Raw genomic sequence first — 114026 nt, 5'->3', positions numbered from 1 at the left:
GGCGGCAGCTCGCTCATCAGGCAGGCGCGCGGCAGGTCCGGCGCGGCCCGCTGCGCCGCTTCCAGCGCAGCCAGGCTGAACGAGGACAGCAGTGGAACCCGCGCCAGGTCTCCCGCCGCGAGTTCGCCGGCAAACATGGCGCGGGTGATGCGCGCCACCGCCTCGCCGGTCTCGGCGTCGAAGCCCCGCGCCGGCTTGATCTCGATGTTCATCCAGATGCCGTGCGCCTTGCAATACTGGGCGAATTCGACGAACAGCGGCACCGGCTCGCCGCGGTAGTCGGCGCCGAACCAGCTGCCGGCATCCATCCGCGCCAGCTCGAGCGCGTCGTAGTCGAACACGTGGCCGGCGCCGGTGACGGTGCGGCCGAGATAAGGGTCGTGGATCACCACCGGGACGCCGTCGCGCGCCAGCATGACGTCGAATTCCACCGCGCGGAAACCATAGTCCATGCCGCGCCGCAGTCCGGCAAAGGTGTTTTCCGGAGCGAGCGTGCCGCCGCCGCGGTGGGACAGGATCCGGGGATAAGGCCACATGCTTGCACTCCTCCCGAAGGATTTCAAGTGACTGCGTCAGGTCAGGCTCAGGTACTGCGGATGCCGAGCTCCCGGGAGAGGTAGAGGAATAGACCCAGGTTCAGCGCGACGGTCAGGTAAAACTTCCACTGGAACGATGCTTTCGACGTCTTGTGGCGCAGCCATTGCTGTGCCAACAGTCCGCCTGGCCAGCCGCCCACCAGGCCAAGCAGCAGCAAACTTGCTTCCGGCGTGCGCCAGTTGCCGCTTTTCGCCGCCGACTTGTCGATCGCGTAGGCCACGAAGCAGCTCAGGCTGGCTACCAGGTAGGCAGCACCGACCAGGGGCGGCAGGTTCCAGGCAAAGCTGGCGAATCCGTAGACGGCGGTAAACAGCAAAAGCGGCAGGTAAGGCATGCGGGAAGCTTACCCCGGCCAAGGGTTAGATGTCTACATGGAAAGGAACCACGCCTTTCGGCCGCCCACCGTTGGATACCGAACAGAGAAATGCTTGTCATAGCGCCTACCCTCGATATTCAATCACGTTACAGCAGGGAGTGAAAAATGGCATTTGATCTAGGCAACCTACTGACGCAATACCTGGGCGGCGCCGCCGGTGCAGGCGGAATCAACCAGAACCAGGCCGCAGACGATTTCGACCGTGTCGCGCAGAACGCGCCGCGTGACGCCTTGGCGCAAGGCGTGACCGGGGCCTTGCGCTCCGACCAGACCCCACCCTTCCCGCAAATGGTCAGCCAGATGTTCGGCCAGAGCAATCCGAACCAGCGTGCCGGCATGCTCAACCAGCTGCTCGCCACCCTCGGCCCCACGGTACTGGCCTCGCTCGGCAACGGCGGCCTCGGCAAGATATTCGGCGGCCGCACCCCAACCCAGGTCACGCCGGAACAGGCCGAGCAGATCTCGCCTGACGACGTGCGCGACCTGGCCGAAAAGGCCGAGCAGCAAAACCCGAGCATCGTCGACCGCATGGGCGACTTCTATGCCGACAACCCGACCCTGGTCAAGGCTATCGGCGGCGCTGCGCTCGCCATCGCCCTGGGCCACATGGCGCAGAACATGCGCCGCTGATCCATTCACCCTTCCATCAACCACAAGCACAAGAGGACACTATGGGCATCCTGAGCAATATCTTCAGCAAGATTTTCCCGAAATCGCACGCCGCCAACAAGGGCCCTGCCGCACCGGCACCGGCGCCAACTGCGCCACAAGCCCAGCAGCCGGCCCCGGCCGCCCCTGCCCCGGCCGCCATGGACCAGGTCGACGTCGAGGAAATCCTGACCGCCAAACAACAGGCTTCGGGCCAGCAGCTGAACTGGCGCAGCTCGATCGTCGACCTGCTGAAACTGCTCGACCTGGACAGCAGCCTGCAGGCCCGCAAGGAACTGGCCGCCGAACTGCACTACAGCGGCGACACCAGCGACTCGGCCTCGATGAACATCTGGCTGCACAAGCAGGTCATGAACAAGCTGGCAGCCAATGGCGGCAAGGTGCCGGCCGACCTGCGTGACTAAACGCTGCGATTGACCTGCACGAGCCTCCGGGCTTGTGACCCACTGGCCGGCTGATTTCAGTCGGCCAGTGTCGTATTGGCCGCCGTACCGCAGGCGAAGCAGAAGCGCGCAAAGGCGTTCTTGCGCGTCGTGCAGCAGGTGCAGCGGTCGAACAGGCCGATGCCGCAGTGCGGGCAGTAATCGAGGGCGGCGTCCTTCAGGTCGACCGGCCGCTCGCAGCCCGGGCAGACGCCCTTGCCCAGCCGGGCCAGCGCGGCGTCGTAGCGCAGGGTCTGGCGGCGCTCGACGTCCGGGAGCGCTTCGGCCTGCCGTTGCCGCGCCAGGTAGCGCTGCAGGGAAACGATCGCATAGCGTCCCACCAGCACGGTGATGGCGATGCCGACCAGGTAGCGCACATAACCGCCATAGCTGGGCAGGTAGGGAACAAGTTCGAAAAAGAACGCAAACAGGGCAAAGATGATGAAGCCCCAGACGAAGGGCCAGTACTGGCCCTGGCGCTTGCGGGCGAACAGCCAGCCGGCCAGCACCAGCAGGGGGAGTGTCAGTGCCAGGCGGTACAGGAAGACCCGCAATTCCTTGGAAGTCGACGCCTTGAGCCAGGCGGTATAGGCCGGGCCTTCCATCCGTTTCCAGCGCTCCTGCGTCCCAGCCAGTGCCTGATGTGCGTCAAGCAGGCCTTGTTGCTGGGTTTCGACAGCCGCCAGTGCGGTGCGCTCGCCGGCTTCCAGCGCATCGAGTGCGCGGGTGCGGGCGATCAGCTCGGGATCCTGGTCGGGCCGCGCGGTGGCGCGGCGGGTTGCCAGCCAGTTGTCGAAGGTCTGGCGCGACGAGGCGGTATTCGAGCGCGCCACCTCGTGCTTCTGCTTCGCCTGTTCCAGCGCCAGCTGGGCAGCATCGCGGCGCGCTTCCAGGCGCGCTTCTTCCGCACGCAGGCTGCGCACTTGTGCCGGGTCCATGAATCCTTCGACCGTCAGCGGCTGCTCGACGTCCCACAGGTTTTCGACGACTTTTCCGCCAAGGCCGATCAGGAAGGCGGCAAACGCGAACGCAACCAGCCACAGGGCGCGTTGCATCCATTTCTCGGTCAGGCGCAGGCCTTTGCTCATGGGAGTCCTCCGATGCGGTGAAGGCGGTAGCTTGCCATTGGGGGGAAGTGCGATCCAGTGGGGATTGCGAGGGGATGTTTTATGGTACTCGGGGTACCGGAGTCCGATACCGTGCCGCCGCCGCATCTCGGGGCCGGCACCGCTATCGGTGGAGCTGCCGCGCCTCGTAGGGTGGGCAAGTTTCTTGCCCACGCGTTCAATCAGTGGATGAACAATCGCGCGGCTATTCTTTGGCCGCTTGAACGCGTGGGCAGAATCTGCCCACCCTACGGTTCAGTGGCTAGTCGGGCGACAGCGATCGATCAGAAGTACGACAGCCCCAGCGCCTTGCGCACTTCATCCGTCGTCGCCGCCGCCACTTCGCGCGCGCGCATCGTGCCTTCCTTCAGGATCTGCATTACCTGCCCGCGGTCCTTGGCAAACTCCTCGCGGCGCGCACGGATCGGGGCCAGCATCTCCTGCAAGATGCCCTCTAAACGCTTCTTGACGATGCTGTCACCCAGCCCGCCGCGCTGGTAGTGCGCCTTCATCTCGGCCAGGCCTTCCTTGTCGGTATCGAAGGCATCCAGGTAGATGAAGGCCACGTTGCCCTCGATGTGGCCGGGGTCGGACACCTTCAGGTGCAGCGGGTCGGTATAGACCTGCTTGACCGCCGCGCGGATCTCGTCGCTTGATGCGCCCAGGTTGATGGTATTGCCCAGCGACTTGCTCATCTTGGCGCGGCCGTCGATGCCCGGCAGGCGGCCGACTTCCGGCACGATCGCCTTGCACTCGACCAGGATCTCCTGGCCAACACTGCGGTTGAACTTGCGCACGATCTCGTTACACTGCTCGATCATCGGGATCTGGTCGTCGCCCACCGGCACCACGGTCGCCTTGAAGGCGGTGATGTCGGCGGCCTGGCTGGCCGGATAGGTCAGGAAGCCGGCCGGGATATCGCGCTCGAAACCGCGCAGGATGATCTCCTGCTTGACCGTCGGGTTGCGCTCCAGGCGCGCCACGGTGACCAGGTTCAGGTAGTAGAAGGTGAGCTCGGTCAGCTCCGGAATCTGCGACTGGATCAGGATGGTGGTCCGGGCCGGATCGATGCCGCAGGCGAGGTAATCGAGCGCCACCTCGACTACGTTCCGGTGTACCTTACCAATGTCATCCATGTTGTCGGTCAGCGCCTGGGCGTCTGCCAGCATCACGAACTGACGATAGGTGTCCTGGTAAGCGACACGGTTGCGCAGGCTGCCCACGAAGTGGCCGAGGTGCAGCGGGCCGGTTGGCCGGTCACCGGTAAGGATGATTGGCGCCTGGTTGGCAGGGACTGCGGAGGGGTTTTGCGAGCTCATCGTGTTTCCTTGTCTTGGCCCCGATCCTCCTGCGCCCAAAAAGAAAACGCCACCCGGATCGAGGCGGCGTTAGTTGAAATGCACATCATTCCCGTGGCCGCGCGCTATCAGCGGCGCCACCAGGCAGGAAAAATGTGATGTGCTTTCAGAAAATTCATGGACTGCATGGTTGCAGGTTGATGCTCTGCTGTCAACCGCTTCCGGCTCCATGACCCGGCAGGCGCGGCTCCCCTTCTTGTATTTTTTCACTGGGATGCCCACTTGCAGTTTTTTTGTTGCAATAAGATTAATAATTGGTGAATTTGATGAATAAAAAAGAGAGCACGAACAGCCATGTCCGTCCACTGGAACTCTGGGGCGGCCTCGAATGCACGGTCAACCGCGTGCGCGACGAGTATTTCAGCCAGCTCGATCGTAACGGCCATGCCGGGCGCGCCTGCGACATCGACCGCTTCGCGTCCACCGGCATCAAGGCCATCCGCTATCCCGTGCTGTGGGAACGTACCGCCCCCGAAGGCCTGGACAAGGCCGACTGGAGCTGGCCCGACGAGCGCCTGCCCGCGCTGCGCGAGGCCGGTGTGAACCCGATCGTCGGACTAGTGCACCACGGCAGCGGCCCGCGCCACACCAGCCTGGTGGACCCGGCCTTTGCAGAGCAGCTGGCCGAATACGCCGGCGCCGTCGCCGCGCGCTATCCCTGGGTCGAGCTCTATACCCCGGTCAACGAACCCTGCACCACCGCGCGCTTCGCCGGCCTGTACGGCGTCTGGTACCCGCACGGCCGCGATGACCGCACCTTCATCGAATCGCTGCTGGTGCAATGCCGCGCCGTCGTGCTGTCGATGCGCGCGATCCGCGCCGTCAACCCGAACGCGAAGCTGGTCCAGACCGACGACCTCGGCAAGACTTATGGCACGCTAGAGATGGCCGACGTCGCCGAGTTCTACAACGAGCGCCGCTGGCTGGCCTGGGACCTGCTGTGCGGCATGGTCGGCCCCGGACACGCGCTCTGGAGCTACCTGCTCAAGACCGGGATCGACGCCTCCGAATTCCTGTGGTTCCGCGAGAACACCTGCCCGCCCGACATCATCGGCGTCAATTACTATGTCACCTCCGAACGCTGGCTCGACCACCGTCCCGAGCGCTTCCCGGAAAACCACCGCGGCGTGGCCGACGGCATTCCGTGCGCCGACATCGAAGCCTCGCGCGTGCTGGCCACGCCGACGCCGGGCATCGCCCCCTTGCTGGCGGAAGTCTGGGACCGCTACGGCATCCCGCTGGCGATCACCGAAGCCCACATCGACGCCAACCGCGAAGACCAGCTGCGCTGGCTGCTCGAGATCTGGGAAGCGGCCCAGCAATCGCAGCAGAACGGCGTCGACGTGCGCGCCGTCACCGTCTGGTCGCTGCTCGGTTCCTTCGACTGGAACAGCCTGGTCACCCAGAACAAGGGCTATTACGAGCCGGGCCCGTTCGACGTGCGTTCGCCGCAGCCGCGCCCGACCGCGCTGGCGAAAATGATGCAGGAACTGTCGTCGAACAAGCCGCTGTCGCACCCGGTGCTGCGCGGCCAGGGTTGGTGGCGCCGCCCGGGCCGCTTCCTCTGCCATCCGCCGGTCGCTACCCCGAGCGCCCTCACGTCGATCTCGGCCGACGGCCACCGCCTGGTGGGTACCGGCGCGGCCCCGATCCTGATCCTGGGCGCCACCGGCACCCTGGGCCGCGCTTTTGCGCGCGTCTGCCGCAAGCGCAACATCGCCTTCCGCCTGCTGTCGCGCAAGGAGATGGACATCGCAGATAGCAATTCGGTCGAGCGCGCCCTTGCCGAATACCAGCCATGGGCCGTCATCAACACCGCCGGCTATGTGCGCGTGGACGATGCGGAGAACGACGCCGAGCGCTGCTTCCGCGAAAACACGGCCGGCCCGGCGATTTTGGCGGCCGCCTGCGCGCGCCATGGCGTGCACCTGACCAGCTTCTCCAGCGACCTCGTATTCGACGGCAAGCAGGACCGCCCTTATGTGGAATCGGACCCGGTGGCGCCGCTGGGCGTCTACGGCCGCAGCAAGGCCGAAGCGGAAAGCGCGGTGCTGGACAAGCACCCTGGCGCACTCATGGTGCGCACCAGCGCCTTCTTCGGCCCCTGGGACCAGCACAACTTCGTCACCCTGGCGCTGAACGCGCTCGAGCGCGGCGAATCCTTTACCGCCTCGAACGACCTGACCATCACGCCGACTTACGTGCCTGACCTGGTGCACGCCTGCCTGGACCTGGCGATCGACCGCGAGGCCGGCATCTGGCACCTGTCGAACGGCGGCGCCCTGAGCTGGGCCGACCTGGCTTTGAAGGCCGCGGAACGCGCGGGCGTGGATGCCAGCCGTCTCGAGGCCCGTTCTATCGATTTCACGGCGGCGCGTCCTGCCTACTGCGCCTTGACGAGCGAGCGCGGCATCCTGCTGCCCCGCCTCGACCAGGCCCTCGACCGCTACCTCGAACTGCGCAACGTGGACGATCCGGAGCTCGAAGAGCTGCAACTCACCGCCGAAAGCCGCCAGCCGGTGGCCAGCGGGCACCGGCAACAGGAAGAGACGCCGCTGGAGGCGGTGCAGGCGGGGAATTGCTGATGCGGGTGCGTTGACGCGGCTGACGTCAAATTGGATTCCCGCCTTCGCGGGAATGACGTTGCTTAGGTAAGTGGTAACGCCAATTCTTTCGTTATCTGATAAACCGTCGTCGCCGCGCAGGCGGGGACCCAAGTTCGTACCGCAGCCGCCACCCTGACAGCCTCGCTCCCCAACAGCACGCTACAATCGCCCACCCCCAACTCCGCGGCCCACCCAACGTGCAAGAACAACACGCCTTCCCCTTCCTGCGCGAGATCCTCCTCTTCCTGGTCCTCTCGGGCATCCTGATCCCCACCTTGCAGCGCCTGCGCATCAACCAGGTGGTCGGCTTCCTGGCGGTCGGCACCCTGGTCGGCCCTTTCGGCCTCGGCCTGCTCGCCAGCGACATACCGTGGCTCGCCTTCCTCACCTTCCCGCGCGGCGAAGGCATCTCGATGCTGGCCGAGATCGGGGTGCTGTTCCTGATGTTCATGATCGGCCTCGAACTCTCCGCTGCGCGCCTGTGGGCGATGCGGCGCTGGGTGTTCGGCGCCGGCACCGCGCAGGTCGTGGCCAGCGCGGTCCTGATCGGCGCCGCCCTGCTCCTGTCCAGGCAGCTCGACACCCAGGCCGCCGTCATCATCGGCCTGCTGCTGTCGCTGTCGTCCACCGCCGTCGTCATGCAGCTGCTCGCCCAGCAGCAGGCCACCGGCACGCCGCTCGGCCAGGCCACCTTCGCCATCCTGATGCTGCAAGACCTGGCGGTGGTGCCGATCCTGCTGCTGATCGGCGCGCTGGGCCACGGCGGCGGTGCCGGCGACGGCGACGGCGTCGCCATGCTGGCGCTCATGACGCTGGCGAAAGCCGCTGCCGCCATCGCCCTGATCTACCTGGTGGGCGGACGCGTCGTCCACAAACTGTTCCGTTCCTTTGCCGAGCACCGCCAGCCGGACGTCTTCATGGCGCTGATCCTGCTCAGCACCTTTGGCATCGCGGGCCTCTCCGCCGCGGCGGGACTGTCGATGGCGCTGGGCGCGATGATCGCCGGCCTGTTGCTGGCCGAGACCGAGTTCAAGCACGAAGTCGAACTGATGGTCGAGCCCTTCAAGGGCCTGCTCATGGGCCTGTTCTTCATGTCGGTCGGGATGAGCATCGACACCCGCCAGGTACTCGACGCACCGCTGCTGCTGGCTGCATGCGTGGCTGGCCTGGTGCTGGTCAAGGCAGCGGTGGTAGCAGTGCTGCTGCGCGCCGGCGGCCTGCCCTGGGGCCGGGCCGTCGAAGGTGGGCTGCTGCTGGGCCAGGGCGGCGAATTCGCCTTCGTCGCCGTCGGCTATGCCGTCACCTCGCAGGTGCTCGATCCGGTCCTGGGCGGGCGCGTGATGCTGGTGGTCGGCCTGACCCTGTTCATCACGCCGATGCTGGCGCGCCTGGGCCGCGCGATCGGCGACCGCAGCGACAGCTCCCGGCACGCACTGGCGGCCAGCCAGGACGAGCACCAGCTGGCGTCGGCGCGCGGTCGCATCGTCATCGCCGGCTTCGGCCGCGTGGGCCAGCAGTTGGCCAAGCTGCTGGGCGAGCAGAACATTCCCTTCGTGGCCTTCGAATGCGATGCCAAGCTGGTATCAAGCCTGCATGCGCAGGGCAAGCCGGTCTACTTCGGCAACGCCTCGCGCCCCGAACTGCTGCGCCGCGTGCACGCCGGCGAGGCGCCGGCCATCGTGCTGACCATGGACCATCCAGGATCGGCGCTGCAGGCGGTACGCGGCATCCGGCGCGAGTTCCCGCACGTGCCCCTGTTCGTCCGCTCGCGCGACGAGAAGCATGCCCGCGCCCTGCGCCTGGCCGGCGCCAGCGTCGTGGTGCCGGAAACGCTGGAAGCGAGCCTGCAATTGTCCGCCTTCGTGCTGGAAGCGATGGGACTGGACGAGCGCCTGGTGGACGGCATCGTCGACCACGAACGCGACCTGTTCGCGGCGAAGCTGCTGGAGCCGGAGCGTCCCGCCTGACCTGCGCAGGAAAGGTCGAGAGAATTGGAGAGATGGCTGCCGGCCGCCATGGCTATACTGTCCGCTTATGGCCAGCCTCCCCTACCGTCCTTTCGCTCTCACGGCCATGCCCTATGCGGCCGACCGCCGCCTGGCCGGCGCCGGCGTCACGGTCCTGGTCCACGCCGCCCTGATCATGGGCTGGCAGATCGCACGCACGCCGCCGCCGGAACTGGACGAACCACGCCCGGCCATCCAGTGGCTTCGTTTGCCGGCACCAGCGCCGCGCATCGAGGCAACGCCCCCGGTTCCGGCGCAGCCTGCCCGGCCACGGTCCCTTTCCGCTCCGGCGCGCACGGTCCGTCCCGGTCCGGCTGCGATCACCGCGCCGGCACCCGTGGCTGCAACAACACCAGGCACCCAGGAAGCCGAGCCAGCGCCTGCAGCCGAGGCGCCTGTCCGGCCACGCGCCGAATCCATCATGGAAAACGCCCGCCGCAGCGTCGGCAGCATCGACCGCGCGCTGCGCAAGGAAAGCAAGCCGACCATCGTGGCGCCGCTGGACAGTCCGCAGATCCGCATGCGCCAGGGCATGGAGCAGGCGCACGCGCTGGCGCCACCGCGGCTGTGGGAAGCGCCCAAGGTCGAGGAACTGGTCAACAACACCGGCGACGGCGCACGCCGCACCCGTGTCATCACTGGCCACGGCGCCTACTGCATCACCGAAAGGTCACCCGTCACCAGCATCGACATGATCGAAAAGCACGGCAAGCAAACTTTTACCAGTTGCCCGAAGCACGAGACGCCTGCGAAAAAGCAGGCCTGGCGTACCGCACGCGATTGACGGCAGGCAGCTCCAGTATCATGTCGGGCTACCCCAGGAAAAACATGTCCAAGCCCAAGCCGGCAGGCCCCCGCCCTGTCCACGCATCCCAGCATGCGATTGAAGATTTCCACGCCCATGCCTGAGTTGATCAACACCTTCGCGCGCGGCCTGCTGCTGCCGCCCACCAGCCTGTTCCTGCTCATCGTCATCGGCCTGGCGATGTGGCGCCCCTGGCCGCGCGCCGGACGCCTGGTCGCAGCCACTGGCCTGGTGGCGCTGGCCTTCCTGTCCAGTACCGTGGGCGCGGGCCTGCTCGTCGCGCCGCTGGAACGACTGAGCGAGCCGCTGCGCCTGCCCGAACGCGCCGGAGCACAGGCCATTGTCGTGCTCTCGGCCGGACGCCTGCGCGATGCCCCCGAATATGGCGATCGCGACATTCCAGATTACGTCGCCCTGGCGCGCCTGCGGTATGCGGCGCACCTGCAGCGGCGCACCGGCTTGCCGGTCCTGGTCAGTGGCGGCCACGCCGGCAAGCGTGTGGAGCCCGACGCCCGCAGCCGCGCCTACACCCTGGCCGATGCAATGGCCACTGCGCTGCGCGAAGATTTCGGCGTGCCGGTGCGATGGATCGAGTCGCGCTCGCGTAATACTGGCGAGAACGCGGCCTACAGCGCCGCGCTGCTGCGCAAGGATGGCATCACGCGCATCCTGCTGGTGACCGATGCGATGCATATGCCGCGCGCCCGCGCCGTATTCGAGCGCGCCGGACTGCAGGTCACCGCTGCGCCGACCATGTTCCTGAGCCGGCAAGCGCTGGGACCCTGGGCCTGGCTGCCGAGTGCTGAAGGAATGCGCCGCTCGTGGTACGCCACCTATGAACTGATGGGCAATACCAGGGACCGCCTGCGTGCTTCCACGGACAAGGCAGACGCACCTTGAGCATGTGCAGCCGCCGCTGGAAAGCAAGCCGGCGTGCGGTGCGGCTCACGGGCGGACTGCGCATACAGCCGGGCGTCTGAGACCAGCTGGCCTTGCGTTCGAGAGCCGGCGCATATGGCCCCCAGGGGCTGATGCCCGGCCGCAATCATTCGGCAGTCGCGCCCGACTGCTTGACGATCTTGCCCCACTTCGCGGTCTCCGCCTGGATGAACTGCGCGAACTGCTCCGGCTTCTCGCCATGCGGTTCGGCGCCTTGCTCGAGCATCTTCTTCTTCACTTCCGGGTCGGCCAGCGCCTTGAGGATGGACGCGTTCAGCCTGGCCACCACCGGTGCTGGGGTTTTGGCCGGGGCCAGCAAACCAAACCAGGAAGTGGCTTCGTAGCCGGGCACGCCGGCCTCGGCAATGGTGGGCACCTCCGGCAGCGCCGGCGAGCGTTTCGGGGTGGTCACCGCCAGGGCCCGCAGCTTGCCGCTCTTCACATGGCCGATCGCCGAGGGCATGTTGTCGAACATGAGCGCGATATGGCCGCCCAGCAGGTCGGTCACCGCGGGCGCGCTGCCGCGATACGCCACGTGCTTCATTTCTACGCCGGCCATGTGCTGGAACAGCTCACCGGACAGGTGGATGGAGCTGCCGCTGCCCGACGACCCGAAGGTCACCTTGCCCGGGTTGGCCTTGGCATAGGCGATCAATTCCTTCACGTTCTTGAAGGGCTGCGCGGGATTGGCCACCACCAGATTCGGCACCAGCGCCACGCGCGACAGTGGCGCGAAGTCCTTGATCGGGTCGAACGCCAGTTTCTTGTAGAGGCTTTGGTTGATGGCATGCGTACCGACCGTGCCCATCAGGATGGTATGGCCGTCGGGCGTGGCACGCGCCACGGCCTGGGCGCCGATGTTGCCGCCGGCGCCGGCGCGGTTGTCCACCACGACCGGCTGGCCAAGATCACGGCTCATATATTGTCCGACCACACGCGCCAGGATGTCGGTGGTGCCACCAGCCGAGAAAGGCACGATGATCGTAATGGTCTTGGCCGGGAAGGCAGCCTGGGCCTGCGCCGCCAGCGGCAGCAGCGACAGGACGCCGGCGGCAGTCCCCACGATAAACACACGGGTACGGAACTTCAGGGCATCGACAAAGAAACGTGGCATGAAAGCCTCCAAGAAAGTTGAGCCAGCAGGCGGGTCAAGGCCTGCGTGCAATATCAACGGACAGTCCCGTCCGTTAGGGTGCGCAGATGCCGGGCGTACGCCCGGCCCTGTCGCGTAATTGGGTCAGACCGGTGCGACGCCGAGCGTGGTGCCGCCGCAGACATACAGCACCTGGCCGGTGACGAAGCCATTGTCGGGCGACAGGAAGAACATGGCCGCGCGCGCCACGTCGTCCGGGGTGCCGAGACGCTTGACCACGATGCTGTCGATGATGCGACGGGTCTGGGGCGCCCCTTCCGGATTACTGTTCCGGAAGAGTTCCGTCGCAATCGGCCCCGGCGCCACCGCATTGACTGTGATGCCGTCGCCGCCGAGTTCCAGCGCCAGCGTGCGCGTCAGGCCGATCAGCCCCGCCTTGGTGGCCGAATACACGATGCGTTCGGCCTTGCCCAGCCCCGCACGCGAGGACATGTTGACGATACGGCCGTGGCCACAAGCGCGCAGCGCCGGCAATGCTGCCTGGACCAGGATGATGCTGGCCTTGAGGTGCAGGTCGACCACGTAATCGAGGTCGGCCATGGTCGCCGTATCGATCGTGCCGGGGCGGGTGGCGCCGGCGTTGTTGACCAGCGCCGTGACGGCGTAGCGCGAGGTAATCTCCCGGGCGATCGCCTCGGTGTGCGTTTGCTGCGTGAGGTCGGCCTGGAAGGACACCAGCTTGTCATGGTCCCAGTCCGGCTTGTTGTAGTCGAGGTTGACGACGGTGCTGCCCTGCGCCAGCAGCGCTTCGCAGATGGCCCGGCCGATGCCGGCGCTACCGCCGGTCACCAGGGCGACTTCTTGTTGGCTCATGTTTGTCTCCAAATTTTTGGGGGGCACGCCTGCGGTCTTGGCGCCGCTCGGAATGGTGAAACGCCTGCGGCGCCCGATGCGTCCGTTCAGACCCGTTCGATGATGAGGGCGATGCCCTGCCCCACCCCGACGCACATTGTGCACAGTGCATAGCGGCCGCCGCTGCGCTCGAGCTGATACAGCGCGGTCGTCGCCAGGCGCGCACCGCTCATGCCCAGCGGGTGACCGAGGGCGATGGCGCCGCCCTGCGGATTGACGCGGGGATCGTCGTCCGGCAGGCCGAGCTCGCGCAGCACGGCCAGTCCCTGCGCGGCGAAGGCTTCGTTCAGCTCGATGAGGTCCATCTGCTCGAGCTTCAAGCCGGCCTGGCGAAGCAGCTTGCGCACCGCCGGCACCGGGCCGATGCCCATGACCCGCGGCGCCACGCCGCTCGAGGCCATGCCGACGATGCGTGCGCGTGGCCTCAGGCCGTGGCGCGCGGCGGCCGCGCTGCTGGCGACCACCAGCGCGCAGGCGCCGTCGTTGATGCCGGAGGCATTGCCCGCCGTGACCGTGCCGTCGGCGCGCACCACCGGTTTGAGCTTCGCGAGGGCCTCGAGGGTGGTCGCGCGCGGATGTTCATCGCGCGCGACCACGACCGGCTCGCCCTTCTTCGGCACGATCGTCACCGCCACGATCTCGCTGTCGAACAGGCCCGCGTCCTGGGCCGCAGCGGCCTTGGCCTGGCTGGCCAGCGCGAAGCGGTCCTGGTCGAGGCGGCTGATACCGAAATCCGCCGCCACGTTCTCGGCAGTCTCGGGCATCGTCTCGACCCCGTATTGTTCCTTCAGCTTCGGATTGATGAATCGCCAGCCCATGGTCGTGTCCTGCATCTGCAGCTCGCGCGTGAAAGCGCTGTCGGCCTTGCCCATGACGAAAGGCGCGCGGGTCATGGATTCGACGCCGCCGGCGATGACCAGGCTCGCCTCGCCAGCCTTGATCGCGCGCGCGGCGCTTCCCAAGGCGTCGAGCCCCGAGCCGCACAGGCGGTTGATCGTGGTCGCCCCGGCTTCTTGCGGCAGACCGGCCAGCAGCGCCGCCATGCGGGCCACGTTGCGGTTATCCTCGCCGGCCTGGTTGGCGCAGCCGAGGATGACGTCATCGACCTCGCGCCAGTCGACCGCGGGATTGCGCAGCATCAGTGCGCGCAAGGGGATGGCGCCCAGGTCGTCGGCGCGCACGTCCTTCAGTGCGCCGCCGTAGCGGCCGATCGGGGTACGGACCGCATCGCAGATAAAAGCGTCTTGCATGGTGTTCTCCATTCGATGCATCGCCTCAGGCGGCGAGCGGCTGGTGGATGAGCGGGATGCCGGTGATCCGCTCGAGTTCGGCGAAGGGCAGGCCATCGACGATCTCGCGCACGGCCAGCCCCGCTGGGGTCACGTCGAGCACGGCCAGGTCGGTATAGATGCGGCTGACGCAGGCCACGCCGGTCAGCGGATAGCTGCAGCGAGCGACGATCTTGCTGGCGCCTTCGCGTGTCTGGTGCTCCATCATGACGAAGACGCGCTTGGCGCCGATCGCCAGGTCCATCGCGCCGCCGACCGCTGGAATCGCGTCGGGCGCGCCGGTATGCCAGTTGGCCAGGTCGCCCTGTGCGGATACCTGGAAAGCGCCGAGCACGCAGATGTCGAGGTGGCCGCCGCGCATCATGGCGAACGAGTCGGCGTGGTGGAAATAGCTGCCGCCGGCCAGCAGGGTGACCGGCTGCTTGCCGGCGTTGATCAGGTCTTCGTCCTCCTCGCCAGGGCGTGGCGGCGGTCCCATGCCGAGCAGGCCGTTCTCGCTGTGCAGGAAAATGTCACGCTCGCGCGGCAGGTGCGCGGTGACCATGGTCGGCAGGCCGATCCCGAGGTTGACGTACGCCCCTTCGGGAATGTCGCGGGCGACGCGCGCGGCGATCTGGTCACGGGTCAGGCGTTGCATGGCTGCGCTCCTTGCAAAACAACATGCTGCACGAAAATACCGGGGGTGACGATGGCTTCCGGATCGAGTTCGCCCAGTTCCACCACCTCGCTTACCTGGGCGATGGTGCAGCGTGCGGCCATCGCCATGATCGGGCCGAAATTACGCGCCGTCTTGCGGTACACGAGGTTGCCCCAGCGATCGCCGCGCAGCGCCTTGATCAGCGCGAAGTCAGCGTGGATTGGGGACTCGAACACATAGTTGCGTCCGTCGATCAGGCGGGTTTCCTTGCCTGCGGCAAGATCGGTGCCGTAGCCGGTCGGGGTAAAGAAACCGCCGATCCCGGCGCCGGCCGCGCGGATGCGCTCGGCCAGGTTGCCCTGCGGCGTCAGCTCGAGTTCGATCTCGCCTGCCCGGTACAGGGCGTCGAAGACGTGGGAGTCGGCCTGGCGCGGGAACGAGCAGATGATCTTTCGCACGCGGCGCGCCTTGAGCAGCGCCGCGAGCCCGGTGTCGCCGTTGCCCGCGTTGTTGTTGACGATGGTGAGTTCGCGCGCGCCCTGGGCAATCAGCGCGTCGATCAGCGCGGAAGGCATGCCGGCCGTGCCGAAACCGCCGATCAGGACCGTCGCGCCGTCATGAATGCCCGATACGGCCGCCTCCAGCGACCCTGAAATCTTGTTGATCATGCTGACTCCTTCCCCGCACGCCTGACAGCCGTATGGTAATGACGCTGGTTGACAGTGTTCGATAATCGAACTAATGTTTGATTACAGAACAGATGCTTGAAGTGTAGGAGTCGTCCGGCCGATGACGCAAGCCTGTCGCGAAGGAATGTGTTCGGTTGCCGAACGGTTTTTGCTAATGTTGCATGGAGAAAAAAATGAGCGATTCCAGCCAGCCGGAGATGGATAGCGGCGCGCAGGAGGGTGAAGTCCCGGCCAGCGATCCCAACTTCATGCTGTCGCTGGCGCGCGGCCTGTCGGTATTGCAGGCCTTCAGCGACCAGCGCCGCAGCCTGACGATTGCCCAGATCAGCCACCGGACCGGCATCCCGCGCGCTTCGGTGCGGCGTTGCCTGCACACCCTGATCCAGCTCGGTTACGCAGAGGCGCACGGGAATAATTTTTCGCTCAAGCCGAAGGTGCTCTCGCTTGGCTACTCCTACCTGTCATCGACACCGCTGACGGTGTCGGCCCACCCCTACCTGAACCAGATCAGCCGCAGCCTGAACGAATCGTGTTCGCTGGCGGTGCTGCAGGACGATGAGGTGCTGTACGTGGGACGGTCGGCAGCCTCCCGCATCATGTCGGTCTCGCTGACCACGGGCAGCCGCTTGCCGGCCTATTGCACGGCACTGGGCCGCATGCTGCTGGCGCATCTGCCGCCGCAGGAGCTCGACGGCTACCTGGCACGCGTGCCGCTCAAGGCGATGACCGAGCGCACGGTGGTCAACCCGGAGCGGCTGAAGGAAATCCTGGAGGGTGTGCGCCAGGCCGGCTACGCGATGGTCGAAGAAGAGCTGGAAATCGGCCTGCGCTCGATCGCGGTACCGGTGCGCGGCGCCTCCGGCAATGTGCTGGCGGCCTTGAACATTGGCGCGCACGCGGCGCGCGTGTCAAACCGGAAGATGACGGAAGAATTCCTGCCCGTACTGCTCAAGGGCGCGCAGGATTTGTCGATCCTGCTGCCTTGATGCCGTCACCCGCTGGAGCCTTTGCCCGTTCGGCAGCCCGGCAGCCCCACCACGCGGCCTCTTCGAACACCGACAGGCCGGACAGGTCGGCATGGGCGAACAGGATCGGACCATCCGCCTCGCGCAGTGCCTTCAGTCCGGCATTCGAACGAAAGCCCGGCTGCGGCACCGCCATCGCATGCGCGCGCAGCGTAATGTCCACCCGTTCGACGCAAGGCGCAAACGCCCAGCCATACGCTTCCTTGAGGTCGCTGCCCGCCAGCTCCAGCAGCTCGGCCGCACTGGCCGCCTGCAGCCAGCGCCGCGCTTGGGCAGGGGTGCGGCTCGACAAAGCCGTATAAGCCGTGAACACCGTCTTCTCCGGCGGCCGCGAGCGGATGTCCTGGTGGGTCGAGACGACATAACCCAGCCCCCTGCCCCCATACACCACGTTGTCCCAGGCTAGAGGCGCCTCGGGTAGCTCGCGCGGGAAATCGCGCATCAGGAAATTCGACACCATCCATGGCGCGTAAGCCGGCAAGTGCGTGCGCGGATCGAAGCCGTAGCCTTCGATGTTTTCCACCACGCGGCTGGCCACGAACAGCGGCATGGCCAGAATCGCGCGGCGCGCCCGCACGAGGAAGCTGCGCGGTTTGCCTTCAACCAGCGTGAAGCACAGTGCTTCGACCTTGCCATCGACTTCGCGTACCGAAGCCGCCGTCCCCGCGCGCCGGCGCGCACCCGCGCGCGCCGCCAGCGCTTCGGCCAGCGGCGCCAGCCCGCCCGGCCAGGTCAGCAGCGCATTCTCGCCGGCATTCGCGGCCTGGCCCCAGCGGCCTGCAAAATAATGCAGGCCAGCCCAGGCGGACACGCTGTCGATGCCTGCGCCATAGTCGTCGCGGCAGCAGTAATCGAGATACCAGCGCAGGGTCGACGAGCGATAGCCTTTGTCGCCCAGCCACTGCGCAAAGCTGATCCGGTCCAGCGCGGCATATGCAGGATCGGCGGACGAGCGCACCAGCGGGAACACGAAGGCGCGCAGGCCGTCGCTGCCGCGCTGGCGGCGCAGACGGGCCATCTCGTCGAAGAACAGCTTGTGCTCGGCCGCGTCGGCGGCACTGGTGGGAACCAGGCCCTCCTGCCACTCGCCTTTGATTAGCAGGCGCTCTTCGGGCCCGTGCAGGATGAAGCGTTCGTCGTAGTAGGGCTTGTCGCCATCGGCGTCGCGCAGGATGATGCCGAGGTCCGCCAGCATCTCACGCACGTGGGTCGATTCCGGGCCGGGCAACGGCAGGTAATGGCCGCCGGTCGGACAGGCGAGATCGCCGTAATGGCTGCCGGCCGCATTTCCGAAGGCTTCGGGACCATCCAGCAGAAGGTAGTCGTCGTGGCCGAGCCGCCCCAGCTTCCAGGCTGCGCTCAGTCCAGCGATGCCGGAGCCGAGGATCACGATATCGGTTTCGATGACTTCGGAAGGCGCCGGCAATGCGCTGCGGTCGCGCAGGAAGTGCCCTTCCGCCCGCCCCGGCGTGTGCACCATGGACGTGACTTCCTGCCAGTGCATGAAGCCGGCGGCGCTCGCCAGGCCCGCAGCGCCGGCGCCGGCCGCCGTCACCAAAAACGAACGGCGGTCCATCAGCGGATCACCTGCTGCCAGTCCTCTTCGAATTCGCGCACCAGTGACTGGGTATCCAGGCGGTTCGGCGCCATCTGGCGGCGCGGCATGTCGGGCGGGAAGTCGAACATGGCGCGGGTGGTCTCCTTGGTGAGGTAGCGCATCGGCAGGCGGTAGCTCGACGGCGGCACGAAGCGGCCCTGGGGCGAAGCCATGATGAAGCCCCATTCGCCGAACGAGGGCACGTACAGGTGGTAGGGCCAGGTCTGCAGGCCGACTTCGCGCAGGGTTGCTTCGATGGTCCAGTAGGCGTTGGGCGCGAAGAACGGCGAGGTCGATTGCACCGCGATGAGTCCATTGGCCGCGACATGCTTGCGCAGCACGCCGTAGAAGGGCACCGAGTACAGCTTGCCGAGGGCGAAGCTGGACGGGTCCGGGAAGTCGACGATCACGACGTCGTACATGCCGGCTTCTTTCTGCAGCCAGATCGCGGCGTCCATGTTCACCACTTTTACACGCTTGTCCTTGAGCGCGCCGGCATTGAGCTTGACCAGTTCGGGACGGGTGGCAAAGGCCTTCGTCATGGCCGGGTCGAGGTCGACTAGCGTGACCTCTTGTACCTGCGGGTAGCGCAGCACTTCGCGCAGCGCCAGGCCGTCGCCGCCGCCCAGCACCAGCACGTTCTTCGCCCACGGGAGCGACTGCATCGCCGGGTGCACCAGCGCTTCGTGGTAGCGGTATTCGTCGCGCGACGAGAACTGCAGGTTGCCGTTGATGTAGAGCCGCAGGTCGTCCTTCCAGCGCGTGATCACCAGGCGCTGGTAAGGCGTGGTGGTGGAATACACGACTTCGTCGCCGAACAGCCCGTGCTCGCCCCACTCCACCATCCGGTCCGAGAAACTCAAGCCCAGCACCAGCGCGAGCAGCACGGCGCTGGCGCGGATCGCCTTGCCGCGCAGGTGTTCCAGCTCGGCGCGGAACACGTACAGGGTCCACATCGCCACGCCGACATTGAGCATCCCGAACAGGAAGCCGGTACGCACCAGGCCCAGGTGCGGCGCCAGCACCAGCGGAAACAGCAGCGACACCGCCAGCGCGCCGAGGTAATCGAAGGTCAGCACGCGGCTGACGATCTCGGCGAACTCGGTGCGGCGCTCGTTCAGCGCGCGCATCACCAGCGGCACCTCCATGCCGACCATGCAGCCGATCAGGAATACCGTCACGTACAGCACCGTGCGGAAGGGGGCCGGCATCCAGGTGAAGGTCATGAACAAGACCGCGGCCGAGACACCGCCGATCAGGCCGACCGCAAGTTCGATATCGATGAAGCGCGACAGCACGTCCTCGTCGCGCACATACTTGGAGAAGTGCGCGCCGACGCCCATGGCGAACAAGTAGCAGCCGATGATGGTCGAGAACTGCAGGACCGAGTCGCCCAGCAGGTAGCTGGACAGGGCCCCGGCGATAAGTTCGTAGGCGAGGCCACAGGAGGCAACGACGAATACCGAGAGTATAAGAATTCTTTTGGTCATGAAACGGCTTTTGTTCTAAGATCGCGCTGTGCTGCCATCCTGTCTATTTTTCTCTGGAGAATGTCGTGCCCGCCATCCTAAACTATGTGCTGCATCTTGCGACGGCAATTGCGCTGGTGCTCGCGTTTTTCGTGGTCTACACGCGGGTCACGCCTTACGATGAAATCCTGCTGATCCGCCAGGGCAACTGCGCTGCGGCGGTCTCGCTGGGCGGCACCCTGCTGGGTTTTTCGGTGACGATCGCCTCGGCGCTGATGCACACCGACGACTATTATGAATTCTGTGGCTGGGCCGGCCTGGCCATGCTGATCCAGGTGCTGGTGTTCGTGATCGCCACCCGCCTGCTGCGCATGTCGAAGGACCAGGTCGAGGCCAACAACGTCGGCTTCGGCATCCTGCTCGGCGCCATTTCGCTGTCGATCGGCCTGGTCAACGCGGGCAGCATCTCTTGACACCAGTAGTCACCCATTGCGCATAAAAGAGGACCCATCATGTCTATCGGCTCATTCATCAAGAAGCAGTTTCTCGACGTCTTGCAGTGGAACGAGGAAAGCGAAGGCACCCTGGCCTGGCGCTACCCGATGGAAGACTTCGAAATCCAGAACGGCGCCACCCTGGTGGTGCGCGAGTCGCAGGTTGCCGTGTTCGTGGACGAAGGCCGCATCGCCGACGTGTTCGGCCCGGGCACCCACCGCCTCACTACCTCCACCCTGCCGGTGCTGACCAACCTGAAGAACTGGGACAAGCTGTTTGCCTCGCCCTTCAAGTCGGACGTGTACTTCTTCAGCACGCGCGTGCAGACCGGCCGCAAATGGGGCACGCCGCAGCCAGTGACGATCCGCGACAAGGATTTCGACATGATCCGCGTGCGCGCCTTCGGCATGTACTCGTACCGCATCGCCGATCCGCGCCTGTTCTTCACCGAGATCAGCGGCACCCGCGGGTCCTACACGCGCGACGAGGTCGAAGACCAGCTGCGCGGCCTAATGCTGGCGACCATGGCCAATTCGCTGGGCGCCTCGAAGATCGCCTTCCTCGACATGGCCGCCAACCAGACCCTGATGGCGCAGCAGATCCGCGGCGACCTTACCGCCGCGTTCGCGCGCTACGGCATCGGGCTGGACGAATTCAATGTCGCCAGTGTCAGCCTGCCGGAAGAACTGCAGGCTGCGCTCGACGAGCGCATCTCGGCCGGCATGAAGGCCAGCCTGGGCGCGGACAAGATGGGCGGCTTCACCCAGTTCCAGGTGGCCAGCAGCATCCCGCTGGCGGCCCAGAACGAAGGCGGTATCGCCGGCATTGGCGCCGGTGCAGGGGCCGGCATCGCGATTGGCCAGGCCATGGCCCAAGGTATGACGGGGGCGTTTGCACCGCCGCAGCCCGCCAGCGTGCCGGCTGGGAGCGAGTCGATCGAAGACCGCCTGGCCAAGCTCAAGGGCCTGCTCGACAAGGGGCTGATCTCGCAGGGCGACTACGACAGCACGAAGGCCGAGCTGCTCAAAAAACTGATCGGCTGAGCGGCGCCTAGATGCAGAACGTTTCCTGTCCTTCCTGCGGCGCACCGGTCGGGTTCCGCTCGCACGCCTCCGTTATGGCGGTGTGCGAGTTCTGCCGCGCGACCGTGGTCAAGGATGCCGGCGCGGTGCAGGACCTCGGCAAGATGTCCGAGGTCCTGGAGGATTATTCACGCGTCCAGGTCGGCACAGCGGGTGTGCTGGCTGGCCGCAGCTTCACGGTGATCGGCCGCATCCAGCTGCGCTATGACGCGGGCATGTGGAACGAGTGGTACCTGCTGTTCGACGATGGAACCGATGGCTGGCTGGGCGATACCTCCGGCCAGTACGTGCTGACCACGAAGCGCGAGCTGGCGCCCGGCTGGCCGGCTTTTGAGGCGATCAAGGTCACGCGCCAGTACGACATCGGCTTCGGCCCCTATGTGGCCTCCGACAAGCGCGTGGCCAGGTGCTCCGGCGGCCAGGGCGAGCTGCCGTTCCGTGTCGGCGAAGGCTGGGAAGCGCGCGTGGCCGATTTCCGGCGCGGCCCGAGCTTTGCCACCCTCGACTATTCCGACGGCGACACGCCGCTGCTGTATGCCGGCACTGCGGTGACGCTGGAAGGCTTGAAATGCCAGCTGCTGCGCGACGACGAGCAGATCAAGGCCAGCGCCGGCAGGTACCGCGGCAAGGTGGACCTGCTGCAGTGCCCTTCGTGCGGCTCGTCGATCCGCTACCTTCCCGGCCTGGCCACGCAGTGCGTCTGTCCGTCGTGTGCCACGCCCCTGGATGCGTCCTCGCCCAGGACCGAGGTGCTGCGCAAGGGCGAACAGCACGAGCGCGTGCCTTTCACCTTGAGTCTGGGCGCCAACGCGAAAATCGGCGCGGTCGACTACCGCGTCCTGGGCCTGATGCGCCGCGAGTCAAACGAAGGCGATACCTGGAGCGAATACCTGCTCTACTCGACCCAGGGCCCGTTTTTCTGGCTGGTCGAAACCGATGAAGGCTGGTCGCGTTCCGACGTGATGGACGACTGGCCGACGCCGCCCCTGCCGGCCATGGGGAGGGTGCAGGTGGACAATGTCGACTACGAGCGCACCTGGGTCTACCAGGCGCGCGTGGTGTATGCCGCCGGCGCCTTCAACTGGCGCGTCGCGGCGGGCGACATGGTCCATGTCGCCGAGTACGAGCATGGCCAGGGCGGGCTGGCGGCGGAACACACGGCCGAAGAACTGACCTGGTCGCGCTCGACGCCGGTCGCCTTGGACCAGGTGCGCGCATGGTTCAAGCTGCCGGCGCCGGCCAAGGCGATGAAAGGGGCCGAGGGCGCGTCGACCGGCCGCGACATCGCCTGGAAAACGCTGTTGTGGATCTTCGGCCTGAACTTCATCCCGCTGGTCTTCAACTTCGGCGCCACGCTTGCATGGATCCTGGTCGGGACGGTCGCGCTGTTCCTGCCGCTGCTGCTGGCGCCAGAAAAATGAACAGGCAAGCATGAGAACCAAATTCCTCCTCTACGCCATCGTGGTCACGCTGGTCACGACCATCATCTGCTGGGTCAGCATGGCGTCCTCGACGCGCACCGGCAGCGGCAACAGCTGGCGCACGTATGGCAGCGGCAGCGGCGGCAGCTATTCCGGCGGTGGCCACAAGTGAGCACCATGCACCGCCCTGCCGGCATCCACTTGCTGGCCGACCTGGCCGGCATCGACGCCGCCCTGCTGGTCGACCCGGCCGCGCTCGACGCACTGCTGCGCGAAGCCGCGCTGGCAGCCGGCGCTCGCGTCCTGCACAGCCACTTCCACACCTTCGGGCCAGGTGCGGGCGTGACCGGCGTGCTGCTGCTGGCCGAATCGCACATCTCGATCCACACCTGGCCCGAGCACGGCTTCGCAGCCGCCGACGTCTTCATGTGCGGCGACGCCCAGCCCCAGCGCGCCCTCGACGTGATCGCCTCGGCGCTCCAGCCGGGCTCGCGCTCCGTGCAAACCATCGCGCGCGGGCAGCTATAATCCGGCCTCGTCCCCCGATCGACTTTCAGACTACTCCCAGCAGGAACCAGATGACGCACTCTCCTTCCGCCACACTGCCGAAGGCGCTCGGCCACATCCGCGTGCTCGACCTCTCGCGCGTACTTGCCGGCCCGTGGTGCTCGCAGAACCTGGCCGACCTTGGCGCCGACGTGATCAAGATCGAACGTCCCGGCAACGGCGACGACACGCGTGCCTGGGGGCCGCCGTATGCGAAAGACGACGAGGGCCGGGACACCAGCGAAGCCGCCTACTACCTCTCGGCCAACCGCGGCAAGCGCTCGGTGACGGTGGATATCGCCAGCCTTGATGGCCAGGCCCTGCTGCGCGACCTGGTGCGTCATTGCGACGTGGTGCTGGAAAACTTCAAGGTCGGCCACCTGAAGCGCTACGGCCTGGATTACGACACGCTCAAGGGCATCAGGCCCGACCTGGTCTACTGCTCGATCACTGGCTTCGGCCAGGACGGCCCCTACGCGCACCGCGCCGGCTACGACTTCCTGATCCAGGGCATGGGCGGCCTGATGTCGGTCACCGGCGAACGCGACGACCTGCCCGGCGGCGGCCCGCAAAAGGCCGGCGTGGCCCTTACCGACCTGATGACCGGGATGTATGCCACCGTGGCCGTGCTGGCCGCCCTGACCCACCGCGACCGCACCGGCCAAGGCCAGCACATCGACATGGCCCTGCTGGACACCCAGGTGGCGATGCTGGCCAATATGGGCAGCAACTACCTCAACAGCGGCAAGCCGCCCAAGCGCTGGGGCAATGCGCATGCCAACATCGTGCCCTACCAGACCTTCGCCTGCGCGGACGGCCACATCATCGTCGCGACCGGCAATGACGGGCAGTACCAGAAATTCGTTGAAGCGGGTGGCCGCCCGGAGCTCGCCAACGACGCGCGCTTCGCCACCAATCCGCTGCGCGTGCAGAACCGCGACACCTTGGTGCCGATGCTGGCGGAGATGGTGATGGAGCGCGGCCGCGACGAGTGGATCGATCTGCTGGAATCGGTGGGTGTGCCTTGTGGGCCGATCAACGACATCGGCGACGTATTCGCCAATCCGCAAGTAAAGGCGCGCGAAGTCGCATTCGAGCTGCCGCACCCGACCGCGGGCAAGGTGAAACTGGTGCGCAACCCGATCAGGATGTCGGCCACGCCCGCGACCAGCGACAAGGCGCCGCCCCTGCTGGGCCAGCACACCGACGAAGTATTGGGCGATGTGCTGGGCCTCGGCGAGGCGGAGATTGCCGCATTGCGCGGCAAGGGCGTGGTCTGACTTTATCCAGCCGGCTCAGTGCAGCTGGTGCTTCAGGTCCGACAGCACGTCATGCACCCGCGTCACCACCGAGGCCACCTGCGGCGATGGCTGTGAGCTGCGCACCATGCGCTTGGCATCGTCGCCCATTTCCTCGAGGCGGTCGATGCATTCGATGATGCGGTTCTGGTCGTTCGAGCGCATCACGCGTTCTGCGGCCGGCATTTCGTGTGCGATCTTCTGGATGCAATCGCGGATATCCGCAGGCGCGCCCTGGTCGTTCCGGGTCACTTCTTCGGCCTGGTTGATGGTCTGCTGGATCTGGCTGAAACGTTGTTGAATTTCGGCAGGTTGTAGCATGATGAGCTCCTGAAAGTGGTGCGGTGATACCGCTGGACTTAATCACTTTAGACCTCTACACGGCGATTTCAAGCAAGCATTTCAGCGGTGCGCGCGTCAACCATGGGTCAGATGAGAACCCAGGTCGGCAGTCGCGAGCAGTTGCGCCTGGATCCGACACTATCCTCCAATAACTAGATGCGGATCAAACAGGGCAGATGGAAAAGTTCGCGCGTACCTGCGACTTCAGGGGTTGTCAGAAACGCTGAGTCACTACAATTGCTGAGTTGACGATCGTTCACTCCGCCCCTGGTGACGCCATGACTGTTCACGCATTCGCGCTGCGACGTGCGCTCCCCCGATGCTTCCGCAGCTTCCTGCAGCGCTGCGCGGCCGCTGCATGCGCGGCCTTTCTCTTCGCCGCTGCCCTGCCCGTCCACGCTGCCAGCTCGGTCGAAGTCGTCAACGTGATCCTGACCTCGCGTTTCCTGGAACAAGAGCGCTGCGACAACCTGGGCTTGGTCAACATCGGGCTGCTGCAAGGACTGCACCGCGGCGTCGGCGTCAACATGCGCCCCGAACTGTCAGCTGCGCAGGTGCGCGAGATCGCCACGCGCTATGTCGAAATCAACGAACAGCTGTGCAACGCGCTCACGCCGATGTTTGCCGAACACGACGCCTGGGCAAGCAACTACGAGAAATATGCGCGTTCCAACCTGTCGAATAAAGCCTGGGATGAGTTTCTTGCCGACGAGCGCGCGGTGAAATGGGCGGGCATCGCTGCCCGCTTCCGGACCGAGTTGATCATTCTCAATAATGCGGTCGACCTGGTCCTGGCACTGCGTCCCGATGCCTTCAATCCCGACTCGAGGCAGATGCGCGGCCTGCTGTTGCCGGAAAAGCGCAAGCTGCTCGACGACATCCGCCGGGTGTCCCTGACCGATGACGAAGCGAAGGTCAGGCTGATGCTGGCGACCTCGCAGGACCAGCCGGCGTTTCGCGCGATGCTGCCCGCACGCTTCAACCTGGATAGTCTGGTCATCATCGAAACCAAGACCCGCCAGATCGGGCTGCAGCTCGTGAATGGCTACCGCGTCCATTTCGACGAGCTGTATAACCACGGCACGCGCATGCTCCTGTTCACGACCGATAACAAGCCCACTGGACCGCAGCTCGATTCCACCGTCCGTACCGCAAGCACGCAAATCAAGGCCCTGGCGTCGAAGTACCGCTAGCGCCCGGTTCCTTACCCCGCAAATTTCTTTTCCAGCCTTACGCGCATCTGGACGCTGGCAGCGACTATCTGTATAAGTTGCAACTTGTCCATAAAACACGTAAGGGGAATCTTTTGGATCGCAAGCACCGCTCGACATCGCGCATCGCCCTGTTCTGCCTGGCTGTACTCAGCTCCTCCGGCGCGCTGGCCGCCGACGTGATCATCACCGCCGACCGCCTGCTCGACGTGCGCGCGGGACGGATGATCCGGAACCCGGAAATCCTGGTCCGCGACGGCAAGGTCGTCAGCATCAAGCCGGACGCCGCGTCGGATAGCGCGCCGGCTGGCGCAGACGCCGGCATCGGCGCGACGCGTATCGCCCTGCCGGGCATGACCCTGGTCCCCGGCCTGATCGACATGCACGTGCACCTCGATTCGGACCCGACCTACGGTGGCTACACCAACCTCGAATACAACGACCGCTTCTGGTCGGCCCTGAGCGTGGTCCATGCGGGCAAGACGCTGGATGCGGGCTTCACGACGGTGCGCAACCTGGGCGCCTCCGACTGGAACGACGTCGGGCTGGGCCAGGCCATCGCCGCCGGCAAGGTACGCGGCCCGCGCATCGTTCCGGCCGCGTGGTCGTTCGGGCCGACCGGCAGCCACTGCGACAGCACCTATTTCCCGCCATCGATGGAAGAGAAAGGCCCGTACAACGCCGACGGTCCCGACGAAGTGCGCAAGTCGATCCGCGCGCTGCGCAAGTACGGCGCCCAGGTGATCAAGATCTGCGCCACCGGTGGCGTCTTCTCGCGCAATACCGAACCCGGCCAGCAGCAGATGAACCTGGCGGAGATGCGCGCCGCGGTCGACGAAGCCAGGCAATGGGGCTTGCAGATCGCAGCCCACGCCCATGGCGCGGCCGGCATCAAGGATGCGATCCGGGCCGGCGTCAACACGATCGAACACGCCAGCCTGATCGACGACGAAGGCATTGCGCTGGCCAGGAAGCACGGCGCCTGGCTGTCGATGGATATCTATAACGGCGACTACACCGCGGCCGAGGGCAAGAAAAACGGCGTGCTCGAAGATAACCTGCGCAAGGACCGCGAAGTCACCGACATCCAGCGCCAGAATTTTAAAAAGGCGCATGCCGCGGGGGTGAAGATGGTCTACGGGACCGATGCCGGTGTCCATCCGCATGGCGGCAACGGCAAACAGTTCGCGGTGATGGTCAAGTACGGCATGACGCCGCTGCAGGCGATCCAGGCGGCCACCATCAATGCCTCGGAAGCGCTGGCGCGCAAGGACGTCGGCGTGGTCGAGGCGGGACGCTTCGCCGACATGGTGGCCGTGCAGGGCGACCCCACCGTAAACGTGGCGCTGCTGGAGGCGCCGGCGGTCGTGATCCAGGGTGGTGTGGTGGTCAAGCGCGCGGCGCCGTAAGGGGCGTCGCGGCCTTGGACAGTGAATCGTAGGGTGGTCGGCTATGCCGACCGCGCGTCCAGCCAGATCGTGCGTTGCCACAGTGCGGACCGGAGTTGAACGCGCGGTCGGCGGAGCCGACCACCCTACGAGACAGGCGCCAGCCGGCGCAGCCGCAGCGCGATCCTTATCGCTACCCCTAACAGCGCCGCCAGCACCCCGATCACGCCGTTCCAGCCCCAGTGCTCCCACACATAGCCGGTGCCCCACCCGATCACGCTCGACCCCACGTAATAGCTGAAGAGATAAATGCCCGAGGCCAACGCCTGCGGCGGCCGCGCCCTCCTCCCCACCCAGCTGCTGGCCACCGAATGCGAGGCGAAGAAGCCGAAGGTGGCCAGCCCGGTGCCCAGCACCACCGCCAGCACCGAATCGTGCAGGGTCACCAGCAGCCCGGCCAGCATCACGCCCAGCACCAGCCACAGCACGTTGCGCCGTCCCAGGCGGTCGGCCAGCTTGCCGGCCCACATCGAGCTGACGATGCCAAGCAAATAGAGCAGCGAGACGGCGCCCACCGCGCTCTGGCTCAGCTTGAATGGCGGGGCCAGTAACCGGTAGCCGATGTAGTTGTACAGGCTGACGAACACGCCCATCAGCAGGAAGGGCAGCACGAACAGCCACGGCAGGCCTTCGTCGCGCAAATGGGTGCGCAGTCCGTCGAAAAAGCCCGGCGCAGGTAGCCGCTGGACGCCCGCGTGGCGCGAGGGCGGCAGGCTGCGCGAGAATTCCCAGGCCGCGTACAGCCCGGCTACCCCCAGCAACCCGACCGCGATGCGCCACGAGGTGTAGTCGCTGATGACTGAGGACAGCACGCGCCCGCTCATGCCGCCAAACGCACTGCCGCTGATGTACATGCCCATCGACAGGCCGAGCGAGGAGCCTTCGATCTCGTCGCTGAGGTAGGCCATCGCCACCGCGGGCAGGCCGCCCAGCACCAGCCCCAGCAGCGCACGCGCGCCGACCAGCTGGTAGTAGTCGACCGCGAAACTGGAGAGCAGCGTCAGCAAGGCGCCGCCGACCATTGAAGCGATCATGATCTGCTTGCGGCCGATGCGCTCGGCGAGAAAGCCGGAGGCGAGCAGCGCCACGGCCAGCGTCGCGGTGGATACCGACAGCGCCAGGCTGCTTTGTGCAGGAGTGAGGGAAAAGTCGCGCGCCAGCAGCGGCATCAGCGGCTGGACGCAGTAGAGCAAGGCAAAGACGGAGAAGCCGCCAAAGGCCATCGCGCGGTTGATGCGGCGGAAGTCTGCACTTCCGGCCGCGATCGGACCACGCGCGCCCGTCATGACAAGGACGTCACGGCAGGTCCGCGTCGAGCTCGGAACCGGCGTAGTTTTCCAGTTCCCCGAACAGCTGCTTCATGGTCGCCTTGGTACCGATGTGTTCCAGCACCGTGCAGTGCTGGCGGTAGGTGGCGATGCGCTCGGCGATGACGGCCTGGTGCGCCGGCGGGATGCGCGCCATCAGCTCGGCCCAGCCGGCCTCGAAGTCCGGCTTGTTCCTGCGCACCGACTTGACCAGGCGCTCGAACTCGCGCTGGCCGGTGCGGGCCGTGATGCGGCCGCCCGCTTCCACCGCGAAGATGATGGCCAGCGCGATCACGCCTTCGGCATTCAGGTCCGGGTCGTTGATCGGGCCTTCGTAGTGGTGGCGGCGCAGCCACTGGGCCGCGCGCACGATCGCCTGCACGCCCTGGCGCTGCTTGAGCTGGCTGAGGTAGCGCTCGTAGCCGGACCAGGTCTCGCCCGGATCGGCCGTGCACAGGTCGACGAACAATTCCTTCAGGCGGCGCTGCGCATACACCGGGTCGGTGTCGTACTCGCCCACCAGGGTATCTTCCGGCATCGCCGACAGCTCGCGCACCATGCGGAAGCCCGCCTGGAACACGGATTCCGCGCCCTCCTCGATCAGGACGTCGAGCGCATCGAGGTCGTCGTCGGTATCGACCTCGTGCTCGAGGCCGAGCGACACCCCGCCCACCGTCAGCAGCAGCGCGCGCTGTATGCCCTCGGCGGTGCGGTCGTTGGTGAACTTCTCGGCCACCATCGCGGTGATCCCGCACAACTCGTCGGCCAGCGCCTCGGTTTCATCTGGCGTGGCTTCGAGCGGCAGCAGCTTGATCGCGCGCACCAGGCGCGGCAGCGTTTCGACGACGAGCGCGGGCAGCATGGTTCCTGGCGTCCCGCTCACGAGAAGATGTCCGTGCCTATGCTCCTGCGGGTACTGCGGCGCGGCATGGTGCGCACCGACGGCACCTGCTTGCGCAGGCGGTACAACAGTTCGCGCGTATTGCGCTGCATGAAGGGCGACTCTTCGTCCGGATCGTCCGGCAGTTCGACGTCGGCCATCTCGGCGCTGTGGCGGAATTCCGGGAACAGCTCGAGCAGCGAACGCTCCCAGCCGTCTTCGCTGGCCTTGGCCAGGTCGATCGCCAGGGGCACGATGTCACTGTCGCCGCTGGTCTGGCCGGTCACGTAGCGGCCCTTGGACAGGATCTCGCCTGCCACCTCTAAAATTTCGCGCGGCGCCAGCGACCACATGATCGCGAACACGGTGGCGCCGTGGTCGGTGGCCGACGCCTCGAGCAGCAGTTCGTGACGGCGATCTTCGTCCTCGTTGGCGTAGACGATGCCGTGCACGTGGTTGAACAGGTTTTCGGCGATGCGCTCGGGATCGTCCTCGATCATGTTGTCCGGCCAGGTCGCGGCGATATAGGCCAGGCTGTCGGCCCAGGCTTTCGGCGGGACCAGCATGGTCGCGAGCGAGGTCTTGCCGCCGTCGAAGCCCGACAGGTGCAGTGCGGTCACTTGCGGCGGCAGCGTCGACAGCACTTCGACCACGGCGTAATCGCCATGCTCGTCGGCCGCCTTCGAGAACGCTTCTTCGGCGTGGTCGAGCGAGCCGGCCAGCACCAGTTCGCTGACCTGGCGGGTCAGCGCCGGCAGGTTGCTGCCTTGCTTGGATTCGTCGCTCATTCGCGCTCTCCTCCGTCCGGATCGAACAGCTGGGTGAAGTCGTCGGTGGCGGCGTTGTCGTCCATGTCGTCGTCGCCCTCGTCGCCTTCGCCGAGGCGGTCGAAATCGCGGTCTTCGTCTTCCCAGCGCGACTGGTTCTTGTACAGGAAGGCTGTAATGATGGCCTGGCGCGCCAGTTCCGGGTAGTTGGTGGTCATTGCCGCGTACATGGCGCTGCCTTCTTCGCCGTCGCATCCGGCCATCGCGAACACGCTCGCCGGATCGCTGCCTTCGTAGTCGGCCGCTTCACGCAGCAGGCCTTTCGGATCCTTGAACTTGATACAGTCAACGAGCGCGAAGGCCATCAGGTTGACGTCGTCCAGGCCCGAGCCGCTCGCGTATTCGGACACCAGCGCGCTGACCATCATGTTGTAGTTCTTCTTGTTGGGCGGATCGCCCAGGGTGCCCTCGATCTGCCCGTCCAGTTCGCGCGACTGGAACGAGAATTCGGGATGTACGTTTTTCATGGTGTGTCCTGTTGATTCATTGGTGGGGCGCCGCTGGAAACGGGCGCCGGCCGGCCGGGGCTACAACCCAGTGCTGCAGCTCAGTGCTGTAAATTCACGCCATTCAGCGCGAACACCGAGCGCCACAGCTCGTAGGCCTCGGCCTCGGCATCGAGCACGATACGGTGGTTGACGCTCTGGTTGTACTCGGCGCGCTTGACCGGGTCGGACAGGATCTCATAGGCCTTCGACACAGCCTTGAAGCGCGCCTCGGCTCCGGGCGCCTGGTTGCGGTCCGGGTGGTAGCGCATCGCCAGGGAACGGTAGACCTTCTTGATCTCGTCGTCGCCGGCATTCGGGGCGACGCCGAGGATCGCGTATAAATTTTCCAACTGACACTCTCCCGGCTAGGGCCGCAAGCAATACGGCAGCTTCGGCAAAAACGAGATTATCCTATAGAAAACGATAACGTGGCGAAGCTGCCCCACGGGAGCGTCTGGCTTAGTGATGGAGCGGCGTGTGCGGGGGCGGCAGGCCTGGGCGCGGGGGCGGCAATGGCGGCAGCGACATGCCGGCCTGGGCCAGCAGCCAGGCGCGGACCAGGTCCGGGTGGGTGACGAGGGTTTTCATGGTGGGACCTTGCGGATGGACTGAGTTGTCCCAAGTATGTTCCCGGCCAGGGCGCCGCTCCGTGCGCTCCACCACATAGGAGGCCGCCTGCCATCCGCGTACGGTAAAATGTGCGCAACTTACCCATCCAGACCCTTTTTCATGAGCAACGAAAAGAACAACCCGGCGCCAGGCCCTGCAGCTCCGTCGAATTTCCTGCGTGCCATTATCGACAATGACCTCGCGGCCGGCACCCATGCCCGCGAAGGCATGCCGCAAGTAATTACGCGCTTTCCGCCGGAGCCGAACGGCTACCTGCACATCGGCCATGCCAAGTCGATCTGCCTGAACTTCGGCCTGGCGCGCGACTACGCCGGCCGCTGCCACCTGCGTTTCGACGATACCAATCCCGAGAAGGAAGACCAGGAATACGTCGACACCATCATGGACAGCGTGAAATGGCTGGGCTTCTCGTGGGAGCAGGGTGGCGAGGAATTCCTGCACTACGCCAGCGACTATTTCGACAGGCTGTACGAGATGGCGGAATACCTGATCCGCGAAGGCAAGGCCTACGTGGACAGCCAGAGCGCCGAAGAGATGGCGAAAAACCGCGGCAACTTCGGCACGCCGGGCACCAACTCGCCCTTCCGCAACCGCCCGGTCGAGGAGTCGCTGCAACTCTTCCGCGACATGAAGGCCGGCAAGTACAAGGACGGCGAACACATCCTGCGCGCCAAGATGTTCGAGGAGGCCATGGCCTCGCCGAACATGACCAACCGCGACCCGGCGCTGTACCGCATCCGCCATGCGCACCACCACCGCACGGGCGACGACTGGTGCATCTACCCGATGTACGACTACACCCACCCGATTTCGGATGCGCTCGAGTCGATCACCCATTCGATCTGCACGCTCGAGTTCCAGGACCACCGCCCGATGTACGACTGGCTGGTCGACATGCTCACCAAGGGCGGCTTCTTCGCGCCGCCGGTGCCGCGCCAGTACGAGATGGCCCGGCTGAACCTGACCTATGTCGTCACCAGCAAACGCAAACTCCGCCAGCTGGTCGACGAAGGCGTGGTCACGGGCTGGGACGACCCGCGCATGCCGACGATCGTCGGCCTGCGCCGCCGCGGCTATACGCCGGAATCGATCCAGCTGTTCTGCGAGCGCATCGGCGTCTCGAAGGCCGACGGCTGGATCGACATGAGTACGCTGGAAGGCTCCCTGCGCGACGACCTCGACCCGAAGGCGCCGCGCGCCATCGCGGTGCTGCGCCCGTTGAAACTCATCGTCGACAACTTCCCGGAAGGCGAGTCGCACCCGTGCACCTCGCCGGTCCACCCGCACCATCCCGACATGGGCGTGCGCAGCTTCCCGTTCACGCGCGAGCTGTGGATCGAGCAGGAAGACTTCATGGAAAACCCGGTCAAGGGCTACCACCGCTTCACCCCGCCGAAAGACGGCCAGCCAGGCAGCCGCGTGCGCCTGAAATACGGCTATGTGGTCGAGTGCACCGGTTTCGATACCGGTGCGGACGGCAAGGTGACGGCGGTCCACGTGAACTACTTACCTGACTCGAAGTCGGGCACTCCTGGTGCGGACACCTACAAGGTCAAGGGAAACATCACCTGGGTCAGCGCCGCGACCGCGCTGGAGGCTGAAGTGCGCCTGTACGACCGCCTGTTCACGGACCCGAACCCGGATGCCGGCGGCAAGGACTTCAAGGCGGCGCTCAACCCGAACGCCCTGGAAACCGTGACCGCCTACCTGGAACCGGGCATGAAGGATGCCGTGGCCGACCAGCGCTTCCAGTTCGAGCGCCATGGCTACTTCGTGGCGGACCGCGTGAACTCACAGCCGGGCAAGCCGGTGTTCAACCGCGTGACGACGCTGAAGGATAGCTGGGGGAAGTAAGTCTTCCTCGAAGGCACTGCTGACGCAAGGCCGGCAGCTGTTATTTGTTCGGGGGGAACGATGCCGGCGGCATTGTTCTCCCCTTTTTCATGAGCCCTCGCGTCCCAGATCCGGCTGAAACGTTTCCAGTTCCTTACGCACGTTGGTTTTTTGGTAAACCTATCTGAGCTGATAGGTACTTTGCCCACTAAACACGCTTAGCGTATGAATGTTTGTCGCATTTAGGCGACGACTTCACTATGCAAGCGAGGCCAAGGATCATGTCTTCCCGCCGATACCCTACCGCACTGGCGAGGCTGCCAACGACCCTATTCACCGGGGCGCTGCTGTCCTTGACCATCGGCACAGGGCTTTACCTCGCCACCGCGGAAGCGATCGAGAGCGATACGCAGACGCGTTTTCGCGGCATGGCGCGCGCCGCCCAGTACACGATCGACGCCCGTATCAAGAGCTATTCCGATGTGCTGCGCGGCGCGGCAGGCTTGTTCCGCGCCAATCCGGATGCCGGCGCCGACGAGTTCCGCCACTATGTCGAGCAACTCGATACCCGCCACAATTTCCCCGGCATCGAGGTCATGAACTATGCGCGTGCCGTCGGGCCGGAGGGACTGGCCGCGATCGACGAAAACCTGCGCCGCCGCCTGCGCCAGCATGGCATACCGGAACCAAGCGAGCGCCTGAGCCCCGTGCCAGGCCGCGACAGCTACACGATCATCGTCTACATCGAGCCGAGCAACCGCCAGTCACTCGACAAGCTCGGCCTGGACCTCGAAGCGCGCAGCTATACGCGCCGCACGCTGGCCGAGGCGCGCGACAACAATTCCATGAGCGCTTCCGGCACCCGGGTCAACATGCTACCCGGGCCCAACCAGAATGGCCTGGCGATGCGGCTGCCGGTCTACCGCGCCGACCTGCCGGCACGCACCGTGGCGCAGCGCCGCGCGGCCTATATCGGCTCGGCCGGCATCGGCTTCGGCGTCGCCAAGCTGGTGAGCGGGTTGCTCGACGAATTCCCGGTCAAGGGTGCGCGCCTGGTGCTGGTCGACCTCACCGAGGTGCCGCCCGAACCGGGCGAAACCCGTCCCAGCGCCATCCTCTACGACAGCCATGCAACGCTGCGACACCCGAATCCGGCGCCGGCCGCGCAAGACGGTTCCGTGCTGCGCACCAGCCTGCCGATCGAATTCAACCAGCGCCAGTGGCGCGCCGATTTCAGTATCGCCAAGGCGTCGCTGTACACCCGCTTCGACCTGTATTACCCGTGGCTGGCCGCGCTGGCCGGAACGCTCAGCACCGCCCTGCTCTACGCGCTGTTCCAGACCATGGCCTCGTCGCGCCGCAGCGCCTTGCGCATGGCCGAAGACATGACGCGCGAACTGCGCGCCAGCCAGGCCAAGCTGCAGGCCACCAACGAAAAGCTGCGCCTGCTCGCCGCACACGCGGAACAGATCAAGGAAGGCGAACGCAAACGCATCGCGCGCGAGATCCACGACGAACTGGCGCAGAACCTGCTGGCGCTGAAAATCGAGGCCGAGATCCTCGCCAACCGCACGCGCGGGCGCCATGGCCGCCTGCACGAACGCGCCGATGCGACGGTGCGCCAGATCGACGTCACCATCCACAGCGTGCGCCAGATCATCAACGACCTGCGGCCAAACGTGCTGGACCTGGGCCTGAACGCGGCGGTGGACTGGCAGGTGGCGGACTTCGCGCGCCGCACCGGCATCGAATGCGAGCTGGTCGAGGACGAAACCGAACACCATCTCGACGACCACTGCGCCACCGCGCTGTTCCGCATCCTGCAGGAGTCGCTCAACAACGTGGCGCGCCACGCGCGCGCGCGCAAGGTGCGGATCGACCTGCACGAGCATGCCGGAATGCTGACCATGACAATCCGCGACAACGGTGTTGGCATGCAGCCGGGCAGCCGCAATCGCGTCGGCTCGTTCGGGCTGGTCGGCATCGAGGAACGCGTCAACATCCTCGGTGGCAGCTTTTCGATCAGCAGCGGACCGGAAACGGGGACCACGATCGCAATCACGATTCCGATTTTGAGCGACCGGCACCGGATGCGCGACATAGCGCGCGACGGTGATGTCCTGTTTTCCGCGCTGGCCTGAACGCCTGTTCGAACCAGCTAGCGGGAATGTTGTAGCGTTTCTGCAAAGCAGTTTGTTGCTTGAGCGAACTCAACATTAAACATGAGCGTACGCAGGACAATTCATATCACTGCCACTGGTCAAGACGAAAGCCCTGGCTTCCGATTAATCCGCAAAGTTGACGCAGGAGGATCTTCTAAAGCACCGCTCCACCACTAGGGATAATTAGAAATGCCTTGATAAACATTTCAAAACAATAGGTGAAAAATCATGTCGACTACCGAATTCGCACTGTTTGAAACCCTCGATCTGGCTCCCATCAAAATGAAACTGATGCACGTCGAATCCGGCGAAGCTTGGTCCGCAACACGGACCAATGCGGTGGAAGCGGAATACCGCCGCTTCCTGTTCCTGATGAAGAAATACCCGGATGCGGGCGCATCGCCAACCGTCGACGTGGACACCTTCTGGCATTACCACATCCTCGACACGATGAAGTATGCCCGCGACTGCGAGCAGGTGTTCGGCTACTTCCTGCACCACTACCCATACGTTGGCATCGGCGCCGGTACCGACGTGGGCGAGCAGGTAGAAGCCGGCGAGCGCATGCGCGCCATTTACGAAGTCGAGTTCGGCGCCAGCACGGCCAGCGGGTCGGCCTGGTGCGCTGCTCCCGGCAAGCCGGTGCAGGCCGCCGCCGAGACCAATGCATGGTGTGCGGCACCAGGCAAGCCGGCCGCCGCATGGTGCGCCGCGCCGGGCAAGCAGCCGGGGGGTACGAATGAGGCCGCATGGTGCGCGGCACCGGGCAAGCCGGTGCAGGGTGCTGCTGAAGCGACCGCATGGTGCGCCGCGCCGGGCAAGCAGTTGGTTGTCAGTGCCGCCGTCGCAAGCGCATGGTGCGCAGCGCCAGGCAAGAAACTGCATGCGCAGTTCGAGGCCACCGCATGGTGTGCAGCGCCAGGCAAGAAGCTCGACGGGAAATTCAATGCCACCGCATGGTGCGCGGCGCCCGGCAAGCAGCTCGAAGATTCCGCCAATGCATGGTGCGCAGCACCTGGCAAAGCGGCAGGCGAAAGCGCCAACGAAGCGACGGCCTGGTGCGCCGCGCCGGGCAAGCCGCTCCCGCTGGCTGCCTGAACCGTCCTGCCCAAACAGCCGGTCCGGCGACGCATGTCGCCAGACCGGCCTTTTTTCTGGAACTTACTTCTTTTTCTTGCCCGGCACGACCTTGGCCTGGCCGCTCGCTTCGAACAGGGCGCGCGCGTCCAGGTGGGCCTGGTCGATGTTACGCATCTCCGGCTTGTCGTCGTGTGGCACGAAGAATTCCTTGTCCTGCGCAACAACCACGATCTTGATCGCGGCAGCTTCGGTGATCCCGTATTTTTCGACGATCAGCGTGGTGACTTCGTCGAGGTATTCTTCATATTTCATGCTTGGTACTCCTTCAGTTTCCTTTTTGGTTCGCGATTGTACCGGAGAAGGACCGGAGCGCCGCCGCCACGTCGGGATAGCGCAGCCGCATGCGCAGCTCGCGCTTCAGGCGCGTATTGTCCAGGCGGCGCGACTCCGACATATACGACAGCAGCGTCGGCGTGACGACCTGCTGCAACTCGGCGCGCGCCAGCCGCGGCGGGCGCGCCATCCCGAAAGCATCGGCCACCGCATCGAAATAGTCAGCCATCTTCATGCGCGTGTCGTCCACTGCATGCACCACGCGCCCGCCGCGCGCGCGGAACAGCGCCAGCACGGCAATCCGCGCCAGGTCATCGGCATGGATATGGCTGGTGTACACGTCGTCTGCCGGCCGCAGCGCGGGCGTGCCCAGCTCGAGGCGCTTCAAGGGCAGGCGGTCGGCGGCATAGATGCCCGGCGCGCGCAGGATGGACAGGTGCGTGCCGTTCACCAGCGCCCAGGCGCGCAGTACGCGTTCGGCGTCCACCCGGCGCCGCGCGCGCGCATTCTTCGGCGCCACCGGGCGCGATTCATGCACCAGTTCACCGCCGCAGTCGCCGTACACGCCGGTGGTGCTCACGTAAGCCAGCCGCCCGACCTTGCCGATCGCCGCCACCAGGTGGCGCGTGCGGCGGTCTTCCGCGCCATCCGGCTGCGGGGGCGCCAGGTGGAGCACCCAGTCGGCCAGGCCGCGCAGCCGGTGCAGCGTTTCCGGCCGGTCGAGGTCCGCCACGATGGGAATCGCACCGGCCGCGCGCAGTTCGGCGCAGCGCTCGGGCTGGCTGGTAAGGGCAAGCACGCGGCAGCGCCCGCGAACGAGCGGCAGCACGCGCATGCCGACGTTGCCGCAGCCGACGATCAGCAGGCGCGGTTGGCGAAAAACAGCGGGCCGGGTCATGGGAAAAAGTAGAGTTTCGGGCGCGCTACTTTAGCATGGCGCTGCTGCTGCACCAGGTCGTCTTGCCAGTTCGCCCTGCCGGTTGCCCTTCCGGGCTGGCGTGCCGCGGCCTGCAGACTACCGGTGTAGAATACCGCGCTGTCGCACCACCCCGTCCCCAAGCTCGTTTGCCAATCACGCTTGCCTGCGCAAGCCTTAACCATCGACACTGCATGACCTTCCAGATCACCGTCCAGCCAAGCGGCCACCAGTTCACCTGCGAGGCCGATGAAACCGTCCTTTCCGCCGCCATCCGCGCCGGTATCGGCCTACCCTATGGCTGCAAGAACGGCGCCTGCGGCTCCTGCAAGGGCAAGGTGCTCGATGGCCTGCTTAGCCACAAGCCGCACCAGCAACGCGCACTGAGCGACATCGAAAAAACCGCGGGCATGTCGCTGTTCTGCTGCGCCGTGCCGGAAGGCGACCTGGTGATCGAGGCACGCGAAGTGGGCGGCAGCTCGGAATACCCGATCCGCAAGATGCCGACCCGGGTCGCGGGCATCCGCAAGGCCGCGGAGGACGTCGCCATCGTCACCCTGCAACTGCCGGCCAACGAAGCGCTCGCCTACCGCGCCGGCCAATATGTCGAATTCCTGCTCAAGGACGGCAAGCGCCGCGCCTACAGCATCGCCTGCGCGCCCTCGTTCACCGGCCCACTCGAATTGCATATCCGCCACCTGGCCGGCGGCCTGTTCACCGACCACGTGTTCGGCGCCATGAAGGAGCGCGACATCCTGCGCTTCGAGGGCCCGCTCGGCACCTTCTTCCTGCGTGAAGAGTCCGACAAGCCGATCGTGCTGCTGGCCTCCGGCACCGGCTTCGCCCCGGTCAAGGCGCTGGTCGAGCACCTGATGCACCTGAAGTCCACCCGCCCCGTGCGCCTGTACTGGGGCGGCCGCCGCCCGCAAGACCTGTACATGGACGACCTGTGCCGCGCCTGGGAAACCACCCTGCCCGACTTCCAGTACGTGCCGGTGATTTCGGACGCGCTGCTTGACGACGCCTGGGACGGCCGCACCGGCTACGTGCACGCGGCCGTGATGCAGGACCTGCCGGACCTGTCAGGCCACCAGGTCTACGCCTGCGGCGCGCCGGTCATGGTGGACTCGGCACGGCGCGACTACGTGGCGCAATGTGGGCTGCCGGAAGACGAGTTCTTTGCGGATGCGTTCACGACCGAAGCCGATTTGGCGCAGCCATAACCCTACCTGACGATTTGCCGCGCATCGTAGGGTGGGCAATTCGTCATTCAAGCCATTGGCCTGAATGACCTTGCCCACGGGTTCAAGGTCCGTGTGATTTGCCGCGGCGCGTAATCGCATACGTGATTTGAACGCGCGGGCAGGAAACCTGCCCACCCTACAACTGCCAAAGCCGCGCCCGGCGCCGAGAGCAAGATTGCAACCTAGCCACCCTTGCAACCTGACCGCACGACCCCACGTGTCATAACAGGACGCGGCAAATTCAGCGCCGCATGTAAGATGTAGTTGCTATGACAACAGGAGCGATCTTATGCAAATCAACGTAAATACCGACAACACCATCGAAAAACACCAGGGTCTGGACGAACACGTGGAATCCGTGGTCCAGAGCTCGATCGGCCGTTTCGGCGAACAGGTCACACGCGTCGACGTGCACCTGAGCAATGAGAACAAGGAAAAGCATGCCGACGGCGGCAATTACTGCATGATGGAAGCGCGCGTCAGCGGCTACCAGCCGATCGTCGTCCATGAGCACTCGGTGGAACTGCACCAGTCGATCAAGAACGCCGGCGGCAAGCTCGCCCGTGCGCTCGACAGCGCCCTTGGCCGCCTGGCCGACAAGAACAAGCATGCCCCGGTCGCGGTTGCGGTCGAAGAGGACATCGATCCGCTGTCCGACAAGCACCTGACCGATTCGTAATCCAGCTTCACGCGCACGCCCGGCTCCTGGGCGTGCATCCCGTCATCCCGCCACGCCTTCCACCATCGCCCTCAGCTCGCGCAAATAGCGCAGTCCCGCCAGGGCGCGGCTGCCGTACCACGACATCATTTCCCCATCGACCAGGAAGACCGGGATGCCGAGCTGCTTCTCGAGCGCATCCGCGTGCGCTTCCGTGAACCGGTAGGGTTCGGTGGACAGCAGCACCGCGTCGAGCTGGCCGACCAGCCCATCCGACCAGGCGAAACTCGGGTAGCGGGCCTCCCCAAGCGTTGGCACGCGCCAGCCCAGTTCGCCCAGCATGGCGGCGATATAGGTATCCCCCGAGACGCACATCCACGGGTCCTGCCAGATGCAGTACAGCACAGTGCGCGCCGGGCTTGGAGGCAAGGCGCGCAGGGCGGCATACTCCTGTTCGAAAGCGGCGCACCAGCTCTCCGCCGCCGCTTCCCTGCCAAAGATCCCGCCCACCAGCCGCGCCAGCGCCAGGTTGTCGCGCGGCGCCAGCGGATGCGTGACGACGATGTTCGGCACGAATGCCGCCAGTTTCTCCACCGTCGGCTTCTCGTTCTCGTCGATATTCACGACCAGGTGGGTAGGCGCGAGCTTGCGGATCTTCTCGATATTCACATCCTTGGTGCCGCCGATCTTGGGGATTGCCTCGACCGCCTCGCGCGGATGGATGCAGAAACCGGTGCGGCCGACCAGTTGCCCAGCCAGGCCGAGGTCGCACAGGAGCTCGGTAATCGATGGCACCAGCGACACGATACGTGCCTGCGGCGCGGGAAGGTGCCGGCGCCCGAGCGCGTCGACCAGGTAGGGTGAAGAGTTCGTCATGGCCGCTATTGGACCACTGTTGTTTATGGAACGCCAGCCTGCGCTCAGCTATTGCAATGGGTTATCATTCCACGACGTAACGACATTCCTTCCCGAGACCCCGTGAACCCGATCGGCACCTTTGGTGCGTCCCGCTATGCCGTGGGCGACCTGCAACTGTTCCGCGACGCCGACGACCCGACCGTCACGGCGGCGCTCGCCGCGTGCGCGATCGTGCGCCTGGCGGCCGGCCAGCGAGTCGAGGACGGCTTGCGGGCGCGGCTGTATATCGTGCTGTCGGGCTCGCTGGAAGTCGCCCCCGATGCCCACAGCGGCAATGACGACGGCGGGGTCACGCGTGTCTTGCCCGGCGAAAGCGTGGGCGAACAGGCTGTTCTGGACGATGCGGTCAACCTGGCCGCGATGACCGCGCTCGAGGATTGCGAGCTGCTGGTGATCGAACCCGAACTGGTATGGCAATTGATCGACCGCTCGAACGTGCTGGCGCGTAACCTGCTGCGCCTGCTGTCCTTCCGCGTGCGCGCCGCCAACGCCCAGTTGCGCCGGCGCCAGAAACTTGGCGAGTTCTACCGCCAGCTCTCGCTCAACGACGCCCTGACCGGCCTGTACAACCGCGCCTGGCTCAATGAAATGCTGCCCAAGCTCGCCACCCGCGCGCACCAGGACGGCAGCCCGCTGTCGGTCATCATGATCGACCTCGACCATTTCAAGCGCTTCAACGACACGCACGGCCACATCGCGGGCGATGCGGCGCTGTCCGCCGCTGCCGGCGTGATCCGTGATTCCCTCCGGCCGTCCGACTTTGCCGTGCGCTATGGCGGCGAAGAACTGTTGGCCGTCTTGCCGGATACCCATTTGGACCTGGCCGAAATGGTGGCCGAACGCCTGGCCGAACGCCTGCGCGCGGCGACGGTCTTCCCCGACATGCGCATGCCGATGCCCCATATCACCGGATCGTTCGGCGTCGCCTCCCTCGGGGCCAGCGGCGACGAGCATGCCCTGGTCGCCGCTGCCGATGCCGCGCTCTACCGCGCCAAGGAAGCCGGGCGCGACCGCGTCAGTGTCTGAGCGCGCCCGAAGGGCAATCCAGCGCAAAGCGGCGTGGCCGGGCGGCTGACGCCGCGCCCATTCTGTGCCACCATGGCGCCTGCCCACCGCAGTCGCGGCGACAACATAACAATACATGAGCACGCATACCTTCCTCTGGCACGACTATGAAACCTTCGGCGCGGTCCCGCGCCGCGACCGCCCGGCCCAGTTCGCAGCCATCCGCACCGACGCCGAGCTCAACGAAATCGGCGAGCCGGTCATGCTGTACTGCCAGCCGGCGCCGGACTTCTTGCCCGACCCGCAATCCTGCCTGATCACCGGCATCACGCCGCAGCAATGCCTGGAACGCGGCGTGCCCGAGCACGAATTCGCTCGCGCGATCGAAGCGGCCTTCAGCGAGCCGGGCACCATCGGCGTCGGCTACAACACGATCCGCTTCGACGACGAGGTGACGCGCCACCTGTTCTGGCGCAACCTGATTGACCCGTACGCGCGCGAATGGCAAAACGGCTGCGGCCGCTGGGACCTGCTGGACGTGGTGCGCATGGTGTTTGCGCTGCGCCCCGACGGCATCGAATGGCCGTCGCGCGAAGACGGCAAGCCGAGCTTCCGGCTGGAACACCTGACTGTCGCCAACGGCCTGGCCCACGACGCGGCGCACGACGCCCTGTCGGACGTGCGCGCCACCATCGCGCTGGCCCGCCTGATCCGCTCGACGCAACCGAAGCTGTTCGACTTCTGCCTGGAGTTGCGCCGCAAGGACCGCGTGGCCGCCGAAATGGGCCTGCACCTGGAGCCCAACCAGCGCCAGCCTTTCCTGCACGTGTCCGGCATGTTCCCGGTCGAGTACGGCTGCCTGGGACTGGTCTGGCCGCTGGCCCAGCACCCGACCAACAAGAACGAGATCCTGGTGTGGGACTGCCGCCACGACCCGTCCGAGCTGTTTACGCTGGATGTCGAGACGATCCGCCAGCGCATGTTCACCCGCAGCGCCGACCTGCCGGAAGGCGTGACCCGCCTGCCGATCAAGAGCGTCCACCTGAACAAGTCGCCGATGCTGGTCGGGAACCTCAAGACCCTGCAACCGGCCGCGGCTACGCGCTGGGACATCGACCTCGAACGCGGCCGCGCCCACGCGGCGCTGGCGGCAAACGCGGGCAATATGAGCGCGATCTGGGCGCAGGTGTTCCAGAAGCCGGCCTCGACCCTTGAAGTGGACGTGGACGAAGACCTGTACGGCGGTTTCGTCAGCAATGGCGACCGCCGCAAGCTGGAGTCGCTGCGCAGTGAAAAACCCGCGGCGCTGGCCGGCATGCGGCCCTCGTTCGAGGACGAACGCCTGGGGGAACTGTTCTTCCGCTACCGCGCGCGCAACTTCCCGCAGACCTTGTCGGCCGAGGAAGCGCAGCAATGGGAAGACCATCGCGCGGCGCGGCTGTTCGATGGGGCCGGCGGTGCGCGTACGGTGGACCAGTTGTTCGGGGAGATCGATGCGCTGTCTGAGACGGCGGATGAGCGGGCAGAGGAGATTCTTGGCGCGCTGTATGACTATGTGGAGTTGATTGCGCCGGAGCGGTATTGAGGTGCCTGGCCGCTCCTTCGCGCTGCGTGCTTTCGTGCGTTAGCAGCTACGGTACGAACTTGGAGGGAACAATGCCAGTGGCATTGTTCGTTCCTGCGCCGGGATGACGTGCTAAGTGAGCTGGTGCAAGGAGGTGCTGCCGGCATGCAGACTGTGTAACGATTTCCTTTGTTACCCCAAAGACCGTCATACGCGCCACTGGCGCCTATGACTCCCGGCGCAGGCCGGGATACAATTTTGCACGCTCGCCGCCAGCGCGTCCTTACCCCCGCGCCTGATTGATCGCATCCCGCGTCTCCCGCGCCACCCTGCGCGCCGCCGCTGCAAAATCTTCCCCCTCCTGCACCGCCGCATACAGAATCGCGCGCGACGAATTGATCATCATCCCGGTCCCGCCCGCCGTGCGTCCCGCCTTGACGGTCGCTTCCACATCCCCGCCCTGCGCGCCCACACCCGGAATCAGGAGCGGCATGTCGCCCACCAGCTTGCGCACCTGCGCGATTTCGTCGGGGAAGGTGGCGCCGACCACCAGCGCCAGCTGGCCATTGCGGTTCCACTTGTCGGCCACCAGTTGCGCGACGTGCTGGTACAGCGGGCGTCCGCCGACGTCGAGGAATTGCAGGTCGGAACCGCCCGCATTCGAGGTGCGGCACAGCACGATCACGCCGCGGTCGGCCCATTCCAGGTAAGGCTCGACCGAATCGAAGCCCATATAGGGGTTGACGGTCACCGCATCCGCGCCGTAGCGCTCAAAAGCTTCGCGCGCGTACTGGTGCGCGGTGGCGCCGATGTCGCCGCGCTTGGCATCCAGCACCAGCGGGATGCGCGGGTAATTGGTGCGCAGGTAGGCGCAGATTTCTTCCAGCTGCGCTTCGGCGCCGAGCGCCGCGAAGTAGGCGATCTGCGGCTTGAAGGCGCAGGCCAGGTCGGCCGTTGCATCGATGATCGCCTTGCAGAACTGGACAATGGCGTCTGGCTGTCCCTGCAGGTGGGCAGGAAAACGCTCCAGGTCCGGGTCGAGCCCTACGCACAGCAGGGAGTCGTTGCGGGTCCATGCAGCGGAAAGTTTGTCGATGAAATTCACTCTAGGCCCCTTGTCGGTCGATTATTGCAAACCCAATATTGTACCCGCCGGCCACCGGCGCCGTCTGCGCACCCCGATGATGCGCCAGAAGATCTTTACATCATGTATATTTTGATTATTCGACAACTTGCCGTGGATTACCAATCATGATCTCTACCGTCTTCTCCCGTTGGACCCGTGTCCTCGCCCTCGCCATCTTTGCCGGCTCGCTGCTGTCCGGCTGTGGTTATAACGAATTCCAGTCGAAGGACGAGGCAACCAAGGCGGCCTGGGGCGAAGTGGTCAACCAGTACCAACGCCGCGCCGACCTGATCCCGAACCTGGTGAACGTCGTAAAAGGCTATGCCAATCACGAGCGCGAAACGCTCGAGGCCGTTACCCGCGCCCGCGCCGCCGCCACCAGTTTCCAGATCACGCCGGAAGTGTTGAACGACCCGGCTGCCTTCCAGAAATTCCAGCAGGTGCAGGGCGAACTGTCCGGCGCACTGTCGCGCCTGATGATGGTGTCGGAAAAATATCCCGACCTGAAGGCCGATGCCCGCTTCGGCGAGCTGCAGTCGCAGCTGGAAGGCACGGAGAATCGCATCACCGTGGCACGCCAACGCTATATCGCTGCGGTGCAGGACTATAACGTCACGGTGCGCCAGTTCCCGAACAACCTGACTGCCATGGTCTTCGGCTACGACACCAAGCCGTCGTTCACCGTCGAGAACGAAAAAGCGATCTCGACTGCCCCGACCGTCGACTTCGGCAAATAATGTTCCGCGCGCTCTTCCAGGGCTCCTTCCTGCGCGCGCTCTGGGCGCTGCTGCTGGCATTGACGTTGGCCAGCCCAGCCTTCGCCCAGCTCAAGCCGGTGCCGGCGCTGAGCGGCCGCGTGGTCGACGAAGCCGGCATGCTCGACGCCGCCCAGCGCGAGCGCCTGACGGCAGTACTGGCCGACTACGAACAGCGCACCGGCAGCCAGATCGCGGTCCTGCTGGTCAAGTCGACCGAGCCGGAAGCGATCGAGCAGTACAGCATCCGCGTCACCGACGCCTGGAAGCTGGGCCGCAAGGGCGTGGACGACGGCGTGCTGCTGATGGTCGCGCGTGATAACCCGAGCGCGCTGCGCAGGCTGCGCATCGAGGCCGGACGCGGGGTGCAGGGCGTGCTGACCGATGCGCAATCGAAACGCATCCTGCAAAATGTGATCGCCCCGCACTTCCGTCAGAACCATTACTACGAAGGACTAGTCGCTGGCGTCGGGGCCATCGCCACGCTGCTGAACAAGGAAGCCTTTCCAGCTCCGGCACAGCGGCAGGTGCCGCCGAGCCAGCTCCAGCAGGATAACGGAGGAGGAGGGTTTTCGATGTTTGGCATCCTTGCACTGGTGATCGGTTTTTTTCTGCTGAGGTCGATATTCCGGCCACGCCGCAGCCGGCTGTCCCCGAATCATTGGGGCCGCAGCAGTAGTGGTCTGGGCAATGTCGCGACCGGCATCATCCTTGGCAATGTCCTCGGCGGCATGGGCCGCGGCGGTGGCGGCTTCGGCGGTGGGGGTGGTGGATTCGGTGGCGGCGGCTTCTCGGGCGGCGGTGGCAGTTTTGATGGCGGCGGCGCCTCGGGAGATTGGTAATGGGTATCGGACAACGCATCAGCCGCGCATGGCGCCACGTGAGCAGCAGCAACGCCGACGCCACGCGTGCTTTCCCCGAAACGACGCTGGGCGCGATCAGCGAAGCCATCACGGCCGGCGAACAGACCCACCGAGGCGAAGTGCGCCTGATCGTCGAGAAAGGCTTACCGCTGGACGAAGCCTGGGACGGCGTGACCAACCGCCAGCGCGCGCTGGCGCTGTTCGCCGACTATGGCGTGTGGGATACTGAAGACAATTGCGGCGTGCTCATCTACGTCAACCTGGCCGAGCACAAGGTGGATATCGTGGCCGACCGCGGCATCGACCGCAAGATCGACAGTTCGACCTGGCAGGCGGTCTGCCGCACCATGACCGATGGCTTCAAGGCGGGCCAGTTCCATGACGCGACCCTGGCGGCGGTCAAGCAGGTGAACGAATTGCTGCGCACGCACTTCCCGGCCAACGGTTCGCGGGCGAACGAACTGCCGGACAAGCCGCTGATGCTGTAGGCACCGGGCGGGCCACGCGGCTCGCCTGCGCACGTTTCTAGCGCGTCCTGCCACCGGCAGGCGCGTGTTCCGCCATCACTTCCACCACCCAGTCGATGAATGCCCTCAGCGCCTTGCTGATATGCCTGTTCTGCGGATAGGCGATATAAAGCGGCATCGGGTCGCTCTGCCATTGTTCAAAAAGCGGCACTAATCGCCCGTCCGCCACGTGCTGGCGCGCCATGTAATCCGGCAGCCACAGCACTCCCAGCCCCGCCAGCCCAGCGGCCAGGTAGGCATTGCCGTCGTCGATCGACAGGATATGCCGTCCCTGCAGCCTCAGCTCGGTGTCGCCCCGCCGCAGTACATAGGGAAACCCGTTGCCATTGCCGGACCAGCGGAAGCGCACGATCCGGTGCCGGGCGTCGTCCAGCTCTTCCGGGTGCTCGGGCGTGCCGGCACGCTCGAGATAGGCGGGCGATGCGTACACACCCAGCGCCAGTTCGGCCACGCGGCGCGCCGTCAGCGACAGGTCCGTGATCGCACCGCCGCGCACCACGCAGTCGACCTTGTCGCTGACCAGGTCGACCTTGCGGTCGCTGGCGCCCATGTCGAACTGGATCTCGGGGTAGCGCGCGTGGAAGCGCGGCAGTGCCGGGATCAGGACCAGCGTGGCAAGCGGGCTGGGCACGTCCACGCGCAGTTGTCCCCGCGGCGCCGACGAGGTGCCGGGCAGGCTCGTCTCGGCTTCGTCGAGCTCGGCCAGTACGGCAATGATGCGGTCGTAATAAACCGCGCCGTCGGCGGTGACATTGACCTTGCGCGTGGTCCGGTTGAGCAGCTTGACCCGCAGCCGCGTTTCCAGTTCCTGGATCAGCTGGGTCACGCTGGCCCGGTTCAGGTGCAGGGTCTGGGCCGCCTTCGTAAAGCTGCCTGCCTCGACCACACGCACGAATGCCCGCATCGCATCCAGTTTGTCCACGCCTGTCTCCTCAATGATTGTTTGGATTGTACAAACAATCTTGATGCCACTTGCCTATTTATCGCAGTGAACGGCAGGACTAAGCTGTGTTCACCCGGCCTGACCAGGCGCGGGTTTACCTCAGGAGAAGACGATGACAAACCGCGATGTAGTGTTTCCCCCGGGCCGCCAGGCCTTGTATGAAAAGAACCGGTATTCACCCGCAGTGCGCGTGGGCGGCCTGCTGTTCGTCTCCGGACAGGTCGGCAGCCGCGAGGACGGCTCGCCCGAGCCCGGCCTGGAAGCGCAGGTACGGCGCGCATTCGAGAACCTGAACGCCATCCTCGGCGCTGCCGGCTGCAGCTTCCGGGATGTCCAGGATGTGACCATCTTCATGGTCGATCCGGAATCGATGTTCGAACAGGCTTGGGAGATCGCCAGGGAGTACTGGGGTGAGGCGCCCTACCCCACGGTGACGGCGGTCGGCGTGACCTGGCTGTATGGCTTCCAGTTCGAGATCAAGGTGGTAGCCAAGCTGCCTGCCTGAGGCCCGGCGCTCGCCCGGAAGGCGAGCAAAAACAGCAGGCACGGCTCCAAGCTGGATACAATTGCCGTTTGCACATTGAGAAAGCCTGCCATGAGACTAGCCAACAAAACCGCGATTGTCACCGGCGCCAGCCAGGGAATCGGCCTGGCCTGCGCCCAGCGCCTGGTGCAGGAAGGCGCACGCGTGATGCTCGTCGATATTCGTCCCGAGGGCGCCGACGCTGCCGCCACCCTGGGCGATGCCGCGCGCTTCCACCAGGCCGACGTCAGCATCAAGGCGGAAGTCGACGCGATGATGGCGGCCACGCTGGCCGCCTTCGGCCAGGTCGACATCCTCATCAATAACGCCGGTGTGACCCACGCAGCCGACTTCCTCGACCTGGAGGAAGACGATTTCGACCGGGTGTTACGGATCAACCTGAAGTCGATGTTCCTGTGCAGCCAGGCTGCCGCCCGCGAGATGGTGAAGCGCCAGAGCGGCTGCATCATCAATATGTCTAGCGTCAACGCCGAGCTGACCATCCCGAACCAGGTGCCGTATGTGGTGTCCAAGGGCGGCGTGAACCAGCTGACGCGCGTGACCGCCATCAGCCTGGCCCAGCACGGGATCCGCGTGAATGCCATCGGCCCGGGCACGATCCTGACCGAACTGGCCAAGAAAGCCGTGCTCGGCAGCCCGGAAGCGCGCCATACGATCCTGTCGCGCACCCCGCTCGGCCGCTGCGGCGAGCCGGAAGAAATAGCGGGCATTGCCGCCTTCCTGGCCAGCGACGATGCGTCGTATATGACCGGCCAGACGCTGTACGCCGATGGAGGCCGCATGGCGCTGAACTACACGGTTCCCGTGCGCGAGTAAACCGGTTGAGGGACAAAATCGACAGGAGATATGCGGAATATCAATGTCTGGTATCTGTATTCGCAATTGGACACATATTTGGCGGTGCAACATAATTGCACCTGTCTCCACTATTCTCCTCCAAGAAAATAGTTTTAAGCCCGCCTCGAGCGGGCTTTTTTTTGACCGAAAATAAACCAATGGAAACCGGCAAGCGAGGTGCGACCTGCGAGATCCTGTTGAAATTGCACATGCCCTGAAGGGTTCGCCAGGCGTCCGCTACGTTTGATCCAGGTCACGGCGTGGTCACAATAAGCCCATATACTTTGAATTAACTGCGATACACGCAACCGATATGCGTGATTGCAGCAGGTGTGTTGCACCGATGTGCAGCACACCCACCGAACATGCGTCTCTTGGCCTCATCTTGGGTTGTGCCCGCCAGCTCCTGGCGGGCATTTTTTTCATATGCACAACATGCCAACATAAATCCTCTCGCAGGGCTTGAAGCTGCGCGAGATTTGGTTATGATGAAGCTCCCGCCCTGCTTTTTCTCATCCGTAGGGTGCCGGACAACACGATAACAGGGAGCCTGTCCTATGAGTTTACGTGCATCCGAGTCATATTCGCATCCGCCCGAGCCAGTCATGTGCCGCCGTCACGATGCTGACGGCAACCTGGTCCTCGTCGAACTGAATCCCCTGGCCGTCATCGACCAGCCCGATGATGCAAGCATGCCGCTGGACCTGCTGACCTTCGGCAGCGTACGCGAGGTGTGCCCCAAGTGCGAGCGCACCCACCTCAAACTGGTGCTGCGCCAGACCAGCGTGCGTATTGCCCACCTCTTCTGCGCCGATTGCGAAAGCTGTTTCGACGCCCACTACACCAACGGCTCGCCGGCGCTGACGATCTGATCAGCCGAATGGGCGTGGCCGGATAGTTAGCAGGCATGCTATCGTTGGCGTTTGCCAACGCTCGATCGTCATGCCCGCCATCCTGTCCCTCCTGTTGCTCGACCCCCGCCTGCGTAGCGCCCGTCGCGGGCTCGCCCTGGCGGTGTACGCCGCCGTGCTCATCGCCGGTTCGATTCCCGGCGCGCGCGCCGAAATCGGCGAATATGCCCCGGGCCTGGTGCTGCATGGCCTGACCTATGCCTTCCTGACCCTGCTGTGGTTCCTCGGCAGCGCCGGGAGCGGGCCGGTGCGTGCGCTCAAGGCCGTGCTGGCAATTGCGCTGATGGGCGCCGGCGACGAACTGGTGCAAAGCTTCCTGCCCTACCGCTCGGGCGACGTGCGCGACTGGATGATCGACGTCACCGCCGCGCTGCTGACCAGCACGGTGCTGGCCGTGGTCCTGCCGCAACGCGACACGGTGCGCCCGCACTGACATCCGCTCCCTGGAAAAGTCCACCGGCCTCAAGGCCAGTTTGATACAGCTCAGGTTCAACCCGGGTCCGCCGGAACGCTGACGCGCTTCGTGCCTCTTACCAGAGGTGGCACGCTGCATCGTCACGCATCCCACTGAACATCCATTACAAGGAGTTGATCATGAAGCAAAAACCCCAGAGCGTGATCGTGGCGGGCTTGCTGGCTGTGGCGCTGGGCCTGGCCGGGTGTGCCGGCACCGGCGACAAGAGCGGCGAATCATCCAGCAGCATGGCCAGCGGCGCCAGCGGCGCCAGCGGCAGCACGGGCGCCACCGGCGCCACCGGCTCCACCGGCACTACCGACCCAGCCGGCTATCCGGCCGGCACCAGCAGCAGTTCAGGCAGCAGCGGCACCTCCGGCCGCACTGGCTCAACCGGCTGGGACCGGTCGGGCAGCTCGGGCGCCAGCGGCAGCACGGGTACTTCCGGCGCCACCGGCGCGCAGACAGGCCCTGCCACCAGTGCCAGCGCGAGCCCGAACAGCACCGTGCTGGCGATCGAAGTCATCCCGGGCGCAGCGGGCAGCGCCGGCGCTGCCGGCAGCACCGGGGCCAGCGGGGCGGCCGGCGCCACCGGCAGTTCCAACGCTTACCGCGTCACCGTGCGCATGGATGACGGCAGCACCCAGGTCGCTACCCAGGCCACCACGCCCGATTTCCGCAGCGGCGACCGGGTCAACGTGACCAGCGGCGTCATCCAGCGCTAGCTTCCTATCGGCCGGGCATGGGGTATGCGGGGCGTAGAGCTTGTGAAAAAACCTCCAGGGCAAGTGGTGCGGCAATCCGCCGCTGAGTCGAAGACAGTACGCTAGTACGGCGAGACGAGGCAACGCAGACATGGGGGAATTTTTCACAAGCTCGTAGGGTGGCCGGGGTCGTTCAGGCCAGTGGCCTGAACGACGAACGGCCGCGCGTCCAGCTCCGAGGTGAGCTGCCACAGCGCATCGGTGATTTGAACGCGCGGCCGGCGAAGCCGGCCACCCTACGTGTTCTGCGAACAGGCACGCGACCCGGTGTGCGCCGTGCATGTTTAGCGGCAAACGATGTCTTACGAGAACGGGCACCAGCGGATGCGCGGCTCTCGACTCAAGCTGTGCATGACATAAAAAAACGCGCACGGTCAGGTGCGCGTTCATGGGGTGAATGTGAGAGGCGCCGCGGCAAGAGGCAACCCAACGGCATGCGCCTCCGCGCAGCGCCGCCCCCTTACGGCATGCCCGTCCCACCCGGCAAGCCATCCCCTTCCGTCTCGATATCCTTCTTCCGCAGCGGGACATTGCGCGTCGCGGCGCTGATGACGTCCAGCGGCAGCTTCGGCGTACGGTCGGCGTTGAGCAGGCCGTTCGCCTCCTGGAAGGTATCGGTGAACTGCGTGTAGCAGAAACCGCTGAACATGAAGGTCTCGTTCACCACCTGCAGCAGCCTGCGGTAGAGCGACGAATAGCTCTCGGCGGTATGCGCGCGCGAATAGCCCCAGGTCGTCTTGTCGGCATCCGGATCCTGCTTCGGATCGTAGGCGATGCCGCCGAACTCGGTGAGCACGATCGGCTGGCCGCGGTGCGGGAAGCCGTCCAGGGTCAGGATGCGCCCGCCCGGACGCCGTTGATCGAACAGGGTCCGCACCGGGTCGGTGACCGCATAGCGTGCCTGCACCTTTTCCGGGTCGCAGTCGTAGTCGTGGATGCCGAGGATATCGGTGGCCGATGCTTCCCAGCCGTCGTTACCGATCACCGGGCGCGTCGAGTCGAGCGTGCGCGTCAGGTGATACAGCGCCTCGACCGCATTGCGGTGCGCCTGGGTCAGGGTCAGGTTCGGCACGCCCCAGGACTCGTTGAAGGCCACCCAGACGATGATGCAGGGGTGGCTGTAGTCGCGCTGGATCGCCTCGGTCCACTCCCGCACCATGCGCGTGATGGCCCGCGAGCTGAAGCGGTAGGCGGACGGCATCTCTTCCCACACCAGCAGGCCGAGCCTGTCGGCCCAGTACAGGAAGCGCGGGTCCTCGATCTTCTGGTGCTTGCGCACGCCGTTGAAGCCCATCAGCTTGACCAGTTCCACGTCGCGCTTGAGGTGCTCGTCCGAGGGCGCGGTCATGAAGGACTCGGGCCAGTAACCCTGGTCGAGCACCAGGCGCAGCTGGTAAGGACGGCCATTGAGCATGAAGCGGTCGCGGTTGATCGAGACCGAGCGCAGCGCCGTGTACGAGCGGATGCGGTCCAGGATCTGGTCGCCGCAGCGCAGCGTCACCTCGGCGTCCAGCAAAGTCGGGCGTTCCGGGCTCCAGAGGATTTCGTTGCGCGAATCGTCGATGCCCGGGTCGGACAGCGCGATCTTGCGATTGGCTTCACCGCCCAGCAGCTTGTAGTAATCGTCTGCCAGCAATTGCTCGCCGTGCCAGATCTTGACTTCGACAAACAGGTCTTGATGGGTATGGCCGGCGGCAAACACTTCGCAGCCGATTTCATAGGTTTCGAAAATCGGCGTCCAGCGCAGCGAGGCGATATAGGTGTCTTCCACCTGCTCGACCCAGACGGTCTGCCAGATGCCGGTGGTACGCGGATACCAGATCGAGTGCGGCTCGAGCAGCCAGTCCTGCTTGCCGCGCGGCTTGGCAAGGTCGGCCGGGTCGTCTTCGACGAAGACCGTGACGACCTGCCTGCCGCTGTCGTTCATGGCGCCGGTAATGTCGGCCTGGAAGGGCGTGTGGCCGCCCTCGTGCTCGGCCACCAGGCGGCCATTGACCCAGACGCGGGCGCTATAGTCGACCGCGCCGAAATGCAGGATGGTGCGCTTGCCGTTGGGTGCGAGCTCGAACTCGCGCTCGTACCAGACGGCGCGGTGGAAGCCGGTGTCCTGGATGCCGCTCAGTTCCGTTTCGACCGCGAAGGGCACGTTGATGTCATGGGTCCATTGCGGTGCATTGTCCGGCAACCGGTAGACCAGCTCGTCATCGAAGCAGAAGCGCCACTGTCCGTTCAAATTGATCCAGTTGTCGCGCACCAGCTGGGGACGGGGGTATTCAAACTGACTCATTATTGTCCTTTCTGTTCAGTCGGGACCGGAACCAGGATCCGGCCCTCTCGTCCATGTTTGTTATAGGCCGCCAGCGCGGCGGCGGCCGCTCCCTGCGCCTGCCCTGCCCGGCACAGCGCCACGCAGGCGCCGCCGAATCCGGCGCCGGTCAGGCGCGCCCCGAGCACGCCGGGCTGCGCGCGCAACTGCTCGCACAGGTCGTCCAGCTCGGCGATCGATACTTCGTAGTCGTCGCGCAGGCTGAAGTGCGAGGCGTTCATCAGTTCGCCGAAGCGTTCGGCGCTGACGCCTTCGGCCGCTTCGAGCACGCGCAGGTTTTCCTGCACCACGTGGCGGGCGCGCTCGCGCATCGGCGATGGCAGGCCCTCCACGGTGGAGGGATCAAGCACATCGCGCAGCGCCTGCACGCCCAGCTTGCGCGAGGCTTCCTCGCATTCGGCGCGGCGTTCGTTGTACTTGCTGGCCGCGAGCTTGCGCGCGATGCCGGAATCGATCACGATCAATTCGCTATCGGGCGGCATTTTCACCAGCCGGTGTTCGAGCGTACGCGCGTCGATGAACAGCATGCTGGTCTCGTCGGCCAGGCTCGATGCCATCTGGTCCATGATCCCGCAGTTCACGTGCGCGAATTCGATCTCGGCGCGCTGCGCGATGCGGGCCAGTTTCACGTCGTCGAGTTCGAAGCCGAGCAGCATGCGCAAGGCGCGCAGCGTCGCCACCTCGAGCGCGGCCGACGACGACAGCCCCGAGCCCACCGGCAGGTTGGTGTCGACATAGATGCGCAGCGGCGGCACCTCGATGCCCTCCGCCTGCACCAAGCGGATGCAGCCCTCGATATAGCTGCCGTAGCCCTGCGGCGCCTTGCCCTCGTAGGGGAAGGTGACGGTGTTGTCGAAGGTCGGCGAATAGAAGTGGAAATGGTCGTCGCCGCTGCGGCTCATCGCCACCAGCGTGCGTTGCGGGGTCGCCACCGGCAGCATGAAGCCGTCGTTGTAGTCGGTGTGCTCGCCCAGCAGGTTGACGCGCCCGGGGGCCGACGCGTTCACTTCCGGCGCACCGCCGAAGAAGGTGTCGGTGTTCAGCATGTTTGCGCCTCCAGCCAAAGGGGCCGCATGCGGCCATGTACGTCCGCCGCCGGCCAGCCGGGGTCGAACGTGAGGTTCTCGAGCCCTTCCGGGCCGAGCAGGAAAGTATCTTCGATCTTGACGCCCGTGAAGCTCGGGTTGAATGCAAAGGCCATGCCCTCTTCGAGCTGGGTCGCGGTGCTCGGGCTGGCGACGATCTCGCGCGCCCGGTAGCCGGTGATGCCGCCCTGGTGGTGCTCGCGGATCGCCGCTTCGCGGTCCGCATGCCTGTAGGCGGCGTCGAGCGCGTGGTACACGGACGACAGCGACATTCCCGGCTGCACGGCAGCCAGGCCGGTTGCCTCGACTTCCATCAGCGCCCGCTGGTCGTCGACCGGGGCCGCGCCAAAGCTGACGAAACGCGTCAGGTTGGCGTACAGGCCGTGGCGGCGTGCGCAGAACACCAGCATTGCGCGCTCGCCGATCGGGTCGCTCGACGGGGTCGGATGGCGCCAGGCCGGCAGGCGCCGTTCGCCGGCCACCAGCACCAGCGCCGGGTGGATCCCGCGCCGCCATAGCGCATGCGCGCCGGCGCCGGCCAGCTGGAATTCGGTCCAGTCGGGCCGCGCCTGGCGCATGGTTTCGCTCATCGCCTCGGCGGCTTCGCGGCCGAGGACGCGGTAACGTTCGCGTTCGCCCGCGCCCAGCACCAGGCGGCGCTGGCGCAGCGCGTTGGGCAGCGGCTGTTCGCCATTCAGTGAGCGGTCCGACAGGACGGTGCGCCCGCCCGCCGCGTTCTGCACATAGCGCTCGCGCAGCTCGGGCTCGGCCCAGGGCTCGGCATGGAAGGTGAAGCCGTCGGGGACTTCCTCGGCGCGCAGGCGCTCGGCCTCGATGGCATCGGTCAGGATGCAGGCCTCTTCAAGCGTAACCAGCACTTCGGCCACGCCGTGGTCGGTCGTGTGCAGCACGGCGCTCGATCCGCCCGCGGTGATCCAGGCGAACCAGTCGACACCGCGCAGGCGCAGCGCTCCCGCATTTGCTGCCGCCAGCTGCGCGCGCACGAGTGCCAGCTTGTCCGCGACCTCGGCCGCGCGTGAGTGGCTTGCCGTCATGCGTGGACCTCTTCGCGTTCGTCCAGGCTGACTTCCACCTGCTGCAGCTCATACGCGGTGGTCTCGGGCAGCACGTCCATCGCGAACATCCCGGCCGCCAGCTCGGTCCCGGCCAGGTATTTCAGGCGGTCTTTCGTGCGGTAGGGCGGATAGAACTGGGCATGCAACTGGGTCTCGGGGTGTGCGGCACCGTCGGTGGGCGCCTGGTACCAGGCCATCAGGTAGGGGAAAGGCCGGTTCCACAGCGTCTCGAACTTGAGCAGCACGGTCTTGAGCGCACGCGCCAGGCCGGCGCGCTGCGGCGGCGTGAGCGCCGCGAAGTCCTTGCACGGGGCAGTCGGCATCACCCACACCTCGTAGGGATAGCGCGCGCAGGCCGGCACGAAGGCGATCGCATGCTCGTCCTGGTAGAGCACGCGCTTGCCGTCGGCGGCTTCATCGCGCGCCATGTCGCACAACAGGCTGCTGCCGTGCTGCAGGAAGTATTCGCGCTCCTGCGCCAGCATCCGCGCCGGCACCGCCGGCACGAAGGGATAGGAATAGATCTGGCCGTGCGGATGGTGCAGCGTGACGCCAACCTCGGCGCCGCGGTTCTCGAAGGGCAGCACGTAATGGATGTGCTGGTGCGCGCCGATGCGCTGGGTGCGGTCGCCCCAGACGGCCAGCAGCAGTTCGATGCGCGACAGCGGCAGCGCCGCCAGCGCCGCATCCGGCTTCTGGGTGAACACCACCACTTCGCAATGGCCATTGGCCGGCGCGGTAGGGACCGTCACGCTCGGGGGATCGCGCGACTCCAGCGCCAGTGAGGGGAAACGGTTGTCGAAGACGGCGATCTCGTAGTCGCCGGCAGGCATTTCGGTCGGGTGTTCGGGATCGCTGACCGGCGCCAGCGGGTTGTATTGCGGAGGCGGCTGATAGGTGCGGTTCTGCCGGAAAGCGGCGTAGGTCACCCATTCGCCGCGCAGCGGATGCCAGCGCAGGTGCGGGTTGGCATGCTGGGGTTCGGCAAACGGGCTGGGTGCGGTAATTCCGTCCGGAATCGGCTGGTTGCTATAAAGCGTAATATTGCGTCCGTCCGGCTTCTTGAGATCTTTGCTGTGCATGGCATCCAAAAATGTCGGGCAAATTCGGGCGCGAGCATGCACCGGCCACAGCCGGTGTGCTCGCGTTCTGAAAACGATCCTAACATGGTGATTTCATCACATTTTCCCGTGAGTATTGGCGCATTTTCCAAGCGTCAACAACGGCATGGCGCAAGGCTAAACTGCCCCGGGCAAGCCGCCCTTTGCCTCCTAGGGAAAGCCCGTATTCGACACTCTGGATGAGGCACCGATGTAGGCTCAGTCCTACACGCTGAACAGAATTTTGGCTAGGTTTTGGCAAGCCATACGCCTACGAGACCGACCATGGAAATGGGCAAAGCGGGGAGTTGGAAACAGCGGCAGGACCGCCTGCCCCCAACCGGAGGGGCGAAAAAAAACCGCCCGGGTTTCACCGGGCGGCCGCACCGCGAGCGCGGCTTGTACGATGAAGCAGTGAATCAGGCGGCCTTGCGGCGGCGGCCGAAGCCCAGGCCCAGGAAGCCCAGGCCCATCAGCGCCAGCGATGCCGGTTCAGGCACGTCCACGCGCACATTGTCGAGCAGGCCGTCGTTGCTGGTCGAGTTGTTGGCATTCACGTCGGCGAAGCGCAGGATGGTCGATGCGCTGGTCGCGATGAAATTGAAGCGGTAGGTATCGAGCAGGCCTGCCGCGTTGTTATCGGTCACCCAGCCGCTGACCAGCGACTTGCTGGTGACGGTGTCGAAGACGCCGTAGTTCATGCTCTGCGCCCATGGGCTGGTCGATCCGTATTGGAAAGACAGGGTGTAGGCCTGGCCTGCCACCGTAGTAAAACCCTGCCACAGCATGCCGTTCGCGTAGCGGTCGCCGCCGTTGAAGGCCACGGCATAGGTACCGTTCTGCGCCACGCTGCCACCGCCCCAGTAGAAGCCGCCCTGGGTCTGGGTCGTGACGGCGGCGTTGCCGGAGATGCCCCAGTTGGCGCCGGCGTTTTCGAAGTTGCCGTTCTTGATGACATTCGCGTTGGCCGAACCGGCGATGGCGAGGGCGAACAGGGCGGTAGCAAGCTTGAGTTTCATGGGGCGTTCCGAAAAGGTTGGTGTTACCCCTTACTGAGCAATAGTCATGCCAGTAGGCAAAACTACCGCAAAATCAATCCCTTACGGTTTCCATCAAGATATTTACGATGCTCTATGTAAAAATTTCCGACAGCAACTATTTATTGCATAAGGGAATTTGCGGGGTGGCCCAGCGCGAAAAAAATGTGCCAGTCATAAAAAAATGCCGCCCAGGCTGAGACTGGAGGGCATCACGATTGCGAGCGGTGTATACGCTTACTTCGCCAGTTCCACCAGCACCGCCGTATACATCTGCAAATTCAGCAGCAACTGCTTCTCGGTGATGAACTCGTGCTCCGAGTGGCCGGTATACACCTTGCCCGGCATGCCCGGACCGAAGCTCACTGCCCCCGGGAACAGGCGCGAATTGGTGCCGCCGCCGATCGCCACCGGCTTCGGGTCCTTCATACCGGTAAAGTAGGAGAACACACTCATCAGGGTCGGGATGTGTGGCGCGCTTTTTTGTATCCACGGCTCGTTGATGCGCACCGTGACGTTCGCCAGCGGCAACTGGCGGCTTTGCCATTGCGCCAGTGCCGCATTGACCTCGTTGGTGAGCTGTTCGGTGCTCTTGCCCTGCGGACGGCGCAGGTTGATGGACACCTCGATGCCGTCGTCGCGCTGGCGCAGCACGGTCGGCGCGAAGGTCATCGGTCCCATGAAGCCGTCGCGGTAGGCGATGTTGCCGAACTTCTCGCCGTGGATGCCGGTGCCGACCATCTCGTTCAGGTAGTTCACCACCCCGCCCGCGGTGGTGTTGGCCCAGGGACGCACCGCCAGCGCATCGGCCAGCATGCTCACCGCGTTGATGCCGTCTTCCGGCTTGGACGAGTGGGCCGACACGCCCTTGGCCTTCACCGCCAGGTTCGTGCCCTCCCAGGTGAAGGTGTACTGCATGCCCTCCTGTTTGGCGCCGCGTGCGCGCACCTGTTTTTCGAGGTCCGGCGTCGCGTTGGCGATGGTCGCGCTCGCATCTTCGGGAATCTGGCTCCCGAAGAAGCCCCCGGCGAATTGGGTCAAATGCGGCTCGCCCTCGACGGGCGTTGCGGCGCCCTGCTTCGGCACCGTCACCGCAATCGTGCCTGACCCCTTCTCGGCCGTCACCGCCGGGTATTCGGCGTCCAGCGTGATGTTGACCTGCGGCGGCTGGTGGGTCTTGAGGAATTCGGTGAGCGGGCCCCAGTCGGATTCCTCGCCCATGTACACATACAGCTCGATGCGCTTGGACAGCGGCACGCCGCGGTCGCGGATCGACTTCATCGCATACAGGGCGGTCGCGATCGGGCCCTTGTCGTCTTCGGCGCCGCGCGCCAGCAGCTTGCCGGGCTCACTGGTGCGGTCCAGCACGAAGGGCGACTTCTTCCACTTGCTCGCATCCACCGGCTGTACGTCGCCGTGGGTGATGACGCCGACGCGTTCGGTGCCGGTTCCCAGCCCGATGATCACGGTCCAGCCGTGGTCGGCGTAGTCCAGGCCCAGGCGTTGCGCCTCGAGCTTCAGGGCGTCCTTGAAGGCGATGTGGACCGGGTTCTTGTCGGAGGGGACGGCCTTGTCGGCCACGGTGTTATAGCTCACCAGTTTGGCCAGGGTGTCGACCAGGTCCTTGCGGTAGGTGCTCACCGCGTACTTGGCAGTCTTGACGGCGGCATCGCTCGGCGCTTTGGTCGCGGCAACAACGGCGGCGGTGGCCAGGCCCGCAGTGGCGAAGGACGCCAGCAGCAGGCTGGCAAGCAGGGTTTTCTTCATCATGGGCGCCGTCTCCGGTTGTCAAAGCGCAGGTTGCAAAAGCGCAAGAAGTCTAGCACAGGCGTGTTCGCGCGCGCGGTGGCGTTCGGGTATCGTGATGGCCATCCGACCACACCACGAGTGCCTCTTCATGACCAACAAAACCGTCCACCGGCTGCACCCGGCGATGCGCGACGACATCGGCGACCTCATCACCCAGCGTCCCCTGCCCTCGCGCCACGTCGAGCAGATCGATCCTTTCCTGTTCCTGAATCACCACGGCCCACAGACCTACCCGCCGCACAACCGCGGCCTGCCTTTCGGGCCGCACCCGCACCGAGGCTTCGAGACCGTCACCTTCATCCTCGAGGGCATGCTGGCCCACCGCGACAACGCCGGCCATGAAAGCATCATCCACGCCGGCGGCGTGCAATGGATGACGGCCGGTCGCGGCATCGTGCATGCGGAAGTCTCGCCGCGCGAGTTCCTGGAGACCGGCGGCCCGATCGAGATCCTGCAGCTATGGGTCAACCTGCCATCGCGGCTGAAGATGAGCGAGCCTGCTTATACGGGCCTGCAGCGCGCAGACATCCCTGCCCTGCAGCTCGACGGCGGCAAGGTGACGATGAACCTGATTGCGGGGGAATGGGAAGGCACAACAGGACCAGTGCATTCGCTCACCGGGGTCTTCATGACGACGCTGCAGATGCATGCGGGCGGCAGCATCCGCTTTACCGGCCTGGAAGGCCGCAGCGTGTTCCTCTACGTGGCGCGCGGGGTGGTCGAGGTGGGCAACCATGCCGACATGGTCAGCCAGATGCACCTGGTGGAAGTCGACGAATCCGGCGACACGCTGGAGATCCGGGCCGAACGCGACGCGTTGCTGGTATTCGGCCATGCGGACCCGATCCGTGAACCGGTGGTGTCGCATGGCCCCTTCGTCATGACGACCCGCGAAGAGATCTCGCAGGCCATCGTGGACTACCAGGCCGGGCGCTTCGGATCAGCGCTGGGCTAGCGCCAGCTGGCGGCGGCCGTTGGCGGTGCTGATGCGCACGGTTTCCACCACGCGGCGGCGTTCCTCGAAGGCGAAGCGCACGTCCTTGTTCAGCGCCACGAAGCGGCCCTTGCCGATGTGGACGATCTCGACCGGGCCGTCGCCCATGTCGGCATAGACCGTCTTCGCATTGCCGGTCAGCTTGCCGGTGACGTACAGCACGCGGCCGTCCTCCAGGTCGTAGCGGCCCATCATGCGGTCGAACAGGAAGGGCGCCATCTGGGCAGGCGCCGGCTGGGCGCCGACCACGGTGACGCGTTCGGTGCCGGCGCCTTTCGGGCCCGCGCTTGCGGCGGTGCTGACGGCGAAAGTCATGAAGGTGGCGGCGGCAGCCAGCAGGAGTTTGGTACGCATGATCGGTCTTCCTTTCAAGGGCGATTGAGGTCGGACCGAAGCAGCTGGAAACTCGGCTGCCGCATAGTCCACGATATTCAGGGTCGCCAGCATTTGTCTGTGTTTGTCTGGCGATATGAGGAGTGTAGCGACGCGCCTCACAGGCTCAAGCTGCAAGCGCCGAAACGCCGGAAAGGCAGGACGAACTGCGTAAAACCGGGGACAGGCGGGGGATGCATATACGTGCGGCGGCGGCACGTCTGCACGCAGTACAGATGTCTCGAAAACCGTGTCTGCATGCGTGAAAATGCAGGTGCGGAACGTGCGTCTGCATGGACCACAAATGCCTTACAGTAGGACTTTCTTCCACTCCAGACGATAGCCCATGCAACCGATACCACTCGCCGCCACCACGCGCGCTTATCCGGACACCGACAACATCATCGAGAACGTGCATGCCGGTTCGGTGGCGGTCGTCGACGTGCAGGGCCGCCTGCTGTATTCAGCCGGCGATCCGCACTACCCCACCTTCACGCGCTCGGCGCTCAAGCCCTTCCAGGCCCTGCCCTTCATCCTGTCCGATGGCCACGCGCGCTTCGGCCTGGGCCGCGACGAACTGGCGCTGCTGTGCGCCAGCCATTCGGGCGAAGACATGCACCTGCAGGGCGTGCAATCCATCCTCGACAAGATCGGGCTCGATCCCGGCCACCTCGAATGCGGCTGCGCGACGCCGCTGTTCTACGAATTCACCGGCCAGCGTGCACCGGACCGCGAATGGACGCCCTTGCACCACAACTGTTCGGGCAAGCACAGTGGCTTCCTTGCCTGGTGCCGCCTGCATGGCGCGCCGACTGCGGGCTATGTAAAGCGCAGCCACCCGCTGCAGCAGGCCATCCGCAGCACGCTTGCCGATGCCGTGGGGATGCCGGCCGAGAGCATGCCGACCGGGATCGACGGCTGCTCCGCGCCGAACTACGCGATGCCGCTGTCGCGCCTGGCCCACTTGTATGCACGCCTCGGGCAAGGCAACGCGGACCCGCAACTCGGCGCGGCGATGGGCGACCTGTGCGACGCGATGACGGCGCGCCCGGACCTGGTCTCGGGCACGGCGCGCACCGACTTATCATGGATGACGGCGGGTGGCGGCGACTGGGTGGCGAAGGTGGGCGCCGACGCGGTGCAGACCATCGGCATCCGCTCTGCCGGACTGGGGATTGCCGTCAAGATCGCCGACGGCAACAGCCGCGCGCTGCACCCGGTCGTCTACAGCGTGCTGGAACAACTCGGCTTGCTGGACGATGCGCGCCGTGCTGTGCTCGAGCAATACCGCCAGCCGCTTATTCGCAACGCACGCGGCGCGGTGGCAGGCGATATCCGGACGCTGTTTACGCTGGCGCCCGCCGCTTGAGCGCTGGCGTGATCAGGCAGCCAGGCGGCGCAGCATGGCCGCAATCGCCGCGATCACGGTACCGTCATCCCAGTAGCTGTTGTGGGCCAGCGGGTTCCAGCTGCGCAGCAGCAGGCTGGCGACGCCGCCGCCGGCATTGATGGCGCGGTCTTCGACCAGGGCGCGATAGCCTTCCGACAGCGGCTGCAGCGGCCAGCCGAGGATGTCGTCGGGGTCGTAGAAGTTGATCCACTTGAACAGCGAGGTCGGCGGCGCGATCGGGATGATGTGCATCTCCTTGTGCGCGGCCACGAAAATGGGGATGTTGCAGCCGGTCGTGACCAGCCCGGCGCAGGTGCCCGCGGCGAGAAAGGTCTTTTCGCTGGCGGTCAGGCTGCGTCCCAGTGCACCGCTGGCCCAGGCGTCGATATTGCGCCAGATGCCCGCCCCCACCGGCCTGCCCGCCGCCGCCTTCTGCGCATCGTAGATGTAGCTCGACAGCACCTGGCCGCCGAGCGACTGCGCCACGAACACCACCGGCATGCTCGGGCGGATCGCATGGGCGGACAGCAGCGTGCGTGCGATCTCGCCCTGCGCCAGCTCGTAGACCGAGCCCGGGATCTCCTTGCGGTTCTCCAGCCCGGCCGCATCGCCGAAGCCGAACAGCACGAACTTGCGCAGGTCGGCATAGCGCACGTCGCTGCGCTTCTGGGTGCGGTCCCAGACCGTGTACTGGTTGTCCTGCAGGATCTTCTGGTAATACACGGAGCGCATCACGACCTTGCCCGCGATAGCGCCCAGCTGCCCGCGCAGGCGATCCATCAGCCCGTCCGCATAGGTCGGCGGAGTTTCCCCCATCCCATGCACTGTGATCAATGCCACTTCGGCCATGACAGCCTCCCCGTTTCGCCGCATCTTGACCTGCGTGCGGCACTTGTTTGATATGGCTAGCCTACCAGTTTTCCCGGCTGTGCATGTGCTCGCTCGACGGCTCGCTTACCATGGGGTTTTCCACACCGACGACCGCCATGCCGGAGCTACTGTTCAGCCGTTACCGCGCCAGGATCCAGCGCCTCGACCTGGCGCAGGTAGCCACGCCCGCCGACATTCCCGAGGCCTTCCTGCTCGGCCGTGAAGGCCGCTACAGCGCCCATTACATTCCCTTCGAATCGGTGAATACGGCCGCGCGCGTGGTCGTCGTCGGCATCACGCCGGGCTTCGTGCAGTGGAAGAATGCATTGCGCGAGGCGCAGCGGCAGATGAAAGCCGGCGCAGGCGACGACGCGGTGCTGCGCGCCGCGAGGTTGGCCGGCGCCTTCAGCGGTGCGATCCGCCCCAATTTCGTGGCCTTGCTGGACGCGGTCGGCGTGCAGCGCTGGCTGGGCATCGCCAGCTGCGCCACGCTGTTCGATCAAGACGCAGGGCTGGTGCAGGTGAGCGCGGTGCTGCGGCATCCGATCTTCGTCGACGGCAAGAACTACAGCGGCTCCCCGCCGATGGCGCGCAATGCCTTCCTGCGTGGGCTGATGCTGCGCTGGTTTGCGGAAGAAGCCCGGCTGCTGCCGGATGCGCTGTACGTGCCGATGGGCGGCAGCGTCAGTGACGCGCTGGACTGGCTGGCGGGGGAAGGTGTGATCCGGAGGGACCGGATTTTGCATGGGCTGCCGCATCCCTCGGGGGCGAATGCGGAGCGGGTGGCGTATTTCTTGGGGCGGAAGGAGAAGAAGACCTTATCCGCAAAAACGAACGGGACGCAAATCGATGCAGCTCGCGAGGGTTTAGTGGCCCAGATGGACGCGCTGTTCGCTGACCGCTAACCCGTAGGGTGGGCAAGTTCCTTGCCCACGCGTTCAACCAGCTCATGAATAGCCGCGAGGCTGAGTATGAGCCTGTTGAACGCGTGGGCAGAATCTGCCACACCCTACGAGATAGACAATGCGAACTCCGTGACTCCCTCCACACCACCCCGCACCTGGTCACCCGGCTTCAGGGCCGCCACACCCGCCGGCGTCCCCGTATAGATGAGATCCCCCGCCTCGAGCCTGACCAGCCGCGACAGATGACTGATCACATCCGCAATCGGCCAGATCATCTCGTTCAGGTTCCCCTCCTGCCGCAGCGTCCCGTTCACCTCGAGCCAGATCCGCGCATCCTGAGGGTGCCCCAAGGTCGAAGCCGGAATCAGGGGACTGCACGGCGCCGATGCATCGAAACCTTTCGCCATATCCCACGGCCGCCCCGCATCCTTGGCCACCGCCTGCAAATCGCGCCGGGTCAGGTCCAGCCCCACCCCATAGCCCCACACCAGCGCCATCGCGTCGTCTGGTGCAATATCCACCCCGCCCGCGCCCAGCGCCACCACCAGCTCGACCTCATGGTGCAGGTCTTGCGTCGCAGGCGGATAGGGCACCGCGCCGCTGGCCGGCACCACGGCATCGGCGGGCTTGGTGAAGAAGAAGGGCGGTTCGCGGCTTGGGTCGCTGCCCATCTCGCGCGCGTGGGCGCCGTAGTTGCGGCCGACGCAGAACACGCGGCGGATCGGGAAACGCGACTCTAGACCGGCCACGGCCAGCGAAGGCTGGGCAGGCGCGGTGATGACGTAGCTAAGCATGCTGATCCTTTCATGGACTGGACGCCCATGATAACCGCGCAGCCCAGCTCCTGTCAGGCGGCGCCGGCCGGCGTTTGCGCGCGCGCCGCGGCGGCGCCGACCGATTCCAGCACACGCACCAGCGCCGTCATGTCGACCGGCTTGACCAGGTGGTGGGCAAAGCCGGCGGCAATCGCCCGTTCGCGGTCCTTGGCCTGTCCGTAGCCGGTGATCGCCACCAGCACCGTGCCGCTGGTTTCCGGCATCGCACGCAGCTGCTGGGCGAGCTGGTAGCCGTCGATGTCGGGCAGGCCGATGTCGACCAGCATGACGTCGGGCCGCTCGGACCGCGCCCGGCGCAGGCCCGAGCGCGCGTCGTATTCGACCGCCGTGTGATAGCCCTGCACGTTCAGCAGCGTCGACAGGCTGTCGGCCGCATCGGCATTGTCGTCGACCAGCACCAGGCGCAGCGGCCGTGCGAGGGCTGCGCCCTCCACGTCTTCCTGCGGCCCGGCACCTGCACCAGGAGTATCCGGCGCCGCATCCACGCAAGGCAGCGCCAGCGTGAAGCTGCTGCCCTGCCCTATTCCCTGGCTGTGCGCGCCGACTTCGCCTTCGTGCAGCTCCACCAGCCGCTTGACCAGGGTCAGGCCGAGCCCCAGCCCGCCCTGCGAGCGCGCCAGCGTGCGGGCGCCTTGGGTGAACAGGTCGAATACGTTCGGCACCAGCTCCGGCGGCATGCCCGAACCGTTGTCGCTGACGGTGAGCAGCATGCGCCCGTCGTGGGCTTCCAGCCGCAGCGCGATGCACCCGGCCTTTTGCGTGTACTTGGCGGCGTTGTTCAGGATGTTCGCTACGCTCTGCACCAGGCGGGTCTGGTCGCCGCGCACGTGCACCGGCCCGGCCGGCAGCGCCACCTCGACCTGGTGGCCTTTTTCCGTGATGAGCGGGCGCGCCTGGTCGAGCGCGCCCGAGACGATGTCGCGGAAGTCGACCACGGCCAGCTTGAGCTTGACCAGGCCGCGCGTGACCCGCGAGACGTCGAGCAGGTCGTCGATCAGGCGGCTCATGTGGCGCACCTGGCGGCTGATGATGGTGGTGGTCTGGCAAATGCGCGGCTCGTCCTTGAACTGCATCGACAGCAGGCTGGCCGAGCTGCTGATCGGCGCCAGCGGGTTGCGCAGCTCGTGCGCCAGCATCGCCAGGAATTCGTCCTTGGTGTGGCTCAGGCGTTCGGCCTGCACCCGCGCCGCGCGCTCGCTCTGCAGCAGCGCGTCGCGCTCCAGCGCGGACTTCTGCGCTACCTCGTACAGGCGCGCATTGTCCATCGCGATCGCCGCCTGCGCGGCGACACCGGCGATGATGCGTTCGGTGCGCTCGGTGAACACGCCGGGCTCCGGATGGCCGAACAGCAGCCCGCCCAGCACCATGCCCGAACGCGACACCACCGGCACCGCCAGGTAGCTGCGCACAGCGAGGTGCCCGGTGGGCATGCCGCTACCCGGGCCAAGGGCCGCGAAGCGCGGGTCGCGCGTGATGTCGCTGCTGCGCACCGGTCCCTCGCCATCGAAGGTCGGGCGGAAGACTGCGGTGGAACCCGGGCTGCCGAGACGTTCGAATTCTTCGCGCGAGGCGCCCGACAGCGTGTACAGGCGCAGGCTGTCGCCCTGCTCGTCCTGCGCACTATAAAAGAAGCCGCCGAAGCGCGCGCCCGCCAGACCGGTGCCGGCATCGGTGATCGCCTGCAGCAGCGTCTCGAGGTCGAGCGTCGACGCCAGCGCCTGGCCGGTGCGGTTGAGCATCTCGAGCACGCGCTTTTCGTCGCGCAGCGATTCTTCCACGCGCGCGCGCCGCACGACTTCGCGGGTATGGCGCGCCACGTCCTCGGCCAGCGCCACCTCCTGGTCGGTCCAGTGGCGCGGGCGCTGCTCGTGCAGGTAGAAGACCGCGGCCAGTTGCCCTTCTTCGATCAGCGGCACGATCACCATCGAGCGTGCGCCGATGCTGGCATAGCCCTGCGCATACGGCGCCGAGCGCTCGTCGAGGGCGATGTCGTCGAGGCACAGGGGGCGGCCCTTGCGCAGCTGGGCAACGATCGCCGGCCCGAAGCTCTCCAGCGGACGCGATTGCCCGCCCAGGCTGGCCATGCTGCCGTCGGTCCAGTCGCGGTCCACGCTGATGGAACGCGCCGCCACGTCGATCTCGCCGTAGCCGACCCGGCCCACGCCGAGGAATTCGCCGGCCAGGCTGCTGGCCGCCGCCATGATGTCCACCGCGTCCACCAGCGGACGCAGGGCTTCGCTCAGCTCCAGGTGGAAAGCGTGGCGCTGCTCGGCCAGCACGCGCGAGGTGGTGTCGGACAACACGAAATACACGCCGATCACGTTGCCGTCGTGGCATACCGGCGTGACCGAGGCCGACACATAGCGCCGCTCGACCCGGCCGTTGCGGACCGGATGCATCAATGCGTTCTCGAAGTGGACCGGCTGGCCGCCCAGCGCCGCCATGACATAGGGCTGGACCTGGGGCCACAACTCGGGCCGGACCAGCGGGAAGGGCTGGCCCATGGCATTCGGATGCTTGTCGCCGAGCGATTCCGCATAGGCGTCGTTGTAGAAAAGGCGCAGCTCCGGCCCCCATGCGATGAACATCGGGAAGTGCGAAGCGACGATCAGGTCGGCGATGGCCTGCATGCCTTCGGGCCAGCTATCCGGTTTCACGGACGCGAACACTGGCCAGGGGCGGTCGGCGCCCGGCACGGGCAGCGCCACGCCACCTTCAGGCAGGGAAGAGAAACTGCTATGGATACTCATCAGGATTCCCGGTTCGATCTCCGTACGGCTTCCGGTCGCGGGTAGGGGAAACCCGTCGCCATGATTTTGTTGTCTTGCCGCAAACTTTTTATAAGCGGGGGAATTATAGCGAGCTATCCGGATGAGCCGCGCCCGTTACACTTCAGCGCGGTTGCGTTGGAAGCTCAGTGTGGCTGGGCCAGCTTCCGGTGCATGCGGCGCTGGGCCAGCCAGACGGCGCCGGCCACCAGCGGCACCAATACGCCCAGCGCCAGGTCCGGGTTGAGCGGCAGGCCGAGCGCCTTTGCCCCCTTGCCGGCATACCCGAGCAGGCCGACCAGGTAGTAGGAAATCGCGGCCACTGACAGGCCCTCCACCGCCAGCTGCAGCCGCAACTGCTGCGCGGCGCGGGCGTTCATCGACTGCAGGATCTGCCGGTTCTGCCTTTCCTGCACGATGCCCACCCGCGTGCGCAGCAGGTCGTTGGTGGCGGCAATGCGCCGTCCCAGCGCTTCCTGGCGCGCCGCGGTGGATTCGCAGGTGTTCATCGCCGGCGCCAGGCGGCGGTCCATGAACTCCTCGACGGTGGGCGTGCCTTCGATGCGCTGTTCGCGCAGCTCCTCGATGCGGGCGCGCACCAGCCGGAAGTAGGCACGCGAGGCGGTGAAGCGGTAGCCGTTGTCGAGGGCCAGCTTGTCCATCCGCGCCGCCAGGCGCGTGATCTTTTCCAGCAGGCCCTGCTCGCCGCCCTCCTCGCCGCCCGCCGCATCCAGCGCGACCATCGCGCCGGCCACGCCGGCCAGTTCGGCCTCGATCCGGTCCAGCTCCGCGCCGACCGCGCGCGCCGCCGGCAGGCCGAGCAGCGCCATCATGCGGTAGGTTTCGATCTCCAGCACGCGCTGCACCAGCCGTCCCGCCTGCAGGTGGCGCATGCCGGTGTCGCGGATCACGAAGCGGCTGAAGCCATCGGCCTGGATCGCGAAGTCGGTCCACAATTCGGCGCCCTGCATCACCTGCGAACCGGCCAGCAGGCTGCGCTCGAATACGGCCGGCAGCCCACCCGCGTCGAGCGCGCCGTCGACCAGCACCACGTGGGCCGCCGCCATCAGCCGCCCTGCCAGGCCGTGCAGCCAGCCGGCCGGGATGTGGGCGAGCGGGACGTGTATAAAAGCGCCGGCCAGGCTCGCATCCTGCGGCAGGCGCGTGGTGAAGGTGTACGAGGCGAATTCGGTGTGGCATTCCCATTTCAGGCGCAGGTGGCCGAAGTCATGGAAGAAGTGGCTGGCGCCAGCCACCGGCGCCGGCACGCCGAAGTGGGCGCACAGGTTGGCCAGGAGCGCGTGCTGGCCGGACTCAATGCGCCACACCGCCAAATGGGTGATCGCTTCGGGCCCGTCCAGGCGCAGGAAGGGACGCGAGTGCAGCTCCGCAGCCAGCGGCACGCGCAGCGGGTGGCTCAGTGCGGAGAGGTCGTGCTTCATGCGGGCCTCCGGCAGGAAACCCGCTTCGCTAATAGATCTCGGCCGCAGCCAGGCGCACCTGCTTGAGCAGCAAATCGGCGCCCGGCGCCAGCAGATGGTCCTGCTGGCGAATGATGCCGAAGGCGTCCATCTTGCAGGGCAGCTCGATCGGAAGGATGCGCATCACGTTCAGCGAGGCGTAATACTGCGCCACTTCCTGCGGCATCACGTGCAGCGAATCGGTCTGCTGCAGCAGGGCGGTGATGAACAGCAGCGCGGTGGTGTCGACCACGTTGCTTGGGGGCTGCAGGCCGGCGCGGCGGAACATCATGTCGAAGCGGTGGCGCAGGATGCTGCCCGGCGGCGGCAGAATCCACGGGCGGTCGGCGATGTCTTCCAGCGCCAGCGATTTCTTGTCCAGCAGCGGATGGCCGGGGCGCACCACGGCGCATGCCGGCTCCTCGGTGAGCTCCTCGTACACCAGCCCCGTCGAATCTTCCCTCTCCAGGATGCGGCCGATCATGAAGTCGAGCGTGCCATGCTGGAGCTTGTCGAGCAGGACGTTGCTGGGCTCGAGATGCACGCCAATGCGCAGCAGCGGCGCCTGTTCCTTGATGCGCGCGATCGCCCTTGGCAGCAGCGCCATCGCCGGCGACATGATCACGCCCACTTCCACCTGTCCCGAGAGGCCTGCCCGCAGCGCCAGGATGTCGTCGTGCGCCAGCGCCAGGCTGGTGAGCGCCATGCGCGCATGGCGGATCATCGTCTCGCCGTAGATGGTCGGCTCCATCCCGCGCGGCAGCCGGTCGAACAGGCGCACGTCCAGCATCTCCTCCAGGTCCTTGATCTGCTTGGAGGCCGCCGGCTGCGTCATGTGCAGTTCGTCCGCCGCACGGTGGATGTTGCGGTAGTCGTCCAGCGCAATCAAGAGCAGGAGCTGGCGCGTCTTGAGGCGCGCCTTGAGAAACCAGTTCGGGTTCGATGTATCCATCAGAAAATAATATCATTTGTGATATCGCCCCGACAGTAATACCGCTGGGTTGTTATCACTTGCAGCCCGGCGACGGGTTTGCGGCTGGTCCCTCGGCGGTCTGCGCCACCGGCAGGATCTTCCCGTCCGCGCCGTAGCGCAGCTCTTCCACCGCGGCGGAACGGCGGAATTCGCCGCCCGTGGGCAGCTTGCCGTTGTGGTAGAAGATGTACGACTTGCCGTTGAAGTCCACGATCGCCTGGTGGATGGTCTTGACGTTGGAATTCTTCTCCATGATCACGCCGCCGAAGGACCACGGGCCGGTGGCCGACGGGCCGGTCATGACCACCGTCTCTTCCGGAAAGTGGCGCGAGTACGAGAGGTAATAGGTGCCCTTGTGCTTGTGCAGGTAGGCCGCCTCGGTAAAGGCTTCCAGGCCGACGGTGTGGATCGGGCCGTCGATCTCCGTCATGTTGGGCTTGAGCTTCGCGTACTTCATTACCGTGTTACCCCAGTAGAGGTAAGCCTGGCCATCGTCGTCGACGAAGACCGCCGGGTCGATGTCGTCCCACAGGATGCTGGTCTCTTTCGTCATGTCGTTGGTGACCAGCGCCGTGCCGCGCGCGTCGACGAAGGGGCCGGTTGGGCTATCGGAGACGGCCACGCCAATCGCCTTGCCCGGGATGGTCTTGTGGTCGACCGTCGAATAGAAGTAGTACTTGCCGTTGCGCTTGACGATGTCCGAGGCCCAGGCGTCGCGGCCCGCCCACGTGAAGGTGCTGTAGCGCAGCGGAGAGCCGTGATCTTGCCACTTCTTCATGTCGCAGCTCGAGTAGACACGCCACTCGTTCATGACGTAGTCCTTGCCCCCTTCCGGTGCTTCGTCCTTGCCGACGTAGAGGTAGACGCGGCCGTTGTCGACCAGTGCGGCCGGGTCGGCGGTGAAGATGTTGGTGACGATGGGGTTGGCGGCCTGGGCGAGTGCCGAGGCAGCGAGTCCGAGGGCGAATACGCAGCGCTTGATCATTAGGTCTCCTTATATATCTTGATGTATTTATTAGGTTTACTTCTGGCGCGGACCCATCAGGCGCTGCACCACGCAGAACACGAACAGCAGCGCCCCGATGACGATCTTGGTCCACCACGAGCTGAGCGTGCCGTCGAAGGCAATCAGGGTCTGGATGGTGCCCAGCACCAGCACGCCCGACAGCGCCCCCAGCACATAGCCGTAGCCGCCGGTGAGCAGCGTGCCGCCAATGACGACGGCCGCAATCGCATCGAGCTCGGTGCCCTGCGCATGCAGGCCGTAGCCCGACAGCATATAGAACGAGAACAGCACGCCAGCGAGCGCCGCGCAGAAGCCGCTGAAGGCATACACGAGGACTTTGGTGCGGCCCACTGCCAATCCCATCATCGCGGCCGACTGCTCGTTGCCGCCGACTGCATACACTGCGCGCCCGAAGGACGAGTAATGCGCCATCCACACGGCAAGGGCCAGCATCACCAGCGCAATCAGCGCACCCGGCGACAGGAAGCCGCCCATGAACGGCAACTGCGTCTGCGACATCGCCACGAACAGCGGATCCTCGATGGTGATCGACTCGATGCTGATGAGATAACAGAGCCCGCGCGCCAGGAACATGCCGGCCAAGGTCACGATGAAGGGCTGCAACCGGAAGAAGTGGATGATCGCACCCATCGCGCCGCCAAAGGCACTGCCTCCCAGCAGCACGGCGACGATCACCACCACCGGCGGCCACCCCGCCGCCTGCAGCAGCCAGGCTGCGATCATCGTGCTCAAGGCCAGTACTGCGCCCACCGACAGGTCGATGCCGCCGGAGAGGATCACGAAACCCATGCCGATCGCGATCACCAGCAGGAAAGCATTGTCGATCAGGAGATTGAGCATCACCTGCACCGACAGGAAGCCGTCATAGGCCTGGCCGCCGATGACCAGCATCGCCAGCAGCAGGACCACCGTCACCATCGACGTGAACCACGGCGCGCTTGATACGCCCCGCATTGTCGTCATGGCCGCATTCATGCCGCCCTCCTCTTCCACAGGCTCTTGAACTGGTCGGACTGCGAAATGCAGACCAGGAAGACCACCACCGACTTGACGACCATGTTGACCTCGGGCGGGACGCCCAGCGAATAAATGGTGGTGGTAAGCGTCTGGATGATGAGCGCACCGATGATGCTGCCGACCAGGCTGAATTTGCCGCCCGACAGCGCGGTGCCGCCCAGCGTCACCGCCAGGATGGCGTCCAGCTCCAGCATCAGGCCGGCGTTGTTGGCGTCCGCGCTCTTCACGTTGGAGCTGATCATCAGGCCCGCCATGCCGGCGCAGGCTGCCGAGAACACGTAGACGAAGACCACCAGCGCCGCCGTGCGGATGCCGGCCAGGCGCGCCGCCACTGGATTGATGCCGACCGCCTGGATGAACAGGCCCAGGGCCGTATGGCGCATCAGGAAGGCAGTCACCGCTAACACCGCCAGCACCACGAACAACGCGAACGGCAACCCGAACAGGTAGCCGCTACCGAGGAAGAAGTAAGGCTGGTAGTAGACCGTGACGATCTGGCCATCGGTCAGCAGCTGCGCCAGCCCACGGCCGGCCACCATCAGGATCAGGGTCGCAACGATCGGCTGCAGGCCGAGACCGGCGACCAGCGCGCCATTCCATAATCCGCACAGCAGCGCCGCGCCAAGTGCCGCCAGCATCGCCAGCGCCATGGGCGTCTGCGCCACGTATTCCGGCACGCCGTGATTGATCACCATGGTGTCGCCGACCAGCATCGATGCGACCGTACCGGACAGCGCGACCACGGCGCCGACCGAGATGTCGATCCCGCGCGTGGCGATGACCAGGGTCATGCCGATCGCCGCCAGCATCAGGGGCGCCGCGCGGTTGACGATGTCGACCAGGCCACCATACAGGTGGCCGTCGCGGATCTCCAGGTTGAAAAAGCCGGGGATCAGCGCGAAGTCGATCAGCAGCAGCACCGCCAGCGCCGCCAGTGGCCGGAACAGCGGGTGCTGGAAGAACGAGGGCGTTTCCGGTTTGACGGGCTGGAGCACCGTGTCCTTGAGCGCGACGTTCATGCGCAATGCTCCCCGGCGATAACGTGCAGCACGGTGCTGTCGTCGAGTTCACCGCGTTTGTGCTCGCCGCAGGCCTTGCGGTCGCGCATGACGACGATGCGGTCGCTCACGCGCAGCACCTCGGGCAGCTCGGACGAAATGAACAAGATCGACATGCCCTTGCGGCACAGGGTGGTAACGTAATCCATGATCTCCTGCTTGGCGCGCACGTCGATGCCGCGCGTCGGTTCATCGAGGATCATCAGCTTCGGCTCGGTGGCCAGCCAGCGCGCAAGGAGGACCTTCTGCTGGTTGCCGCCGGAGAGCGAGCCAATCGGCGTCTCGATGCTGGCCGTCTTGATCCCCAACTGTTTCACGTACCAGGTAGCGAGTTCCTGCTGGCGGCGCATCGGGATCGCGCGCAGCAGTCCCTGGCGCGCCTGCAGCGCCAGGATCAGGTTCTCGCGCACGGACAGCGACAGGATCGCGCCCTCGTGTTTGCGGTCTTCCGAGCAGAAGCCGATGCCCTCGGCAATCGCGTCGCGCGGCGTGGCGAAGCTGCGGCTCTTTCCGGCAACCTCGATGGCGCCGCTATCGGCCTTGTCGGCGCCGAATAGCAGGCGCGCGGTTTCCGTGCGTCCCGAGCCGAGCAGGCCGGCCAGGCCGAGCAGCTCGCCCTTGCGGATCTCGAGGTCGACCGGTTGCAGGACACCCTTGCGCGCCAGGGCTGTCGTACGCAGGAAGGTCTCGCCATTGGCGTCGTTCGCGGCGCAGGGACTGGACGCCTGTTCCGCTGCTTCCGCGGGCGCACCGACCATCTTGTTGACCAGCGCAAGGCGCGACAGCTCGCTGCACAGGTATTCGCCTTCGCGTTCGCCATTGCGCATCACGGTGATGCGGTCCGAGATCGCATAGGTCTGGTCGAGGAAGTGGGTGACGAACAGGATCGCCATGCCCTGCTCGCGCAGGGAACGCAGCACCGAGAACAGCAGCTGGACTTCGTTTTCGTCCAGGCTGGAAGTCGGCTCGTCCAGGATGAGGACCTTCGCCGAAATGTTCAGCGCGCGCGCGATCGCCACCATCTGCTGGATCGCGAGCGGATAGGTGGATAGCGGCTGGCTGACGTCGATATTGATCTTCAGGCGCGCCAGCAGGTCGGTCGCCTGCTTGCGCATGCCACGCCAGTCGATCATGCCGAAGCGGCGCGGATAGCGTCCGATGAAGATGTTTTCCGCGACCGACAGGTTTGGGCACAGGTTTACTTCCTGGTAGACCGTGCTGATGCCGAGCTCCTGCGCATCCTGCGTGGAAGTCGGCGCGATGGTCTTCCCGCCCAGCACAATGCTGCCGCGTTCGGGATGATAGACGCCGGTGAGCACCTTGATCAGGGTCGACTTGCCGGCGCCGTTCTGGCCCATCAGCGTGTGGACTTCGCCGGGATACAGGCGCAAGCCCGCGTCAAGCAAGGCTTTCACGCCCGGGAATTGCTTGTGGATGCCGGTCACTTCGAGGACCGGCACCGCCGTGGTGGAGGCGAGCATGGCCGCCTCAGTACTGACGGTTCGGGAATTCCTTGGCCGCGACTTCAGCTGGGAATACACCCTCGTTCACGGTAATGCGCTTTGGTACCGGCTTGCCCGCCTTGACCAGCTGCGCGGTCTGGATCAGTTGCGGCCCGAGCAGCGGGTTGCACTCGACGGTGACGTTGAGCTTACCCTGCAACATGGCCTCGAACGCACCCTTTACGCCGTCGATCGACACCACCAGGATGTCCTTGCCCGGCTTCAGGCCCGCTTCCTCGATGGCCTGGATCGCGCCGATGGCCATGTCGTCGTTGTGCGCATACAGCACGTTGATGTTCTTGCCCTCGGATTTCAGGAAGGCTTCCATCACCTCCTTGCCCTTGGCGCGGGTGAAGTCCCCGGTCTGCGAGCGCAGGATCTTTAGCTTCGGATTGCCGTTGATGACTTCCGCGAAGCCAGCCTTGCGGTCCAGCGCAGGCGCCGAACCGACGGTGCCCTGCAGCTCGACGATGTTGTAGCTGCGGGCCGGGTTCTTCTTCTGGTGCTCGACCAGCCAGCGCGCGGCGCGGCGGCCCTCTTCCACGAAATCGGACCCGATGAAGCTGACGTACAGCGACGGGTCGCTGACCTTGACCGCGCGATCGGTCAGGATCACCGGGATCCTGGCGGCTTTCGCTTCGCGCAGCACCGTGTCCCATCCGGATTCGACGACCGGTGAGAACGCGATCACGTCCACGCGCTGGGCGATGAAGGAGCGGATCGCCTTGACCTGGTTCTCCTGGCGCTGCTGGGCGTCGGCGAACTTCAGGTTGACGCCGGCCTTCCTGGCGGCGTCCTTGATCGAGGCGGTGTTGGCGGTGCGCCATTCGCTTTCGGCGCCGACCTGGGAGAAGCCGATGGTGAGCGGTTTTTGGGCGTGGGCGGGGATGGCGGCGGCGAGCAGCAAGCTTGCAGCCGCGCCCAGCAGGGTTCTGCGGGTGAGGGTCATTACCTTGTCTCCGGTCTTGTTGTTTCACAATCCTAGGACAAAGTGCGATGCTGATCCAATCAAATTTCTGACGGTTCAGATACCAAAATAGATATCAATCCTAGTTCGGATCGGATATTGGATCGAGGTGACACTATTTATTCTTACCGCATAAAAAACCAGAGCTTGAACATGTTGTAAGCGACGTATGTAGCCACGACAGCCATGATTAGTTTCCGCAATACAAGATCGAGAAATCATGGGTCGTCGTAAGAAGAACGCAGGTGCCAAGGACTTGATCGCACTGCCTTGGCAAGTCAGCGCCATCATCGCGGTAACGAGCTTCGTCGGGATTCGCTGGATCCTGCCCGCTCTTCTGTCCACTAGCCCACTTATGGCGGCGCTGGAAACCACCTTCGATCCGGCCTCCTGGATTGCCCTGTGCGCATTCGGCTTCCTTGCGCTTGCGAGCGCCATCCGCGCGAAGATCCAAGGCAGGAATCCGGGCATGGCCAAAGCGCCTGCCGGCAAGCGGCAACTACCGGCACCTGAACGTGCAACAGCCGATGTTGCGGAACAGACGCGCGCAGTGACGCCGGCAGTAGCGGCTGAATCCTCCGAACCCGAACTTCAGCCTGCGCTTGGTTCGTGGTCATTGGACGCATTACGGCAGATGGAATGGAAGCGCTTCGAACTGCTGTGCGCCCGGTACTACGAGGCTATGGGCTTCAGGAGCGAGACCCTCGCCGCCGGTCCGGATGGCGGGATCGATGTCAAGCTGTTCAAGATCGACCCGTCCAGGCCGTTGGCGGTTGTCCAGTGCAAGGCGTGGAACACACAGCAGGTCGGGGTCAAGGAGATCCGTGAACTGCTGGGCGTGATGGTGCACGAGAAGGTCGCGCGGGGCATCTTCATCACCACCGGTAGCTATACCCAAGATGCCATCACGTTTGGCGGGGCGAGTCCGATTCAGCTGCTCGACGGCGCCTCGCTTACCCAAAAAATACTCGACCTGCCCCCGGAAAAGCAACTGGCACTGCTTGCATTCGCATTCGATGGCGATTACCGCACGCCGTCATGCGCGTCCTGCGGCATCAAGATGGTCAAGCGCGACAGCAAACGTGGACCGTTCTGGGGCTGCGCCCACTACCCCCGCTGCAAGACCGTAATGCAAATGCGTACGCCGTCACCAGCCACTTAGCGAAGCAGGCGCAGTCCGTATAGCCCCCCTGCTACCGAGCCCTGTTTGGCCACGAAGCGAATGGACAGCTTGCGAGGCGTGGATGCTGTGACGGACGCAGGCAAAGGGTAATCGACGATATAGAAGTCCTGGGCTACATCGGTGGCCAGCGTGATTTCTGCAACCAGCAATCCGTTGACCTCGACATCGAATCGCCTCCCGGCGTCGGCCTTGGCAAACGTCAGCCGCAGCAGCTTCGCCTCCCCTTTCGGGTCATTCAGCTCGTAGCTGAACCACTTGCTCGCATGGCGCCAGTGGCGGCCGCTATTGACACCCGCCTCGCTACCCTCGCCCTTGAAGAAGTGATCCGACTCCGGCTGCTGCTCGCCCGGCGCCACCTCGTCGATGGTGCGGGCATCCAGGGCAAGACGTTCAGCTTCGCGTGCAGCGTTCTCCGCCCGCATGCGCTCGAAGTTGGCCGGCGTCGAATGCTGCCAGTACATCGTGTAGCGCGAATCGTGCAGGCGGAAGAACGGCACGAACTCGGTAGCTGACCCGGCGGCACCGCGTACCAGGCGGGGTGCTGCGAAGGTCAAGGACTTGCCCTTCACTGGTTTGAACCGGCGCAGGAAATCGATCGAATCGCTGACCAACATCGGCGCCGCCTCGAGCGGGCATACCTGCCCCTGCGCGATATGCCCCATGCGCGACTCGTCGGCAAGGAAGTTCAGCTTCTCGTCGCCGAACATGCGCGTCTTTGCCGCTAGTACGATCGGACCGTGCAGGACGGCGTAATAGTTCGACTTGTCCGGCATCTGCTCCAGGCGCGTCGTCATCGGCAACTGGATATCGATGGCATCGCCCTTGCTCCATGCGCGCGTAATAGAGACGTAGCCGCCGGGCCGGGCATACACCTTCACGGCCTTGCCATTGACCTTCACCACGAGCTTCCCGGCCGCCACCCAGCTCGGATAACGGATCTTCATCGTGAACCTGGCCGGCGCATCGACCGTCAAGCGCGTGCCGCCCTGGTCCGGGAAGCGCGTCCCCTGCGTGATACGCACGCCCTTCTCGCGCCAGTGCAACGTCGAGGGAATGAACAGGTTGACGAACAGCGCATCGCCCTCGTGCGCATAGATGAACTCACCGTACTTCGCATGGCTCTCGATGCCCGAGCCGACGCAGCACCACATGCCCTTGTCCACCTGCGAGTACACGCGGTAGTGGTTCGGGCGCATCGGCGTGAAGTAGACGAAGCCGCCGCCCGGCCGTTGCGAGGACAGGATGTGGTTGTACAGCGCGCGCTCGACGTAGTCGCCATAGCTGCCCTTCTGTTCCGACTCGAACAGCATCTGCGTCAGTTTGATCATGTTGTAGGTGTTGCAGGTCTCCGGCCCCTCGACCTCGTTGATCATCGGGCCGAAGTCCTTCTCGTCGTGGAAGTGCTCCTTGACGCTGTTGCCGCCGATGGCCACCGTGCGGCGGTCGACCACCGTCTGCCAGAAGAATTTCGCGGCATCGCCCATATCCTGACGGCCCGTCATCCCGGCGATGCGCTGGAAACCGATCACCTTCGGGATCTGGGTGTTCGCGTGCAGGCCGGTGAGCTTGTCCTGCCTTTTCGCCAGGGGTTGCAGCACGGCCTGGTGCGAGAAGCGCAGCGCCAGGTCGAGGTATTTGCGGTCGCCCGTCATCTGCGCCACGTCGGCGAAGATCTCGTTCATGCCGCCATGCTCGCTACGCAGCATCTGTTCCATCTGCTCGGGGCTCAGGCGTGCGCTCAAGCGCAGCGCCCAGTCGCTCAAGGAGATGAGCATCGCGCGCGCGTCCTCGTTGCCGGCGTATTTATACGCGTCGCGCAGGCCGGCATAGACCTTGTGCAGGTTGTACCAGGGGACCCACTTGCCGTTCACCGAGAAGTTGTCCGCTTCCAGCCTACCGGCCGCAACATCGCGCCAGGCCTGGCGTCCGCCGGGAATGCCGCCGAGGTAGCCCTCGCCGTTCGCCGCCTGCGCGCGCTTGAGCTCCGCCACGAAGTAGTTCAGGCGGCGCAGGGTTTCGGCATCGCCGGTCGAGGCGTACATGAGCGCCAGCGCCGACAGGTAGTGGCCGCCCATGTGGCCGTCCAGTCCCGTCGATTCCCAGTTGCCGTAGCTCGGCTGGCGCGGGGCCAGGCCTGCCTCGCGCAGGAAGGGTGCCAGAAGCCGGTCCGGCTCCATCGCCATCATGTAATTCAGGTCGGTGGTCTGGGCATCCAGGAAGGGGCCGGGCTTGAGGCGAACATCGGCCAGGGGGAAGAGCTCGGCCGCCTGCGCGCATGCGCCAGCGACGAGCAGCACCAGCGCGGCGAGTCGGGTTTTCATCGGACGTGAGTGCTCTGGTAGCGGTTCAGGTCAGCGGCATCTACTAATGGCCAGCCGTCCTTGTCCCATTTCATGTCCAGCACTTTCAGCTTCTGCTTGTACTTGTCGGCGGTCTCGTAGGCGTGCAGCACCATGTAGTCCTTGCCGTCGAAGGTATAGGCGCTGTTGTGGCCCAGGGCACGCCAAGCGTCCGTGCCCTGGATGACGAGCGAGCCGCCGCCCTTGGCCATGTCCATGCCATTGCGGTCGAGGTAGGGACCGGTCACGGATTTTGCGCGGCCGACCACCACCTTGTAGGTGCTGTCCTTGGCCTTGCAGCACAGGTCCCAGGACGCGAACAGGTAGTACCAGTCGTTCTTCTTCATGATGAAGGGCGCTTCGATCTGCGCCGGGCCGGCTTCTTCGTCGGGCACGTAGGCCGGACGGTCGCGGCGGGCGATCGTGTGCCATTCCTGTGGTTCGGCCAGCCGGGTGCGGCTGGCGTCGAGCTTCACCAGCTTCAGGCCGCCCCAGAACGAACCGAAGGACATCCAGGGCGTGCCCTTCTCGTCGTCGATGACGTGCGAGTCGATGGCATTCCACAGGTCGCGGCCCGGTACCGATTGCAGCACCATGCCCTGGTCTTCCCATTTGTAGTTGGGGGCGCGCGGGTCGAGGGTGGCGTTGGTGGTCACGCCGATGCCGGAGGTGTTCTTGCCGAAGCCCGAGACGGAGTAGTACAGGTAGTACTTGCCCTGGTGGTGGTAGATGTCCGGCGCCCAGATGTGGTCGTTGAAGGTTGGTGCGGCTTTCTTCGCCCACGAAGGCTCGCCTGCGAAGACGCGGCCTTCTGGCTTCCACGACTTCATGTCGGTCGAGCTGTAGAAGGTGATGCCTGGGCCGGTGCTGAAGAGGTAGTATTTAATGCCTTCCTCGGCCATGACCGGGTCGTGGACGCTGACCTGGGCGGCGAAGGTGGGGAGCGCAACGGCCAGCGCCAGCGCACCGGCGGATAAACGGGAGAGTAAAGACATCGCAGTATCCAGAAATGTGTTTTTCGTAGGGTGGGCGGGTCTCCCGCCCGCGCGTTCAAACATGGCATGCGTGTTGAACCATGCGCGTGGTACCCAAACGTGATTTGAACGCGCGGGCGGCGAAGCCGCCCACCCTACATTACACCTCGACGGCAACGACGACGACGGATTTCGCCGGCACCTTCAAGGTCAGCTTGCCATTCGCAGCCTTGGCGCTGTACGACACCGGCTTAATCGCCTGCGGCTTGTCGAAGGTGTTATGCGCGTCCATCGCGTCGGAGGTCAGCACCTGTCCCGATGCGCCGGTCACGTTCTGCCCCTTCAAATCCACGACCACATCGCTGGCCTGGCGCGGATTGGTGTTCACCAGCGCGACGTACACCTTGCCGTCCTTGCCCTTGGCCGCCGAAGCACTGATGCCCGGGATGCTCTTGTTGTTCGCCGAATAGCTGACGTCGTTGTTAACGGCGGTCGGCAGCGAAGTCGCATCCTGGAACGGCACATACATCTTGTATGCGTGGTAGGTCGGCGTCAGCAGCATCTTGTCCTTGTCGGTGATGATCATCGCCTGCAGCACGTTGACCATCTGCGCGATGTTCGTCATCCGCACCCGCTCGGCGTGCGCATGGAAGATGTTGAAGTTCAGGGCCGCCACGACCGCGTCGCGCAGGGTGTTACGCTGGAACAGGAAGCCCGGGTTGGTGCCTGGCTCCACGTCGTACCAGGTGCCCCATTCGTCGACATAGAACCCGATCTTCTTTTCCGGGTCGTTCTTGTCGAGGATGGCGACGTTGTTCTTGATGAAGCCGTCCATGCGCAGGGTCTGCTGCAGGGTCGAGAACCATTCGTTTTCCTCGAAGCCGGTGGCGGCCCCCTTCTTCTCCCACACGCCGGTCGGCAGCGTGTAGTAGTGGAAGCTGATGCCGTCGGTGCCGCGCGCGGCTTCCTTGCTCAGCACTTCGGTCCACTTGGTGTCGGCGTCGTTGCCGCCGCTGGCGACCATCTTCGGGCGCGCGTTCGGCGGGGTCTTCAGGAAGGTGGCGTAGTGGTTGTACAGGTGGGCGTAGTATTCCGGCTTCATGTTGCCGCCGCAGCCCCAGGCTTCGTTGCCGATGCCGAAATAGGCCACCTTGTATGGCTCCTTGCGGCCGTTCTTGCGGCGCTGCTCGGCCAGCGAACTCTTGGTATCCGAGGTCATGTACTCGAGCCACTCGGCCATCTCCTGCGGGGTGCCGGAGCCGAGGTTGCCGTTGATGTAGGCTTCGGTGCCCAGGATGTCGACCAGGTCGAAGAACTCGTGAGTGCCGACCGCGTTAACTTCTGCCACGCCGCCCCAGTGGGTGTTGACCTTCACCGGGCGTTTGTTGCGCGCGCCGATGCCGTCGCGCCAGTGGTATTCGTCGGCGAAACAGCCGCCCGGCCAGCGCACCAGCGGCACCTTCAGGTCCTTCAGCGCACCGACCACGTCGTTGCGCCAGCCACGGGTGTTCGGGATCTTCGAATCTTGGCCGACCCACAGGCCTTCGTAGATGCCGGTGCCGAGGTGTTCGGCGAACTGGCCATAGACGTTCTTGTTGATGACCGGGCCGGACTTGGAGGCGTCGATGGTGACGCTCACCTGCGCAAAGCCAGATGCCGATGCGGCGAGCATGCTCAGTGCGAGGATAGTGGGCTTGATTGCTTTCACTGCTGTCTCCTGGTTTTATTTGAAATTATTTGAAAACGGCGACAAAGCCGCCGTGCGCCTTGATACTGATCTTGTGCTTGCCGCCCTTGAGCGTCGCCTGGCTGAATTCGCGCTCGCCCTTGCCGTCGGTGATGAGGGTGCCGCCGCTGGCCTTGATGAACGGCAGGTCCAGTTCGAGCGGCTTGTCCGCATCGTCGGCATTGATGCCGGCGACGTACCAGGCCTGCCCTGCCCTGCGTGCGATGACGACATGGCGACCCGGGTAGCCGTCCACAAAACGCGTCTCGTCCCAGCTGCGCGGCAGCTCCTGCAGGAAGCCTTTCACATAAGCCGGCACGGTGGCCATGCCTTCCGGCGTTTCGGCGAAGTGCTGGATCCCCGACAGGAACAATACCGACTGGGCCAGCTCGAAACCGTTGCGGGTCTTGCGCTTGATGGTCGGGATGTCGTGGAAGGCCACCGGAGTGAAGTCCATCGGGTCGAACAGGTTGCGCGCGAACGGCAGCATCGCGGCATGGCGGGCCACGGCTTCCTGGTCGGCCTGGAAGAAGGTGGTGAACTCGAAGCCGCGCACCGCTTCGGCGGTCATCAGGTTCGGATAGGTACGCGACCAGCCGCGCGGCAGCGTGGCGCCGTGGAAGTTCACCGACAGGCCGGCCTTGGCCGCATCATTCAGGATGTCGACGTAATAGGCGATCATCGACTGGCCGTCGCCGGCGAAGAAGTCGATCTTGACGCCCTTGATGCCCATGTCGCGCAGTTTCGCGAACTCCTTGACGCGCTGTTGGCGATCCAGGATCGCACCCTTCGGGCTGTACTCGGTCTTGTTCCACTCGCCGGACGAGTTGTACCAGACCAGGATGCCGACCTTCTTCTTGACGCCGTACGCCACCAGCTCGCGCATCTTGGCATCGCCGATCTTGCGGTCCCAGTCGGCATCGACCAGGGTGTAGTCCCAGTGCATGTCGGCGGCATGGTCGACGAATTTCTTCTGGATGTCGAAGACGGTGCCGTCGTCCTTCAGCAGCGCCCAGCTCCACGAGGCGTGGCCGGGCTGGATCTTGGCTTTATCGAAGGCGATGGCGGGTGCGGCCAGGTCGGTGCCGAGGGTCGATTCGACGATGGTGCGCAGCGAACCGAGGGCGATGACGCGCCATGGCGTGACCAGGTCGCCCTTGGCTTGCGCCAGAAGCGCGCCGCCGGTGAACACTTCCGGTGCAGCGGGTGTGCCCAGTTTGTAGCGGCCGTTCGGCGATTCCGCCTCCAGGCGGGAGGCGTGGAAGCTGCCGTCCATGTTCGCTTCGGTCAGGGCTACCCAGGTGTCGCCGCTGCGGAATAACGCCGGGAAGACCCAACCGGCGGCAGTAGGCGCCCTGGTGCCGACCGCGATCTCGCGCTGGTAGTGCTCTTCGTAGGCGGGGTTGGTGTTCATCCAGCCGGTCTGGGCAACCGACATGGGTTGCAGCCAGGCCTTCGCGGACTTGTCGAAGCTGAAGGCAGTGGCTTCGGCCATGAATTTCTTGTGCGGCAGCGATGCGTCGCGCACGAGGTAGCGGAAGGCGACGCCGTCGTTCGAGGCGCGGAAGGCGACGTCCATCGACTGGCCCTGCGCGTTGCGGACGGTATAGAGCTGCTCGTTGGCGGCGTAGGTGATCTTGCGTTTCTTGCCGGTGGCAAGTTCGTAGCTTTCGCGGATTGGCTTGACGGGCGAAGTCGAGGCGATCGACAGCTTCGTTGTCAGGTCGGCTCCTTGCAGCGTGAGGCCGAGCGGCGATGGGAGGATGACGGGTTTGCCGTCGCGGGCAATGGCGTAGGTGAGCGCGCCGGAGGGGGCGGTGCTCACGGAAACCGAGATGTGGCCGTCGGGGCTGGTCAGGGCGGCGGAGTGGGCCTGGGTGGTGCATGCGGCGACGAGCGCCAGCATCGTACGAATCACAACGGTCATGGCAGACTCCGATAACCCGTCGTTCCGGCGCAGGCCGGAACCCAAATTCGCTGAGTAGCGACGGAATTGGGTCCCGGCCTGCGCCGGGATGACGGTTTTTAGGGTGGTGGCTAACACGGTGTCAGCGGCGCGCGCGGCGTGTACGGCGCAGCTGTTGATGCGGCGGCACTCAGCCGCTACACATCACGTCCAGCCAGCGTCGACGACGAAATCCTGCGCCGTGCACATCCTGCTGTCGTCGGCACCGAGGAACAGCACCATCGCGGCGATATCGTCCGGCATGAGCTTGCCCGGCAGGCACTGGGCCTTCTTGATCTCGGCTTCGGCTTCGGCGTCCACCCACAGGTCGATCTGGCGCTGGGTCATGACCCAGCCCGGAGTCACGGTGTTGACCCGTACGCCGAAGGGCCCCAAGTCGCGCGCCAGGCTGCGGGTGAGGCCGATCACGGCCGCCTTGGTAGTGGCGTAGACCGGATAACCGGCGCCCTTGGCATGCCAGGACATGGAGGAGAAGTTGATGATGGAGCCGCCGCCCTTTTTCTTCATGCCCGGCAGGACTGCCTGCGCGGTGAAGAACATCGGGCGCTGGTTGATGGCGATGCGCTCGTTCCAGTAGTCGAGCGAGACCTTCTCGATATCGTGGCGCTGGTCGTTGGCCGCGTTATTGACCAGCACATCGAAGTCGCCCAGCTGCTGCGCCAGCTCGGCCATCGTGCGCTGCAGCGCAGGGATATCGGTGATGTCGCAATAGCGGAACACCGGCGCACTGTGACCAGCGTTGGCCAAGCGTGCGCACAGCGTTTCGCTGGCTTCCTTTGCGATATCGACGAAGGCCACGACCGCGCCCTGCTCCACGAACGCTTGCACGATCGCTTCGCCGATGCCGGTCCCGCCGCCCGTCACGAATACCCGCTTGCCCTGCAGGCTGGGGTAGCTTGCCATCTGTTTCATACCCGTCTCCATCTGTTCTTATTGTGATACCGGCTTACTCTTTGGTCAATGCACCGTCTTTGCGGCGCCAGATGCCAAGAGGATTCCCGTTGCGGAGCGGCTCGGGCAGCAGCGCTTCGGGCAGGTTCTGGTAGCAGACCGGGCGCAGGAAGCGTTGAATAGCACCCGTGCCCACCGAGGTGCTGCGGCCGTCGGCCGTGGCCGGGAACGGGCCGCCGTGGACCATGGCGGTCGAGACTTCGACCCCGGTCGGGAAACCATTGGCCAGGATGCGGCCGACCTTGCGTTCCAGGACTGGCAGCAGCGTCTTGGCAGCGTCGTGATCGCCTTCGTCGATCTGCAGCGTTGCGGTCAGCTGGCCTTCCAGCAGTTCCGATACTTCGCGCAGCTGGTCGGTGCTCTGGCAAACCACCAGCACCGACGCCGGGCCGAAGACTTCGGCGTGCAGCTCGTGGCGCGACAGGAAGTGCTCGGCGCTGGTACGGAACAGCGCTGCGCCGCCCTTGCCTTCGTCATGTTCGACGCGCGCCAGCGTGGTGATCGCTTCGTGCGTATGCAACGCGTGCACGCTCTTGCGGTAGCTGTCGGCGATGCCCTGGTTCAGCATCACGGCGGCCTGCGTGCTTGATAACGCTTCGGTGGCGGCGGCGCAGAACTCGTCCAGCCCTGGGCCGTCAACCGCAAGCACGAGGCCGGGATTGGTGCAGAACTGGCCCACGCCCATGGTCAGCGAGGCAGCGAAACCCTTGCCGATTTCAGTAGCGCGGGCGGCCAGCGCATTCGGCATGATGAACAGCGGGTTAATGCTGCTCATCTCGGCGTAGACGGGAATCGGCTGCTTGCGCGCCGCGGCCACGGCCATCAGCGCGGTGCCGCCCGAACGCGAGCCGGTAAAGCCCACCGCCTGGATGGCCGGATGGCCGACCAGCGCCTGGCCGATGCCGTTGCCGGTACCGGTCAGCAGAGCGAATACGCCGGCCGGCAGTTCGCACAGCTGCACGGCACGGGTCACGGCGCGCGCGACCAGTTCCGAGGTGCCCGGGTGGGCCGAGTGGGCTTTCAGGACCACCGGGCAGCCGGCCGCGAAGCTTGACGCGGTATCGCCACCAGCCACCGAGAAGGCCAGCGGGAAGTTCGATGCGGCAAACACGGCAACCGGACCGACGCCGATCAGGCGATAGCGCAGGCTTGGCCGCGGCGGGGTGCGTTCCGGCAGCGCGGTGTCCATGCGCGCATCGACCCACGAACCTTCGCGCAGCAGCTCGGCGAACATGCGAAGCTGGCCAACGGTGCGGCCACGTTCGCCTTCCAGGCGCACGCGCGGCAGGCCGGATTCCGCCATGCCGCGTTCGATCAGCTCGTCGCCGATGGCCAGGATCTGCTCGGCCACGGTATCGAGGAAGGTGGCGCGCTGCTGGTCGGTGGTAGCGCGGAAGATATCGAAGGCTTCGCCGGCAAGCAGGCAGGCGCGGTCGATCTGGCCTGCATCGACCATGTGGAAGGATGGCTCGAGATAGTCGCGCTTGGTCGGGTCCCAGGCCTTGAACGAACCTGCGGCGCCGCGTTCCTGCACGCCGCCAATGATGGCTTCACCGGTAATGGTCATAAGGTCTTCACTTTCGCAAATTGGGTTGCATGGACCGCCAGGCGGTTGCGCAGGGCCGGGCCGAACTGCGGCGACTCGACTTCGAAGCTCTCGCCCGCTTCCACTTGAATACTGTCGGCGAAGCTCAGCGTGGCAGTGCCGAAGAAGTGGATATGGACGTCGCCGGGGCGCTTGAACAGGCCGTACTTGAAATGGTGGTGCTCGAGGTTTTCGATGGTGTGCGACATGTTCTGCTCGCCGCTCACGAAGGCCTTCTCCCAGCGCACCTGGCCATCCTTCCTGAGAATGCGCGAGGTGCCCGACACGTGGCTCGGGAGCTCTCCCACCAGCAGCGCCGGGCCGAGGCCGCAGTTGCGCAGCTTGGAGTGGGCCAGGAACAGGTAGTTCTGGCGTTCGGTGACGTGGTCCGAGAACTCGTTGCCAATGGCGTAGCCGAGACGGTAAGGCTGGCCGTCTTCGCCGATCAGGTAGAGGCCGGCGATTTCCGGCTCTTCGCCGCCGTCGAGCGAGAAGTCGGGCATGTCGAGGTCCTGGCCGGTGGCGCGCACGATCGAGCCGTCGCCCTTGTAGAACCATTCCGGCTGGACGCCGGCATTGCCCGATTCCGGTTTGCCGCCTTCGACGCCCATGCGGAACATCTTCATGGAGTCGCTCAGGGTGTCGACGTCGCCGCCGATCTTCTTGTGCATGGCGTCGCGGGTGTCGGCGCTGCCCAGGTGGGTCAGGCCGGTGCCGCTGACGTAGCAGTGGGCGGCGTCCGGGTGGTCGAGCGGCGGCAGGATGCGGCCTGCCTCGAACAGGGCCTCGTACTTGTAGTGGTCGGTGCCGGCGGCGCTGTCGGCAAGTTGGGCCAGGCCAGTGCCGGCGGCGATGGCCGCGCGGGCCAGCTCAAACGTGGTGGCGTAGCCGTCGATGACGCGCACGAGCTTGTCGTGCAGGATGCCGATGCGGCGTTCTTGCGATTCGGTGGTGAATTGTACGAGCAGCATGGCCCGGGTCTCCCAATTATTATGGTGGTCGAAATGGCGGTGCGGGTGTTCGGAGTGCGGTTGAACGCGCAGGCGGGGGACCCGCCCACCCTACGTAGGGTGTGCGGCTTCGCCGCCCACGCGGTCAACGCACGCTTGAATCAATGCGAATGCTTGGGAACAGCCGACCCACGGCACCCCACGAGGAAATCGAAATCACACCCCTCATCCGCCTGCAGAACGTGGTCAAGATACAGCCGCTGGTAACCACTATGCTGCACCGGCTTGTTGTTCTCCGCCCGATCCGCCAGCCGCGCCTGGATCTCTTCGTCCGACAACTCCAGGTTCAACCCGCCGCCCGCGCAATCGAGCACGATCCAGTCGCCGTCCTTGACGATGCCCAGCGGGCCGCCGGCCATCGCTTCCGGCGCCACGTGCAGCACGACGGTGCCGTAGGCGGTGCCGCTCATGCGGGCGTCCGAGATGCGGACCATGTCGGTGATGCCCTGGGCCAGCAGCTTCGGCGGCAGGCCCATGTTGCCGACTTCGGCCATGCCCGGGTAGCCTTTCGGGCCGCAGTTCTTCATCACCAGGATCGAGTTCGCATCGACGTCCAGGTCCGGGTCGAGGATGCGGGTCTTGTAGTGGTCGAAGTCTTCGAACACGACTGCCTTGCCGCGGTGCTGCATCAGGTGTGGCGATGCGGCCGATGGCTTGAGCACGGCGCCGCGCGGCGCCAGGTTGCCACGCAGGATGCGGATGCCGCCGTCCTCGATCAGCGGGGTATCGAGCTGGCGGATCACTTCGTCGTTATAAATCGGCGCGTCCTTGCAGTTGTCCCAGAGCGTGTTGCCGTTGACGGTCAGCGCGTCCTTGTGAGCCAGCAGGCCGCCCTCGCCCATGCGGCGGATCACGCCCGGCAGGCCACCGGCGTAATAGAACTCTTCCATCAGGTATTTACCCGACGGGAGCAGGTCGACGATGGTCGGGGTGCCCTTGCCGATGGTGGTCCAGTCCTCGAGCTCGAGCGGCACGCCCATGCGGCCGGCGATCGCCTTCAGGTGGATCACGGCATTGGTCGAACCACCGATGGCGGCGTTCACGCGGATCGCGTTCTCGAAATTCTCGCGCTTGAGGATCTTCGATAGCTTCAGGTCTTCGTGCACCATCTCGACGATGCGGATGCCCGACATGTGGGCCAGCACGTAGCGGCGCGCGTCAACCGCCGGAATCGCGGCATTGTGCGGCAGCGAGGTGCCCAGCGACTCGGCCATGCAGGCCATGGTCGATGCGGTGCCCATCGTGTTGCAGGTGCCGGCCGAGCGCGAGTGGCCTGCTTCGGCGGAGAGGAAATCGTGCATCGAGATCTGGCCGGCCTTGGCCTGCTCGTGCAGCTGCCAGACGGCGGTGCCGGAACCGATGTCCTTGCCGTTCAGTTTACCGTTGAGCATCGGGCCGCCCGTGACGACGATGGTCGGCAGGTCGACGCTGGCCGCGCCCATCAGCAGGGCCGGGGTGGTCTTGTCGCAGCCGACCAGCAGCACGACGGCGTCCATCGGGTTGCCGCGGATGGATTCTTCGACGTCCATGCTGGCCAGGTTCCGGGTCAGCATGGCGGTCGGGCGCAGGTTCGATTCGCCGCTCGAGAACACCGGGAATTCGACCGGGAAGCCGCCAGCCTCGAAGATGCCGCGCTTGACGTGTTCGGCGATCTTGCGGAAGTGGGCGTTGCAGGGGGTCAGTTCGGACCAGGTGTTGCAGATGCCGATGATCGGCTTGCCCTGGAATTCATGGTCGGGAATGCCCTGGTTCTTCATCCAGCTCCGGTACATGAAGCCGTTCTTGTCCTGGGTCCCGAACCACGCGGCCGAGCGCAGCTCGGTTTTTTTCTTCGTCTCGGACATCAAAACCTCCTCGTTATCTCCGCCACGGGAGGCTGTGTGCCCCCTCTCATGTCGTGTTGTTCAGCGATGAGGAAGTCTAGAATGCTGTCAGATAACTTTCCAATCAATTATTTCGCGATAGTGATATCGATTTTAGTATCGTAGGGTGGGCGGGGTAATTCCGGGCAATGCCCGGAATTACGAACACCCGCGCGTTCAAATTACGTATGAAATGACGCGCGGGCCTTTGACACGTGGGTTGAACGCGTGGGCGGCGAAGCCGCCCACCCTACGAATGCAGGAAGCGCGACTCTGGCAGGCCGCGTACGTCGAGTGCCTGGCTAAACAAGGCGCCCGACAAGGGCGCCGCTGCACGATCGTTGGCGGTCATCCCAAGATGCGCGGAGGTGACGTAAAGCGTCGACATGTCAGGCCCGCCAAACGCCGGACAACTCGGCTGCGGCGCATCCACCTCCAGCACGCGATCGAGCCGCCCATCCGGCGCGAAGCACATCACCTGCCCGGCCCCCCAGCGCGTCGACCACAGGTAGCCCTCCGCATCGATGCACGACCCATCCGGCTCCCCCGGCGCGGCATCGGCTGCGATGAACACGCGCGATGCGCCGATCTCCCCGCTGCACGGGTTGTAATCGCAGACGCGGATTTCCTTCGTCATCGAATCGGCAAAATACATGCGGCGCCCGTCGGGACTGAAGCAGATGCTGTTGGCAATCGCCACATTCCCGAGCGGTAGGCGCTCCAAAGTCAGGTCGAGGTTCAAGCGATAAAAGCTGCCCACCGCCGATTTCGGATTCTCGTCCTGGTTGAACATGCCGAACACGAAACGCCCCTGGCGGTCGCAGCGCCCGTCGTTCAAGCGGGTCGACGGAATGTCCGCTTCGACGTCGACGATGCGCTTGATGGCGCCGGTCGAGAAGGTGAAGAAGGCCAGGCCGGAGGCGAGCCCCAGCAGCAGGCGGTCGTCGCTGCCGGTCAGGGCGAAGGAGCACAGGCGCTCGGGCATCGGCCAGCTAGTGGTCTTGCCGGTCGAAGGCGAATGCGCCCACAGCGTGGAGGCCGGGATGTCGGTCCACAGCAGCCGCCCCGTGCGCTCGCACCACAGCACGCATTCACCCAGCTCGTGCCCCCCATCGATGAACAGATCCATATAGTTACCGCACCACCGAGAAGCGGAAGCGCGATTCGGTCTGGTACACCTCGCCCGGGCGCAGGATGGTGTTCGGGAATTGCGGCTGGTTAGGCGAATCCGGGAAGTGCTGCGGTTCCAGGCAGAAGCCGCTGCGGTGCTGGTAGCTGCGGCCTTTTCCTTTCAGCGAGCCGTCGAGGAAGTTCCCGCTGTAGAACTGCACGCCGGGTTCTTCGGTGAACAGCTCGAGCACCCTGCCCGATTCCGGCTCGCAGACGTGGGCGGCACGCGTCATCGCCTTGCCGTCCGGTTTGTTGAGAACGAAGTTATGGTCGTAGCCCAGGCCGTGGCGCAGCTGCTTGTCCGGCTGCTCGATGCGTTCGCCGATCGGGCGCGGGGTGCGAAAATCGAAGGGCGTGCCGGTGACCGGCGCCAGCGCCCCCAGCGGGATCGATTCGGCGTCGATGGCGACAAAGGCGTCGGCGTCGATGCTCAGGACGTGGTCGAGGATGTCGTCCTCGCCTGCCAGATTGAAATAGCTGTGCTGGGTCAGGTTGACCGGCGTGGCCTTGTCGGTGACGGCATGGAAGCGGACGATCAGCTCGTTGTCGTCGGTGAGCGTGTAGATGACGGTGGCATCCAGGTTGCCCGGATAGCCCTGTTCGCCGTCTACGCTGCGATAGGCCAGCTGCAGGCTGTCTTCGTCGACAATGGCAATCCACTTGACCTTGTCGAATCCGGGGGCGCCGCCATGCAGGTGGTTGCTGCCGTTATTCGCCGGCAGGGTGAACTCCTGGCCGTCGAGCGTGAACCTGCCATTGGCGATGCGGTTGCCGTAGCGCCCGATCAGGGCGCCGAAATACGGGCTGTCGGCCAGGTAAGGCTCGATCGTTTCGAAGCCCAGGACGATGTCGGCCATTTTGCCGTCGCGGCCGGGAGCATGCAGCTCGGTGATGATGCCGCCGAAATCGATGATCTTCGCCACCAGGCCGTTCGCATTGGTAAGCGTGAACTGGGTGATGGTCTCGCCATTCGGCAGTTGGCCGAACGGCGCTTGCGTGATCCGTGTTTGCACGTTGTGTTCGTCCTCGGTTATGTCCTAGTTGGTGGACGGCCTGCCGAATACCGGCATGCCCTGCTCGTCCCAGCGCAGCGGTTTCACGAAGGTGTGGCGGTCTGGATTCCAGAGCGGATCGCCGACGATCTCGGTGTAGGTGCGCGCGTGGTAGACCAGCATGACGGTATCGCTGTCTTCGGCATAGGTGAAGCTGTTGTGCCCGGGGCCGTAGATGCCATGATCGTAGCAGGTTGAGAAAACAGGCTCGCGCGATTTGGTCCACGCGGCCGGATCCAGCAAATCGGCGTCCTCGTCGGCCCACAGCAGGCCCATCGCGTAGTTCTCGTCGGTCGCGCTGGCCGAGTAGCTGATGAAGATCTTGCCGTTGCGGCGCACGACCGACGGGCCTTCGTTGACCCAGAAGCCGCGCGTCTCCCACTCGTATTCCGGTTTACTCAGCATGATCGGCTCGCCCTCGATCTGCCAGGGGGTCTTCATCGGCGCGATGTAGAGGTTCGAGTTGCCTTCGATGTCAATGTCCTTCTGCGCCCACAGGTAATAGAGCCGGCCCTTGTGGGTGAAGGTGGTGGCGTCCAGGCAGAAGCTGTCGATGCCGGTGTCGACCTGGCCCATGAACCCCCACTCGCCCTCGAGCGGGTTGGCGTTCTGGTTGCGGATCGCGTACATGCGGTGCTGGAACAGCTTGTGCTTGATCTCGCGGCTCGGGGCGGCGGCGAAATAGACATACCAGGCGCCCTGGTTGAAGTGGATCTCGGGGGCCCAGACCAGTTCGGAATATGGGCCGGTATCGGGTTTGGTCCAGGCGGTGACGGTTTCCGCGGTGGCCAGGGCCGCGATGGTGGGGGCGCGGCGCAGCTCGATGCGGTCGTACAGGGGGACCGAGGCGGTGAAGTAGTAGTAGCCGTCGGTGTGCTTGTAGATGTAGGGGTCGGCGCGTTGTTCGATCAGGGGCTTCAGGACGGTATCTTGCATGGTGTTCGTCGATTCATCATGTGGTTGAACGCGTGGGCAGGCAATGTAGTCCAGTGGACTACATTGCGCCCACCCTACGGGTTCGCGCTGTTGTAGGGTGGGCAGATTCTGCCCACGAGGTCAACAGACGCATCGACCCTAACTTGCGACATACCCGTGCGTACGCATATCGGCTTTGACGGTGTCGTAATACTGGTCGCTGATCCGGTACTTGAACATCAGCATCCCCATCAACAGGTGGAAGAAGCCCGGGATCACCGACAGCATCAGCGCGATGCCCTGCAGCGCCAGCGTGGACTGGGCCTGGTTCGGCTGGTACTGGAAGTAATCCAGCAGGATCCCGACCATGCCGCCGGCAACCGCCATGCCCGCCTTCTGGCACACCGAGATGCCGCCGAAGGCAAAGCCGGAAACGCGCTTGCCGGTCTTGACCTGGCCGTAGTCGATGGTCTCGGCGATGGCCGACCAGAACACAGGTGCGTGCAAGTCCACCACCAAGGAAAGGATGAAGTAGAGGACGAAGGCCAGCACGATGTCGCCCGGCGTCACCAGCACGTAGATCGCCAGGCTGATGAAGGCCACCGCGATCTGGCTGTTGCGGAACAGTTTGACCTTGCAGTAGAACTTGGTGGTCCAGGTGGAGACCACCATGGCGATGATGGCCGCGGCCACGCCGGTCGACAGGAAGGCCGAGACCATCGCGGTGTCGCCGCCCAGGTAATACTTGGCGTAGTAGATCGCCACCGAGCCGCGGATCACGTAGCCGACGGTGCCGGTGACGCAGACGCCGCACAGGATCAGCCACTGGTCGTTCTGCAGCAGCACCCGCACCTGGTCCATCAAGGGCTGCTTTTCCACCTTGTGGATCACGCGCTCGGTGGTGGTGAAGAAGCACAGCAGGAACAGCAGCACGCCCATCGCCGCCATCACCGCCATCGCGGCCTGGTAGCCGGTGGCCGGGTTGTCGGCATCCCACCAGCTGGCCAATACGGGCACGATGATGGTCACCATGAAGGCGCCGATCTTGGCGAAGAACAGGCGGTAGCCGTTGGCCGACAGGCGCTCCTGCGGGTCGGAGGTCAGGCCGCTGATCAGGGAAATGTAGGGAATGCCCACGCCCGCCGTCATGACGGTCATGAGGATATAGGTCGAATAGGCCCACACCAGCTTGGCGTCATAGGTCCAGTCGGGCGTGGTAAACACCAGGAAGACGCTCAGGCCGTAGGGCACCGCCAGGAACAGCAAATAGGGACGGTAGCGCCCCCAGCGATGTAGATGCGCATCGGTCATCTGCCCCATCGCCAGGTCGGCGATGGCGCCGACGATCTTCACGGCGACGAACAGCATGGCCAGGTCGCTGGTCTTGAGGCCGTAGATGTCGGTATAGAAGAAGGTGATGATCAACATCATCGACGAGATCACCACGTTGAGCGCCATGTCGCCGGCGCCGAAACCCGCTTTTTCGAGGGTCGAGAGTTTTTGAGTGTGCATGTTGCGCCTTCCCTTGAACGAACCGGGGGCACTGCCGGAAGATTGACCCTGCAGCGCCCCTTTATTTACTACGTCACCTGTCCCGGGACAGGCTTAATTGCGCCACCTGAGCGACAGTCCGACCACACGATCATAACGGCGGATGTCACGCGGCAGTTCAGGCACGCTGTGGTAGTCGTGGTAGGCCTGGTCGAGCAGGTTGCTGCCGTCGAGCGTGATACTGACGTTGTCGGTCAGCTTGTACGAAATCGACGCATCCAGGGTCTTGAGCGGATCGACCACGATGTTGTACGGCAGCGCGCGGTAGTTGTACTCGGCGGTGAACTTGTCGCGCCAGCTGTAGGCCAGCCGGCCCGACCACTTGCCGTACTCGTACAGGCCGACCAGGTTGGCCGAACGGCGCGACATGCCGGCGAAGGTGTTGATCGTGCCATCCGCCTCGGCCAGGCCGCCATCCATGAAGGTGACGTTGGTCTGCACGCCCAGCCCGCCCAGCCAGCCCGGCAGGAAGGTGAAGAACTGCTGGTAGGCGAATTCGGCGCCCTTCAGGTTGCCCGACACCGCGTTGTACGGGCGGCTGACGTTATAGGTCACGCCATCGAAGGTTTCCGGACGCGAAGTCCGGCGCAGGTAGTTCTCGTACTTGTGGTGGAACAGCGTGCCGGTGACCGAGCCGGCCGGCGCGAAATACCACTCCAGGGCCACATCGACGTTGCGCGCTTCCTGGGGCTTGAGGTTCGGGTTGCCGGCGGTGCCGGTGGCCAGCGTGGTCGTGGTCGACGGGAACAGCACCAGGCCCGGATTGAAGTCGCCGAACGGGGCGCGTTCGATCGCCTTGCTGGCGGAGAGGCGTCCGATCAGGTCCTGGCGGAAGTGGGCGCGCATCGACAGGCTTGGCAGCACGTCGCTGGTCGAGGAAGACACGGTGGTCGGCGACACCACGCCGTTGTTCGACGAGAAGCCGCTGATGTTCTGCTTCGTCTTCACGTAGCGTGCACCGATGGTGCCATCAACCGGGACGGGGCCGGCGTCGAAGCCGAAGTTCAGCTTGGCGTAGATCGCGTGGGTCTTCTCGCGGTCGGCGTAGTAGGACAGCGGATCGTCCGGACGCGCGTTTGTCTCGCCACGGATGGCCTGGCGCACGGCGCCGGTGTGATCCAGCAGGAAGTCCCTGCACGGCGCGTAGAACTGGTTCATGCCGTAGTTGCCGCCGGTCTCGGGGCTGGTGCAGTTCAGGCCCGGGATGCTGGTGACCTTGATGGCGTTCGGCGTGAACCGGTTCGGCGCGTCCGAGTAGCCGTTCAGTTCATGCACATAGGAGGCGAACCGTTCGGCGACACGGGCGCCGGCGCTGACTTCCTTGATGAAGCCGTCCGATTCCGGCATCCAGCTCACGTCGCCGCGCCAGTCGGTGGCGGCGCCGCGCGAGCGGTTATGGTTGTCGAACAGCGCGAACAGGGTCCACGGCGCCGGGTCGGTCATGTCCACGCCCGGATAGGTCAGGAAACCGCCGCCGTCGCGCACGCTGGCGGAGATCGGCTTGGCGACGTCGCGCACCGTGTCCAGGATCGGGTTGAGCTGGCTGTATTTCGAGACGGTGCGTACCAGTTCGGTGCTGGCGCGCACGCCGGGCATGACCTTCCAGATGGCCCCGACGGCGCCCTGGTGGGTCTCGGAATCGTCGCGCCGCGCCTGGGTCGAGCTCAGGGTGAAGGTGTTGACGTTCGGGTTGCTGATCGATTCCAGGTAGTTGGTGCCCGCGCGCGGGGTCACGGTCGAAGCCGAATTGTTGATCGGCAGGCCGCCCACGAAGAAGATGCTCTGCGAATCGTGGTCGATCCTGGTCGAGAAACCTTCGGCATAGACTTCGAGCTCCTTGCTCGGGCGCCACTGGGCCGACAGGTTGCCCGCCAGGCGCTCGCGGTCGCCGCTGCCCATCACCCGGCCCATGGCATCGGCGCCGATGATGCCGCGGTCGATCGTCATCGGCGCGCCGACGAAGGCCGTCTCGTCGTGGTAGCGGCCGCGCTGGTACGAAAGCCCGCCCAGCACGCCGATCTCGCCGATGCCGGTGCTCCAGCGGTTCGACAGCATGCCCGACACGTTCGGGTCGATCTTGTCGGCCTTGTCGCGGTGCTCGGCGCGCGCATTGAAGGCTGCTTGCGCGCCCTTGAAGTCGAACGGACGGTTGGTGCGCACGTCGATCACGCCCGAGGTGCCGCCTTCGACCATGTCGGCGCCCTGCGATTTATAGACATCCACGCGCTGCAGCATCGCCACCGGCACGTCGGCCAGGAACAGGCTGCGGCCGGCGGCGGTGAACATCTCGCGGCCGTTGTACAGGGTGGTGATGCCGCCCAGGCCGCGGATGACGACGTTGCCGGCTTCGCCGTTCTGGCGGATCACCTGCACACCGGGCACGCGGCCGAGGATCTCGGCAACGTTTTTATCGGGAAACTTGCCGATGTCGTCGGCGACGATCGAATCGACCACCTGTTCGGCATTGCGTTTGATGGTTTGCGCGCTCTGGGCGGCCTGGCGGGTGCCGGTGACGAGGACGATGGATTCCTTGCCGCTGCCCTTCCCGTCGGCTTCCGCGGCTGGCGCCGGGACGGCCGGCGCCTCGACTGCGGCAAGTTCCTGGGCGCCGACGGTGGCGCTGCTGATCAGGCCGGCGCCGGCAAGGGCTGCGACGGTAGCGCGCAGGGCGAAGAGTTGACAGGAACTGGCCATGGCACGGCCCGAGGAAGTGCGTTTCATACGTCTCCTATGTCGTTTTTTTCGTGGCCGCTGTGTCGCGGCTTTGCTGTTCTTACATGCTCGACATTGATGGTAGGCGTTGAAGCGAGATCATTCCAATCAATTTTTCCGCCGTTCCGATATCAAATTCTGTATCAGTCAATTGTACTGTTGGGAATCGGAAAGATTGTGGAAACCACCGATAGCGTGTGATAGACGCAACATGTAAAGTGTTTTCACAGCAATGTTTGCGCTGGATCATGCTGTTTTTTGACCACATAAACATGCCAATCAGAAATCATGTAAGGATAGTGCAAATGTTTATTGGCATCATTTTGACGGTGCTGGTAACGTAACTGTCTAATAAAGCTGACTTTTGACTAACAGACAGACCGGCACCGTTCGCAATCAACCACTGGAGACATGCAATGAAGAAGATTAGTCTGGCTATCGCCCTGTTATCCGTCCTGCCGCTGGCTGCGCAGGCGCAAACCAGCGTGACGATCTACGGTATCGCCGACGCATCGGTCGGTATCGAAGACACGGATGCACCAGGCACCGACAGCCGTACCGTGATCAGTTCGGGCACGCAGTCGACCAGCCGCATCGGCTTCCGCGGCACCGAAGACCTGGGCAACGGCCTGAAGGCGCTGTTCAACATCGAAGCAGGTATCGCCCTCGATAGCGGCGCCCAGGACGCCGCCGGCCTGTTCCAGCGCCGCGCCGTGGTGGGCCTGCAAGGCTCGTTCGGCACCGTCACCGTCGGCCGCGAATACAGCCCGATCGCCGCAGTCGTGCAGTCGAGCGACCCGCTGGGCCATGGCTTCTACGGCTCCAACCTGGGCAGCTTCGGCACCGGCCGCGCCACCCGCCGCCTGCCGAATTCGGTCAACTACAAGAGCGAAGCCCTGAGCGGCTTCACGGTGCAGGCCGCGTACAGCGCGGGCGAACGCCAGAACGACAACCCGTCGGGCAGCCTGGTCGGCGTGTCGGTCGAATACAAGAACGGCCCGCTGAACCTGGGCGCCGGCTACCACCAGGTCGAGAACCTGGCCACTGGCGACGACGAGGAATTCGCTTTCGGCGCCGGCTACAACTTCGGTGCCTTCGACCTGCGCGGTTCCTACGTGATGGCCGACCCGGAGGGTCCGCTCCCCGAGTTCAAGTTCACCACCGTGGGCGGTTCGTTCACCGCCGGCGCCAGCAAGTTCTTCGCTTCGGTGCACCAGCAGCGCGTCGATACCGGCGGCCGCGGCAACGGCTTCTCGCTGGCCTACCAGTACACCCTGTCCAAGCGCACCAACCTGTACAGCAGCTACGGCCGCGTGCGCAACAACAACGGCGGCAACTTCGGCCTGACCTCGGCCGGCGGCACCTTCGCTCCGCCTCCAACCGCGTTCGGCGCCGATCCGTCGGTGTTCAACGTGGGTGTGCGTCACTCGTTCTAAGACGCTCTGGCGTAAAAAAAAACGGCAGGCCGGAAGGCTTGCCGTTTTTTTATGGGGGGCGGGTTTCGGTCTATGCGGTCAACCGATCGATGTATTCCGAAACGCGCCTGTGCTGCGCAACCGTGATTTGAACGCGTGGGCAGGAGGACCGGCCCACCCTACGGGTCGCGGTTATGCTGCCAGTGCCTTTAATGGGCGGTGCACGGCGCGAGTGGCTGGCTGTGCGGCTTGCTCGCCGCCGTCGATACGGAAGGCTGCCATCGCGGCTGTCAGCATGGCTGCCTGGTCCTTCATGGCTTCCGCGGCGGCGGCGGCTTCTTCCACCAGCGCGGCATTCTGCTGCGTCACGTTGTCCATCTCGGCCACGGCCTGGTTGATCTGCTCGATGCCGGCGGTCTGCTCCTGGCTGGCCGAGGTGATCTCGCCCATGATGTCGGTGACGCGCCGCACGCTGTCAACGATCTCCTGCATCGTGGCGCCGGCTTCGGCCACCAGCTTGCTGCCGCTGGCCACCTTGCCGGTAGAGTCGTTGATCAGGCCCTTGATCTCTTTCGCCGCTGCCGCCGAACGCTGCGCGAGGTTGCGCACCTCGGTTGCAACGACCGCGAAGCCGCGTCCCTGCTCGCCTGCGCGCGCCGCTTCGACGGCGGCATTCAGCGCCAGGATATTGGTCTGGAAGGCGATGCTGTCGATCACGCCGATGATGTCGCTGATCTTGCCAGCCGAAGCATCGATCTCGCCCATCGTGCCGACCACCTGGCTGATCACGGCGCCGCCGCGCTGGGCCACCTGCGAAGCTGCGTCTGCCAGCACGTTGGCCTGGCGTGCATTGTCGGCGTTTTGCTTGACGGTCGAGGTCAGTTCTTCCATCGAGGATGCGGTTTCTTCCAGCGAGCTTGCCTGCTGCTCGGTGCGGCTGGACAGGTCCTGGTTGCCGGCCGCGACTTCGTTGGCGGCCACCGTGATGGTGCCGGTGCCGGTGCGCACGGTGCCGACCGTGCGCGCCAGGTTCTCGTTCATGGTCTTGAGTGCCTGCAGCAGCTGGCCCATTTCATCGCGGGTGGTGACCTCGATGCGGCTGGTCAGGTCGCCGGCGGCGACCGTATTGGCCACCTCCAGCGCGCGCTGCACCGGACGCGTGATCGAGCGCGTGATCCACCAGGCCACCGCGCCTGCCAGCAGGACCACGGCGGCACCCACGATCCACATCAGGCGGGTGGTGTTTTCATAGGTGCGCTGGGCCTCGGCGGCCTTTTCCATGGCGATCGACTTCTGCAGCTCGGCCTGCTGGTGCACGGCCTTTTTGAGCTCTACCAGCAAAGGACGCAGTTCCTCGGACAGGTGCTGGTTCGCTTCCTCGACCAGGCCCTCGTTCACGAGCTTCATGATCTTTTCCTGGCCTGCGATATAGGTGGTGATGTGCTTTTGCTTGGCCGCCAGCAGCTGCCGTGCGGTCGGGTGCTGCAGGGTCTTGTCGAGCTCGCCCAGCAGGCGGTCGATGGCCTTGCGCGAGCTGAGGACTTCCTCGGCCTGGCGGGTCCGGTCCGAGCGCTCTTCATTGAGCAGCATGTTGCGCAGCGCAATGGCGATGTCGTTGATTTCGTTGAGCAGCAGGGTCGTCGTTTCAATCCGCGGCATGCGGTTATTGACGATCTCGTCGGTGCCGTCGTTGACGCGGCCGAGCATGACGGTGCTGGATACGATCATGCAGACAAGCATGGTGCATACCAGGCCAAAACCGAAGCCGAGGCGTTTGCCGATATTGAGGTTGGCGAAGTTCATGTGTTTTCTCCTGGATTCGGGGCGCACCCGAGCTTGTCCGATGATGATGGTTAGGCGGCCTGTTTCGGGCTGGTGATCAGGCCCAGCTTCTCCGAGCTCATGAGCTGATCGATATCCAGCATGATCAGCATGCGCTCGCCGACCGTACCCAGGCCGGTGATGTAGTCGCCATCCGCAGCCGAACCCATCTCGGGGGCGGGGCGGATCTGCTCATCCAGCAGGGTGACGACGTCGGAGACGCTGTCCACCACCATGCCGATCACGTGGTTCTTGATGTTCAGGACGATCACGACGGTAAACTGGTCATAGGTCGGCTCGCCCAGGTTGAACAGGATGCGCATGTCCACGATCGGCACGATCGAGCCGCGCAGGTTCTGGATGCCCTTGATGCAGGCGGGCGCGCTCGGCAGCAGGGTGGGCTCTTCATAGCCCCGGATTTCCTGCACCTTGAGGATGCTGATGGCGTACTCTTCCTTCGCGAGGCGGAAGGACAATACTTCGTTGTCTAGGGTTGCTGCATCCATGATTGGTTCCTGTTATTCGTGTTAGGCGAGCGCGTAATTGCCGCAACGCAAGATACATTACGTCCAATTCGGTGCGGATTCGATAGTTAAGTAGCAAAACCGGGCAAATTTTCCCGTTTTCGGTGCGCCGTATGGCGTGGCTGCAACGGATTTGAACCCTAGCCGCACCCCGCTTACTATGGAAAACTTCCCGTACGGTCGTTCGGCCGGCTTGCCGCCCCCATCCTGAGGGGCTGGCACGCATCCTGCATTCGGCAGGGGCATGCGCGATGCTCCTTTCCCTGTCGGCCCCCTTCCCGACTCGCCCGTCCATCCGGGCTGGCATGCCAGCCTGCGGCTCGGTTTCGCGCGCGACGGGGCCAGTACCCGGCTTGCCGAACGCCGCCACAGCGGGCCCTTGCGGGTCCAGAAGGGGCTGTACCCGGAAGGCCCGGGCGTCTGCCACGCCGTGATCGTGCATCCGCCGGGCGGCATCGCCGGCGGCGACGTGCTCGACATCGCGGTCGGGGCCGGCATTGACGCGCATTGCCTGCTGACTTCGCCCGGCGCCGCCAAGTGGTACCGCGCCAACGGCCGTCCCTCGAAGCAGTCGGTCAGCCTGCGCGCCGATAGTGGCGCCGCCATCGAATGGCTGCCGCAGGAAACCATCCTGTACGACGGCGCCGACGTGACCCTCGAGCACGATGTCGAACTGGCCCAGGATGCCGCCTACATCGGCAGCGAGATCCTGTGCTTCGGCCGTGCCGCATCCGGCGAGCGCTTCATCCACGGCGCACTGCGCCAGCGCACCCGCATCCGCCACGGCGGACGGCTGGTGTGGCACGAACAGGGGCGCGCCGCCGGCGCGGCCCTGGCCAGCCCGCTGGCGCTCGGCGGACGCCACGTGTGCGCCACCTTGATCGGCGTCGGCAGGCCGTGCCCACCCGCGCTGCTGGCCAGCCTGCGCGCCGCCGATGCTGGACTCGGCCTTACCCAGCTCAAGTCGATGTTCGTGGCGCGCTACCTGTGCGACGACAGCGAGGCCGCGCGCCACGCATTGTTGCGCGTGTGGCAGGCGCTGCGCCCGCACCTGCTTGGCCTGGACGCGCAGCCGCCACGCATCTGGCGTACCTGAAGGAGACCCCATGGACCTGAGCCCACGCGACAAGGACAAGCTGCTGATTTTTACCGCAGGCCTGGTGGCCGAACGGCGCCGCGCGCGCGGCCTGAAGCTGAACTACCCGGAAGCGGTGGCCCTGATCAGCGCCGCCATCATGGAAGGCGCGCGCGACGGCCGCAGCGTGGCCGAGCTGATGTCCGAAGGCGCTACCCTGCTGGGCCGCGCCGACGTGATGGACGGCGTGCCCGAGATGATCCCCGAGATCCAGGTCGAGGCCACCTTCCCCGACGGGACCAAGCTGGTCACCGTCCACCATCCGATTCCCTGAACGATACACGTCGAGACAACCATGATCATCCGCAGACTCGATTCCCGCGCCATCATCGAGGTGCGCACGCAACTGGCAACCTTGCTGCTGGACGCGGTCGCCGACGGCCATTCGCTCGGCTTCCTGGCCGGGCTCGACGATGTGCAGCTGGACGCCTACTGGAGCGGCGTGGAAGCCGACGTTGGACGCGGCTCGCGCGTGCTGCTGGCCGCCGAGCGCAACGGCCTGCTGGTGGGCAGCGTGCAGCTCGACCTGTGCCAGAAACCGAACGGCAGCAACCGCGCCGAGCTGCAGAAGATGCTGGTGCATTGCACGGTGCGCCGGCGCGGCGTCGGCACTGCCCTGCTCGAAGCGGCTGAAATCGAAGCGCTGTCGCTGCGCCGCGGCCTGCTCTTCCTCGATACCGAAGCCGGTTCCGGCGCCGAGCAGTTGTACAGCAAGGCCGGCTACACCCGCGTGGGCGAACTGCCCGACTACTGCTGCAGCCCGAACGGCCACTGGCGTCCCACCGCGATCTATTACAAGACGCTGTTCTCGCGGGCGCGCCGATGATCCCGGGCGAATACCTTCTCGAAGAAGGCGAGATCTCTCTGAACGTCGACCGACCCGGGCAGGTAGTAACCGTGGCCAATGGCGGCGACCGTCCGGTCCAGGTGGGCTCGCACTACCATTTCGCCGAAGCGAACGACGCCTTGCAGTTCGACCGCGCGGCGGCGCTGGGGATGCGCCTGGATATCGCCGCCGGCACCGCGGTGCGCTTCGAGCCGGGCCAGCGGCGCACGGTGGCACTGGTGGCACTTAGCGGTGCGCGCGTCGTCATTGGCTTCAACGGCCGCGTGATGGGGCCACTTCCCCGGGACCTGGCATGAGCAGCATCTCGCGCCGCGCCTATGCCGACATGTTCGGCCCCACCACCGGCGACCGGATCCGCCTGGCCGACACCGATCTCTTCATCGAAATCGAATACGACCACGCGATCTACGGCGAAGAAGTGAAATTCGGCGGCGGCAAGGTGATCCGCGACGGCATGGGCCAGTCGCAGCTGCCGCATTCCGGGGTGATGGATACCGTCATCACCAATGCCGTCATCGTCGACCACTGGGGTATCGTCAAGGCCGATATCGGCATCAAGGAGGGGCGCATCGCCGCCATCGGCAAGGCCGGCAACCCGGACATCCAGCCCGGCGTGACGATCCCGATCGGCGCGGCCACCGAGATCATCGCCGGCGAAGGCATGATCGTCACCGCCGGCGGGGTCGACACCCACATCCACTTCATCTGCCCGCAGCAGGTCGAGGAAGCCCTCATGAGCGGCATCACCACCATGCTGGGCGGGGGCACCGGCCCGGCGGTGGGTACGGCCGCCACCACCTGCACGCCCGGTCCCTGGCACATCCACGCCATGCTGCAGGCGGCCGATGCTTTCCCGATGAACCTGGGTTTTTTTGGCAAGGGTAATGCCAGCCTGCCGCAGCCGCTGGTCGAACAGGTGGAGGCTGGCGCCATCGGCCTGAAGCTGCACGAGGACTGGGGCAGCACTCCCGCCGCCATCGACAACTGCCTGGCGGTGGCCGAACGCATGGACGTGCAGGTGGCCCTGCATTCCGACACGCTGAACGAGGCGGGATTCCTGGAACGCACCTTGGGGGCGTTCAAGGACCGCACCATCCACACCTTCCATACCGAAGGCGCGGGCGGCGGCCACGCGCCGGACATCATCGCCGCGGTGGGCCAGGCCAACGTACTGCCCTCCTCCACCAACCCAACCCGTCCCTTCACCGTCAACACGCTCGACGAGCACCTCGACATGCTGATGGTCTGCCACCACCTCGATGCCGGCATCGCCGAGGACATCGCCTTTGCCGAGTCGCGCATCCGGCGCGAGACCATCGCCGCCGAGGACATCCTGCACGACCTGGGCGCGATCTCGATGATGTCGTCCGATTCGCAGGCCATGGGCCGGGTGGGCGAAACCATCCTGCGCACCTGGCAGACCGCGCACAAGATGAAGGCGCAGCGCGGGCCGCTGGCGCCGGACACGCAGCGCCACGACAACTTCCGGGTGCGGCGCTACATCGCCAAGTACACCATCAACCCGGCAATCACCCACGGCATCGCGCACGAAGTCGGATCGCTCGAGGTGGGCAAACTGGCCGACATCGTCCTGTGGCGCCCCGCCTTCTTCGGCGCCAAGCCATCGATGATCCTGAAAGGCGGCATGATCGCGGCCAGTCTGATGGGCGACGCCAACGCCTCGATCCCGACGCCGCAGCCGGTGCATTACCGGCCGATGTTCGGCGCCTATGGCGGCGGGCTGCGCAAGTCGCTGACCTTCGTGTCGCAGGCCGCCTTCGACCTGGGCGTGCCGGCGCGGCTGGGCTTAACTAAAACCATCGCGGTGGCGCGCAACATGCGCGGCCTCCGCAAGTCCGACATGGTGCACAACGGCGCCACGCCGCGAATGGAAGTCGACCCTGAAACCTATGAAGTGCGCGCCGACGGCCAGTTACTGACCTGCGAAGCCGCCACCGAGCTGCCGCTGGCGCAGCGTTATTTCCTGTTCTAAGGAGCGAGCATGCTGACCCTGAATACCCGGATCGATGAGGCGCCACAGGTGCACGATTCCCTGGTGCTGCCGTGGGAGCGGCGCGAGCGCTGCCGCATGCGCGCCACCCTGGCCTCGGGCGAGGAAGTCGCACTGTTCCTGCCGCGCGGTGCGCCGCTGCGCCACGGCGACCTGCTGCGCGGCGACGACGGCCGCGTGGTGCGGGTCGTGGCCGCACCGGAGCCGACCTACGCCGTGCGCTGCGGCGACGCCCTGACCCTGGCGCGCTGCGCCTACCACCTCGGCAACCGCCATACCCAGTTACAAATATGCGACTGGGGGCTGCGCATGCGCGCCGACCCGGTGCTGCGCGAGATGGTCGTCGGCCTGGGTGCGCGGGTCGAAGACGAACTGGCCTCGTTCGAGCCGGAGAGCGGTGCATACACTGGGTCGGCCGCCGGCCACGCGCATGACCACGGCCCACGTTCGACTTTGGCGCCGGTGCCGCTGCGCCAGAAAATCCACCGCCCGATGGACGTGGACGGCGCATGAACGCGGCCGCCCTGCTGCACCTGCTGCAATTCGCCAGCCCGGCCCTGCCGGTGGGCGGCTACAGCTATTCGCAGGGCCTGGAATCGGCGCTCGAGGACGGGCTGGTAACCGACGCCGCCAGTGCCCAGTCCTGGATCGCCCGCATGCTGCATGAAGTGGCCGCAAGCTGGGATGCGCCGCTGTTCTGGCGCCTGCTGCAGGCGCGGACCGTGCGTGACGATGCCGCGCTGGCCTTCTGGAACGACACCTTCCTGGCGTCGCGCGACACTGCTGAATTCCGCGCCGAAACCGTGCAGATGGGCTATTCGCTGGCGCGCCTGCTGGCCGAACTCGGCGTGGCCGACCCGGCGCAGCATGGAGCGGAAGTGTCCTTCCCGGCCGCCTTCGCCTGTGCGGTCGACGCGCTCGGCATCCCGCATGAGGAAGCGCTGCTGGCGCTGCTGTTTTCCTGGTTGGAGAACCAGGTGCTGGTATGCGTGAAATCGGTGCCGCTCGGCCAGGTGGCTGGCCAGCGCATGCTGCTGGCGCTGCGCCCGGACCTGGAGCGCGCCGCACTGCACGCGCGCACCGTGCCTGACGCCGCGCTGTCGAACTGGTCGCCCGGCCTGTCGATGCTGTCGATGCGGCACGAGGTGCAGCACGGCCGGCTTTACCGTTCATAAAAGGCAAACATGACTACTTCGAATCCCCTGCGGGTCGGCATCGGCGGCCCGGTCGGTTCCGGCAAGACCGCACTGTGCGAGCGCCTGTGCCTGGCCATGCGCGAGCGCTACGACATGGCTGTCGTCACCAACGACATCTACACGCGCGAGGACATGGAGATCCTGCTGCGCGCGAACGCCCTGCCACCCGAGCGCCTGATGGGCGTGGAAACCGGCGGCTGCCCGCACACCGCGATCCGCGAGGACGCCTCGATCAACCTGGAAGCCATCGCGCGCCTGCAGGCCGAGTTCCCTGGACTGCAGCTGGTGCTGGTCGAGTCGGGCGGTGACAACCTGGCCGCTACCTTCAGCCCGGAGCTGTCCGACCTGACCCTGTACGTGATCGACGTGGCCGGCGGCGAGAAGATCCCGCGCAAGGGCGGGCCAGGCATCACGCGCTCGGACCTCCTGATCATCAACAAGACCGACCTGGCGCCGCACGTCGGCGCCGACCTGCAGGTCATGGCCAGGGACGCGCGCCGCCAGCGCGGCGACCGGCCTTTCCTGTTCACCAACCTGCGCAGCGGCGACGGCGTGGACGCCGTGGTCGCCTTCATCCGCGAGCAGGGCCTGCTCGACCACTGACCTGGAGATACCCATGAAACCCCTGTTGCTGATCTTGATCCTGCTGGGCGCCGTGCCGGCACTGGCCCATCCCGGCCATGGCGCGCCGCCCGACCACGCCTGGTTCGAGCATGCCGCGGTCGCCGCGGTCGTGGTCGCGACCGGCGCGGTGCTGCTGTGGGGCGGCTTGCGCAGGCGCCGCGGGGTGCTGCCGCTGGCGATCGCGGTCGCGCTGGCTGTCGGCGCCGGGAGTGCGGGCGTGACGCTGCCACTCTAAAACAAGGCGCTGTGCTCGTTAAATGTGGAAGACGCCAAGCGCGGCTCTTAGCAGCCTTTCAGGTGAAGTAATGCGTTCTCCATCCAGCGCCCAGCGCCAGCCCAGGTAGTTCGGCAGGTAGCGCGAAGCGACTCCGTAAAAACGGGCCAGCCATTGCCGGAAGCGCTGGTGGTAGCCATTCACACCCTGCACGTGAACGGCGCCGCGCACCCGCTCCCCCAGACGCAGGCTTACAAACGCGTGCGCAATGCCCGCTTCGCGTGCAAAGACCCGATAGGCTGGATGCGCGTCAGTCACCAAGAGCACGTCTCCTGCCAGCCTGCGGCCCAGGTGGCGGTGCAGCTGCTGTTTTGTCACGGCAGCGCGGCCGGTGACGAAGTCAAGGGTCTGCCCAGTGCGGTCGCGTGCAACGAGGATGCAGACGTGTTCATGCGTGATGCCGCGCGTGGTGGCAACTCCGCCGCGTCGGCGAGGGGGCCGGTCGACCTTGCGTGCCCCTTTTTGCGACTCGAGCAGGAACATCTCGTCGGCCTCGGCAATGCCGGCAAGGCGCTCCGGCCGATCGTGCATGGCCAGCGAGAGAAAACGGTGGCGCCAGCGAAAACTCGTATTCCGGTGCACGCCGACCGCCTTGGCCGATGCGCGCACGCTCTTCGTCTCGAGCATCGTTGAGAGATAATCGACCCATTTGGCGCGATGGCGCAAGCGAGACAGGGGTGTTCCGCTCAATGCGCTGAATGTCTTGCGGCAAGCACGGCAACGGTACCGCTGTACGCCGCGGTCCTGCCCGTGCCGGTAAGGGCGTTCCGCCTGGCAGGATGGACAATTGGGCGTTGGCTTCGCTTGCGCAATTACTGCGCAGACGCGCTCGAACCCAATTGCAGGGCGCAAAACGTTCAGCAACTGCGCACGCTGGCGCTGCGTCAGCGACGGCACTTTCCTCAACCACCTGGTAAAGCCTGCTCCGTTCATTTCTCGCTTGGCCGCTCAGTCCGATCATGCTTGGACCGTGGAAAAGCTCGGCAGTTCAATTTCTACAACTAGCGATGACAGCGCCTAAAACAACAGCAGTTTCGGTCGACGGCGGTTCACACGGGCAATATCACGTAAAATCCGACCATTCCCCTGTATTCCGGACGACCGCGTGACCGGCACCACCCCTTCTTCTTCACCGGCCCGCAGGCCATTGCGGGCCTACCTGTTATGGCTGGTCCTGGCGACGCTGCTGCCCGGCGTCGTCGGCGCGTCCCTGCTATTCGTGCATCAGTACCAGAAGGCCAGGGCCCAGTTCGAGAAGAACACCCTGCAGACCGTGCGCGCGCTGGTGCACACGGTCGACAACAAACTACTGCAGGGCCAGTCGATCGCCCAGACCCTGTCGACCCTCGATGCTCTCGAAGCGGGCGACTTTGCGCGCGTGCACCGCCAGGCGCGCCAGGCACTGGTGCTGGCCGGCGGCGGCATGAACATGGTCCTGCGCGACCGCAGCGGCCAGCAGCTCGTCAACACTGCGGCCGACTACGGCACCCTCTTGCCGGTCGATGGTTCGCCCCAGCTCGAGCGCGTATTCGCCACCGGCAAACCGGCGGTGTCGGATGTCTTCATCGGCCCCCTGCGCAAGCTGCCCAGCGTGAGGGTCGACGTCCCGGTGCAGGTGGGCGGCGAATTGCGCTATGTGCTGAGCATCGGCATGCGGCCCGACTACTTCCAGGACATCCTCACTCCCAAGTCCATCCCCGAAGGCGCGGTGGCTTCGCTGTTCGACCGCCAGGGCATCATTTTCGCCCGCAACGTCAATCCAGCTCAGTCGATCGGCAAACCGGTCAATCCGCTGCTGCGCAATGCGGCGGCGCGCGCCAGCGAAGGCACCATCGACTCGCGCTCGCGCGAAGGCATGCCGCTGGTGACCTCGTATTCGCGCTCCGCCCTCACCGGCTGGGGCGTCGCGATCGGGATCCCGCGCGCCGTCCTGCGCGCGGAACTGCTCGGGCAACTCGCCCTCATGGTGGGCGGCACGGCGGTGCTGTTCGCGATCGGGCTGTGCCTGGCCTGGCTGATCGGCGGGCGCATGGCCCGCTCGCTGCAGGCGCTGACCGGTCCGGCGCTGGCGCTCGGCAAGGGTGTGAAGCCGCAGCCGGTCACGGGCGTGTATGTGCGCGAAGCGGCCGAGGTGGCGGCCGCCATCGGCGACGCTGCAAGCCTGCTCGAGGAACGCTCGCGCGAACTGGCCGCCAAGGAATCGGCACTGCGCGAAACCCACATGCAGGCGCGCTTCGGCACCTGGCACTGGAGCCTGGGCAGCGAGGCCATCGAGGTTTCGGATTCGGTGCCGCATATCTTCGGCCGACCACTGCCGCCCTTCGCGCAACAGCGCGGCACCCTGCTGGTCGAAGAGTCGTGGCAGCAGGTCCAGCAGCTGATGACGGAACTGGTGCGCATCGGGGGCAACGGCAAGCTGCAGCTGCACGCCACCCATGCCGACGGCCACCGTATCTGGCTCGACTACCGCTGCGAGAGCGTGCACGGTCCCGATGGCCGGGTGTTGGCGCTGCGCGGCTCTGTGCAGGACGTGACCGATCGCGTACGCGCGGAAGAAGCGCTGCGCCACGCCGACCAGCGCAAGAACGAATTCCTCGCCATGCTCGCGCACGAGCTGCGCAACCCGCTGGCCCCGATCACCTCCGGCGCCCAGCTGCTCGGCCAGGACGGGCTCGACCCGGCGCGCACCAGGCAGATCAGCGGCATCATCGCGCGCCAGGCACGCCACATGGCCGGGCTGGTGGACGACCTGCTCGACGTGTCGCGCGTCACGCGCGGGCTGGTGGAGCTCAGCAAGCAGCGCATCGACATCAATGCCGTGGTGCTGGAGGCGGTGGAGCAGGTGCAGGCGCTGGTGCGCGACAAGGGCCACAAGCTCGAGGTCCGCACCCTGCCCCAGCCCTGCCACGTGTTCGGCGACCGCAAGCGCCTGGTGCAGGTGGTCGGCAACCTGCTGCACAACGCGGCCAAGTTCACCGACCGCGGCGGCGAGATCGCCGTCACCCTCGCCGCGGGCAGCGAGCTGGTGGTGCTGGAAGTGCGCGACAACGGCATCGGCATGCTGCGGGCGGAACTGGAACGCGCTTTCGACATGTTCGTGCAGGGCGAACGCACGCCCGACCGCTCGCTCGGCGGCCTGGGCATCGGCCTGGCGCTGGTGCGCAGCCTGGTCGAACTGCATGGCGGCAGCGTGGGTGTTGCAAGCAGCGGCCAGGGACAGGGCACCGTCTTCACGGTACGGCTGCCGCGCTGCACCGAGCGTGCTTCCGCTGGCCTGGATGCCGCAGCCGCGGCCGAGGCCTCGGCCTCGAACGTGAAAGTGCTGGTGGTGGACGACAACGTCGATGCGGCCCAGGTGCTGGCGATGTATGTCGGCGCCCAGGGCCACGAGGTACAGGTCGAGCATGATTCCACGGCGGCGCTGGCGCTGGCGCCCGGCTTTGCGCCGAACGTCTGCCTGCTCGATATCGGGCTGCCGGACATGGACGGCTACGAACTGGCGCGCCGCCTGCGCCGCGACCCGGCAACCGCGCGGGCGGTGCTGGTGGCGGTGACCGGCTATGGCCAGGAACAGGACCGCCGCAACAGCGCGGCGGCTGGTTTCGACCACCACCTGGTCAAGCCGGTGGACATGGCCAGCCTGGAGAAGATCCTCGCAGGCGTGGCCAGCGCATGACTACGCTTATCTCTTGACGCTGCCGAAGGTGTCGCCCTTCTTCCAGGCTGGCATGCTCGGGGCATTCGCCACCGCATAGCCCAGGTTCAGCGTGAACTGGGCCTGCTGCACCATGCCGGACAAATCCCAGTCGGCGCGGTACTCGTCGGTCACCTGGTGGTAATCCTTCTTGAAGCCCACCATTTTCTCGCTCGATGGCCCGTGCTGGTGCGCGAACTCGAAATGGCCGTCGCCCGAGAACACGGCCGAGCCGACATTGAAGGCCGGGACGCCCGCCTTGGCGAAATTGAAGTGGTCGGCGCGGAAGTAGGCGCCCGAGAGGTCGGGAATCGTCGGCGCGAGCTTCAGCCCCATGGTCTTCGCCACGGTGGCGGCAGTGTCGTACAGGGTGCTGCGCTCGGCGCCCGGCACGCCGATGTCCCTGGTCTTGCCGACGAAGTTCAGGCTGTCGAGATTCAGGTCTGCCGCGGTCTTCGCCAGCGGGACTACCGGGTTCTTCACATAGGCGGCGCTGCCCAGCAGGCCCTGCTCTTCGGCGGCCGGCCACAGGAAGACCTGGGTGCGGCGCGCCGGCTTTTTCACGGCTTCGGCAGCCATTGCCAGCAGCGCGGCGGTACCTGAGGCGTTGTCGATGGCGCCGTTGTAGATGCGATCTTTTTTACCTGCGCTTGCCTCTTCATCCATGCCCATGTGGTCCCAGTGCGACGAATACACGACCGCCTGCTCCTTCAGTTTCGGATCGGTACCCGGCACCAGCCCGACCACGTTGAACTGCTCGACCTGGCGGATGCCGGACTTCAGCTCGACATGGGTGGCGATCTTGAGGTCGACCGGGCGGAAGTCGCGGCTTTCGGCCTGCGCGCGGAGCTGCTCGAGGTTGAAGCCGGCGGCCGCGAACAGCTCGCGCGCGGTGTCTTCGTGCAGCCAGCCTTCGACCGGGTTGCCCGCGCCTGCCAGGTGGAAGCGCTCGTGCGAGAAGCCGTTGGCCGGCACGCTCCACGGGTAGGACGAAGATGGCAGCGTGTGGATCAGCAGCGCGCCGGCGGCGCCCTTGCGCACCGCTTCCTCGAACTTGTACAGCCAGCGGCCATACCAGGTGTAGGCCTTGCCGGCAAAGCGGTTCGGCTCCTGCGCGGTGGGCTGCGGGTCGTTGACCATCATGACCAGGATCTTGCCCTTCACGTCCACGTCCTTGTAGTCGTCCCATTTTTCTTCGGGCGCCGAGACGCCGTAGCCGACGAACAGCAGCGGCGCATCGAAGGCCACGCTGCTGCGGCCGCTGGCGGTGCCGAACACGATGCCCTTGCCGATTTCTGGAGCGAAGCGCTTGCCGCCGGCCTGGAAGCTCACGGCGCTGCCGGGCAGCAGCCTGGTGCCGCGGATGTCGACCTTCTGGCGGTAGCCGCCGCCGGGAATCTGCGTCAAGCCGATGATCGCGGCCTGGGTTTCCAGGTAGCGCACCGCGAGCTCGCCGCCGCGCTGGCCGGTGCCGCGGCCTTCGAACAAATCGTCGGCCAGGAAGGCCAGGTGGCCGCGCAGCACCGGTTCGGACACGGCCGGCGCCTGCTGGGCGAAGGCGGTACTGGACAGGGTCAGGGCAGCAGCAAGGGCGAGGGGGGAAAGTCGCATCAAGGGATCCGTATCGAGGTGGGCCGGCTTGGCAAACTGCCATCTTAACCCAGCGCCCATAGAGCGGGCGATCCCCATTGCGGCTTGACCCATGGCGGGCCTATACTTGTCGTTCACTCAACAGGAAGCGTCCATGACCATCACGCGCCGTACTGCGGTCACTTTACTCGCCGCCCTGCCCCTCACGGCCCACGCCACACCAGATACGAAGGACAGCAACATGTACGGTTTGATCGGAAAAATGCGCGCCCAGCCGGGCCAGCGCGAGGCCTTGATCGCCATCCTGCTCGAAGGAACAAAGGCCATGCCGGGCTGCCTGGGCTATGTCATCGCCAAGGACAAGCTCGACGCGGACGCGCTGTGGATTACCGAAACCTGGGACAGCCAGGCCAGCCACAAGGCGTCGCTGGCGCTGCCGCCGGTACAGGCTGCGATTGCCAAAGGCCGCCCGCTGATCGCGGGCTTCGGCGAACGCTTCGAGACCGAGCCGGTGGGCGGGCACGGGCTGGCCAAGCCACGCTGAGGAATCAGGCGGCGGTGGGCGCGCCGGCGAAGGGTCGTGCGTCGATGGGAAGATCGATCACGAAGGCGGTGCCGTCTTCGGCGGAACTCGACATCAGCACGCTGCCGCCATGCGCCTCGGCGACGCGGCGCACATAGGGCAGGCCAACGCCCCAGCCCTCGCCCAGTCCCTGGTTGCCGGCGCGGCGATAGAGCTGGAAGATGCTCTCGCTGTCTTCGGGCGCAATCGGCGCGCCCTGGTTATGCACCATCACCTGCACCCGCTCGACCGTGGTGGACACCACCAGCCGGATGGCCGCATCGCGCGCGCCATACTTGATCGCGTTGTTGACGAGGTTTTCGATGGTCCGCTGCACGGCTTCGCGGCACCACCAGCCCTCGACCGCCTCGGGCCCGATATCGACCTCGACCGGGTGGAAGATTTCCGCCGACTGCGCCACTTCGCGGACCAGCTCCACCATGTCCATCTGCGCCAGCGTGAGGCGCACCGGCCCGGTCTTGCAGAAGGCAATCCCGTTGAGCAGTTCGCGCGTCATGCCGTCCATGCGCTGGGTGCTGGCGACGATCTTTTCGGCGTAGCGGCGCACAGTGGCGTCGCCCGAGGTATGGCCGATCATTTCCGCCGCCATCTGGGCAGTGGACAGCGGCGTGCGCAGGTCGTGCGCCATCGAGGCGACGAACTGTTCGCGCAGCGCGGCCTGCACCACGATGAAGGCGTTGGCGCTTTCGCGGATGGTGGCGTCGATGTGGGCAGACAGGGTGGCGCGTTGGGTGTCCTCGAGCGCGACGCCATGATGTTCGAGCTCGCGAAACAGCACGTCGCGGAAGATCTGCATCTCGTGGATGACGGCGGTGGCGTCGTACATCGTCATGCGGGCACGCTCGCCGCCATGCTCACTGGCGACCGCGCCCAGGTCGGTGACCACGCGCGCCGAGTGGCCTGGCGTGAGCAGCGCCGCCAGGGTATCGAAATAGGCAGGGATGGTGTTCTCGAGGATCGGCAGCGCCAGCTCCTTCGCCTGCGGCACGTGGCCGCGCACTTCCTCCATCCAGGCTTCGATGAGCGGCGTACGCAATGCCACCATCGCGCGTGTGACGGGCGACAGGTCGGGGTCAATCGGGGACAGGTGCCCGGTCAGGTTTGCATTCATTACCGGTGGGGACCCTGGTCGAGTGTACAAAAAAGCACGAAACTGGAGTCTACACGACGCTCTTCAGGGGCGGCGCGTGAATGCGGGTGGGGCTGATGGGCTCGGTGTATTAGCTCATCTTATGAATGAAGTCGCGAAATAAGATGAGCTGATACACCGTAGGGTGGGCAGATTCTGCCCACGCGTTCAACGAACAGGTGCACGCCACGGAGCTGGCCTTCACACGTGATTTGAACGCGCGGGCGGGAGACCCGCCCACCCTACGATTTCAGGTATTGCATGTACTTCGCGACTCCGTTGGCCACATCCGTAAACGGCTCGGTGTACCCAGCCGCACGCAGCGCGCCAATATCGGCCTGCGTAAAACTCTGGTGCTTCCCCTTGAGCTTGTCCGGAAACGGCAAATACTCCTTTAGGGGCGGCGCGTGAATGCGGGTGAGGCTGATGGGCTCGGTGTATTAGCTCATCTTATGAATGAAGTCGCGAAATAAGATGAGCTGACACACCGTAGGGTGGGCAGATTCTGCCCACGCGTTCAACGAACAGGTGCACGCCACGGAGCTGGCCTTCACACGTGATTTGAACGCGCGGGCGGGAGACCCGCCCACCCTACGATTTCAGGTATT

104 protein-coding genes (1 of these 104 only partly in view) are annotated in these 114026 nt (G+C 65.3%); 46 read left to right on the top strand and 58 right to left on the bottom strand.

Annotation, left to right across the window (positions count from 1 at the left end; genetic code table 11):
• Both ugpQ and HGB41_RS15815 read right to left on the bottom strand, forming a co-directional pair.
• Window positions 1-536, bottom strand: partial view of a glycerophosphodiester phosphodiesterase gene (gene ugpQ, locus HGB41_RS15820; protein WP_171086118.1) — the 5' portion only. Its footprint begins 241 nt before the window's first position; the window shows 536 of its 777 coding nt (coding positions 1-536); the start codon lies at window positions 534-536; its stop codon lies beyond the left edge, outside the window.
• A 47-nt stretch (window positions 537-583) separates the two neighbouring features.
• Window positions 584-931, bottom strand: coding sequence for a DUF1294 domain-containing protein (locus HGB41_RS15815; protein WP_171086116.1), 348 nt, complete (start codon window positions 929-931; stop codon window positions 584-586).
• A 147-nt stretch (window positions 932-1078) separates the two neighbouring features.
• Here HGB41_RS15815 and HGB41_RS15810 point away from each other — a divergent pair, with 147 nt between their 5' ends.
• Window positions 1079-1603 (top strand): hypothetical protein, encoded by a 525-nt coding sequence (locus tag HGB41_RS15810; RefSeq protein WP_229423060.1) that lies wholly within the window; start codon window positions 1079-1081, stop codon window positions 1601-1603.
• 41 nt (window positions 1604-1644) lie between these two features.
• Entirely contained in the window at window positions 1645-2046 is a 402-nt protein-coding gene (locus HGB41_RS15805; RefSeq protein WP_171086114.1) for a DUF3597 domain-containing protein, read from the top strand.
• Window positions 2047-2102: 56 nt separating this feature from the next.
• Here the strand turns inward: HGB41_RS15805 and HGB41_RS15800 are convergent, their stop codons facing one another.
• Entirely contained in the window at window positions 2103-3152 is a 1050-nt protein-coding gene (locus HGB41_RS15800) for a zinc ribbon domain-containing protein (RefSeq protein ID WP_171086111.1), read from the bottom strand.
• Window positions 3153-3454: 302 nt separating this feature from the next.
• Complete coding sequence (trpS, locus tag HGB41_RS15795) at window positions 3455-4489, bottom strand: tryptophan--tRNA ligase (protein WP_171086109.1); 1035 nt, start codon at window positions 4487-4489, stop codon at window positions 3455-3457.
• 305 nt (window positions 4490-4794) lie between these two features.
• Here trpS and HGB41_RS15790 point away from each other — a divergent pair, with 305 nt between their 5' ends.
• The 4 genes from HGB41_RS15790 to HGB41_RS15775 all read left to right on the top strand — a co-directional run bounded on the left by HGB41_RS15790 (window position 4795) and on the right by HGB41_RS15775 (window position 10845).
• Complete coding sequence (locus HGB41_RS15790; RefSeq protein ID WP_171086107.1) at window positions 4795-7113, top strand: family 1 glycosylhydrolase; 2319 nt, start codon at window positions 4795-4797, stop codon at window positions 7111-7113.
• 218 nt (window positions 7114-7331) lie between these two features.
• The gene (locus HGB41_RS15785; RefSeq protein WP_171086105.1) at window positions 7332-9101 is read left to right on the top strand and encodes a cation:proton antiporter domain-containing protein; all 1770 of its coding nucleotides are present in this window, start codon (window positions 7332-7334) and stop codon (window positions 9099-9101) included.
• 67 nt (window positions 9102-9168) lie between these two features.
• On the top strand, window positions 9169-9924 hold the full coding sequence (locus tag HGB41_RS15780) for a hypothetical protein (RefSeq protein WP_171086103.1): 756 nt from the start codon (window positions 9169-9171) through the stop codon (window positions 9922-9924).
• A gap of 117 nt (window positions 9925-10041) precedes the next feature.
• Window positions 10042-10845 carry a YdcF family protein gene (locus HGB41_RS15775; protein ID WP_171086101.1) on the top strand — a complete coding sequence of 268 codons (804 nt, stop codon included), beginning with the start codon at window positions 10042-10044 and terminating at the stop codon, window positions 10843-10845.
• Window positions 10846-10990: 145 nt separating this feature from the next.
• On the opposite strand, the gene HGB41_RS15770 is transcribed toward HGB41_RS15775, so the two are convergent.
• The 5 genes from HGB41_RS15770 to HGB41_RS15750 form a co-directional block, all read right to left on the bottom strand.
• The gene (locus tag HGB41_RS15770) at window positions 10991-11998 is read right to left on the bottom strand and encodes a Bug family tripartite tricarboxylate transporter substrate binding protein (RefSeq protein WP_171086099.1); all 1008 of its coding nucleotides are present in this window, start codon (window positions 11996-11998) and stop codon (window positions 10991-10993) included.
• Window positions 11999-12121: 123 nt separating this feature from the next.
• A complete protein-coding gene (locus HGB41_RS15765) occupies window positions 12122-12850 on the bottom strand; it encodes an SDR family NAD(P)-dependent oxidoreductase (protein WP_171086097.1) in 729 nt (242 codons plus the stop codon).
• A gap of 86 nt (window positions 12851-12936) precedes the next feature.
• Entirely contained in the window at window positions 12937-14139 is a 1203-nt protein-coding gene (pcaF, locus tag HGB41_RS15760; protein WP_171086095.1) for a 3-oxoadipyl-CoA thiolase, read from the bottom strand.
• Window positions 14140-14164: 25 nt separating this feature from the next.
• Window positions 14165-14815, bottom strand: a complete 651-nt coding sequence (locus tag HGB41_RS15755) for a 3-oxoacid CoA-transferase subunit B (RefSeq protein ID WP_171086093.1) — start codon at window positions 14813-14815, stop codon at window positions 14165-14167.
• Complete coding sequence (locus HGB41_RS15750; protein WP_171086092.1) at window positions 14803-15483, bottom strand: 3-oxoacid CoA-transferase subunit A; 681 nt, start codon at window positions 15481-15483, stop codon at window positions 14803-14805. Before HGB41_RS15750 ends, HGB41_RS15755 begins: the two co-directional genes overlap by 13 nt.
• A 194-nt stretch (window positions 15484-15677) precedes the next feature.
• Here HGB41_RS15750 and HGB41_RS15745 point away from each other — a divergent pair, with 194 nt between their 5' ends.
• The gene (locus tag HGB41_RS15745; RefSeq protein ID WP_229423059.1) at window positions 15678-16490 is read left to right on the top strand and encodes an IclR family transcriptional regulator domain-containing protein; all 813 of its coding nucleotides are present in this window, start codon (window positions 15678-15680) and stop codon (window positions 16488-16490) included.
• On the opposite strand, the gene HGB41_RS15740 is transcribed toward HGB41_RS15745, so the two are convergent.
• The gene (locus HGB41_RS15740) at window positions 16453-18105 is read right to left on the bottom strand and encodes an FAD-dependent oxidoreductase (protein WP_171086088.1); all 1653 of its coding nucleotides are present in this window, start codon (window positions 18103-18105) and stop codon (window positions 16453-16455) included. The genes HGB41_RS15745 and HGB41_RS15740 overlap by 38 nt on opposite strands.
• Window positions 18105-19616: a polyamine aminopropyltransferase gene (locus tag HGB41_RS15735; RefSeq protein ID WP_171086087.1), complete on the bottom strand. Its 1512-nt coding sequence runs from the start codon at window positions 19614-19616 to the stop codon at window positions 18105-18107. The genes HGB41_RS15740 and HGB41_RS15735 overlap by 1 nt, the downstream gene beginning before the upstream one ends.
• A 65-nt stretch (window positions 19617-19681) precedes the next feature.
• Here HGB41_RS15735 and HGB41_RS15730 point away from each other — a divergent pair, with 65 nt between their 5' ends.
• Genes HGB41_RS15730 through HGB41_RS15705 form a run of 6 tightly spaced genes read left to right on the top strand, consistent with a single transcriptional unit; the run spans window position 19682 to window position 24419 of the window.
• The gene (locus HGB41_RS15730) at window positions 19682-20068 is read left to right on the top strand and encodes a DUF350 domain-containing protein (RefSeq protein ID WP_171086085.1); all 387 of its coding nucleotides are present in this window, start codon (window positions 19682-19684) and stop codon (window positions 20066-20068) included.
• 39 nt (window positions 20069-20107) lie between these two features.
• Entirely contained in the window at window positions 20108-21133 is a 1026-nt protein-coding gene (locus tag HGB41_RS15725) for an SPFH domain-containing protein (RefSeq protein ID WP_171086083.1), read from the top strand.
• Between the two features lie 11 nt (window positions 21134-21144).
• Window positions 21145-22593: a DUF4178 domain-containing protein gene (locus HGB41_RS15720; RefSeq protein ID WP_171086081.1), complete on the top strand. Its 1449-nt coding sequence runs from the start codon at window positions 21145-21147 to the stop codon at window positions 22591-22593.
• 10 nt (window positions 22594-22603) lie between these two features.
• Window positions 22604-22765, top strand: a complete 162-nt coding sequence (locus tag HGB41_RS15715) for a hypothetical protein (RefSeq protein ID WP_171086079.1) — start codon at window positions 22604-22606, stop codon at window positions 22763-22765.
• Between the two features lie 5 nt (window positions 22766-22770).
• On the top strand, window positions 22771-23121 hold the full coding sequence (speD, locus tag HGB41_RS15710) for an adenosylmethionine decarboxylase (protein WP_171086077.1): 351 nt from the start codon (window positions 22771-22773) through the stop codon (window positions 23119-23121).
• A gap of 50 nt (window positions 23122-23171) precedes the next feature.
• Entirely contained in the window at window positions 23172-24419 is a 1248-nt protein-coding gene (locus tag HGB41_RS15705; RefSeq protein WP_171086075.1) for a CaiB/BaiF CoA transferase family protein, read from the top strand.
• 15 nt (window positions 24420-24434) lie between these two features.
• On the opposite strand, the gene HGB41_RS15700 is transcribed toward HGB41_RS15705, so the two are convergent.
• Window positions 24435-24758, bottom strand: a complete 324-nt coding sequence (locus tag HGB41_RS15700; protein WP_171086073.1) for a hypothetical protein — start codon at window positions 24756-24758, stop codon at window positions 24435-24437.
• Window positions 24759-25057: 299 nt separating this feature from the next.
• On the opposite strand from HGB41_RS15700, the gene HGB41_RS15695 reads away from it, so the two are divergent.
• Window positions 25058-25972, top strand: a complete 915-nt coding sequence (locus tag HGB41_RS15695; RefSeq protein ID WP_171086071.1) for a hypothetical protein — start codon at window positions 25058-25060, stop codon at window positions 25970-25972.
• Between the two features lie 113 nt (window positions 25973-26085).
• Window positions 26086-27399: a Xaa-Pro dipeptidase gene (locus HGB41_RS15690; RefSeq protein WP_308788935.1), complete on the top strand. Its 1314-nt coding sequence runs from the start codon at window positions 26086-26088 to the stop codon at window positions 27397-27399.
• A gap of 125 nt (window positions 27400-27524) precedes the next feature.
• Here HGB41_RS15690 and HGB41_RS15685 read toward each other — a convergent pair whose 3' ends face one another.
• From HGB41_RS15685 to HGB41_RS23750, 6 genes are all read right to left on the bottom strand, one after another.
• Complete coding sequence (locus tag HGB41_RS15685) at window positions 27525-28724, bottom strand: MFS transporter (protein ID WP_171086069.1); 1200 nt, start codon at window positions 28722-28724, stop codon at window positions 27525-27527.
• Window positions 28725-28734: 10 nt separating this feature from the next.
• Window positions 28735-29607 carry a hypothetical protein gene (locus HGB41_RS15680; RefSeq protein ID WP_171086067.1) on the bottom strand — a complete coding sequence of 291 codons (873 nt, stop codon included), beginning with the start codon at window positions 29605-29607 and terminating at the stop codon, window positions 28735-28737.
• A 17-nt stretch (window positions 29608-29624) separates the two neighbouring features.
• Window positions 29625-30413, bottom strand: coding sequence for a hypothetical protein (locus HGB41_RS15675; RefSeq protein WP_171086066.1), 789 nt, complete (start codon window positions 30411-30413; stop codon window positions 29625-29627).
• Window positions 30410-30919 carry a hypothetical protein gene (locus tag HGB41_RS15670; RefSeq protein WP_171086064.1) on the bottom strand — a complete coding sequence of 170 codons (510 nt, stop codon included), beginning with the start codon at window positions 30917-30919 and terminating at the stop codon, window positions 30410-30412. Before HGB41_RS15670 ends, HGB41_RS15675 begins: the two co-directional genes overlap by 4 nt.
• 80 nt (window positions 30920-30999) lie before the next feature.
• Window positions 31000-31290, bottom strand: a complete 291-nt coding sequence (locus HGB41_RS15665) for a DnaJ domain-containing protein (RefSeq protein ID WP_171086061.1) — start codon at window positions 31288-31290, stop codon at window positions 31000-31002.
• Window positions 31291-31399: 109 nt separating this feature from the next.
• Complete coding sequence (locus HGB41_RS23750; RefSeq protein WP_267874202.1) at window positions 31400-31528, bottom strand: hypothetical protein; 129 nt, start codon at window positions 31526-31528, stop codon at window positions 31400-31402.
• Between the two features lie 141 nt (window positions 31529-31669).
• Here HGB41_RS23750 and HGB41_RS15660 point away from each other — a divergent pair, with 141 nt between their 5' ends.
• The 3 genes from HGB41_RS15660 (at window position 31670) to HGB41_RS15650 (ending at window position 36663) form a co-directional block, all read left to right on the top strand.
• The gene (locus HGB41_RS15660; RefSeq protein WP_171086059.1) at window positions 31670-33424 is read left to right on the top strand and encodes a glutamine--tRNA ligase/YqeY domain fusion protein; all 1755 of its coding nucleotides are present in this window, start codon (window positions 31670-31672) and stop codon (window positions 33422-33424) included.
• Window positions 33425-33684: 260 nt separating this feature from the next.
• Window positions 33685-35544, top strand: coding sequence for a sensor histidine kinase (locus tag HGB41_RS15655; RefSeq protein WP_229423058.1), 1860 nt, complete (start codon window positions 33685-33687; stop codon window positions 35542-35544).
• 249 nt (window positions 35545-35793) lie between these two features.
• Window positions 35794-36663 (top strand): glycine-rich domain-containing protein, encoded by an 870-nt coding sequence (locus HGB41_RS15650; RefSeq protein WP_171086058.1) that lies wholly within the window; start codon window positions 35794-35796, stop codon window positions 36661-36663.
• Window positions 36664-36726: 63 nt separating this feature from the next.
• Here the strand turns inward: HGB41_RS15650 and HGB41_RS15645 are convergent, their stop codons facing one another.
• Entirely contained in the window at window positions 36727-36957 is a 231-nt protein-coding gene (locus HGB41_RS15645) for a hypothetical protein (RefSeq protein ID WP_171086051.1), read from the bottom strand.
• Window positions 36958-36970: 13 nt separating this feature from the next.
• Window positions 36971-37876 carry an NAD-dependent epimerase/dehydratase family protein gene (locus HGB41_RS15640; RefSeq protein WP_171086049.1) on the bottom strand — a complete coding sequence of 302 codons (906 nt, stop codon included), beginning with the start codon at window positions 37874-37876 and terminating at the stop codon, window positions 36971-36973.
• A 212-nt stretch (window positions 37877-38088) separates the two neighbouring features.
• On the opposite strand from HGB41_RS15640, the gene HGB41_RS15635 reads away from it, so the two are divergent.
• Both HGB41_RS15635 and HGB41_RS15630 read left to right on the top strand, forming a co-directional pair.
• A complete protein-coding gene (locus HGB41_RS15635) occupies window positions 38089-39117 on the top strand; it encodes a CDP-6-deoxy-delta-3,4-glucoseen reductase (protein ID WP_171086047.1) in 1029 nt (342 codons plus the stop codon).
• A gap of 310 nt (window positions 39118-39427) precedes the next feature.
• On the top strand, window positions 39428-39817 hold the full coding sequence (locus HGB41_RS15630; protein ID WP_171086045.1) for an HPF/RaiA family ribosome-associated protein: 390 nt from the start codon (window positions 39428-39430) through the stop codon (window positions 39815-39817).
• 42 nt (window positions 39818-39859) lie between these two features.
• Here the strand turns inward: HGB41_RS15630 and HGB41_RS15625 are convergent, their stop codons facing one another.
• On the bottom strand, window positions 39860-40672 hold the full coding sequence (locus tag HGB41_RS15625) for a helical backbone metal receptor (protein WP_171086042.1): 813 nt from the start codon (window positions 40670-40672) through the stop codon (window positions 39860-39862).
• A gap of 102 nt (window positions 40673-40774) precedes the next feature.
• Here HGB41_RS15625 and HGB41_RS15620 point away from each other — a divergent pair, with 102 nt between their 5' ends.
• Both HGB41_RS15620 and sbcB read left to right on the top strand, forming a co-directional pair.
• Window positions 40775-41740: a GGDEF domain-containing protein gene (locus HGB41_RS15620; protein ID WP_171086040.1), complete on the top strand. Its 966-nt coding sequence runs from the start codon at window positions 40775-40777 to the stop codon at window positions 41738-41740.
• 115 nt (window positions 41741-41855) lie between these two features.
• Entirely contained in the window at window positions 41856-43304 is a 1449-nt protein-coding gene (gene sbcB, locus HGB41_RS15615) for an exodeoxyribonuclease I (RefSeq protein ID WP_171086038.1), read from the top strand.
• A 262-nt stretch (window positions 43305-43566) separates the two neighbouring features.
• Here the strand turns inward: sbcB and pyrF are convergent, their stop codons facing one another.
• Entirely contained in the window at window positions 43567-44388 is an 822-nt protein-coding gene (gene pyrF / locus HGB41_RS15610; RefSeq protein ID WP_171086037.1) for an orotidine-5'-phosphate decarboxylase, read from the bottom strand.
• Between the two features lie 146 nt (window positions 44389-44534).
• On the opposite strand from pyrF, the gene HGB41_RS15605 reads away from it, so the two are divergent.
• From HGB41_RS15605 to HGB41_RS15595, 3 genes are read left to right on the top strand one after another with little or no spacing between them, the layout of a single operon-like run.
• Window positions 44535-45146 (top strand): LemA family protein, encoded by a 612-nt coding sequence (locus HGB41_RS15605; protein ID WP_171086036.1) that lies wholly within the window; start codon window positions 44535-44537, stop codon window positions 45144-45146.
• Window positions 45146-46006, top strand: a complete 861-nt coding sequence (locus HGB41_RS15600; RefSeq protein ID WP_171086035.1) for a TPM domain-containing protein — start codon at window positions 45146-45148, stop codon at window positions 46004-46006. Before HGB41_RS15605 ends, HGB41_RS15600 begins: the two co-directional genes overlap by 1 nt.
• Window positions 46006-46515, top strand: coding sequence for a TPM domain-containing protein (locus HGB41_RS15595; protein ID WP_171086034.1), 510 nt, complete (start codon window positions 46006-46008; stop codon window positions 46513-46515). Before HGB41_RS15600 ends, HGB41_RS15595 begins: the two co-directional genes overlap by 1 nt.
• A gap of 37 nt (window positions 46516-46552) precedes the next feature.
• Here the strand turns inward: HGB41_RS15595 and HGB41_RS15590 are convergent, their stop codons facing one another.
• Window positions 46553-47476 carry a LysR family transcriptional regulator gene (locus tag HGB41_RS15590; RefSeq protein WP_171086033.1) on the bottom strand — a complete coding sequence of 308 codons (924 nt, stop codon included), beginning with the start codon at window positions 47474-47476 and terminating at the stop codon, window positions 46553-46555.
• A 133-nt stretch (window positions 47477-47609) separates the two neighbouring features.
• Here HGB41_RS15590 and HGB41_RS15585 point away from each other — a divergent pair, with 133 nt between their 5' ends.
• From HGB41_RS15585 to HGB41_RS15565, 5 genes are all read left to right on the top strand, one after another.
• The gene (locus tag HGB41_RS15585; RefSeq protein WP_171086032.1) at window positions 47610-48002 is read left to right on the top strand and encodes a RidA family protein; all 393 of its coding nucleotides are present in this window, start codon (window positions 47610-47612) and stop codon (window positions 48000-48002) included.
• 90 nt (window positions 48003-48092) lie between these two features.
• Window positions 48093-48857: an SDR family NAD(P)-dependent oxidoreductase gene (locus tag HGB41_RS15580; protein WP_171086031.1), complete on the top strand. Its 765-nt coding sequence runs from the start codon at window positions 48093-48095 to the stop codon at window positions 48855-48857.
• A gap of 626 nt (window positions 48858-49483) precedes the next feature.
• Window positions 49484-49750 (top strand): hypothetical protein, encoded by a 267-nt coding sequence (locus HGB41_RS15575; RefSeq protein WP_229423057.1) that lies wholly within the window; start codon window positions 49484-49486, stop codon window positions 49748-49750.
• 70 nt (window positions 49751-49820) lie between these two features.
• On the top strand, window positions 49821-50222 hold the full coding sequence (locus HGB41_RS15570) for a VanZ family protein (RefSeq protein ID WP_171086027.1): 402 nt from the start codon (window positions 49821-49823) through the stop codon (window positions 50220-50222).
• A gap of 161 nt (window positions 50223-50383) precedes the next feature.
• Window positions 50384-50968, top strand: coding sequence for a hypothetical protein (locus tag HGB41_RS15565; protein WP_171086025.1), 585 nt, complete (start codon window positions 50384-50386; stop codon window positions 50966-50968).
• Window positions 50969-51467: 499 nt separating this feature from the next.
• Here the strand turns inward: HGB41_RS15565 and HGB41_RS15560 are convergent, their stop codons facing one another.
• The 6 genes from HGB41_RS15560 to HGB41_RS15535 form a co-directional block, all read right to left on the bottom strand.
• A complete protein-coding gene (locus HGB41_RS15560; RefSeq protein ID WP_171086023.1) occupies window positions 51468-53294 on the bottom strand; it encodes a glycoside hydrolase family 2 protein in 1827 nt (608 codons plus the stop codon).
• Window positions 53294-54379 (bottom strand): galactokinase, encoded by a 1086-nt coding sequence (gene galK, locus HGB41_RS15555; RefSeq protein WP_171086021.1) that lies wholly within the window; start codon window positions 54377-54379, stop codon window positions 53294-53296. The genes HGB41_RS15560 and galK overlap by 1 nt, the downstream gene beginning before the upstream one ends.
• Entirely contained in the window at window positions 54373-55473 is a 1101-nt protein-coding gene (locus HGB41_RS15550; protein ID WP_171086020.1) for a M24 family metallopeptidase, read from the bottom strand. Before HGB41_RS15550 ends, galK begins: the two co-directional genes overlap by 7 nt.
• On the bottom strand, window positions 55470-56576 hold the full coding sequence (gene galT / locus HGB41_RS15545; protein WP_171086017.1) for a galactose-1-phosphate uridylyltransferase: 1107 nt from the start codon (window positions 56574-56576) through the stop codon (window positions 55470-55472). Before galT ends, HGB41_RS15550 begins: the two co-directional genes overlap by 4 nt.
• A 437-nt stretch (window positions 56577-57013) precedes the next feature.
• Window positions 57014-57613: a PEP-CTERM sorting domain-containing protein gene (locus HGB41_RS23555; RefSeq protein ID WP_171086353.1), complete on the bottom strand. Its 600-nt coding sequence runs from the start codon at window positions 57611-57613 to the stop codon at window positions 57014-57016.
• Between the two features lie 255 nt (window positions 57614-57868).
• Window positions 57869-59401: a dipeptidase gene (locus tag HGB41_RS15535; protein ID WP_171086015.1), complete on the bottom strand. Its 1533-nt coding sequence runs from the start codon at window positions 59399-59401 to the stop codon at window positions 57869-57871.
• Between the two features lie 127 nt (window positions 59402-59528).
• Between HGB41_RS15535 and HGB41_RS15530 the strand changes: the two genes are divergently transcribed.
• Window positions 59529-60395: a pirin family protein gene (locus HGB41_RS15530; protein ID WP_171086013.1), complete on the top strand. Its 867-nt coding sequence runs from the start codon at window positions 59529-59531 to the stop codon at window positions 60393-60395.
• Here the strand turns inward: HGB41_RS15530 and HGB41_RS15525 are convergent.
• A complete protein-coding gene (locus HGB41_RS15525) occupies window positions 60381-60788 on the bottom strand; it encodes a hypothetical protein (RefSeq protein ID WP_171086011.1) in 408 nt (135 codons plus the stop codon). The two genes, HGB41_RS15530 and HGB41_RS15525, sit on opposite strands and share 15 nt — an antisense overlap.
• A 364-nt stretch (window positions 60789-61152) precedes the next feature.
• Here HGB41_RS15525 and HGB41_RS15520 point away from each other — a divergent pair, with 364 nt between their 5' ends.
• Window positions 61153-62175 carry an asparaginase gene (locus tag HGB41_RS15520; protein WP_171086009.1) on the top strand — a complete coding sequence of 341 codons (1023 nt, stop codon included), beginning with the start codon at window positions 61153-61155 and terminating at the stop codon, window positions 62173-62175.
• Window positions 62176-62187: 12 nt separating this feature from the next.
• Here the strand turns inward: HGB41_RS15520 and HGB41_RS15515 are convergent, their stop codons facing one another.
• Window positions 62188-63012, bottom strand: a complete 825-nt coding sequence (locus HGB41_RS15515) for a hypothetical protein (protein WP_229423056.1) — start codon at window positions 63010-63012, stop codon at window positions 62188-62190.
• Between the two features lie 170 nt (window positions 63013-63182).
• On the opposite strand from HGB41_RS15515, the gene HGB41_RS15510 reads away from it, so the two are divergent.
• Window positions 63183-63971 (top strand): hypothetical protein, encoded by a 789-nt coding sequence (locus HGB41_RS15510; protein WP_171086005.1) that lies wholly within the window; start codon window positions 63183-63185, stop codon window positions 63969-63971.
• 104 nt (window positions 63972-64075) lie between these two features.
• On the opposite strand, the gene HGB41_RS15505 is transcribed toward HGB41_RS15510, so the two are convergent.
• The 9 genes from HGB41_RS15505 to HGB41_RS15465 form a co-directional block, all read right to left on the bottom strand.
• A complete protein-coding gene (locus tag HGB41_RS15505) occupies window positions 64076-64765 on the bottom strand; it encodes a fumarylacetoacetate hydrolase family protein (protein WP_171086003.1) in 690 nt (229 codons plus the stop codon).
• 53 nt (window positions 64766-64818) lie between these two features.
• Window positions 64819-67557 (bottom strand): GAF domain-containing protein, encoded by a 2739-nt coding sequence (locus HGB41_RS15500; RefSeq protein ID WP_171086001.1) that lies wholly within the window; start codon window positions 67555-67557, stop codon window positions 64819-64821.
• Between the two features lie 164 nt (window positions 67558-67721).
• Window positions 67722-69017 carry a DUF3422 family protein gene (locus tag HGB41_RS15495; protein ID WP_171085999.1) on the bottom strand — a complete coding sequence of 432 codons (1296 nt, stop codon included), beginning with the start codon at window positions 69015-69017 and terminating at the stop codon, window positions 67722-67724.
• A 28-nt stretch (window positions 69018-69045) separates the two neighbouring features.
• The gene (locus tag HGB41_RS15490) at window positions 69046-69987 is read right to left on the bottom strand and encodes a LysR family transcriptional regulator (RefSeq protein ID WP_171085997.1); all 942 of its coding nucleotides are present in this window, start codon (window positions 69985-69987) and stop codon (window positions 69046-69048) included.
• A gap of 55 nt (window positions 69988-70042) precedes the next feature.
• Window positions 70043-70993, bottom strand: coding sequence for a glycoside hydrolase family 43 protein (locus HGB41_RS15485; protein ID WP_171085995.1), 951 nt, complete (start codon window positions 70991-70993; stop codon window positions 70043-70045).
• A gap of 36 nt (window positions 70994-71029) precedes the next feature.
• Entirely contained in the window at window positions 71030-71998 is a 969-nt protein-coding gene (gene yjfF, locus HGB41_RS15480; RefSeq protein ID WP_371868531.1) for a galactofuranose ABC transporter, permease protein YjfF, read from the bottom strand.
• 8 nt (window positions 71999-72006) lie between these two features.
• Window positions 72007-73071, bottom strand: coding sequence for an ABC transporter permease (locus tag HGB41_RS15475; protein WP_229423055.1), 1065 nt, complete (start codon window positions 73069-73071; stop codon window positions 72007-72009).
• Window positions 73068-74591: a sugar ABC transporter ATP-binding protein gene (locus HGB41_RS15470; RefSeq protein ID WP_171085991.1), complete on the bottom strand. Its 1524-nt coding sequence runs from the start codon at window positions 74589-74591 to the stop codon at window positions 73068-73070. Before HGB41_RS15470 ends, HGB41_RS15475 begins: the two co-directional genes overlap by 4 nt.
• A 7-nt stretch (window positions 74592-74598) precedes the next feature.
• Window positions 74599-75561 carry an ABC transporter substrate-binding protein gene (locus HGB41_RS15465; protein ID WP_171085989.1) on the bottom strand — a complete coding sequence of 321 codons (963 nt, stop codon included), beginning with the start codon at window positions 75559-75561 and terminating at the stop codon, window positions 74599-74601.
• A 238-nt stretch (window positions 75562-75799) separates the two neighbouring features.
• On the opposite strand from HGB41_RS15465, the gene HGB41_RS15460 reads away from it, so the two are divergent.
• On the top strand, window positions 75800-76741 hold the full coding sequence (locus HGB41_RS15460; protein ID WP_171085987.1) for a restriction endonuclease: 942 nt from the start codon (window positions 75800-75802) through the stop codon (window positions 76739-76741).
• Here HGB41_RS15460 and HGB41_RS15455 read toward each other — a convergent pair.
• From HGB41_RS15455 to HGB41_RS15395, 13 genes are all read right to left on the bottom strand, one after another.
• A complete protein-coding gene (locus HGB41_RS15455; RefSeq protein ID WP_171085985.1) occupies window positions 76738-79083 on the bottom strand; it encodes a glycoside hydrolase family 127 protein in 2346 nt (781 codons plus the stop codon). The two genes, HGB41_RS15460 and HGB41_RS15455, sit on opposite strands and share 4 nt — an antisense overlap.
• A complete protein-coding gene (locus tag HGB41_RS15450) occupies window positions 79080-80096 on the bottom strand; it encodes an arabinan endo-1,5-alpha-L-arabinosidase (RefSeq protein ID WP_171085983.1) in 1017 nt (338 codons plus the stop codon). Before HGB41_RS15450 ends, HGB41_RS15455 begins: the two co-directional genes overlap by 4 nt.
• 139 nt (window positions 80097-80235) lie before the next feature.
• Window positions 80236-81783, bottom strand: a complete 1548-nt coding sequence (locus tag HGB41_RS15445; protein WP_171085981.1) for an alpha-N-arabinofuranosidase — start codon at window positions 81781-81783, stop codon at window positions 80236-80238.
• 25 nt (window positions 81784-81808) lie between these two features.
• On the bottom strand, window positions 81809-83728 hold the full coding sequence (locus HGB41_RS15440; protein WP_171085979.1) for a glycoside hydrolase family 97 protein: 1920 nt from the start codon (window positions 83726-83728) through the stop codon (window positions 81809-81811).
• A gap of 183 nt (window positions 83729-83911) precedes the next feature.
• On the bottom strand, window positions 83912-84679 hold the full coding sequence (locus HGB41_RS15435) for an SDR family NAD(P)-dependent oxidoreductase (RefSeq protein ID WP_171085971.1): 768 nt from the start codon (window positions 84677-84679) through the stop codon (window positions 83912-83914).
• 34 nt (window positions 84680-84713) lie between these two features.
• The gene (locus tag HGB41_RS15430; RefSeq protein ID WP_171085970.1) at window positions 84714-86285 is read right to left on the bottom strand and encodes an aldehyde dehydrogenase (NADP(+)); all 1572 of its coding nucleotides are present in this window, start codon (window positions 86283-86285) and stop codon (window positions 84714-84716) included.
• On the bottom strand, window positions 86282-87274 hold the full coding sequence (gene araD1, locus HGB41_RS15425; RefSeq protein ID WP_171085968.1) for an AraD1 family protein: 993 nt from the start codon (window positions 87272-87274) through the stop codon (window positions 86282-86284). The genes HGB41_RS15430 and araD1 overlap by 4 nt, the downstream gene beginning before the upstream one ends.
• A gap of 140 nt (window positions 87275-87414) precedes the next feature.
• Entirely contained in the window at window positions 87415-89157 is a 1743-nt protein-coding gene (locus tag HGB41_RS15420) for an IlvD/Edd family dehydratase (protein WP_171085966.1), read from the bottom strand.
• A gap of 268 nt (window positions 89158-89425) precedes the next feature.
• Window positions 89426-90304: an SMP-30/gluconolactonase/LRE family protein gene (locus HGB41_RS15415; RefSeq protein ID WP_171085964.1), complete on the bottom strand. Its 879-nt coding sequence runs from the start codon at window positions 90302-90304 to the stop codon at window positions 89426-89428.
• 4 nt (window positions 90305-90308) lie between these two features.
• Complete coding sequence (locus tag HGB41_RS15410; RefSeq protein WP_171085962.1) at window positions 90309-91358, bottom strand: aldose epimerase family protein; 1050 nt, start codon at window positions 91356-91358, stop codon at window positions 90309-90311.
• A gap of 24 nt (window positions 91359-91382) precedes the next feature.
• Window positions 91383-92333, bottom strand: coding sequence for a glycoside hydrolase family 43 protein (locus HGB41_RS15405; protein WP_171085960.1), 951 nt, complete (start codon window positions 92331-92333; stop codon window positions 91383-91385).
• Window positions 92334-92471: 138 nt separating this feature from the next.
• Window positions 92472-93824: an MFS transporter gene (locus HGB41_RS15400; RefSeq protein WP_171085959.1), complete on the bottom strand. Its 1353-nt coding sequence runs from the start codon at window positions 93822-93824 to the stop codon at window positions 92472-92474.
• A 93-nt stretch (window positions 93825-93917) separates the two neighbouring features.
• Window positions 93918-96584 carry a TonB-dependent receptor gene (locus tag HGB41_RS15395; protein ID WP_171085957.1) on the bottom strand — a complete coding sequence of 889 codons (2667 nt, stop codon included), beginning with the start codon at window positions 96582-96584 and terminating at the stop codon, window positions 93918-93920.
• A 407-nt stretch (window positions 96585-96991) separates the two neighbouring features.
• On the opposite strand from HGB41_RS15395, the gene HGB41_RS15390 reads away from it, so the two are divergent.
• Window positions 96992-98011 carry a porin gene (locus HGB41_RS15390; RefSeq protein ID WP_171085955.1) on the top strand — a complete coding sequence of 340 codons (1020 nt, stop codon included), beginning with the start codon at window positions 96992-96994 and terminating at the stop codon, window positions 98009-98011.
• 171 nt (window positions 98012-98182) lie between these two features.
• Here the strand turns inward: HGB41_RS15390 and HGB41_RS15385 are convergent, their stop codons facing one another.
• Window positions 98183-99793 carry a methyl-accepting chemotaxis protein gene (locus HGB41_RS15385; protein WP_171085953.1) on the bottom strand — a complete coding sequence of 537 codons (1611 nt, stop codon included), beginning with the start codon at window positions 99791-99793 and terminating at the stop codon, window positions 98183-98185.
• A gap of 50 nt (window positions 99794-99843) precedes the next feature.
• A complete protein-coding gene (locus HGB41_RS15380) occupies window positions 99844-100317 on the bottom strand; it encodes a chemotaxis protein CheW (RefSeq protein WP_171085951.1) in 474 nt (157 codons plus the stop codon).
• Window positions 100318-100579: 262 nt separating this feature from the next.
• Here HGB41_RS15380 and HGB41_RS15375 point away from each other — a divergent pair, with 262 nt between their 5' ends.
• Genes HGB41_RS15375 through HGB41_RS15335 form a run of 9 tightly spaced genes read left to right on the top strand, consistent with a single transcriptional unit; the run spans window position 100580 to window position 106383 of the window.
• Window positions 100580-101431, top strand: coding sequence for an urease accessory protein UreD (locus HGB41_RS15375; protein ID WP_171085949.1), 852 nt, complete (start codon window positions 100580-100582; stop codon window positions 101429-101431).
• A 10-nt stretch (window positions 101432-101441) separates the two neighbouring features.
• The gene (gene ureA / locus HGB41_RS15370; RefSeq protein WP_171085947.1) at window positions 101442-101744 is read left to right on the top strand and encodes an urease subunit gamma; all 303 of its coding nucleotides are present in this window, start codon (window positions 101442-101444) and stop codon (window positions 101742-101744) included.
• A 21-nt stretch (window positions 101745-101765) separates the two neighbouring features.
• The gene (locus HGB41_RS15365) at window positions 101766-102296 is read left to right on the top strand and encodes a GNAT family N-acetyltransferase (protein WP_171085945.1); all 531 of its coding nucleotides are present in this window, start codon (window positions 101766-101768) and stop codon (window positions 102294-102296) included.
• On the top strand, window positions 102293-102613 hold the full coding sequence (locus HGB41_RS15360; protein ID WP_171085943.1) for an urease subunit beta: 321 nt from the start codon (window positions 102293-102295) through the stop codon (window positions 102611-102613). The genes HGB41_RS15365 and HGB41_RS15360 overlap by 4 nt, the downstream gene beginning before the upstream one ends.
• Window positions 102610-104310 carry an urease subunit alpha gene (gene ureC / locus HGB41_RS15355; protein WP_171085936.1) on the top strand — a complete coding sequence of 567 codons (1701 nt, stop codon included), beginning with the start codon at window positions 102610-102612 and terminating at the stop codon, window positions 104308-104310. The genes HGB41_RS15360 and ureC overlap by 4 nt, the downstream gene beginning before the upstream one ends.
• A 9-nt stretch (window positions 104311-104319) precedes the next feature.
• Window positions 104320-104841 (top strand): urease accessory protein UreE, encoded by a 522-nt coding sequence (ureE, locus tag HGB41_RS15350; RefSeq protein ID WP_171085934.1) that lies wholly within the window; start codon window positions 104320-104322, stop codon window positions 104839-104841.
• Window positions 104838-105503 carry an urease accessory protein UreF gene (locus HGB41_RS15345; RefSeq protein ID WP_171085932.1) on the top strand — a complete coding sequence of 222 codons (666 nt, stop codon included), beginning with the start codon at window positions 104838-104840 and terminating at the stop codon, window positions 105501-105503. Before ureE ends, HGB41_RS15345 begins: the two co-directional genes overlap by 4 nt.
• 9 nt (window positions 105504-105512) lie before the next feature.
• Window positions 105513-106127 (top strand): urease accessory protein UreG, encoded by a 615-nt coding sequence (ureG, locus tag HGB41_RS15340; RefSeq protein ID WP_171085930.1) that lies wholly within the window; start codon window positions 105513-105515, stop codon window positions 106125-106127.
• Window positions 106128-106140: 13 nt separating this feature from the next.
• Window positions 106141-106383 (top strand): hypothetical protein, encoded by a 243-nt coding sequence (locus tag HGB41_RS15335; protein ID WP_171085928.1) that lies wholly within the window; start codon window positions 106141-106143, stop codon window positions 106381-106383.
• Window positions 106384-106401: 18 nt separating this feature from the next.
• On the opposite strand, the gene HGB41_RS15330 is transcribed toward HGB41_RS15335, so the two are convergent.
• Window positions 106402-107355, bottom strand: coding sequence for an IS1595 family transposase (locus HGB41_RS15330; RefSeq protein WP_171085927.1), 954 nt, complete (start codon window positions 107353-107355; stop codon window positions 106402-106404).
• A gap of 172 nt (window positions 107356-107527) precedes the next feature.
• On the opposite strand from HGB41_RS15330, the gene HGB41_RS15325 reads away from it, so the two are divergent.
• On the top strand, window positions 107528-110098 hold the full coding sequence (locus HGB41_RS15325; RefSeq protein WP_371868530.1) for a hybrid sensor histidine kinase/response regulator: 2571 nt from the start codon (window positions 107528-107530) through the stop codon (window positions 110096-110098).
• 6 nt (window positions 110099-110104) lie between these two features.
• On the opposite strand, the gene HGB41_RS15320 is transcribed toward HGB41_RS15325, so the two are convergent.
• Entirely contained in the window at window positions 110105-111727 is a 1623-nt protein-coding gene (locus HGB41_RS15320) for a M28 family peptidase (RefSeq protein WP_171085925.1), read from the bottom strand.
• Between the two features lie 133 nt (window positions 111728-111860).
• Here HGB41_RS15320 and HGB41_RS15315 point away from each other — a divergent pair, with 133 nt between their 5' ends.
• Entirely contained in the window at window positions 111861-112250 is a 390-nt protein-coding gene (locus HGB41_RS15315; protein WP_171085923.1) for a putative quinol monooxygenase, read from the top strand.
• Between the two features lie 4 nt (window positions 112251-112254).
• Here HGB41_RS15315 and HGB41_RS15310 read toward each other — a convergent pair whose 3' ends face one another.
• Window positions 112255-113400, bottom strand: coding sequence for a sensor histidine kinase (locus HGB41_RS15310; protein WP_171085921.1), 1146 nt, complete (start codon window positions 113398-113400; stop codon window positions 112255-112257).
• Window positions 113401-114026 lie beyond the last annotated feature (626 nt).

This window comes from Telluria aromaticivorans (assembly GCF_013003915.1).
Taxonomy (GTDB): domain Bacteria; phylum Pseudomonadota; class Gammaproteobacteria; order Burkholderiales; family Burkholderiaceae_D; genus Telluria; species Telluria aromaticivorans.
The sequence above is the reverse complement of the archived record's forward strand: the minus strand, read 5'-3'. Positions and strand labels throughout refer to the sequence as shown.

Coding starts and splice junctions, on each gene's coding strand:
- ureC (WP_171085936.1), top strand. CDS start 102,610: ATGAGCAGCATCTCGCGCCGCGCCTATGCCGACATGTTCGGCCCCACC.
- HGB41_RS15580 (WP_171086031.1), top strand. CDS start 48,093: ATGAGACTAGCCAACAAAACCGCGATTGTCACCGGCGCCAGCCAGGGA.
- HGB41_RS15750 (WP_171086092.1), bottom strand. CDS start 15,483: ATGATCAACAAGATTTCAGGGTCGCTGGAGGCGGCCGTATCGGGCATT.
- ureG (WP_171085930.1), top strand. CDS start 105,513: ATGACTACTTCGAATCCCCTGCGGGTCGGCATCGGCGGCCCGGTCGGT.
- HGB41_RS15420 (WP_171085966.1), bottom strand. CDS start 89,157: ATGTCCGAGACGAAGAAAAAAACCGAGCTGCGCTCGGCCGCGTGGTTC.
- HGB41_RS15720 (WP_171086081.1), top strand. CDS start 21,145: ATGCAGAACGTTTCCTGTCCTTCCTGCGGCGCACCGGTCGGGTTCCGC.
- HGB41_RS15565 (WP_171086025.1), top strand. CDS start 50,384: ATGAAGCAAAAACCCCAGAGCGTGATCGTGGCGGGCTTGCTGGCTGTG.
- HGB41_RS15640 (WP_171086049.1), bottom strand. CDS start 37,876: ATGACCCGGCCCGCTGTTTTTCGCCAACCGCGCCTGCTGATCGTCGGC.
- HGB41_RS15380 (WP_171085951.1), bottom strand. CDS start 100,317: ATGGATGCAGCAACCCTAGACAACGAAGTATTGTCCTTCCGCCTCGCG.
- pcaF (WP_171086095.1), bottom strand. CDS start 14,139: ATGCAAGACGCTTTTATCTGCGATGCGGTCCGTACCCCGATCGGCCGC.
- HGB41_RS15735 (WP_171086087.1), bottom strand. CDS start 19,616: ATGACCAAAAGAATTCTTATACTCTCGGTATTCGTCGTTGCCTCCTGT.
- HGB41_RS15605 (WP_171086036.1), top strand. CDS start 44,535: ATGATCTCTACCGTCTTCTCCCGTTGGACCCGTGTCCTCGCCCTCGCC.
- HGB41_RS15465 (WP_171085989.1), bottom strand. CDS start 75,561: ATGACCCTCACCCGCAGAACCCTGCTGGGCGCGGCTGCAAGCTTGCTG.
- HGB41_RS15770 (WP_171086099.1), bottom strand. CDS start 11,998: ATGCCACGTTTCTTTGTCGATGCCCTGAAGTTCCGTACCCGTGTGTTT.
- HGB41_RS15680 (WP_171086067.1), bottom strand. CDS start 29,607: ATGCTGCCCGCGCTCGTCGTCGAAACGCTGCCGCGCCTGGTGCGCGCG.
- yjfF (WP_371868531.1), bottom strand. CDS start 71,998: ATGACGACAATGCGGGGCGTATCAAGCGCGCCGTGGTTCACGTCGATG.
- HGB41_RS15550 (WP_171086020.1), bottom strand. CDS start 55,473: ATGACGGCAAGCCACTCACGCGCGGCCGAGGTCGCGGACAAGCTGGCA.
- HGB41_RS15810 (WP_229423060.1), top strand. CDS start 1,079: ATGGCATTTGATCTAGGCAACCTACTGACGCAATACCTGGGCGGCGCC.
- HGB41_RS15765 (WP_171086097.1), bottom strand. CDS start 12,850: ATGAGCCAACAAGAAGTCGCCCTGGTGACCGGCGGTAGCGCCGGCATC.
- HGB41_RS15755 (WP_171086093.1), bottom strand. CDS start 14,815: ATGCAACGCCTGACCCGTGACCAGATCGCCGCGCGCGTCGCCCGCGAC.
- HGB41_RS15400 (WP_171085959.1), bottom strand. CDS start 93,824: ATGCACACTCAAAAACTCTCGACCCTCGAAAAAGCGGGTTTCGGCGCC.
- HGB41_RS15345 (WP_171085932.1), top strand. CDS start 104,838: ATGAACGCGGCCGCCCTGCTGCACCTGCTGCAATTCGCCAGCCCGGCC.
- HGB41_RS15455 (WP_171085985.1), bottom strand. CDS start 79,083: ATGAAAACCCGACTCGCCGCGCTGGTGCTGCTCGTCGCTGGCGCATGC.
- HGB41_RS15715 (WP_171086079.1), top strand. CDS start 22,604: ATGAGAACCAAATTCCTCCTCTACGCCATCGTGGTCACGCTGGTCACG.
- HGB41_RS23555 (WP_171086353.1), bottom strand. CDS start 57,613: ATGAAACTCAAGCTTGCTACCGCCCTGTTCGCCCTCGCCATCGCCGGT.
- HGB41_RS15570 (WP_171086027.1), top strand. CDS start 49,821: ATGCCCGCCATCCTGTCCCTCCTGTTGCTCGACCCCCGCCTGCGTAGC.
- HGB41_RS15475 (WP_229423055.1), bottom strand. CDS start 73,071: ATGAACGTCGCGCTCAAGGACACGGTGCTCCAGCCCGTCAAACCGGAA.
- HGB41_RS15485 (WP_171085995.1), bottom strand. CDS start 70,993: ATGATCAAGCGCTGCGTATTCGCCCTCGGACTCGCTGCCTCGGCACTC.
- HGB41_RS15385 (WP_171085953.1), bottom strand. CDS start 99,793: ATGAACTTCGCCAACCTCAATATCGGCAAACGCCTCGGCTTCGGTTTT.
- HGB41_RS15695 (WP_171086071.1), top strand. CDS start 25,058: ATGACTGTTCACGCATTCGCGCTGCGACGTGCGCTCCCCCGATGCTTC.
- HGB41_RS15490 (WP_171085997.1), bottom strand. CDS start 69,987: ATGGATACATCGAACCCGAACTGGTTTCTCAAGGCGCGCCTCAAGACG.
- HGB41_RS15725 (WP_171086083.1), top strand. CDS start 20,108: ATGTCTATCGGCTCATTCATCAAGAAGCAGTTTCTCGACGTCTTGCAG.
- sbcB (WP_171086038.1), top strand. CDS start 41,856: ATGAGCACGCATACCTTCCTCTGGCACGACTATGAAACCTTCGGCGCG.
- HGB41_RS15740 (WP_171086088.1), bottom strand. CDS start 18,105: ATGGACCGCCGTTCGTTTTTGGTGACGGCGGCCGGCGCCGGCGCTGCG.
- HGB41_RS15780 (WP_171086103.1), top strand. CDS start 9,169: ATGGCCAGCCTCCCCTACCGTCCTTTCGCTCTCACGGCCATGCCCTAT.
- HGB41_RS15600 (WP_171086035.1), top strand. CDS start 45,146: ATGTTCCGCGCGCTCTTCCAGGGCTCCTTCCTGCGCGCGCTCTGGGCG.
- HGB41_RS15660 (WP_171086059.1), top strand. CDS start 31,670: ATGAGCAACGAAAAGAACAACCCGGCGCCAGGCCCTGCAGCTCCGTCG.
- HGB41_RS15650 (WP_171086058.1), top strand. CDS start 35,794: ATGTCGACTACCGAATTCGCACTGTTTGAAACCCTCGATCTGGCTCCC.
- HGB41_RS15320 (WP_171085925.1), bottom strand. CDS start 111,727: ATGCGACTTTCCCCCCTCGCCCTTGCTGCTGCCCTGACCCTGTCCAGT.
- HGB41_RS15575 (WP_229423057.1), top strand. CDS start 49,484: ATGTGCCGCCGTCACGATGCTGACGGCAACCTGGTCCTCGTCGAACTG.
- HGB41_RS15805 (WP_171086114.1), top strand. CDS start 1,645: ATGGGCATCCTGAGCAATATCTTCAGCAAGATTTTCCCGAAATCGCAC.
- HGB41_RS15800 (WP_171086111.1), bottom strand. CDS start 3,152: ATGAGCAAAGGCCTGCGCCTGACCGAGAAATGGATGCAACGCGCCCTG.
- HGB41_RS15335 (WP_171085928.1), top strand. CDS start 106,141: ATGAAACCCCTGTTGCTGATCTTGATCCTGCTGGGCGCCGTGCCGGCA.
- araD1 (WP_171085968.1), bottom strand. CDS start 87,274: ATGCTGCTCGTACAATTCACCACCGAATCGCAAGAACGCCGCATCGGC.
- HGB41_RS15530 (WP_171086013.1), top strand. CDS start 59,529: ATGACCAACAAAACCGTCCACCGGCTGCACCCGGCGATGCGCGACGAC.
- HGB41_RS15525 (WP_171086011.1), bottom strand. CDS start 60,788: ATGCGTACCAAACTCCTGCTGGCTGCCGCCGCCACCTTCATGACTTTC.
- HGB41_RS15585 (WP_171086032.1), top strand. CDS start 47,610: ATGACAAACCGCGATGTAGTGTTTCCCCCGGGCCGCCAGGCCTTGTAT.
- HGB41_RS15310 (WP_171085921.1), bottom strand. CDS start 113,400: ATGAATGCAAACCTGACCGGGCACCTGTCCCCGATTGACCCCGACCTG.
- HGB41_RS15745 (WP_229423059.1), top strand. CDS start 15,678: ATGAGCGATTCCAGCCAGCCGGAGATGGATAGCGGCGCGCAGGAGGGT.
- HGB41_RS15460 (WP_171085987.1), top strand. CDS start 75,800: ATGGGTCGTCGTAAGAAGAACGCAGGTGCCAAGGACTTGATCGCACTG.
- HGB41_RS15415 (WP_171085964.1), bottom strand. CDS start 90,304: ATGGATCTGTTCATCGATGGGGGGCACGAGCTGGGTGAATGCGTGCTG.
- HGB41_RS15360 (WP_171085943.1), top strand. CDS start 102,293: ATGATCCCGGGCGAATACCTTCTCGAAGAAGGCGAGATCTCTCTGAAC.
- HGB41_RS15700 (WP_171086073.1), bottom strand. CDS start 24,758: ATGCTACAACCTGCCGAAATTCAACAACGTTTCAGCCAGATCCAGCAG.
- trpS (WP_171086109.1), bottom strand. CDS start 4,489: ATGAGCTCGCAAAACCCCTCCGCAGTCCCTGCCAACCAGGCGCCAATC.
- HGB41_RS15670 (WP_171086064.1), bottom strand. CDS start 30,919: ATGAAAAACGTACATCCCGAATTCTCGTTCCAGTCGCGCGAACTGGAC.
- HGB41_RS15775 (WP_171086101.1), top strand. CDS start 10,042: ATGCCTGAGTTGATCAACACCTTCGCGCGCGGCCTGCTGCTGCCGCCC.
- HGB41_RS15315 (WP_171085923.1), top strand. CDS start 111,861: ATGACCATCACGCGCCGTACTGCGGTCACTTTACTCGCCGCCCTGCCC.
- HGB41_RS15705 (WP_171086075.1), top strand. CDS start 23,172: ATGACGCACTCTCCTTCCGCCACACTGCCGAAGGCGCTCGGCCACATC.
- HGB41_RS15655 (WP_229423058.1), top strand. CDS start 33,685: ATGTCTTCCCGCCGATACCCTACCGCACTGGCGAGGCTGCCAACGACC.
- HGB41_RS15535 (WP_171086015.1), bottom strand. CDS start 59,401: ATGATGAAGAAAACCCTGCTTGCCAGCCTGCTGCTGGCGTCCTTCGCC.
- HGB41_RS15365 (WP_171085945.1), top strand. CDS start 101,766: ATGATCATCCGCAGACTCGATTCCCGCGCCATCATCGAGGTGCGCACG.
- HGB41_RS15330 (WP_171085927.1), bottom strand. CDS start 107,355: ATGAACGGAGCAGGCTTTACCAGGTGGTTGAGGAAAGTGCCGTCGCTG.
- HGB41_RS15440 (WP_171085979.1), bottom strand. CDS start 83,728: ATGACCGTTGTGATTCGTACGATGCTGGCGCTCGTCGCCGCATGCACC.
- HGB41_RS15505 (WP_171086003.1), bottom strand. CDS start 64,765: ATGCTTAGCTACGTCATCACCGCGCCTGCCCAGCCTTCGCTGGCCGTG.
- HGB41_RS15430 (WP_171085970.1), bottom strand. CDS start 86,285: ATGACCATTACCGGTGAAGCCATCATTGGCGGCGTGCAGGAACGCGGC.
- HGB41_RS15435 (WP_171085971.1), bottom strand. CDS start 84,679: ATGAAACAGATGGCAAGCTACCCCAGCCTGCAGGGCAAGCGGGTATTC.
- HGB41_RS15625 (WP_171086042.1), bottom strand. CDS start 40,672: ATGACGAACTCTTCACCCTACCTGGTCGACGCGCTCGGGCGCCGGCAC.
- HGB41_RS15520 (WP_171086009.1), top strand. CDS start 61,153: ATGCAACCGATACCACTCGCCGCCACCACGCGCGCTTATCCGGACACC.
- HGB41_RS15470 (WP_171085991.1), bottom strand. CDS start 74,591: ATGCTCGCCTCCACCACGGCGGTGCCGGTCCTCGAAGTGACCGGCATC.
- HGB41_RS15635 (WP_171086047.1), top strand. CDS start 38,089: ATGACCTTCCAGATCACCGTCCAGCCAAGCGGCCACCAGTTCACCTGC.
- HGB41_RS15515 (WP_229423056.1), bottom strand. CDS start 63,012: ATGGGGGAAACTCCGCCGACCTATGCGGACGGGCTGATGGATCGCCTG.
- HGB41_RS15630 (WP_171086045.1), top strand. CDS start 39,428: ATGCAAATCAACGTAAATACCGACAACACCATCGAAAAACACCAGGGT.
- HGB41_RS15375 (WP_171085949.1), top strand. CDS start 100,580: ATGCGCGATGCTCCTTTCCCTGTCGGCCCCCTTCCCGACTCGCCCGTC.
- HGB41_RS15495 (WP_171085999.1), bottom strand. CDS start 69,017: ATGAAGCACGACCTCTCCGCACTGAGCCACCCGCTGCGCGTGCCGCTG.
- HGB41_RS15645 (WP_171086051.1), bottom strand. CDS start 36,957: ATGAAATATGAAGAATACCTCGACGAAGTCACCACGCTGATCGTCGAA.
- HGB41_RS15790 (WP_171086107.1), top strand. CDS start 4,795: ATGAATAAAAAAGAGAGCACGAACAGCCATGTCCGTCCACTGGAACTC.
- HGB41_RS15405 (WP_171085960.1), bottom strand. CDS start 92,333: ATGCAAGATACCGTCCTGAAGCCCCTGATCGAACAACGCGCCGACCCC.
- ureA (WP_171085947.1), top strand. CDS start 101,442: ATGGACCTGAGCCCACGCGACAAGGACAAGCTGCTGATTTTTACCGCA.
- speD (WP_171086077.1), top strand. CDS start 22,771: ATGCACCGCCCTGCCGGCATCCACTTGCTGGCCGACCTGGCCGGCATC.
- HGB41_RS15685 (WP_171086069.1), bottom strand. CDS start 28,724: ATGACGGGCGCGCGTGGTCCGATCGCGGCCGGAAGTGCAGACTTCCGC.
- HGB41_RS15815 (WP_171086116.1), bottom strand. CDS start 931: ATGCCTTACCTGCCGCTTTTGCTGTTTACCGCCGTCTACGGATTCGCC.
- HGB41_RS15560 (WP_171086023.1), bottom strand. CDS start 53,294: ATGAGTCAGTTTGAATACCCCCGTCCCCAGCTGGTGCGCGACAACTGG.
- HGB41_RS15450 (WP_171085983.1), bottom strand. CDS start 80,096: ATGTCTTTACTCTCCCGTTTATCCGCCGGTGCGCTGGCGCTGGCCGTT.
- HGB41_RS15500 (WP_171086001.1), bottom strand. CDS start 67,557: ATGAGTATCCATAGCAGTTTCTCTTCCCTGCCTGAAGGTGGCGTGGCG.
- HGB41_RS15675 (WP_171086066.1), bottom strand. CDS start 30,413: ATGAGCGACGAATCCAAGCAAGGCAGCAACCTGCCGGCGCTGACCCGC.
- HGB41_RS15390 (WP_171085955.1), top strand. CDS start 96,992: ATGAAGAAGATTAGTCTGGCTATCGCCCTGTTATCCGTCCTGCCGCTG.
- HGB41_RS15510 (WP_171086005.1), top strand. CDS start 63,183: ATGCCGGAGCTACTGTTCAGCCGTTACCGCGCCAGGATCCAGCGCCTC.
- HGB41_RS23750 (WP_267874202.1), bottom strand. CDS start 31,528: ATGAAAACCCTCGTCACCCACCCGGACCTGGTCCGCGCCTGGCTGCTG.
- ureE (WP_171085934.1), top strand. CDS start 104,320: ATGCTGACCCTGAATACCCGGATCGATGAGGCGCCACAGGTGCACGAT.
- HGB41_RS15395 (WP_171085957.1), bottom strand. CDS start 96,584: ATGAAACGCACTTCCTCGGGCCGTGCCATGGCCAGTTCCTGTCAACTC.
- galK (WP_171086021.1), bottom strand. CDS start 54,379: ATGCTGAACACCGACACCTTCTTCGGCGGTGCGCCGGAAGTGAACGCG.
- galT (WP_171086017.1), bottom strand. CDS start 56,576: ATGCACAGCAAAGATCTCAAGAAGCCGGACGGACGCAATATTACGCTT.
- HGB41_RS15595 (WP_171086034.1), top strand. CDS start 46,006: ATGGGTATCGGACAACGCATCAGCCGCGCATGGCGCCACGTGAGCAGC.